The following is a 113,317-nucleotide window of genomic DNA, read 5'->3' as shown; positions in this document are numbered from 1 at the left end:
CCCAGATCGCCCGCGAAGCCGGGCTGGAACCGCTGGCCGACACCCTGCTGGCCAACCCGCAGCTGGACCCGGCCACCGAGGCCGCAAAATACCTGAACGCCGAGCATTCCATCGAGGATGCCACCACGGCGCTCGCCGGTGCCCGCGCCATCCTGGTGGAGCGGGTCGGGCAGGACGCCGACCTCGCCGAGGACCTGCGCGAACGCCTCTGGAAGCAGGGGCGCATGGTGTCCCGCGTCAAGAAGGGCATGGAGACGGAGGGCCAGAAGTTCAAGGACTACTTCGAGTTCACGCAGGTGCCGTCCGGCATGCCGTCGCACCGCGTCCTTGCGCTGTTGCGTGGTGAAAAGGATGGCGTCCTTGAACTGGATCTCGCCGAAGCGGACCCAGCCGACGACGACGCACTGGCCGCCGCCCGCGGGAAGTATGAGAACGCTGTGGCCGCGTGCCTCGGGGTCGCCAACCAAGGCCGTCCCGCCGATGCCTGGCTGACGCAAACCGCCCAACTCGCCTGGCGCGGCCGCATCCTGGACCGCCTCACGACTGACCTGCGCGGGCGCATGTTCGCCGATGCCGAAGATGAATCCGTCCGCGTCTTTGCTGCCAACCTGCGTGACGTGCTGCTGGCCGCACCGGCCGGTAACCGGGCCACGCTTGGCCTCGACCCCGGGTTGCGCACGGGCGTGAAGGTGGCCGTGGTGGATGGAACGGGCAAAGTGGTCACCACGGACACCATCTACCCGCACGCCCCTGCGAAGAAGTGGGACGAAGCCTTGGCCACGCTTGGCCGGCTCGCCAAGCAGCACAACGTGGAACTCGTGGCGATCGGCAACGGGACGGCTTCCCGCGAGACGGACAAGCTGGCCACCGAGCTGATCAAGTCACTTGAAGCTGCCGGCTCCAAGGGAATCCAGAAGCTTGTCGTCTCCGAGGCCGGGGCTTCCGTCTATTCAGCCTCAGCCCTGGCCGCCTCTGAGCTTCCGGGAATGGATGTCTCCCTGCGTGGCGCTGTCTCCATCGCCCGCCGCCTGCAGGATCCCCTCGCCGAGTTGGTCAAGATCGAACCCAAGTCCATCGGTGTGGGCCAGTACCAGCACGATGTCACGGCCGCGAAGCTGGACCGTTCGCTGGATGCCGTGGTGGAGGACTGCGTGAACGCCGTGGGTGTGGACGTCAACACGGCATCGCCTGCGCTGCTCAGCCGCGTGGCCGGTGTCGGTCCTTTGTTGAGCGAGAACATCGTGGCGTACCGGAATGAGAACGGGCCTTTCGCCAAGCGCAGCGACCTCAAGAAGGTTCCCCGATTGGGCGCCAAGGCGTTCGAACAGTGCGCCGGCTTCCTTCGGATCACCGGGGGAGCGGAGCCTCTGGATGCGTCCAGTGTGCACCCCGAGGCATACTCCGTGGCACGCAAGATCCTGGTCGCAGCTGGTGGCGGTCCGGCCACGGCGTTGGATCCGCAGGCCTTCGTGGACGGCACTTTCGGCCTGCCCACGGTCAAGGACATCATGTCAGAGCTCGAGAAGCCGGGCCGCGATCCGCGACCCGCGTTTAAGGCAGCCTCGTTCTCCGAGGGTATCGAGAAGATCTCCGACCTCAAGCCCGGCATGATTCTTGAAGGCACGGTCACCAACGTGGCCGCTTTTGGTGCGTTCGTGGATGTTGGAGTGCACCAGGACGGACTGGTCCACGTGTCCGCCCTGTCCACCAAGTTCGTTTCTGATCCCCGCGAAATCGTGAAGTCCGGCCAAGTGGTCCGGGTCAAGGTCCTCGAGGCCGACCCCGAGCGCAAGCGCATCTCCCTGACGTTGAGGCTCGACGACGAACCCGGCACCGGGGGCGGCCGCACCTCAGGTGGGCGTGCTTCGGGTGATGGCCAGCGCCCTGGAGGACAGCAGGGGCAGCGCGGCGGCCAACACGGTCAGCGAGCTGGAGGTCAGGGCGATCGCCGCGGTAACCAGGGCCGTCCGCAGCAGGGCGGGCAGCGTCAGGGCAAGCCCCAGCAGGCACCGTCAGCGCCCGCCAACACGGCAATGGCCGAGGCGTTGCGTCGGGCGGGACTGGGGAAGTAGGGCCTAGGAGCCTGCGGTCCTGGCTTCCCACACCCCTGCACCCAAGGGCTGCAGCGCTGCGGGAAGCCAGCGACCGATCCGCGCAAAGGCTTCCCGCCGGATGGGTTCGGGTGACAGGAAGATGTCGTGGAGCGCGTTCGGTAGCCGGCTGATGGTGACGGTGTCCGCCAGGGAAAGTGACCGGTGGGCCACGGCGTCGACGTTGAGGGCCACGTCCGCGGTGAGTGCGTCGGCGGACCATTTTGGCTGCAGGTAGCTCTTGTCCGAGAGCATCACCAACACCGGAACGTCGATGCCCAGGCCCGCCGCGACGGTCGCTTGTCCACGGAACACCGCGTCAAGGAACGCCGGGGTGAGGGGGAAGCCCCGGTCCGGACGCCACTCGAGGTTGTAGTCCCATTCGCCGTCCAACGCAGCGGAAACAGCCCGCGTGTAAATTCCCGGGTCCACCGGCGGCAGTGGGGTCAACGGGTGCAGCCGTGCATGCAGGCCGAGCAAGGGCGCAATCGCCCGCCGGCCGAGCTCCGTGGCTTGGAACTCCAGCCAAGGACTGTTAAGGATCAGTGCCGAAGCTGCCCCCGGATGGCGGTGGGCCCACAAGCTCAGGGTCAGCCCACCGGTCGAGTGCCCCAGCAGGATCAGGGGCCGTTCCGAAACCCCCGAGCGTCCCATGGCCTCCAGCGCCGCGCCGATGTCGGCGTCGTAGTCGGCCAGGTTGGTGACGAAACCCGGTACCAGTCCGGGCCGTAGGCTGCGGCCATAGTTGTGCAGGTCCAAGGCGAAGAACCGCGCACCGGCGTTGTGCCAGAACTCGGCCACATGGCGTTGGAAGAAGTAGTCGGACCAGCCGTGCACGTAAAGGACATCGGCGTCCAAACCGCGACCGTCCAGGTCAGGCTGCGCGTGGGAAGCGGCGCCGACGTACCTCACCAAGGTGGCGACAGCGCCGCCGTCGAGCTCTAAAGTTTGTTGCTCGAAGCCGTCCCCAAGAATGTCCGGTTCCCACGGCTGCGTCATGCGTCCTTTTCCTTCTGCCAAGGCCAGCGGCCGGTGATCTCCAGCTCAAGGGAGAAGCTGAGGAACGTCCGGATCAGCACGATGATCGCCAATACCCCGACGCTCTCGAAGGTGGGGGTGACGGCGACGGTTCGGATGATGTCGGCGGCCACCAGAAGTTCCAGGCCCAGCAAGATGGACCTGCCCAACAACTGCCGGTAGGCGCGGTACGGGGAGAACGGTTCCAGGCCGCTGGCGCGTTTGGGTTGGTATCCACGGAGGGCCATGGGGATGGACACCAAGGCGCCGATCACCATCACCGCCACCCCGGCGAAGTCCATGTACCGGCCGACTGCTTCGATGATGTGCTGGAAATCCATGGCCCTCCCCGGTTAGCTGCGTGCCTCCACCGTCTCACAAACCAACGACGGCGGCAGCCAGGTTCCGGTGTTACCGAACCTGACTGCCGCCGTCGTGAACCTGCAAACGCTACAGCGCGGGCGCCGGGACCCGGTAGAACACGCGGGGATCCTGCAGGAGCGCCGGGTAGTCGAAATCGGAGCGCTTGATCACGTTGGTGACTTCGAAGTTGCGGGCGAAGCGTCCGTCAACGGTGATGGGGCGTCCTTGGATGAGGCCGACGGCGAAGACCTGGCCGCCGTCGAACGGAACCGCGATCTCGGTCTTGCCAGGCAGGGTGTTGAACGCCTGCTCCTGTGCCTGGCGTTTGCGCGTGGGCTTCTTTTCCTTCGGCGCGGCGGGACGCTTCTTGGGCCCACCAACCTGCCTGCGGGACTTCTCCTCGGCGTACACGAATTCGTACTCGTCGGGGTCCGAAACGGGCTTCGCCTTGCCGTGTGGGGGCATGCTGACCGTGGTGAGTTGCTCCGGGCGGATTTCCTCCACTGGGGCGCGCAGGATCCAGAGGCTGTCCTCTTCGGGTTCCTCGGGGTGGAACTCGTGCTTGGGCTCCGGCCACACGTATTCCAGTTTTTCATCGGTGCCCGGGAACAGCTGGGTGTAGAACTTGGGGTCCTTGCCGATCAGCTTGGAGCGGTGGCTGAGGTGCAGGTCCTCGTGTCCGAGCCATGGCGGCATGATGATCCTGGACGCGTAGTCCGGGTGGGCCGCCTGGGGTGCGAACTCCGCGATGTTGGTGCGGGTGTTGTCCGGGTGGCCCCGCTCCATCCATTCGTCGGCCATCGCCAAGCCGTACAGGGTGAGCGCCGGGACGTGGCCCATCCACATTCGCACGGCCGGGTGTGACTGCCAACCGTACTCCGGGATTACCAGCGCGCGGAGGACCTGGAGTGCTTCGACGCGCTGTTTGCCGAGCCTTGAGGTGTCGAGCGCCGCGGCGCTCTCACGGAAATCGGCGAAAGGGAGGAAAGTCTGCATCCTTTCAGTTTGAGGGTGCCGGGCTTGAGAACCAAGTTGAGTGCTCCGGGACACGTACGGCGATGGGGCCTAGAGTTGTCGGGTGGAAACTTTTGGCGAGAAAACTACAACCACGGCGCCCCCGGTTGCCGAACTGCACCTGCACATCGAAGGGACTCTCCAGCCAGAGCTGATCTTTGCCCTGGCTGAACGCAACGGCATCGAACTGCCGTATGAAGACATCGGGGAACTCCGGGAAAAGTACGAGTTCACTGACCTGCAATCCTTCCTGGACCTCTACTACGCCAACATGGCCGTCCTGCAAACCGAACAGGACTTCACCGACATGACCCGTGCCTACCTGAAGCGCGCAGCCGCCGGGGGAGTGCGCCATGCGGAAATCATGATGGACCCCCAAGCCCACGTTTCCCGGGGTGTCGCACTGGAAACCTGCGTGAACGGGGTGGCCAACGCCCTGGCAACCTCCGAAGAGGACTTCGGCGTTTCGACCCTGCTCATCGCGGCTTTCCTGCGGGACATGTCCGAGGATTCGGCCCTTGAGGTGCTGGAACAGCTCCTGGCCATGCACGCACCCATCGCCGGCATCGGGTTGGACTCTGCAGAGGTGGGCAACCCGCCGTCGAAATTTGAACGCCTGTACCAGCGCGCCGGCGAGGCCGGGCTGCGCAGGATCGCCCACGCGGGTGAGGAAGGACCGGCCTCCTACATCACGGAGGCGCTGGACGTCCTCCACGTCGAGCGCATTGATCACGGCATCCGCTGCATGGAAGATACGGACGTTGTTCAGCGACTTGTCGCCGAGCAGGTGCCGCTGACCGTTTGCCCACTGTCGAATGTGCGCCTGCGCGCGGTGGACAAGCTGGAAGACCATCCGCTCCCGGAAATGCTCGCCATCGGCTTGAACGTTTGCGTAAATTCAGATGACCCGGCCTACTTCGGTGGGTACGTGGATGACAACTTTGAGCAGTTGGTCAAGGTCCTGGAATTCTCGGTACCGGAGCAGGCAACCTTGGCCGCGAATTCCATCCGGTCCTCGTTCGCCAGCGACGCCCGAAAGGCGGCGCTGTTGGACGAAGTCACGGAGTGGGTCAAGGCCTCCGTGCCGCACCCCTGAGCCTCGCGTGGGCACGGCAGCCGAGACCCGTAGATCACTTGCGGCGACTGTGATGTCACACTCGGTCACGACACACGGTGTTTACCTTCAGCAGTCGTGGGAATTAACAAATCATTGGCAAACTGCTGTGGAGTAACCACCGTTGAAGGAGAAGCATGGGCGCGAACACCGCCGAAAACACCAACCTTCGTCTGAAGGCCGTACTGGACATCCTCGCTGAAAGCGTGTGGTCCGGGACTTCACTGAACGCCGGGGAGGTATTGGCTGAGGCGATTGCCCGCGTTCCCTTCAACGACCACGAAGCGGAGCTCCTGAGTGGCGGCATCCCGCGCGGCCACAAGACCCTGACGTCGGCTTCGGCGAAATTGGTCAAGGCCGGGTGGCTGGTCAAGGGCCGATCCGGTTGGACCATTCCCGAGGACGGCCTGCGCGCCACAGTCGCTTTCCCTGACGTGGCGGCTTTCGCGGCAGCGCTCGACGCTGGAACGCCGGTACCAGCCGACGTTCCGGTTCCGACGGCCCCGCCAGTGAAGCCTGCGGCGAAGAAGGCAGCAACCAAGCGGGCTGCAGCCAAGAAGGCGGCTCCTGATGAAGTGGCCGAGCCGAAGGTTGCCGCTGCCAAGGTGTCCGCACCCAAGGCCAAGGCAGCTGCTGCAAAGGCTGAGCCGGCCGCGAAGAAGACACCCCGCAAGGCGCCGGCCAAAGCTGCGGGAGCTACCGCCGTCGAGACCGTGCCGCAGCCGGACGCCGTCGCGGTGGCGGGCGACTTCAACACCATCCTGGGTGCGCCCGAGGACTGGGCGCCGCAGTACGACGAAGCCCAGATGGAGTTCAACCCGTTGGTTCAGGTGTGGACGCTAACGGCTGATCTTCCGGCCGGGCACTACACCTACAAGATCGCCTTGAACCGGTCGTGGGATGAGAACTACGGTGCGTTCGGCGCCCGTGACGGCGCAAACCACGAGTTGAACCACGACGGCGGTCCCGTCACCATCACGTACAGCCACGTGACCCGGGACATCGTGATCGGCTAGCTCTTTCGTTCGCTGGAACCCGCCCTTGTTCGTGGCGCCTCCCGTTGTACGGGGTGCGTGACGGAGGAGGGCGGGACTCGTTAAGGTGGGTCCATGGAGGCAGACACGGTCCGGGTTACCGCGCGCATTTCGGGCGTGGTCCAGGGTGTGGGCTTTCGCTATTGGACTGCCCGGAAAGCTGACGAGTTGATGCTCAAAGGGACTGTGCGGAACGCTTCGGATGGTTCGGTGGAACTCGTGGCCGAGGGGTCTGTGGAACGTGTTGAGCGTTTCACGAGCTGGCTCCATTCCTCGCATGCCCCGGGCCATGTGGAGACCGTCGACTTCCAGCTTTCCGAGGCCACCGGGGAGTTCGACGACTTCCGGATCGTCGGGTAGCAGCCCTAAGTTCCCGGCGACCCAGTCATAAGCCCGGATTCCTTCGCTGCCAGGAGCAGTTCTTGGTCATAGGCAACCAGCACGTCCGCTTGCAATCTGATGGCGGTTGCAAGATGGATGGCGTCTGCGCTCCGAAGTTGCCTGGGCAGGGCTGAGGCAAACATTGCGTCCGAGCGGGTGACATCCACAAGATTGATGCCCGTGCGGACATCGTTGACTTGGTCAAAGGGCAGGTCGCGGCGGCGTGCTGCGCAGTGAAGCTCAGTGTAGAGGAGCATCGACGTCACCACATGGCCTCCGGCCGCACGGACTTCATAGAGGTGGGCGGCCAGTGCTTCGGATTCACGCTCCTCCACCACAAGCTTCAGAATCGCGGATGTATCGGCGTAGATAATCACCGATCGCCACGCAGGTCGGCCAGAATCTCGGCCGTGGAAATTTCACTCTTGACCCGCGGCAGGATCCGGAAGTCGACCGGCGGGTCAGAGGCAGGCCGCACGCTGCCGGCTCGTAGGAGGCGTTCGAACGGGGACGCGGACGGTGGAATGAGCGTGGCAGCGATCTCGCCGTTGTTGGTGACGTCGATGACCTCACCATTCTTGACGCGTTCAAGGATCCTGCTGCTCTGGTTGCGCAGTTCGCGGTGCGGAATAGTTGTCATGGTTAACTTCCGTAGCAATCGGAGCAGCCGAACGCACGGAGGCATTGGTGGCAACGACCAGAGAAAAGCAATTGGCAGACTATTTGGTTGCGGAACCTGACGCGAGCGAGATGCGCGTCGCCTCGATGTAGTGCTCCAACGGCTTCAAGGCCGGCTGCGACGAAGCATCCCGGACGGCGTCCGCGCCAACAGCATTCGCCACGGCCAGAGCGTGCGCGTACTCCAGCCCGGACTGGAGTGCCAGGACCAGGGCTGCGCAGAAAGCATCCCCGGCGCCGATGGTGTTGGCAATATCGGTGACCCGCACGGCCGGGGCTTCGGCGACCCGTTCGCCGTCGACAAAGATGGCCGAGCCGTCGCCGCCGTAGGTGACGGCCACCAGCGGGGCGTTGCGCAGGGCGGGGATCAGTTCATACTCTGTCTCGTTCACGATCACCAGGTCGCACCGTTCCAGCAGTTCGGGAATGATCGGCGCAGCGGGGGCGGCGTTCAGGGCGAAGAACCCCTGGGCCAGCCGGGCGGCTTCCAACACCACGGCCTGGTCCACTTCGAGCTGGCAGAGGACGGCCTCGTCGCCGCCGAAGGTCACACCGTCCAGGGCCACCGAGCCGTTGGCGCCGGGGCACACGACAATCTGGTTTTCGCCTTCGCTGTCTACGAGCACCAGCGCTGTTCCCGTGGCCGCCTCCACCCGGGCAATGTCCTGGACATCGACGCCGGCACTCGCCATGGCGGTGATGAGGCTGAGTCCGGCGTCGTCCTGGCCGACGGCCCCCACCATACGGGACATGCCCGCCAGTCGGGCAGCTGCTACGGCTTGATTGGCTCCCTTGCCGCCGGGCTGCTGGCGGAGCACGCCGCCGCCGACGGTTTCACCCGGCGAGGGGAGCCTGTCGGCGGTGGCTGTGATGTCGAGGTTGATACTGCCCACCACAGTGAGCGAGAACAGGGAAGAGGGCGCGGCGGACCGCAGGGACGTGCTCATGGAAGGTCCTTTTCGGGATAGCGGGGAGGGAATCAGGAGGACTGGATCACGGAAAGATGGCCGGCTTTGGCGGCCACGAGGCATTTGGCCAGGTAGAACGGGGAGCCGTTGCGGCGCACGTACTGGGTCAGGACCAGCACGGGGTCGGAGGGTCGGAGGCCCAGCAGCTTTGCGCGGCTGGGTCCGGCCGTGCTGAGGCTGATCTCGCATTCTCCGGGTCCAAGGGAAACTCCGGGGAGCCCGCCGAGGATCTCCAGGAGGGTTGACGCGGAAAGGGTGGGAGCCTCTGCAGCTTCGGCGAGCGCTTCCGCTTCCGGGATTCCTTGGGCCACGTTCTCCTGCAGGTGTGCCACAGGTTCGCCGTTCCGGATGAGCACGCTCTCCCAGAACCACACATCCTCATCGGGCTGGACACCGATGCCCGGTGCCACGAATTCGGAGGCTGGTTGCTTGATGGCCGCGACCCGTTTGACCTGGATGTCCTGGTCCGGTCCGCCGAGGAGCTGGTCGAACGGGCGGATGTGTTCGATGCCGATGCGGGGGAGCGAATCCGCCACAAAGCGTCCCACTCCGCGCCGTGCCCGCGTCAGGCCGTCTTCTTCCAGCAGCATCAGCGCTTCCCGGATCACGGTGCGGCTGACGTCCATCATGGTGCCCAGTTCGGTCTCTGTGGGGAGCAGGGAGCCGGGCGGCAGGATCTTGGTGCGGATCGCTTCGGCGATGCGGGAGTAGGCCGCGACGCGCAAAGGCTGCCCGGGTTGGGTGGCGATGGGTCGGGACAGGAACTGGACGGCGTTGTCGGTCAAGGGTGCCTCACTTGAGATGGGTTACCGATACTGTACCGGATGACTGTGATAGGTTGCACAAGCTCGTAATACATGCTTGTATAACAACTCACATCTCGTGGCGCCGCCCCGCGCCCTCGGACAAAGGAGTTTGATGTGAACATCCCCACCGCCACCGGCCGGCAGGCTGCAGACCCGCTGGCCCCAACGGCAACTGAGACCGGAACAGCCGGCACCAAGACTGACGAAGGCCGCTTCCAAGGCAAAGCCGCAGCCCTGCTGATCACCACCTTGGTCCTGGCTGTGCTCGCCTTCCAGCTCAACGCCAGCATGATCACCCCGGCCCTCCCGCACATCGGCTCCTTCTTCGGCGAAACCCCCGAGGCCGTGGCCCAAGTGCAGTCGATGTTCTTCCTGGCCGGCGCCATTTCCGGCCCTGTGATCGGACGGTGGAGCGACTTCATCGGCCGCCGCAATGCCCTCCTGCTGGTGCTGGCCATCATGGGCGTGGGAACGGTGCTGTGCATCTTCGCGCCCACCCTGCCGCTGTTGGTCACCGGCCGCTTCCTGCAGGGCGTCTCCAGCGCTATCTTCGCGCTCTCCTACATCGTCCTGAATGAATACCTGCCGGCCAGGCTCTTCGGCACCTCCATCGGCATCATCGCCGCCATCAACGGAGGTGTTGGCGGCGTGGATGGCTACTTCGGCGGACTCATGGCAGAGACCCTGGGCTTCCAGTCGATCTTTGTCGCAGTCCTGGTACTGGCCGTGATCGCGGCAATCTGTGTCATCAAAGTGGTCCCCGGCGGCAAGTCCGCCGTCGCCCCGGGCCGGATGGACTGGTGGGGTGCAGGCTCCCTGTCCGTGTTCCTGGTCTTCATCACCTACTTCGTTTCCACCGGTTCTTCAGCTGGTTGGACCTCGCCTGCCGCCCTCGCCCTGCTCGCCGGCAGCATCGCTTCCTTCACGGCGTTCTGGCTGATCGAAAAGAAGCGCGAAACGCCGCTGGTCGCCGTTCACCACCTTCGTTCGCGCCAGGTCTGGCCGGTCATCGCGACCACGGTGCTGACACTCGCCGGAATCTTCGCCATCATCAACTTCACCGTGGTGTTGCTGAGCCAGGACAAGGAGAACGGTTTTGGACTCTCGGCCTCGGTCGCAGCCCTGCTGTTCCTCACCCCTGCCGCGCTGATCGGCGTCTTCGCGGCACCGCTCGCCGGGTGGATCGCCGACCGCCGCGGCTGGATTAAGACCGTTCGCGTCGGCACGGCCACGAGTCTCGCCTGCGCCATCGTCGCGGCTCTTTTCGCCCACAACCAGATCGCGGTCCTCATCGCCATCGCTGCCCTGGGCATCTTCTACAACGGCTTCTTCCTGACGGCCATCAACGGCCTGTCCGTGCTGCTCTCGCCCAAGGAAGCACCGGCCGCTTTGCCGGGCATCAACGGTGCCTCCTTCGGCATCGGGGCGAGCCTCGGCGTCGTGGTTGTTGCACCGTTCGCCGGCCAGGGCACCGCAGCCGGGTACTCCACGGCCCTCTGGATCTCAGTGTCCATCACGGCCTTGGCCTTCATCGTCAGCCTGTTCATCGCGGCTCCCAAGGGCGAAAAGATCTAACGCACGACGCCGGCGCGCAGCTTCGCGTGCCACCACCTACTACTTACCCACAGCAGCCGCTGCATCCCGAAAAGAGAGACCATGACCCAGCCCGCCCCCTTCTTCCTTGACTGCGATACCGGCATCGACGACGCCCTCGCCCTCGCCTACCTCCTGGCCTCCCCGCAGGCGGACCTCGTGGGTATCGGCACAGTGAGTGGCAACGTCAGTGCGGCCGGCGGCGCCCGTAACACCCTGGACCTGCTGAACCTGGCCGGGCACCCGGACATCCCCGTAGCCATCGGTGCGCACGATCCGCAGGTGGGCACTTTCCACGGCGGCGCCCCGCACGTCCACGGCGACAACGGCATCGGCGGAGTGGACCTGGTTCCATCCGACCGCGAACCGGTCGACGCAACGGCCGCAGAACTGTTGGTCCAGCTGGCACACCAGTACGCCGGGGAGCTGCGCTTGGTGGCCATCGGACCGCTGACGAACATCGCCCAGGCGTTGCGCCTGGAACCCAGGCTTCCTGAGCTCATCGCCGAGGTCACCATCATGGGCGGCGCAGCACTGGCCCCCGGGAACATCACGCCCGTGGCGGAGGCCAACATCGCCAACGACCCCGAGGCCGCGGCCGAAGTCCTTGCGGCCGACTGGACCGTGACCATGGTTCCGTTGGACGTCACCATGACCAATGTCCTGGAGGAGAACCACCGGCAGGAGCTCCATGCCTCCGAACACCCGGTGTCGCAGGCGCTCGGTGAGATGCTGGGCTACTACTTCGGCTTCTACGTCGACATTTTCGGACGGGCATGTTCGGCGATGCACGATCCATTGGCCGCAGCCATCGCCGTCAGGGGAGTGGAGCTCACCGTGGCACCGACCGTTCGGGTGCAGGTGGACACCACTGACGGCCCCGGACGTGGACAGACCGTCTGCGATCTCCGCGGACTCTATGTCGGCCTGCCGGACCAGCGTGGTGCGCGTTGCCGTGTAGTGCTGGAAATCGGCGAGGACTTCGCACCCCACCTGCTGGGCACATTGCAGGCAGCCTGGCTGACCGAGGAGCAGGTGGCGTCGACCGTCGCCTGACCTGCGGGAGACTGAACTACAGACGACGACGGCGGCAGCGGCCCGCCGTCGTCGTCTGCGTTTAAGGCGTCTATGCGTACATGAGCGAGCCGGGGGTGGTGAGCTTCTCGCCGGTTTCCAGCCAGGTCTTGAGTCCGGAGAGGATCATCGGCCAGCCACCGTAGAGCTGGTCGTTGGCGCCTTCGCGGAGTTGGTCGTGCGTGACGGTGAGGTGGCACGAGTCGCCGACGGGCTCAATCTCCCAGGTGATCCGCGATGTTCCTTCTGCCTTCACGTCCTCGCCCCAGAGTGCACGCATGGTTTGGACGAGCCGGCGCGGGGGATCGACTTCGATGTTCTCACCCTCGCCGAGGGGTGCATCGGCCTTGACGTTATGCATCTCGAAGCGGCTGCCCGGGGTCCAGTCCGACGTGAACGTGTTCCCGAACTGGTACTTGCTGCGGATCTCACTGTCGGTGATGGCTTCCCAAAGCCGTTCCGGAGTGGTCTTGATGTAAATCTCAAAGATCTTTTCCATGGGACTTTCCAATCTGGATTTGAGGTCGCTGAGGGCAGCGGCCCATGGTTCTGCGTATTTACTCACCCAGCGATCGTGGATGAGGCGGATGGGAACCGGATTCAGGAAGTGCAGCTTTTCACGACCCCGACGGCGGGTGACCACCAATCCCGCATCTTCCAGCAGCTTGAGGTGCTTGGCGATGCCGAAACGGGTCATCTCGAACCGGGCTCCCAAAGCGGACGCGGACTGGCCGTCCTCCCGGAACAGTTCGTCCAGCAACTCCCTGCGGGTGGGGTCCGCCAAGGCCTTGAACACGGTGTCCATGCGTTCAGAATAGGTGACTGTTTGGTCACGTGTCAACGATTTTGGGCCGGCTTTGCCCTCACGGTGTCCGTGGCCTGGGGGCGGAGCGCCGAGATCGTGGGAACGCTGCGAAATCGCCGTCCCTTTCCGGCGATTCCGCAGCTTTCCCGCGCTCCAGGTGTGATGCGGCATCTCGCAGGTCACCACGACAGCGGTCCGATAGTTTCCATTCAACCTCGGAAACTTGCTCACTTCGTTGCTCGATTTAGCCTGCTGTGACTGGCAACAGCTGCTGTGAAACTCCGGAGATCAGGCGTCGTTGGGCTATTTTCCGCACGCTTTGTTACTCATGAGTTTCCGATACTCATCTGTTGTTATTGCGTAAACTTTACGATAGTTTCTCACTGTGATGTGCGTCGCACAGTGATGTGGGGCGACGAAGCCGAGTGAAGGACAACGATGACCATCCACCCTGAGGATTTGCGGACAGCCGAGGCGCGGCTCCAGCAACTGCACCAACGAATAGGCGGGATAGCCTACGGCGGGGACTATAACCCCGAGCAATGGCCACGGGAAGTGTGGCCAGAGGATGCCAGGCTCATGCAGCAGGCCGGGGTGAACCTGGTAACGCTGGCGGTCTTCTCCTGGAGCCGACTGGAAACCAGCGACGGCATCTTCGACTTCGGCTGGCTGGACGACGTCATGGACCTGATGCATACGCACGGCATCGGGGTGGACCTGGCAACTCCGGACGCCGTCCCACCGGCTTGGCTGGTGGAGCAGCACCCGGACATCATGCCGGAGCGGCCCGACGGGAGTATCTTCGGCTTCGGATCCCGGCAGCATTTCGACGTTTCCCACCCCGTGTACCGCGCCAAGTCACTGGCCCTCGCAGAAAAAATGGGGGAGCGCTACGCCAGCCATCCTGCGCTGCGGATGTGGCACGTCGGCAACGAGTACGGACCTGTGTCCTATGGTCCGTGGGCTGAGAAGGCGTTCCGGGAATGGTTGCAGCACAAGTATTCGTCCTTGGATGAGCTCAACGATGCCTGGAGCACCGCCGTCTGGGGCCAGCTCTACTCCGACTGGAACCAGGTCCGCGTGCCTGCCCAACCCCGCACCTGGTCCAACCCGTCACGCCGGCTGGACTTCCATCGCTTCACCTCGGACAGCATGCTGGAACACTTCAAGGCCGAGCGCGACGTCCTCCGCCGCCACAGCCCGGACCTGCCGATCCTCACCAACTTCATGCGCTTCTACAAGACCATCGACTACTGGGCCTGGGCAGCCGAAGAAGACGCTGCTGCACTGGACATCTACCCGGATCCGCGCGAAGACGACGCCCACATCGCTGCTGCGTTGAACTTCGACCTCATGCGTTCGCTGCGCCAGGGCCAGCCATGGATGGTGATGGAGCAAGCCACCGGCGCCGTCAGCCAATGGTCCATCAACGTCTCCAAGCTTCCGGGCAAGATGCGCCTCGGCTCATACCAGGCCATAGCCCAGGGCGCCGATTCGATCCTGTTCTTCCAGTGGCGCCAGGCCAGAGGAGGAACTGAGCGCTACCACTCCGGCATGGTCAACCACGCCGGCCCCAACACCCGGATCTTCCGCGAAGTCTGCGAGCTCGGCCAGGAACTCAAGGCCTTGGGCGAGGTGACGGGAACGCGATCCACCGCCAAAGTGGCCATTGTTTTCGACTGGGATTGCTGGTGGGCGCTGGAGCTTGGCAACTCGCCGCGCTCGGACCTGGACTACGCGCAGGAAGTCCTGCGCTTCTACCGTCCCCTGTTCGATGCCAATGTCACCGTTGACTTCGTCAATGCCGACAGCGACCTTTCCGCGTACAGCCTGGTGATCATGCCGGCGTCGTACCTTCTGACGGACGCCGCGGCCGGCCGCTTCGAAAACCATGTGGCCGACGGCGGACGGCTGGTGGTTTCCTACCTTTCCGGCATCGTGGACCACAACAACACCATCCGGCTGGGCGGTTATCCGGGCGCGCTGAAGAACGTTCTTGGCGCCTGGAGCGAGGAAATGCACCCGCTCGCCGGAGAGGGTGAGCAAGTGAAGCTTTCAACACCCGACGGCGGCACCTCCTCGGCGAGCTACTGGACTGAGCATCTGCATGCCGAAACGGCGGACGTGCTGGCCAGCTACTCTTCGGGCCGGCTGGCGGGCGCTCCGGCCGTGACCCGCAACGCTTTCGGTTCAGGCACTGCGCTGTATCTGTCGGCACGGGTTGACGACGGATTGTTGAACAAGCTCCTCGACGACGAGCTCCGCGCGGCGGGAGTGGAGCCGGAACTGGAGGCACCTGCGGGAGTCCAGGTCCGCCGTCGTACCGGCGCCAAAGCTGACGGCACCAACAAAAGCTTCCTCATGGTGCTCAACCACAACGACGCACCGTCCAGCGTGGACGTGCTCGACGGCGGCACGGACCGCATCAGCGGACGCGCGGTGACGGGGCTGGTTGAGCTCCCTGCCAACGGAGTCCTCATCCTGGACGAAATTCCGGACGAAACTGCGGGACAGGAGGCGGACTGATGGCATTGCGACTGGATGTTCCGCCCAAGGCCGTCGCCGGCACTGAATCAAGCACCTCCAAGAAGCGGCGCGACAAGCCCGGCAGCTGGAAGCTGGCCCTCAAACGGGACTGGCGTTTGTACACACTGCTGGCGCTTCCCCTGCTGTACCTCCTGATTTTCAGGTACCTGCCGATGGCAGGCAACGTGATCGCTTTCCGCCAGTTCCAGCCTGGCGGCAGCATATTCGGTGAGAAGTGGGTGGGCTTCAAATACATCACCCTGTTCATCAACGACCCCAGCTTCTGGCAAGCGTTTCAGAACACCATCATCCTTGGTGTCCTGACCTTGGTCTTCTGCTTTCCGATGCCCATCATCTTCGCGCTGATGCTGAACGAGTTGAGGTCGCAGAAGTTCAAGAAGTTCGTTCAAACCGTGGCCTACCTGCCGCACTTCATGTCCGTGGTGATCATCGCGGGCATGATCCTGCAGAACTTCTCCATGAACGGCACCGTCAACCAGATCGCGGAATCGCTGTTCGGCACTACGGTGAACTTCACGCAGGATCCCGGCTGGTTCAGGCCCATGTACATCAGTTCCGAGGTGTGGCAGACCATGGGCTGGGGCGCGATCCTTTACCTCGCGGCGCTGACCCGCGTGGACGAGTCCCTGTACGAGGCGGCCCGGATCGACGGCGCCAACCGCTGGCAGCAGACCTGGCACGTCACGCTTCCCGCCATCAGGCCCACCATCATCACGCTGCTGATCCTGAACATCGGCACCTTCATGGCGGTGGGCTTCGAGAAGATCCTCCTCATCTACAACCCGCTCAACTACGCAACCTCGGACGTCATCTCCACCTACCTGTACCGGGTGGGCCTGGAATCCAGCAACTTCAGCTACGCGGCCGCGATCGGAATGTTCGAATCCGTCATTGGCCTCACGCTGATCCTCTCAGCGAACGCGATCTCCAAGCGCGTCGCAGGAACGAGCCTGTGGTGAACAAGACAGCTACTGCCATCAAGGGCGGCGCCGCCCAAGGCGTCCTGCTGAAAGACATGAAAGTCTCACGCGGCATGCGGGTCTTCCGGGCGTTCAACCTGGTCTTCCTGCTGCTGGTGGTGTTCCTGACGGTGTACCCGTTCTTGAACATCATTGCCCAATCGTTCTCCAGCGAAGGGTTCATCAACGCCGGGCAGGTCAACCTGTTCCCGATGGGCTTCAACACCGAGACGTACAAGCTGATCCTGGCCGATTCGACTTTCTGGAACAACTACGGCAACACCGTCCTGTACACGGTGGTGGCGACTGCAATATCCATGGTGCTCACCACGTCGTTCGCCTACGCCATCGCCAAGAAGGAACTCAAGGGACGCAGTGTGTTCATTGGGCTCGCCGTGTTCACGATGTTCTTCAACGGCGGGCTGATTCCCAACTACGTGCTCATCAGTTCCCTGGGCATGCGGGACACCATCTGGGCCGTGGTGCTGCCGAACGCCATCAGCGTGTTCAACCTGCTCATCATGAAGTCGTTCTTCGAGAACATGCCCCGCGAGTTGGAAGAAGCGGCTTCGATTGACGGGCTCACCCAGTACGGGGTCCTGTTCCGGGTAGTGCTGCCGCTCAGCAAAGCAATCGTGGCCACCATGGTCCTGTTCTATGCCGTGGCGAACTGGAACTCCTGGTTCCAGGCGTTCCTCTACCTCGACAACCCGGACCTCTTCCCGGTCACCATCTACCTGCGCAACATGATCGCCGGAGTCACCACAGCAGGCTCAGCCGGCGGAACAGCGGAGAACGTCGGCCAGATCGCCGCCAACATCCAATCGGTCACCATCGTCCTGACCGTCATCCCCATCCTTTGCGTCTACCCCTTCGTGCAGAAGTACTTCTTTTCGGGCGTCATGCTCGGTTCCGTCAAGGAATAACCCTTATGAAAGGACACCCAATGATCCACAAACCCGAGCTCCGCAGGCCAGAATTCCGTAGGCGCGACTTTCTTGGACTCGCGTCCGTTGTCACTATCGGACTCATGATGACCAGTTGCGACGCCGAGACCACCGAAAAGGTGGATACGTCCAAGTCCCGCAACGGTGCGATGGACAGCTTCAACGTCGGTGACACATTCAAGGCGACGGTGCCGTTGACGTTCACCTTCCTCTTCTCTGATCAGCCCACCTACCCGTACAAGAAGGACTGGCTGCTCTTCACCAAGATGGCCAGCGACAACAACGTCACTTTGGAACCGACCATCGTGCCCAACAGCGACTACGAACAGAAACGCAGCCTCCTCATCAGCTCTGGCAGCGCGCCGGAGATCATCGCAAAGACCTACCCGGGGCAGGAAGCTGCGTTCGTTTCGGCCGGAGCTGTCCTGGCGGTCAGCGACTACGTGGACCTGATGCCGCACTTCCAGGAGAAGGTCAAGAAATGGAAGCTCGAACCGGAGATTGAAGCACTGACCCAGGAGGACGGCAAGTACTACGTCCTGCCCGGTCTCCATGAGGAACTGTGGCCCGACTACTCGCTCTGCTTCCGCAAGGACGTGCTCAAGAAGGAAGGGCTCGACGAGCCCACCACGTGGGACGAATTCCGTGATGTGCTGCGCGCACTCAAGAAGGCCTACCCGGATGTGGTGCCGTACTCGGACCGCTTCAAGGGCGACAGTGTCCTGAACATCGCCAGCGCTGCTTTCGGGACTGTGGCCGGATGGGGACTCGTGGACGGACTGCAGTTCGACGAGGACAAGAAGGAGTTCAGCTTCGCCGCCGGATCGGAGAAGTTCAAGGACTTGGTGACGTACTTCAATTCCTTGGTTTCCGAGGGACTGATGGATCCGGAAAGCTTCACCCAAACCGACGACTCCGCCACCCAAAAGTTCGTCTCCGGCAAGTCGTTCGTCATCAGTGCCAACTCGCAGAATGTCATCACTTACCGCACCTCGATGGAGCAGTCACTGGGTAAGGGCAATTTTGAGATCGGCAAGATCACGGTTCCCGGTGGGCCGGCCGGAGACATTATTGGCGGAACCCGGCTGGAGAACGGCATCATGCTGAACTCGTCCGTCAAGGACAAGGACAGCTTCGTTGCACTCATCCAGTACATCGACTGGTTGTTCTACAGCGACGCCGGGCAGGAGTTCTCCAAATGGGGAGTGGAAGGAACCACATTCACCAAGTCCGGCGGCAAGCGTCAACTCGCGGCCGACATCAACTTCCAAGGACTCAATCCCGCCGGCACCAAAGACCTGCGGGTGGACTACGGATTCTCCGGCGGAAACTTCGCCTACGGCGGCGCCACCGAACTGCTGCACTCAACCTTTAACGAGGAAGAGTTGGCATTCCAGAAAGCCATGAAGTCCAAGACGCCGCGTCCGGTTGCTCCGCCTGTCCCCTTCAGCGACGTTGACCGCGAGCAGGCGACCCTGGCGCTCACCCCGCTCAAGGACCACGTCAAGCAGAACACCCTCAAATTCATCACCGGGCAGCGCGCCTTGGGCGAATTCGACGCCTACGTGAAGGAACTCGACAGCAAGGGCCAGACGAAATACGTCGACCTGGCGAACAAGGCGTACAAGGCCTACGCGGACAAGAAGTAGTTCTTCCGATGGCTGCGAAGGACACACAATACGGGTCCGGTCCGTTGTTCAAGGTGGCCGGCCTGGTGTACGGGGTCATGGTGGGCGGAGCGCTGCTGGTGCTGGCCAATGCGCTGGTAGTGCTCATGCCGTTGCTGGCTGGTCTGGTCGGTCCAGTTGCGTTGCTGGGCTTCGTCCTGGTTGGACCCTCAGTTGTGGCTTGCTGCTATGCCTTCAACCGGCTTCCCGCCCGTGAGGACAGGGGGGTTTTCCACGACTTCGTGAAGTCCTATCGGGGCAATTTTGGACAGGCCTTGGCGGTATGGCTGCCCTACGCCGCCCTCCTTGCAGTCATCGGCGCAAACCTCACCAGCCTGCCGGGCAGCAGTCCTGAAACGGTTGCTGCCCGGATCGGGCTGGTGGGGCTCGGCCTCTTGGTCAGCACAGCTGCCCTGCACGCGATGATGTTGCTTGCCCGCTTCAATTTCCGCACCGTGGACATCTACCGCTTATCCATCTACAGCCTTGGTGCCCGGAAGCGGGTAGCGCTCGGGAACGTGGGGATTCTCTTCATTGCTGGTTTCGTGCTGATCTCCACCAGTGTCTGGCTGATGCTGTTTGCCGTCGGCCTGCTGCTCTACCTGCTGTGCATGAACTCCCGGCCGCTGCTGGCGTTCGTGGAGGAAAAGTTCACCGTTGCCGCAAAAGTTTCCGCGGCCGCTTCCTCGCCGGTGGGTTAGAGGCTGGTGCGCACCACAGCACCTTGGGCGATGACTGTGCTGACCTTTTCCAAGGCAGAGCCATCGGTCAGGGGATCCGAATCCACCACCACGACGTCCGCCATGGAACCGCGCACCAAGCGCCCAACGTTTTCGCCGCGTCCCAGCAAACGCGCCGCATTGGTGGTGGCTGCCTGCAATGCTTCCAAAGGGGTTAGCCCGGCTTCCGCGAGCAAGCGCGCTTCCGTACCGATCGGCGTCACATCCGTTCCGAAGGAATCGGTGCCGGCCACGATCGTGACTCCGGCGTCCTTGGCTGCGCGCACGGCAGCTTGAAGGATAGGCGTGTACTCCGTTCCGCGGGCGGCCAGGATCGGGTTGGTGGAGCGGGCCATACTCGTGATGGCGTCCATGGTGGGTGTGAAGAAGGTGCCGCGCCGGGCCATCTCCTGAATGGTCTTTTCCGTCATGAAGACACCATGCTCGATGCTGCGCACGCCTGCTCGGACGGCGCCATCGATTCCTTCGGCGCTGTAGGCGTGGCAGAGGACTCCGGCTCCCTTGGCTGCCTTGACGATCGCACCGATCTGGTCCACGTTGTAAACCAACTCGCGTGGATCCTGTTCGGGAATGCCAGCCCGCGGGTTGGCGCGGGTCTTGATGACCTCGGCGCCGCGCTTGAGGTTGATGCGGGTCAGGTAGGCGAGGTCCTGCGGCTCCTTAACCCCGCCACTGAGTGTCGCCAAAGGCGCCAAATCCGGATCAGCAAGGAGCGAATCTCCCTGATCGGGTGAGATAAACAGTCCTGCCGGAGTCATCCTGGGTGAGAGGCCGGGAGCCCACGAGGGCAGCGCGGCGAGGGCAATGTCCTGATAGAAAGTGCTCGAGCCGCTGCGTACGCTGGTGGCTCCGCCTTGCAGGAGGGCGCGGGCGTCCGCCAGTGCGTTGGCGTGGACGTGGGCATCGACGAGTCCTGGAAGGACCCATTTACCCGAAGCGTTCAGTCTCCGTGCACGGTTTGCGACGGCGGCAACAGCCTTGCGTGTTTCGTCCCGGGTGCCGACGGCGGTGACCTTGCCGCCTTCGAGCACCACCACTCCGTCTGCCACAGCATCGCCGGTTTTCGGGTCCACCACTGTTCCGCCCTCGATAATGAGCGGCTGGACGGTCAGCGGACGGCCGGGGTAGTTCGGACCCGACTGTGTGTTGTCCGCAAGGGCTGCCGGTGCTGATGCCAGCTGCGCGGCGATGCCGGCCACGGAGATCCCGGCCAGTGCTGCAGCCCCGGCGAGGATGCCTCGGCGGGGCAACTCACCTTGGGGTTTGGGTGCTGAGGTGTGATCGTGAAGGCACATTGTTGGACTCCTGGGGAACGAGCTGCTGGGCCGCTACTTGACTGCGGTTAAGCATTTGGTATTCCAGAATGCCCCAATTTTGGGGTGTGACGCAAGCAATAGTCCGTAATCTAGCGAAGTACTGGCACGCTTGGTATGCCAGCTTGGGGAAGACCGACATTCTTAGGGTGCCGTCTCCCTGGTGACCTGCTCCCGCAGAATATCCGCGTGGCCGCAGTGTTGGGCGAGCTCGCGGAGCATGTGGAGGTACACCCAGCGGAGGGGGAGCGGGCCACGGCGGTTTCCGAGCACCAGGTCGTCGAGCCCCAGTGGTGCGGCCGCTTGCCTGGAGGCCTCGCAGGCCTCGGCGTAGGCCTTCTGGATGCTGGCGATGGTGTCGTGGTCGTCCAGGATGAACGACTCATCCGGCGTCGCGGGGATGCCGATATCGGCACGGGACCTGCGCGTGATCGCTTCGTCGAACCACACCTTTTCCACGAAGGTGGCATGCTTCACCAAGCCCAGAAGCGTCGTGCGGGAGGGGACCAGCCGCCGTCGTGCTTGCTCTTCCGTGAGGCCATCCAAACTGGCGTTGAGACCCCGGCGGTGCTCGTCCAGGAACGTCTCGAATTGTATTCGGGCACTTTGGTTGATGACGTCGTCGGCGAATGTCTCCGGCAGCATGCTCATCCGAAAACCACCGTGCCGTCGTTGTTGATTTTCCAGCCGGGGTTATGGGCGATCTCCCAGACGATGCCGTTCGGATCTTTGACGTGGCCATGGAAGATGCCGCCGAAAGCGCCCGCCTGTGCCGGCTTCACCACCGAAGCACCCGCGGCGACCAGGGCATCGATGGTGCCGGCAACCTCCTCCGGGCTGCCGACGTTGTGCGAAAGCGTCACTCCGCTGACACCCTGTGCCGGCGAGGAGGTGCCAAGGTCCTGTTCGAACTTTTCGGCGTCGAACAGGCCGAGCATCAGTCCCGGTGCAATCTGGAAGAAGAGGATCTCGCCGGGAACGTCCATGGTTGGATCCCATCCAAGGCCGTCCTTGTAGAAGGCTCGTGCAGCGTCGAGGTCCGGTGTGGCGAAGGTGAGGAAATGCAATCGCTGGTCCATAGAGGAAGCCTAGCGGGAGGGTACGACGGCGGCACTCGCCCCGGGCGGCCCGGGGGCGCCGGCCGGGGGCCCTGCAACGATTTGGGTGCCATTCCTGCTGAGGGTGATCGTTGATGAGGGGAAAACGTCAACAATGAAGTCATGGCCAAACGAGCGCAGCCCACGTCACGCGGCGTGGAGTCGTGGCTTCCGGGGCCGGCGGGGTTCATCACGCTGGCGGCGTTCCTCACGATGGCAGCTGCTGGGTGCAGCCCTTCTTTGGGATCGCTGCCCTGCTCGCCTCCCGAATACCACGTGGATCCGTCCTTCGCCAAGCGTGGTGACACGGTGACGGTTTCGGCGCCGGAGGCTACCTGCAATCCCCGCTATGGCCCCAATGCGCAGGTGCACATAGTTTTCACGGATGCGGCCGGGGCAGACGTTCTCAACACCACGGCTCCGATGACGGATGCGGGCGGGTTCACGTTCACTGCTGAAGTTCCGGTGCAGACTGCCTCAGGTGTCATGGCAGTGAAGGCGGAGCCCCATGGCGTCGACTGGTGTGACGACACGGGCACGAACAACCGCGCCCACTCAAGCGACGGAGAGCTGGAGCGGGCGTCCTGTGCTGAACCGATGAAGCCGCTCACCATCACGAAGTAGCCAACCTGGCCAGTCCTGTTGAGCCTCGGTTCCAGCCGGTGGGAGGATGGAGCAGTGGAACCCCTCTTTGATTTCCTTGGTCATTACTGGTGGCTCATCTTTCCCATCGGCGGCATGGCTGGTGGCTGGGCGCGGTCGTGGTCCAAGGCCAGCGAAGAACGTCACCGCCGCAAGGTGGAGTTGCTGAAGTTGAAAAACCAGCTGGCTGTGCACGAAGAAGCCAACCAGGCGGAAGTCGTTTCCCTGATTGAGGCCCATGATTCCGTGAACCACAGATGGCTTGATTACGAGCTCGACGTCGGGAACCTCATTGACTTCCCGCTCATGACGGACGTCCGCGAACCGCTCACGGTAGCCTTCCTTCGCGCCAAGAAAGAGGCCGACGGCTTGCGGCCCGCAGCACCCGAAGACATTTCGACGCCGGCCCGGCTGGCTGAGTACCGCGCGGCCGTCCACAGCTATGAACTCGCTTTTGATGTCGCTGAGCGGGAAGCCCGGCGTATCAAGGACGGCAACTTCAGCGGCCCCGAACGGCAACGGCTGGCGACTGCGCGGAAACTCCTGCGCATCGCGGAAGACACCGCAGCCACCCCCGCTGAACGGCAGACGGCCTACAAGCGTGCCCGCAAGGAACTCGATGGACTGATCGTTCTCCCGGAGGCGACGGTTGCTGCGCTGGAAAGCAAGATTGTCAGCATGTTGGACACCCGCAAGGACCCGGACACGGACGTTCGATTCGCGTGACGACGTCTCTTAGCCGTGGCTTCCTGACCTGCTTTGAACCCGGATAGAGCGAAGTGCAACCCATATAGACTGATTTTGGACCTTCCTGTAGTCAACGGGGTGGGACGCTACGCGAACTAGCCCAACTCCACGCCCATCACGGTCCGAACAGCCGACCCGCCGGTGTCGTCATCAAGGGCCCGCATCCCCAGGTGCTCGGCGACCCGGCGTGAGGCCGCATTGTCGGGGTGGATGATGGCCACGAGCAGGGCGACCCCCACCTCGTTCCGAGCGAAATCCAGGCATGCCAAGGCCGCTTCCGTCCCATATCCGCGCCCCTGAAGGTCCGAGCGGACGTGGTACCCGACCTCGAGTTCGGACCGCCCGTTGACCTGTTGCCACGTCAACCCGCAGTCGCCCACGAACCCGCCGTCGCGCGTTTCCACGATCCACAATCCGTACCCGTGGCGCGCGTAGTTCGCCTGGTTCCATTCGATCCAGGCTGCTGCTTCGTCCCGGGTCCTGGGCGCCGGGTAATACGTCATCACAGCGGGATCGCCGAGCAGTGACGCCATCTCGTCGAGATCAGCGGGGGTCATTTCGCGGAAGCGCAGCCGGTCCGTCGGGTGGGGGAGCATGTCCGCAGCCTACCTTCAGCAGAGCGGACAAGAGCGCCCGGTCACGCCGTAGCCCGCACTTCCACGGGCGTCAGCATCTCCCGCTCAAACCCCACCACCCGCCGTGGTCCGTGCAGGATCACCTCATGGGAGGCAGCATCGGAGGTGCTCGACGTGGAAACGTGCAGCTTCACCAAACCCGGCGTCACCACTCGCTGAAGGTCCAGCCCGGTGAAGGACGTGCGGTCGGCATGGACCAGGAACTCCACCTCGGCAGAACCCCCGGCTGGAAGCTCAACCCGTGCATAGCCGATCAGCTCGCGGACGGGACGAACCACTTCGCCCACCGGATCCTCCAAGTACAGCTGCACCACCTCTGCGCCACTACGGGAGCCAGTATTCGTGACCGTGCAGCTGACGGTGACCGAGTCCGACGTCGACATCGTCGGTGTGCTGCATTGGTGCCCCGACAACTCAAACGTCGTATAGGACAATCCGTGCCCGAAGCCGAACAACGGCGACGGGTCCAGCGCACTGACGCCGCTGGGGCCGGCGAGCTTGGAATGCAGGTACGTGCCGGGCTGGCCGCCCGGGGATCGAGGCACCGAGACGGGCAGCTTTCCGGAGGGATTGACGACGCCGGTCAGCACGTCCCAGAGCGCCTCGCCACCATCTTCGCCCGGGAAGAAACCTTGGACGATCGCGTCGACTCGATCCACGAAGTCACCCAACGCGTAGGGTCGCCCGCTCAATACCACCACTACGGCACGCGTCCCGGATTCAGCACACGCGGTCAGAACACGGTCCAGCATCCGGTGTTGGTCGCCGGGGAGACGAAGATCTGCTGCGTCGTTCCCTTCGCCTGAGGTGCCCCTGCCGAAGAGACCTGCGTTGTCGCCAACCACCACCACGCAGGTGTCCACGGAAGACGCCACCTGGCACGCTTCGTCGATCTGCTCCTCCGTAGCTGACTCGCAGTTGCCGGTAACCGAAGTGGCCACGGAACCGAACCGCGCAGCCGCCACCCCCGCAACGGAAGGAACGGAAATACCCATCGGCACGTCAGGGTGCGAGGCTCCAACATGGGCATCAAAGGAGTAGCAGCCCAGCATCGCAAAGGGATCGTCAGCCAGCGGACCGACAACAGCCAGCGAACCGGTCGAAGCGGCAGCCAGTGGCAGCGCCGGGAGTCCGTCAAACTCCCGGTTGCTCAACAGCACCAGGGACTGGGAGGCAAGTTCCCGGGCCAACGCACGGTTCTCAGCCGGATCAAGGTCGATTGGACCGGACAGCGCCTCGGGGACAGGAGAGAAGTCAGGCGACAACAGGCCAACCTCGGCCTTCTGCGTCAGGACCCGGCGCAGTGCCTCGTCAACAACGGACTCATCCAGCGCCCCTTCACGAATCCGCCTCAGCAGCGGCTCGCCGAAACAGTTCACCGTAGGAAGTTCAACGTCGACGCCGGCGCTTAGGGCCAGCACGGCGGCGTCACCTGAATCTGCCGCCACACCGTGCGTGACGTCCAGGAAGGCGATGCCGAAGTAGTCGGCCACCACTGTGCCGGGGAAGCCCCACTTCCCGCGAAGCAGCCCGGTCAGAAGGGCGCGGTTCCCGGCGGTCGGTACGCCGTCGACGTCGGTATAAGCGTGCATCACCGAACGGGGGCCGCCGTGGCGGATCGCCATTTCGAACGGCGGCAGCATGACATCAGCGAGTTCGCGGGGACCCATGGAGACCGGCGCGTGGTTGCGCCCGGCCTGGGAGGCGGAGTAGCCCACGAAGTGTTTGAGCGTGGCGACGATGCCGGTGGACTCCAGCCCCTGGACGTAGGCGGTGGCGACTGTTCCTACGAGGTAGGGGTCCTCGCCGATGGTCTCTTCTACTCGGCCCCAGCGGAGATCGCGCACCACGTCCAAGACAGGAGCCAAGCCCTGATGGACGCCCAAGGACCGCATGCCCGTGCCAATCCGGGCCGCCATTTCCCGTATGAGGGACGGGTTGAAAGTGGCGCCCCACGCAAGCGGAACGGGGAACGCGGTGGCCTTCCAGGCTGCCAGGCCGGCCAGGCACTCTTCGTGGACCTGAGCGGGAATACCGAAGCGGGAGGCGGCCATGATCTGCTCCTGGGCGGCGGCCAGGCGGCGCGCGCCCTCGGCCGGTTCCACGGGGACGGTGCCGTACATGCGCGTGATCTGGCCGAGCCCGTCGGCGATAATGCCGTCCCACGTGCGGGTGTCTCCCGCCATCTGGCTTTGCAGCGGAGCCACGGAATCGCCGTCGGTGGAGGCATTGACCCATACTCCCACCAGCTGGGCGAGTTTCTCCTCGAGGGTCATGTCGCGGATGAGGTGCTCTACGACGTCCGACGCTGGAACGCGGGCAAGTGCTTGCTGGTCGGCGGCGCCGGTGCTCACAGGCTTCTCCTTGGATTCTACTGATGATTTTTAGAAACTATCAGAAACATTCAATTACTTTCCATAGTCAGAAACCCTTGACTTCGCCGCTTGGGTCTTCATAGCGTGGAGCACTGAAGCGGCGATGTTGCGAGAGCGGCACCCAGGCGCCGCCCGATGCAATAAGAAACTTTCGGAAATGATCACACCAACCCCATCGGAGAACCTCACCATGCGCATCTACAAAGTCGCCATCGTCGGCACTGGCGGGATCGCTGCAGTCCATGCGTCCAATCTGGCCCGCACCGACCACCGGGCGGAGGTGGTGGCCGCGTGCGACGTCGACGAGGCGCGCCTGCAGGCCTTCGCCGATGACCATGCAATCGCTGGGCGATACCAGAGCCTCACGGAGTTGTTGGCCGAGGCGAAGCCGGACATCGTGCACCTGTGCACGCCGCCCATGATGCACATTGACCAAGCGATCGAGTGCCTGGAAGCCGGGGCCCACGTCCTGTCCGAGAAACCGCCGGCACTGAGCCTGGCCGACTTCGACCGACTCAACGACGCCCGGGCGAAGGGCGGCACGCAGTTCTCGTGCGTCTTCCAACATCGCTTCGGCGACGCCTCGGCTGCGGCCCGCACACTGATCGGCGGCAGCGACTTTGGGCGCCCGCTCGTTGCCCGCTGCGACACCCTCTGGTACCGGCCGGATGAGTACTTCGACCTCCCGTGGCGCGGCACGTGGAAGGCCGAAGGCGGCGGACCCACCATGGGCCACGGCATCCACCAGTTCGATCTCCTCCTCCACCTGCTCGGCCCGTGGGATGAAGTCAACGCCATCGCCTCCCGGCAAGCCCGCGCCACCTCCACCGAAGACTTCTCCGCTGCGCTGGTCCGGTTCGAGAGCGGCGCCGCCGCCACTGTCATCAACTCCCTGCTCTCGCCGCGGGAAACCTCGGACATCCGCGTCGACTGCGAGTTCGCCACTATCGAACTCAGCCACCTCTACGGCTACGGCACCAAAGACTGGACCATCACGGCCGCGCCCGGACACGAGGACGCCGTTTCCTCGGCGTGGTCCGCCCAGTCGTTGGAGCGGGGCAGCGGTCACTCCGCGCAGTTCCTCGCGATGTATGACGCGCTCGACGCCGGACTGCCGCTTCCAGCCGACGCGGACTCAGCGCGGCAAACGCTGGAGTTCGCTGCCGCGATTTACGCCTCGGCTTTCACCGGGCAATCCGTGCGACGCGGGGACATCGTCCCCGGCCACGCCTTCTATGAGGGCATGGACGGTGAGGGTCGCGGCACCCGTGTCCTGGCCTCCACAGCCCGCGCCTGAACCCACACCAACCGGAGAACCTGATGACCACCACCGCCCAGACCGCCATGACCGAAACCGTCAGCTACACAGACAACGGCCACTCCTTGACGTTCACCGTCGGAGACCAGCAGATCGCCACCTACACGTACCGTCCCACAGACGACCAATACGAAAGCCCCCGCCCCTATTTCCACCCGCTCACCACTTTGGAAGGCGACGACCTCACCATTTACAGGCCGTGGGACCACGTGTGGCACAAAGGACTGTCGTGGGCGCTGCCGAACGTTGGAGAGCACAACTTCTGGGGCGGAGCCACCTATGCACGGGAGACCGGCTACTCAAACCTGGACAACAACGGGGCCATGAACCATGAGGCCTTCACCAGCATCGAAGAATCCGGTACGGGGATTACGGCCAGGGAGTCCCTGCTCTGGACGGCCCAGCCCGCCGGGCCGGGGCAGGACGGACAGCCGCTCATCGCCGAGAAACGCAGCTTCAGCATCCAGCCCCTGCCGGGCGGAAAGGCATGGGCCCTCCTGTTCGAGACGGAAATGAGCAACGTCTCCGGCGCGGAGATCGGCATCGGCAGCCCCACCACGGAGGGCCGCGACAACGCAGGCTACGGCGGACTGTTCTGGCGCGGACCACGATCCTTCACAGGCGGCGAATTCCGCTCGGACGCCGGGAGCGGTGGCGACGAGTTCATGGGCACCCGCTCTCCGTGGATCGCCTTCACCGGCCAACACGATGTCACCTGCCGGAAGTCCAGCATCCTGTTCGTCGAGGACCAAACCAACCCGGGCGCCTCCAACCAGTGGTTCGCCCGCTCGTCCATGTTTGCCTGCCTCGGGTCCGCACCGTTCTTCAGCGAAGTAGTTCCGCTCAAGGAGGGACAGCCGCTGACCTACCGGTACGCCGTCGTGATTGCTGACGGTTCCCTGGAAGACCAGAGGGCCGCTGCGCTCGCCGACGCCGCCAAAGCCGCCCTGGATGCCTGGGCCTGAGATGTGCACATCGTTTCCGGGTGCCACGGCGGTGTCCGAGGTCAGTATCTACGACTGGCCTGATGCGGATGGCACGGCCGGCGGGTCGCCGCATCTGCACACGGCATCGACGGAGGCCTACGTAGTGCAGCAAGGGACGGGCCGCTTGGAGACCCTCGACTCCCGCGGCTTCACCTCCACTGCGTTGGCTCCCGGGACGGTGGTCTGGTTTACGCCGGGCACCATCCACCGCGCCATCAACGACTCCGGCGACCTCAGGGTGCTGGTGGTCATGCAGAACGCCGGGCTGCCGGAGAATGGCGACGCCGTGATGACCTTCCCGCCGGAGCATCTGGTGGACCCTGCCGCGTATGCCCGCGCGGCGGCGCTCCCGTCGAAGAACGCCGACGGCGGCGACGTGGCGGCGGAGGCGGCCGCGCGCCGTCGTCGTGACCTGGCGGTGGAAGGGTATCTGGCGCTGAAAGCTGCCGTGCAGGCTTCCGGTGTTTCCGCGCTCGCCGATTTCCATGCGTCGGCAGCGCGGTTGGTGAACGGCAAAACCGAAACCTGGCGCGGGTACTTGGCCGCAGGAGCCGAGCGGCAGGCTGGAGTGACCGACCAGCAGCTGACATCTCTCGAATCCATGGAAAGTTTCTACATGCAGGATGCGAGGACTACGATGGGCGAACGGAAAACCCGCAGGATTTACGGCATGTGCGGCCGGATCCAGGCGTGGGAACTTTCCGAAACTGCAAACGTCGGGCTGTGATTCCCGGCCGGAAAGGTGGGGATCCATGGTGACCAAGCAGGACTCGGGGCGGGCAACGATCAGCGAGATCGCCCGGGAGGCCGGTGTCTCCGTTCCCACGGTTTCCAAGGTCCTCAACGGCCATGCCCACGTCGCGGCAGCCACTCGCGCCAGGGTTGAAGAGATCATCGCCAAACGCGATTACGCCCGCCGACCCGCCAAACGGAGCAAGAAAGCCGGGCTCGTTGACCTCGTGTTCCCGGGTATGGGCTCTGAATGGGCGTGCGAGATCATCGAAGGCGTTGAGCGCGTCGCCCAGGAAGCCGGGTACGGCACCGTTGTCAGCAGCCTGTCTCTGGACGGGTCCAGGATCCGCCCGTGGTTGGCCAACCTTGCTGAGCGAAAGTCCGACGGCGTGCTGCTCGCCGTCTACGAACTGGACTCGAAGCAGATCCAGCGCATCAAGTCCCTCGGCATCCCCGTGATCCTGATCGATCCCGTGGGGCAGCCGGGCCCGGACCTCATGACCGTCGGTGCTGCGAACTGGGACGGTGCTTTCTCGGCCACCGAACACCTGCTGAAACTTGGCCATACGCGGATCGGCATGATCGGCGGCCGTGACGATCTGCAGTGCAGCAGTGCCCGCGAGGACGGGTACTTGGCGGCGCTGCGGCGTGCCGGCGTCGAGTCAGATCCTGCGTTGATGGTCCCGGGCGACTTTTCTACCGAGTCCGGTGCGCGCGGGACTGAAGCCCTGCTCTCCTTGGCGGAGAAGCCCACGGCGATCTTCACAGGCAACGACGCCCAAGCACTGGGCGCCTACCGCGCAGCGCGTTCGGCGGGGCTGCGCATCCCGGAGGACCTTTCGATCATCGGATTCGACGACATCCCTGCCGCGGAATGGATCGAGCCCGGCCTCACCACCATCCGCCAGCCTGTGGTGCAGATGGCCGAAACCGCCATGCGTGCGCTGCTCCGCCACCTGGAGGGCGACGAGGAGTTGCCGCAGCGGATCGAACTCGGGACTGAGCTGGTGGTGAGGGGCTCGACGGCGGCGCCGGCCGCCTAGGGCCCGAACCGCCGTTGCCGGTCAGATCGCGGGTTTAGCCCCGGCCCATGCTGGTCGACGGGTCGCCGCCGCCCTCGGAGGGGTCTGCACGCAGATCGTCAGGGTCTCCCTCGGGGAGTCCTGCCGGACCGGAAACGTCGCCGGAGGCAGTCGGAACGTCAGCGTCCGCTTCGTCGTCGCGGAGGGTGTCGGCGTCGGGGGTGTCAGCATCGCTGTGGCTCTGGCCAGCGCCCGCGGCTGACCCCGTCGCTGCGTCTCCAGCTGTCCCCGCGGCTGACCCCGTCACTGCGCCTGCCGAAGGCTTGTCCGGGGAGAGGTCCTCGTCCATGGCGTTGGAGCCTTCGCTGATGGACGAGTGGACCTGGATGTCGTCGTCCTTCTCACCGGGCTCCGGGACTTGCTGGTCATTCACCGGCTTGGACGTGCCGGCGAGGTCCTCCATCGCGTTTTCAGTGGCCTTGCGGATGCTGTCTTCGACGCCCATGAGATGACTCCTTTGCTCGAACGGCCCGCTTACCGGGCCAGCTTGCATAGTAAGCCTACTTACTTCTTTGGTGATGTGAAAGCCGTGCAGGGGTTGACAAAATTGCCTCTTCCGGGTTGCGTAACCGCAGGTCAAGACCGTTCGCGCTGCACTTTGTACCGTGGATCGTTGGGCGCTAAGGTATTTCCAGACCGTTTTGCAGAGGGCGGCAATTTACGCTCCTTTGCTGTCTGCTGGGGACGCATTTCAGTCAGTAGGAACGCTTTCATATGGTTAACCCCCGCCCCGAGCAGGAAGCTCTGCAGAACGGATATTTTCTGGATCTGGTTCTGGGCAGCGAAGATGTCGAGGCCTTCCTCACGGATCTCGCAGCCTTCTCGGCAGAGAGTCTCTCGCATTCCGATGGTCCCGTTTTCTGCGGCATCACCGTCCTGCGCAGGAAGAAGTCAGCCACTGCGGCCAGCAGCGATGACCGCGCCCGTGTCATGGATGAACTCCAAAATGACTTTGAGGGCCCCTGCCTCACCGCCATGGACAAGTTGACGCCTGTCCTGGTCCCGGATCTCCTCTGTGAGCACCGCTGGCCGGGATATGTCGAGGCTGCGTCAAATCAAGGACTGCGGTCCGTTCTTAGTGTTCCGCTGTTGGTGGAGGGCGACACCCGGGCCGCCCTGAACCTGTACTCCGAGCGGACCAACGCTTTCAGCGAGTCCGATATTGAACATGCCGAGGTCTTCGCGTCGCATGCTGCCAAATCCCTGCGCCTGGCCTTGAAGATCGCACAACTCAGCGACGCCCGGAACGATCTCGCAGCCGCCATGGAGTCCCGAACGGTCATCGACCTGGCTGTCGGCGCGATCATGGCGCAGAACCACTGCAGCCAGGACGAGGCCTTCGCCATCCTGCGCACGGCCTCCAGCAACCGCAATATCAAGCTGCGGCACCTGGCCAAGTCGATCATCGCGGCTGTGTCGTCGGGGAAGATTACGACGCATTTCGAGGAGTAGCTACCGCCGCAGCGCCCCTTCCCACACCATCTTCACGGCGTTGCGCACCCGTTCCCTCGTGGCGGCGCTGGAAGCAGCATCGGACGCCGCAGGCCGCACCACGAACTGGTAGTAGTACAACCCGTTGATGAGGTCGATCATCGCTTCGACGTCCACGTCCGGTGAAAGCTCACCGGACGTGATGCCGTGGCGGATCTCCGCAGCAATGGGTTCACGACGCCGCGACACATGCCGGTTCCAGGACAGGGCGCGGAGATCGTCGTTCTCCAGGCCCATGGCCACACGCTTCTTCACCAGCGCACCCACCCGGCCCTGGACGTCGATCGCTGCTTCTTCATACGAGGCGAGGATCGTCTCCAGGGTGCTAGCCCTGCGTCTGAAACCAATGCGGGATCGAACGCTGTCCAGGGCGGCGGCGATCAGTTCCTCGCGGCTGCTCCACCGCCGGTACAGGGCAGCACGGCTGACGCCTGAACGTTCGGTGATCGCCGAGATCGTCACGTCCCGGGTGTCCCGCTCCAGCAAAAGTTCCACGGTGGCCGCAAGGACCGAGGATTCCAAGGCGGTGTCGCGGGGCCTGCCGGGTCGCCGCTCAACGACGGCCGCGACAGCCCCGGTGTCAGGCATCGGCAACCACCAAACGCTCACGCAGTTGCGCGATGGTCGCGTCGGACAGCCCTGCTCGGCGGACCGGCTCCAGGACACTCCTGTGCCTCTCGATCAGCACGTTCTGCATTGCTTCCATGGACTCCGCATGTGCACCCATCATGGCTCCCATGCCTTTGATCGCTTCCTCGTCCAGGACCCCGTCCGGCATGAGCCCACCCATGATCGCGCGGAGCCGCGGGAACAGCTGCGGCAGACGGGTGGCCGTCACGGCGTAGTCGGCGGAGATGGTCTCCGGCGTCGCTCCCAAAGCGGAAAGCACGACGGCGGCGAACACTCCCGTACGGTCCTTACCAGCCGCGCAATGGAAGACGGTGGCGCCGTCGGCCATGGCCACCAGCGTCGCGCCGAGGGCGAGCTGCCGGGCCTGGGTCTCCAGGAGGTTTGCGTACCAAGCACCCACCTGTGCGGGGGTGGTCGCGGAGGACATGATCTCGTGGCTGATGTCCTCGGGAGAGGACACCGAGGCCGTGAGGGCCAGGTGGTGGTAGTTCACGCCGGGCACGGTCAGCGGGCCGCGACCCGTCATGAGTGCTTCCTCAGGTGAGCGGAGATCGATCACTGACGTGACGCCGTCGTCGATCATTTGCCGTGCGAAAGCGGCCGGCATCACGGAGACGTCGTCGCTGCGGAGCAGCACGCCGGGGCGGACGGTGCCGCCGTCGACGGGCAGGCCGCCCAGGTCGCGCAGGTTGACGGGAGCGAGGTCGAGAGTTTCCACAGGAGCGTTTCCTAGCTGAGCTTGGCGCGGATGAAGGCGCTGACCCGGTCGATGATGGTGACCAGCACAACAATGCTGATGATGATGGCGCAAAGGTGTCCGTAATCGTACATGCGCATGGCGGTAGTGAGCTCCAAGCCGATGCCGCCTGCACCCACCAAGCCTAGGATGGTGGCGCCGCGGACGTTGCCTTCGAAGAGGAGCAACGTATAGCTGACCAGCAGCGGCGCGGCCTGGGGCAGGACGGCGTAGCTGATGATCTGGCGCTTGTTGGCGCCGACGGCGGTCAGTGCTTCCACCGGCCCGGGTTGCACGGATTCCATGGCTTCGGCGTAGACCTTGCCGATGGATCCAACGGAGCCGAGCACGATCGCCAGGATGCCCGCGAACGGGCCGAGCCCTACTGCGGAGACGAACATCAGCGCGAAGATAAGCTCAGGGATCGAGCGAAGCACGTTCAGCACGGCCCGGCAGGACGTGTACACCCAGCGCGGGGCGATGTTGCTGGCCGCGCCGAAGCTCAGCAGCAGTGACGCCAACGCACCCATGACCGTACCCACGAGCGCCATCTGCAGGGTCTCCACGAGCAGCTTGATGATGATGCCGAACTTGTCGAACGTCGGCGGGAACAGGCGGCCCAGGAAGTTGCCCATGTTGGGGATGCCGCTGAGGAGTTTATCCGGGTTGAATCCGGCGCCCATTCCGGCCCAGACAAGCACGACGGCGACGATCACCCAAAGCGCGGCTCCGCGCGGTGTGGGGAGGCCGAAAGGACGGGACAGGCGGAGCCGGTCGGCCTCGGGGAGGCTGGTATTGATGGTCTTCAGGGCCTCGGCGTGGGCTTCAGTTTTCGAGGAGTTCAGTGTCTGTTCCATAGATCTGGTGCACCTCCTTTTCGGTGATGGTGGTCGCGGGACCGGCGAAGACGAGCTCGCCCGAGTGCAGGCCAAGGACGCGGTCGGCGTAGCGGCGGGCGAGACCCACGACGTGCAGGCTGACGATCACGGGGATCTGTTCCTCGCGGGCGATGTCGCGGAGCAGCCCAAGGATGGTGCCGGCAAGCCGTGGATCCAAGGACGCGACCGGTTCGTCGGCAAGGATCAGGCGCGGCTGCTGCATCAAGGCCCGTGCGATGGCGACACGTTGCTGCTCACCGCCACTCAGGCTCCGGCATGGCTGCTTGGCCTTGTGCGCCAGCCCCACGCGATCCAACAGCTCCAGGGCCATGGTCCGCTGCGCCCTGCTGAACGTGCCCAGCATGTTCAACGGCCCGGCCGAGTGCAGCCCGCCGGTGAGCACATTGGTGAGTGCGGTCAGCCGCGGCACCAAATTGAAGTGCTGGAAGACATACCCGACGTCGGATCGCAGCTCCCGCAGGCCGGTCGCGTTCTGCTGGGCTAGCGAACGGCCGGCTACTTCCAGCGTGTCTGCGGTGAAAGGTGCGATGCCGGTGAGGGTCTTCATGAGGGTCGACTTGCCGGAACCGGAATGGCCCAGCAATGCCACGACTTCGCCGGGGTAGACGTCCAGGTCGATGCCCGCCAGCGCTACCTGATCGCCGTACTGGACCCGCAACCGGCGTGCCCGGACGGTGGGCGACCCGGCAGGGGCGAGTGCCGCCGTCGTGCTTTCTGTCTGTGTCATGAGGCTCATCGCAGGTCCTGGAGGTCAACGCCGATGGACTCGGCCACGTCCACCAGCGGAGCGTAGGTGGTGAATTCCGGGTCCTTGGTGGGCTCGCCGGTGATGCCGAACGTCTTGGCGATCTTCTCGTTGCCGACCATCAGTGCAGGGAGCTTGGCTTTGAGGGCTTCTCGGGCCTCGTTGTCCAGGTCCTTGCGCACCACGATGGAGATGCCGACCGGGATGGGATCGGACTTGGCAATGATGGTGGTCTCTTCCTCCTTGATGAGGCCCTTTTGGACGAACGTGGGGTAGAGCTGGCGGGCGGTGCAGGCGACGTCCACGTTGCCGTTGGCCAGTGCCAGGATTGCCGAATCGTGGGAGCCGGCGAACGTGCTCTTGTAGTCGGTGCCGTCCGTGAGGCCGGCCTTGGCCAGGAGTGATTTGGGCATGAAGTAGCCGGTGGTGGAGCCGGGGTCGATGAAGGCTTCTTGCTTGCCCTTCACGTCGGCGGGAGAGGCGATGCCGCTGTCTTTCTTGGCCAGGCAGAAGCTGGCGGGCTCTGTGCTGGCAGGCCAGACCAGGAGGGGATCCACGCTGTCCGTCTTGTACGCGAGTGCTGCGGAGAACTGGCTGAGGACTGCGACGTCCACGGATCCGTTGCGGACGGCTTCGACGACGCCGAGGTAGTCGGCGGGCTGGAGGTTGGTGACCGTGCGGCCGGATGCGTCGCCCACCATGGTGGCGAGGTCGGCCATGATGGCCTGCTCATCGGGGTCGTCGGTACCCGGGGGAGTGGCGAAGACGATCTCGGTCTTGCTCTTGTTGTCTCCGGCCGCGTTGGCGTCGCCGGAACAGCCAGCGAGGGCGCCGATGGCCAACAGGCCGATGAACGAAGTTGCGATGATGCCTGCACGAGCGTGCATGGTGGTGCCTTCCGTCATATGTGTTGGGGTGACGGAATTACGAAACCAGCAGTATCTGAATCGGAATTACGAGACTGCCGTACTTGAAATGGCGGGGAGGTTAACTGTTTGGGATGGCTTACGAAGTCCGCCCTGTGACCCCGCTTGGTGACCCGAGGCAACCATGGAGCAGACTTAGACGGGTGACCGTCAACAAACCCCGCCCCGGCCTCGCGATTGCTGCGCTGAGCCTCGGGACGGCGCTGAACCCGCTGAACTCGTCCATGATCGCCGTTGCCCTGGTGGTCCTAAGGGAGCATTTCGAGCTCGACGTCGCCACGGTCACCTGGGTCATCACTTCCTTCTACCTCGCGTCCGCCGCCGGCCAGCCGCTCATGGGCAGGCTTGCCGACCGCTTCGGCCCGCGCCGCTTGTTCATGTTCGGCATGGCATTGGTGGCGGTTACCTGCGCCATCGCCCCGTTCCTGCCCAACTTCGCCTTGGTCTGCGTGGCCCGCGCACTGATGGCCGTCGGGACCGCGACGGCGTATCCGTCCGCCGTCGTGATGGTCACCGAGCTCAGCCGGCTGGCTAACTTGCCGTCTACGCGGCCGCTGGGCCGGATCCAGATGGCGAACACGTCGGCCGCCGCCATTGGGCCGGTGGTGGGCGGCCTGTTGGTGAGCCTGGTCGGCTGGCAGGCGCTGTTCGCGATCAACGTGCCTATCGCACTGCTGGCCATGATCGTGGTCTACAAGGTGGCACCCGTTGATTCCGGGCGTGAAACCGGCAAGCTCGGCCAACTGCTCCGCGATTCCGATATCCCCGGCATCTTGGCGTTCGTCACCTCGCTCATGCTTGCGATGATGGCGCTGCTCAACGTGATGCCCGGCTACCGCTGGTACCTGCTGGGTGCTGCCACAGTGATCGGGGCGCTTTTCGCCTGGCGGGAGCTGCGCTTCCAGCCGCCGTTCCTGGATTTGCGCCTGCTGGGCCGAAACCGCCCCCTGCTGCTGGTCTACTTGCTCTTCGTCGTCTTCAGCGGCGTCTATTACTTTGCGTTCTTCGGCCTTCCGCAGTTGCTGCAGGAAGCAGGACAGTACGACGCCGGTGTGGTCGGCCTGCTGATGCTGCCCCTTGCGGCGTTGTCGGTGGTGGTAACGCCGCTGACGGTGAGGTTCATTGAGCGGTTCGGCGTGCGTTCCGTCCTGATCACCGGCGTCTTGATTCTGACTGTCGCGGCGGGAACGCTCGGCTTCCTGACCTTGACATTGTGGGCGCCGCTGGTGTTTGTGCTGACTGCGCTGATGGGCGTTCCCTACGGTGTGGTGAGCACCGCCTCCAACCAGGGCCTCTACGTTTCCGCACGACCCGAGGAACGCGGGGTGGCCGCCGGAATCTTCCAGACCTGCCGCTACCTTGGAGCGATTACTGCCACCGTGCTGATCGGTGTCCTCTACGGCCCGGGCGTGAATCAGGCCAACTGGGGAATCATGGTCCTGGTGATGTTGGGGCTCAGCGCGGTGGTGCTGGTTCTGGCCGTCATGTGGCGGAAGCCGGCGACGTAACGCTTCAGGCTGGCCATTTCGATGTTTCGCTGCGTACTCGACGTTTCCTACCGTCTTATACGCAGCGAGTCGTCTACATGGGGCTCAGCAGTCCCACCGGCGCCGGGCATGCATCACGATTGCGGCGTGAGCCCGGGCGGGTGCCGCACGGCGGTGGATCGTGGATCCGAACCAGAGCCTTCCCGCTGTTCGCCAACAAGATCCCGTCCTTCGACGCCAGTTTCGAGCAATTTGCTGCCGACCTGAGGGTGGCCGGCCGAACAGGCGGGCTAGCCCGAACAAACCCACGTCGGTGCGTCTCCCGGGGTAGCGTGCGGGCCTCTCCGACGGGGGACGTCCGCAGCGACCCTTGCTTAAATTACTGAGTCGACTCATAATTGAGTTAAGTCAGAAACAATACGGGAGACCCACATGAAAGCCTTCGTCCTCAATCAGTACAAGGAGCCCCTGCGGCAGATCGACGTACCTGAGCCGGTGCTCGGGGAGCGCGATGTCCTCATCCAGGTGCACGCAGCGGGCCTGAACCAGCTGGACGAGAAGATCAGGCTGGGGGAGTTCAAGCAGATCCTCCCGTACAAACTGCCGCAGGTTCTTGGTCACGACGTTGCTGGCGTGGTCCTGCAGGTGGGGCCGAAAGTACGGTCTTTCACGCCCGGCGACGAGGTCTTCGCCCGTGCGGGGGACCACCGGATCGGCACGTTCGCGGAGCGCATCGCCGTGGCCGAAGAAGACCTGGCCATCAAGCCGGCCACCATCAGCATGGAAGAAGCGGGCTCGCTTCCGCTGGTCGCCTTAACCGCGTGGCAGGCGCTGGTGGAGCGCGGAAACGTTGGCCCCGGCCAGAAGGTGTTCATCCATGCGGGTGCCGGGGGAGTAGGCTCCATCGCCATCCAGTTGGCCAAGTACTTGGGCGCCACGGTAGCCACGACGGTCAGCGCAGGGAACAAGGACTTTGTCCGTGAGCTGGGCGCTGATGTGGTGATTGACTATCGCTCCGAGGACTTTGTGGAGATCCTTCACGACTACGACCTCGTCCTGGACAGCCTCGGCGGCGAGAACCTGGAACGGTCTCTCAAGGTCTTGAAGAAGGGCGGCAAGGCCATCGGTATCGCGGGTCCGCCTGATGCCGGATTCGCCCGGCAGGTGGGTGGAAACCCTGTACTGCTGGGTGCGACGACCCTGCTCAGCTCGGGCATCCGCCGCAAGGCCCGCCGTCTGGGCGTCAGCTACGAGTTCCTCTTCATGCGTGCCGACGGCGACCAGCTTCGCCGCATTGCGGGACTCATCGATGCCGGGGACATCAAGCCGGTCCTGGGCCGGGTGGTGCCGTTCGATCAGACGGCCGATGTCCTCGAAGCCCTGGAAAAGGGCGGCGTCCGCGGCAAGACCGTCATTAGCCACCTTTAGCCAGCAACCACCAGGACAGGACGAATTTCATGAGCAGTGAACAGCACACGGAGACCTATCTGCAGGTTCCGGCAAAGACAGTGACGGCCGGCGGGGTCACCTACTCTTACCGGGAGTTGGGACCAAGGGGCGGGGTTCCAGTGGTCTTCCTGATTCACCTTGCCGGGACCATGGACAACTGGGATCCGCGCATCATCGATCCCATCGCCGCGAAGCATCACGTGATCACCTTCAGCAACCGTGGCGTGGGCGCGTCCACCGGCGCCGTTCCGGACAGCATCGACAGCATGGCCGACGATGCGGCCACGTTCATCCAGGCTCTCGGCTACCAGAAGGTGGATCTCTTTGGCTTCTCGCTCGGTGGCATGATCGCGCAGTCGCTGGTCCTCAAGCACCCCGGTTTGGTACGCAAGCTGGTTCTCGCCGGTACCGGCCCTGCCGGTGGAGAAGGCATCAAGAAGATTATGGGAACCACGTACTACGACGTTCTCCGGGGCAGCCTCACCCGGCAGGATCCCAAGGAGTTCCTGTTCTTCAACAGGAATGCCGCCGGTAAGCCTGCCGCCCGGGCCTTCATTAACCGACTCAAGGTACGCGCCACCAACCGAGAGGCACCCATCAAGCTCAGCGCCTTCCAGACGCAACTGAAAGCCATCCGTCGGTGGGGACTGTCGCCGTCGGCCGATCTGGGCGTCATCACCCAGCCGACGCTGATCGCCAACGGAGACAACGACCGTATGGTGCCGTCCGTGCTTTCAAGCGACATGCACCGTCGGATTCCCGGCAGCGAACTGGTCATCTACCCTGATTCGGGACATGGTGGCATCTTCCAATTCCATGACAGGTTCGTCCCTGTAGCCCTCGAGTTCCTGGACCGCTGATACGGTAGCTCCATGCAACCTGCGCCCCAGACACTTGGCCGACGTGAGCGGAATAAGCAGGAGAAGCTTGACCGTATCACCGCGGCTGCCCGTGAGCTTTTCACCCAGCATGGAGTGGACGAGGTCACCACCCAGCAAGTAGCCGAAAAGGCCGACGTCGGTGCGGGAACCTTGTTCTTGTACGCCAAGAACAAGGCGGAGCTGCTTCTGCTGGTGCACAACGCCAAGTACGCCCAAGCGCTGGAGTCGGGGATCGACGCCGCGGCAGCTGAAGTCGCGGTTCTCGATGCGGTGATGGCCATTATTCGACCCATCATCGAGTGCAACCGCGTGCAGATCGAGAACGGCCGCACCTACCTGAGGGAGATCGTCTTCGGCGATCCCGCCGAGCCGCACCATGCAGAGGCCTTGTCCCTGACCGTGCGTACCGAAGAAGCCATTGCCGAAGCCCTGGGACGCGACCAGCACCTGCTTGCCCGCGACCCCGCCAAGCTGGCACGGATCATCTCCGCGATCATGTTCATCAGCATGACGTCCTCGGCCACCACCGGAATGACAGACGCCCAGGTTGGCGACGGGATCCGGGATCAGATCAGCGTGCTCCTGGGCGCCTGACGTCTTAGGTCTGGGGGGCCTTAGCGGTTGAGGAACGCCTCGTGCTGGCGGTGTGCTTCCGCCACTTGCTCGCGGATCTTGTCCACGTCCTTGGCCTTGTTCCGGTACTTCAGCGGCATCTGCACGATCTGGGCTTCTTCCGCGGTCAGTGCGCGGTAGATGCGCTCGCGCTCGTTGGCGTCGGCGGTGTAGTCGAGGTCCAGGTAGTCCACCGCGTGGCGGCGGGCGTTGTTGATTGCCGTCTGGGCCTTGCCGGCCGGGCTGATCAGTGAGAGCACCACGGTGACGATCAGGACGCCGATAATGACGCTCAGCGAGAGGCCGGTGGTGATCTCGATGACGTTGACGTGCTCGCCGTCGTTGATGAAAGGCAAGTTGTTCTCGTGCAGGGCGTGGAGGATGAGCTTGACGCCGATGAAGGCGAGGATGGCTGCCAGGCCGTAGGAGAGGTAGATGAGGCGGTCCAGCAGGCCATCGATCAGGAAGTAGAGCTGGCGCAGGCCCATCAAGGAGAACGCCGTCGCGGTGAAGACGATGAAGACGTTCTGGGTGAGGCCGAAGATCGCCGGGATGGAGTCGAGCGCGAACAGGATGTCCGTGCCGCCGATGGCGACCATTACCAGCAGCATGGGAGTCAGGGCACGCTTGCCGTTGACGACGGTGAAGAGCTTGTCGCCGTCGTACTTGTCCGTGGTGTGGAAGAGCTTCTTGGCGAGCCGGATGATGAAGTTGTTGGCCTGGCCGTCACCGTGGTCGCCGGGCTTGAGCAGGTTGCCTGCCGTGAGTAGCAGGATGAGGCCGAAGATGTAGAACACCCACGCGAACGAGTTGATCAGCGCGGCGCCCAGGAAGATGAAGCCGGTGCGGGCGATCAGCGAGAACACGATGCCGAAGAGCAGGACCTTCTGCTGGTCTTCACGCGGCACCCGGAAGCTCGCCATGATGATGAGGAACACGAACAGGTTGTCGACCGAGAGGGCCTTCTCCGTGATGTAGCCGGCGAAGTACTCGGACCCCATTTGGCCGCCGCCGAAGACCAGCACCAGGACGCCGAAGAGCACGGCCAAGCCCACGTAGATGGAGGACCAGATGGCCGCTTCCTTGAGCGAAGGGACGTGTGCCTTCCGGATATGGAAGAAGTAGTCAAAGGCCAAGAGCGCCAAAATGACGACGATGGTGATGCCCCAGATGAGGGGAGAGACGGTCATATGATCCTGCTTTCGTGAGGCGCGCGAGTGGTGTTGCTCACCGAGGGTCAAACTCGTGGAGTTAAATTTACCGGGAGTGATGGGGCTGGTGGTAACTGGCGCCTGCTGGAAAGTACTTGACAACATGGAAAGTACTTTCCTATGTTGGTCCCAACGATCAACATCTTTGGGGGAACCATGAACGAGATCACCGGCAATCTGTCGCCAGCCGAAGCGCGCGAACTCCTCGCCAAGGCCGACGCCATCCGCGCAACTTCCACCAATGCGGCCGCATGGCCTGTTGCCGTAATGTTCACCAGCCTCGCGATCATCGGGTCCCTGCTGATGATCGGGATGCACATCGTGCTGGTCACCGGTTACGGCGCAGCCCTGTTGGCCTGCTCGATAGGCGCTTGGGGTGCTGTGACGGCCTCCATCTGGCCTATGTTCCAACGGTCCACCAAAGCCGGATACACCAAGCGCTTCCTGACATCGCTGCTGGCATACTTCGGCCTCTATGTGGTGTTGCTTGCAGTGGGTGCCATCGTTTTCCGGGACGGGAACCTCTGGTTCTACCTCCCCGCCGCCCTCCTGCTGGCAGCCGTCGGCATCGGTGCGGCACTCCGGGAACTCCGCGCATGAACGACCACCCCCGCCACCAGCTCAACGAGGTTGTCCATTCGCCGGTCCGCTTCTCCATCATGGCGGCGCTCGCAGGAGCGGAGTCGATGGATTTCAAGGACCTCCGGGACGCCATCCAGGTCAGCGATTCCGTGCTCAGCAAGCAGCTCTCACTTTTGGAGAAGGCTGGCTACGTGAAGATCAAGAAGAGCTTCGCAGGCAAAATGCCCCGGACGTCGGCAAGCGTTACCGCCGACGGGAGGAAGGCTTGGACCGGGCATCTGCAGGCGCTGCGGGACATCGCCGGAAGCTGACCCGCCGGGGCCCGTGCGGGAACGCACGACGGCGGACGGCGGCTGAGCGGGGTCTAGCCGGTCGGGGTCAATCGCCACTGCTCCTCGGTACGCGGCCGTTGCCAGAATTGTCGTGGAAGTTCAGATTCACGGGCCACGTCCGTGAGCCAAATGGTGCTGCCAGGGTCCCACCCCGCGATGACGGTTGAGGTATCCTCGATGACTGGGAGTGCGCGGCCCGCCGCGCTGAGGTAGCCGGCGACAGTGAGGTGAACGGCATCCCATTCGGTTGCAGCTTGCTCCCAGTCGGGGATAACCCAGCGCCCATGGCGGCCAGTGGTGCGGAACCAGTCGTGACGGCGGGACGCGGTGACCTCCAGCGGGAAAGACCGGCACAAATTGATCCAGTCTTCTTCTGTGGTGATCTCCAGAATTCTTCCTGTTCCGGCGACGGGGATAACGGTGGCTTCTTCCCACCCGAGGGAATCTTCAACCAGACTGAGCCCCTCAGGGATCCGCGCCACGGTGTGGATCAGGCCATGGGGGATCGACCACCATTCGCCGCTGAAGTTGGCGCGAGGGTCTCGTGGCCGTTCCTTGGCCGCGCGGATTTCCTCGGCCCGTTCCTTTCGTGCCCATTCGGCCAGCATGTGTTGCGGGTTTCGGGGGAGCAGTGCGGGATCTGATTCTGCGCGCCAGTCGATGGACGACTGCCCGGCTTGCGCCTTCTGGTTCCACCACTGGGTTTCGGGTGAATCGACCAGACTTTCCGCAACGTGCGTCAGGGACTTGGTGATTTCTTCGGTGGCGGCGAGGACGTCTTCGCCGTCGGGCTCCTGCCAGTATCTTGCGGTGTCCACGGAGCGCTGTAGGGCGTGTTGAACCAGCTCGTCCGTGATGGTCTGAAGATCCAGGGACGTAATCAGAGCTGCAAGCTCATCCACAGTCAGCTCCGGCAGGTGCGGCGGATCCTCTCCGGAGGGATTCATGGTCAACAGTTTTCGTGACCTGCCGACGCCAGGATCCAGGTTGTAGCCGAGGTGGAAGACGGCGATCCGGATGTCCTGGTCCTTTTCCATCGCGAGTTCAAGGCAGAGGCGGCGCCCACGAGGCCCACTAAGCAATTGCTCTACGGCTGATTCCATGCCTTCATCCTTGCAGCAGTAAGCTCTGCCGCGCTGAATCACGACGCCGGAACGCGCCTTGGGTGCCTGCAGCTTGCCTGACGCTTGAACATGCTTTCAATGGGGTTACTGTCCGTCCAGACCCCAGGTTGTGAGACAGCCGCCGGGGCAAGAAACCAAGAGCAATCCCTCCGGCCCGTTGAGTGTCCAGGCTTCGTACTGTTCATTTGACGAGACCCCAACGGAGCTACCGTCGGCGAAGTCGACATGTAGGTTTCCACGGTCGTCAGCGATCCCTACCGTGACTGCGGAACGTGCGATCGAGAGTGCGGGACCCAACAGGGAAGGAACCCCGGCGGGGTCGAGACGATGAATCAGGCCTGAAGCTGTCTTGTAAATGAATTCATTCTCGACCCTGAGGACAATGCCGCCGTTGGTCTCGATGCTGAAGGCATAATCGACCATGCAACGGACAATCTCGTCCGGCCCGAATGTCGTGGGCCACGTCCACAGCACGAGTGAGGGCTTCATTGGCTCGCCGCTCCTGGTCGCATCCACTTTTGAATCTCCGGCCCGGCTGCGTCCATGAAATTAGTGACCACCTGCATGGCGTCGTCGGGTTTCCCACCCCATCCGTCATACGCATCATATGCGTCATCGAGTTCAACCAGCTCCTGCGCTATTGGGTGTCCTTCGTGGCCGACAACCCGGTGCGCCCACGATGCGAGTTCCCTTAACGGCAGGGTTCCATCGGTGGTTTGGCTGGCGTAATGGTAAGCCGCCACAAGCTGGGCATCGTCCTTGGTCATGTCGCCCGTCGCCACGCCCAGCTCCTTGAGAGCATCATCCATAAGTACTCCGAGCTCGAAGACGTTGATGTTCGGCCAAGCGCCGGCAAGTTCGCGGAGGGCCGGGCCGTCGAGCCCTTCGACCAGGGCGTCCGTCGCGGCCGCGATAGCCGCGGCTGCCGCATCTTGCCTGATAGACCACAATGCTTGTGCGGCAATCAAGGCCACAGTGGCTGTACCCATCATCTAAAGAGTCTTCCGCAATCGCAGGCGACTACCCAAACCATTTGGACGCGGCTTGGCATAGAGCCACACGACAACACCGAACAGCGGCACCACGAAGAACACCAGTACCCACATGACCCGGGTCATCTGATCGAGACCGTCCTGCCGCAGGACATCGAAGATTGCCCAAATGTTCGCTCCCATGACGAACACCGCGGACAGTCCTGCCAGCAGTGCCACGACCCATTCCCAAGCTTCCATGTCATCCCCCTGAACCAGCAGCTTCCGTACAAAGTAGCACTCGGGCTGCAGACGTACGACGTCGGAACGCGCCTTGGGTGTCGGCCGTTTAGTGACGTGTGGGCTGGGTCAGACCAGCGCGGTCATGACGTTCCAGCCTTCCCCGATCTTCTTCCTGGGTTCGAGGTGCCGACTGCCAACGCCAGGGTAGAGCCAGAGGTCTCCGTTCGCGTCGCGGGCGATGATCTGCGAATACCCTGGGTAGGTGCCGTCGAAGCGCCCGGTAGCGATGATGGCCGTCATGGCGTTCCATCCTTCGCCTACCTGCATCCGCGGCAGCCATCCACCCTTGCCGTCGCCGGGGTAGAGCCACAGCCGGCCGCTGGTGTCGCGCGCCATGACGTCCCGTTTGCCGTCCTCGTTGAAGTCGCCGCGGCCGATCAGTGCGGTCATCACGTTCCAGCCGACGCCGATTTGGACCCGTGGCTTCCATCCACCCTGGTGGTCACCCGGGTACAACCAGAGACGGCCCTCGACGTCGCGGGCGATGACGTCGGCACAGTAGTCGCCGTCGAAGTCACCAGGTCCCATGATGGCGGTCATGGCGTTCCAGCCAACGCCTACCTTGGTGCGTGGCTTGAGGTACCCGTAACCGCCGGGGTAGAGCCACATATCGCCGTTGGTATCCCGGGCAAGAATGTCGTCGTTGAACTCGCTTTGGAATCCGCCCGCACCAATGATTGCGGTCATCACGTTCCAGCCCTCGCCCATTTTGAAGGGGGGCTTTTTCCAACCGCCTTTGCCGTCGCCGGGATAGACCCAAAGGTCACCGGCTGTGTCTCGGGCCAGTACGTCGTGAAAGTAGCTGGTGTTGATGTCGACGTAGTCCCAGTTGTTTGCTGGCACGCTTGAAGCGCGTGTGCTCGGCTGGCCTGCCTGTGCTGGAAGGGCAGTTGTACCCAAGAGCATTGCCGCGGCCGCGGCCAGAGTTGTCCCTATGAAAAGTGGGCACCTACGATTTTCGGATGTTTTGTGGCAGGAATTCTTGGTCGACTTTGATCGGAACATCACTGTTACCCCCATTAGCAACATAGTCATCAATCGATTCACCGGAGCTTAGTCCTGTTGGGTGGCTTTTGTTAGGGGTGGCCGGGGGCCAGAGAGTCTCCGGCAAGCGGATGACGCCGCAGTCTGTTCATACCTGTGCATTTGGTTGCCACAAACGCACACCCCGCAAGAAACTCCTTGAGGAAACCCACTCAATGAGGAGCCCCACTTGCACCCGCAACCCATGGCCAGGCGTCTGGCAGCAATCGCCGCATCAGCGGCACTAACAGCAGCAGCACTGGCAACCGGAATCGCAGCCAGCCCCAGCGCAACCGCAGCTGAACTACCACCCCCGCCCACCGGCGTCGTATATGCCAGCGACGTTCCGTGGGCCAGCATGAGCAACGGTTGGGGACCGGCTGAACTGGACATGAGCAACGGAGGCCAAGCCGCGGGCGATGCGAATCGCCGTCCGTTGACCGTCGGCGGCACCGTGTACTCGAAGGGCATTGGTACCCACGCGGCGTCGTCCATTTCCTACAACCTTGGCGGGCAGTGCCGGCAGTTCCTTGCGCAGGTGGGTGTGGATGACACCCAGGCCGACCGCGGCCGAGTGGACTTCAAAGTCCTGGTGGACGGGGTGGAACGGTTCGCGGGGGAGCGGAAGGGGACGGACGGAGCCCTGCCCGTCAATGTGAACCTGCAAGGCGGCACCACGCTGCAGCTCAAGGTGGAGACCGGCCCGGAAGGGAACGGCAACGATCACGCCGACTGGGCCGATGCCAAAATCAACTGCTCGGACGCGTTCATCGCAGCACCGCTGCGGGTCGAGGGCTCAGCCGGGACCAACCTCAATGGGCTGGTCCCCGGGACGCCAGCTACCGTCGTCGTGCGTGACCTTAAGCCGCTCAGCCCCGTCAGCCTGAGCCTCCGGGGCGAAAAGATGGCCGACGCCGTTGCTGACGCCACCGGCGCGGCCGCCATCACCTTTGTGGTGCCAACGGGAGCTGCGGGCGGGACCACCGACCTGCTCGCCACCGGCACGGGGCCGTTCGATGTGGCCACCACGGGCAGGATCGGCGCGTTCATTGTGCAGATCAGCGATGCGAAGTTCTATGTGGACTGCTCCGCCGCTGTTTCCGGTAATGGCAGCCAGGCAAGCCCGTTCAATTCGATCGCCCAGGTGAACGGCCATGGCGCATTCAACGCTGGCGAGTCGATCCTTTTCCGGTCCGGCACTGACTGCACCGGTGCACTCACGCCGGCTGGCACCGGCGTCGCGAACCACCCCATCACGCTCTCCTCCTACGGTGACGGCGGTAAGCCGACCATCAACGGCAACGGCGCGGTTGCAGCCATCCAGATCACTAACGCCAGCCATTGGACGGTGAGCGGATTGCATGTGCTGAACCCGTCGGACACCCCGGTGCGGAGGGTTGGGATCCTTTTCGAGAACACAGGTGCGGCGCAGACTGCCGGGATTGTGGTCACGGGCAACCATGTGGAGGACGTGGCAGGGTGGCGCAATAAGGCGACGAACGGCGCTGGCTTTGCGCAGTCGGCCGGCATCATGGTGCGCACGTGGGGCAAGGGGTCGGTGGACGGGATCACCATCACCGATAACGAGGTCAACGACGCTGCCGGAGGTGGTGTGAAGATCTCCGCTCCCGACACCACTGAGCGCTACAACACCAAGGTGTACGTTGCGCGGAACGAGATCCATGACGTGGGCGGCGACGCGATCGTGATCCATAACTCTGACGCGCCGCTCATCGAGCACAACAGGGGTCTGAACCTCGGCCAAGGCGCACACCCTTATGAGGGCGGCAACTTCGCGGGCATGTGGCCGTACAACTCCAAGAACCCGGTGTTCCAGTTCAACGTGGTGGGCAACAGCACCACCTCCACGTACGACTCCACCGCCTGGGATTGCGACATGAAGATCGTGGGAACGTGCCTCTTCCAGTACAACTACTCCTACGGGAACGCCGGCGGCTTCTACCTCAACTGTGTGTCCAACTGCGGCGGCGGGGCAACGGCGGCCAACGTGGTGCTGCGTTACAACATCGCCCAGGACGACTGCCGTCTGGGCGGCAGCAGCAGCGGAACCGGCAAGCACTACATCTACAACAACACCTTCTACTGCCCGTCGCGCGTGTTCTTGGATGACATGACCGGCCCGCGTGAGGTGCGGAACAACCTGTTTGTGGCACCTGGAGGTGTTCTTAAATCCGCTGCTGCTGTGTATGCGAACAACGCGTACTTCGGTGGCATCCTCCCGCCCGCTGGCGAGACGGGGTCGGTGCTGGGCGATCCTTTGCTGGTTGCTGGTGGTTCGGGGCAGTCTTCGTTGGACGTTCCCGGGTACCGGCTCGCTTCCGGGTCGCCGTTGCTGGGTGCTGGCACTGTAGTAGCCGACGACGGCGGCAGGGACTTTTTCGGTAACCCCACCTCTGGTGTCGGTTCCGTCGGGGCTCCTGTTGGGGCGCCGAACATCGGTGCGTACCAAGGGCCTGGTGTTGCTGTTGCTCCTTTGCCTTTTGCTTCATTGGTGAATCAAACCTCCGTGGCTAATGCCGCTAATCCCCGGAATGGCGCTGCCACGTCTGACCGTCGGACGTTCTCTGAGGAGGCGTTGGCCGCGGCCGGGCTTGTGAGCGGTTCATCGTATTCGGCCTTTGGCGTCTCGTCCGTGTGGCATCCGACGGCTGTGGGGACGCCGGACACGTTGAAAGCTGCGGGGCAGGAGGTTGCGTTGTCTGGGCGGGGTCGGACATTGCTGGTGACGGGATTCTCCACAGGCAACGTGTCCTCCGGTGTGGCGACAGTTCACTTCACAAATGGGCAGAGCAGGACGGTGACGATTTCGCTGCCGAACTGGCGCACCGGCGTTGCTACGGATACCGCGGTGGTTGTTGCTGAGTCGGCGTATCACCAGCGGCACACGCAGGCTTACATCGGCGGACCGTCGACGGTGGTGCGGGTGGATGAGCCGGCCCGTGTCTTTGCCACGAAGATCGACATTCCGCCGGTATTCGAGGTGTCCAGTGTGACGTTGCCGCAGGGGAGTGCGTTGGTGAATGAGGGGCTGAACATCATGGGCGTTGCCGTGGGGAATGTTCCGCCTGGGTTGAAGTGAGCTTCTTGATCGGCTGAGGTAGGGCAGGTGTGGGATCCGCAGGGGACGGGTCCCACACTTGTTTCATTCTGCTTCGAGGCGTACTCATTCTTCGGCTTCCGCCACCTATTTCGGGACTAGCTGGCGTTAACCAAGACCTGATCGATGCGGTTGAGGAGGCCGGGCCAACCGTTGCCCATGCCCTCGATGGCCTGCCGTCCCATGGGTGAGTCCAAGTTGAAGCCGGCGTGTTCGAAGTAGAGCGTGGTCCCGGCGTCGACCGTTTTCAGCCTCCAGGTGATGGTGGTGTCCAAGGTGCCTTCGGCGAAGGTGAAACTGATGGACGTGCCGGGTTCGACCGTGAGGACTTCGCATGGCTGCTGGCCCCAACCGCCCATGTCCATAGTGAAGCGGTGGCCGACCACGGGTGCGATGTCGCCGGGTGCCCACCACCGGGCGAGGAGTTCGGGCGTTGTCAGTGCTGCCCACACTGCATCCTTGGGGTGCGGGAAGGTGCGTTCCAGACGGATTGCGTTGTCAGCCATGGGTTTCCTGTTCCGTAGATTGGCCGTCCAGTAGATCGGACAGGGCATCGAGCCGCCGGTTCCAATATTGTTCATAGTTCTTCAGCCATCCGTTGACCTCTTGGAGGCCCCGGGCCTCGAGATGGTAAATCCGCTGCCGGCCGTTCCGTTCTTCGCGGATCAGGCCTGCTTCTTTGAGGACGCCGAGATGTTCCGACGCTGAGGAGCGGCTGAGTTCCAAGTTGCCGGTGAGTTCGCCCGCAGTCAGGGGGCCTCCGAGGAGGTTGTCGAGGATGGTACGCCGCGAAGGGTTCGCGAGGGCTCCGAAGACATCGATGGGCACTGCTCGATCATATGTCGGAAATTTCCGAAATGACAAGTTGCTGGGAGGTGGCTGGCACCTAGGCAAGCTGTCTGAGCACTCATTTTCGGGTTGTTCAGTACCTAAATCGGCTGAAACAGCACCTAGTTTGGGGGATTTGGGTACCTAGTCCGGGTTTTCACGCACAGGCTGTGTGGGTCAAAGCAAGATCGTTCTTCACTAGGAGCAATCATGATCCTGAAGCGCATCAGCAAGATAGCAACAGCACTCGCAATTAGTGCCGGTTTGGCCCTGGGCGGGGTTGGCTCCCGCCAACGCATCTGAACCGATGAGCGTGCAGCAAGTGGCCGCCGTCGAAATTCCAGGCGAGGTGAACAGCCCGGCGCCGCCAGAGCCGGCTGGCCAGTACTACTCCTTCTGCACCAACTTGGGCATGTCGTTCAACTGGACCAGCAATGACCCTGCCAGCTGTCCGGGATACCTCGACGTGTACATTGGCGGCCAGCAGGTGGCTCCTTTGAACATCGGCGGAAGTCCGGGGTCGGTCCTTTGGAGCTGCGCTTTAGGCGTGGGAGTCAGTATGGTCACCATCTTCGCGCCGGGCGGTGCAGTTGTTGGGTGGGCGCTCGCTGGAACGTTGTCGAGCGTTGGGCTGACGCTCATGGGCTGCGCGGGTTGGTAGCCCCTTAATTAATGGAAATGATCTCGATGAATAAGACTCCATCGTCGTTGCAAGTCGTGATGTTCTTCGTGATGGCCGTCATCTTCGCAACCTGGCAGCCGTTCGTTTGGTGGCGGGGACTGGGTGCTGCTGTGATGCTAGCTGGTGGCGTTTATGGCTGGTGGCTTCTGTGGCGGAGCAAGCGTAAAGAGTCCAGCCAGGAACCTGGCGAGTTGGAATGAGCGAGAAATTGAGGATGGCCTGTGGACTGACGTCTGCAGGCCATCTTGTTGTTAATGGGTGTTTTCGTCGGGGCGAAGGCGATTCTGCAAATCGGGGTCACCGAAGCCGGACACGAATCCGAAGCCGTGTTCTCCGCTCTCCGGAGGGAGGTCGCGCTCCAGTTTCAGTGCCGTCGTGGGCGTGAACAGGGTTTTTGCGATTCCGCTTTCTGTTTCAAAGGTGAAGGAACCAAAGATTGTCGGGTCAACGCGGTGCCTGAGGAGGAGCGTTGTGTCCGAGCCATTCACCTCACATGCAACCGGATGATAGTCGTCCAGTTGTCGGCCCCATATGGGCAGGGAGAGTGGGAACGAAAGCTTGACGGATTCAGGAAAGGAAAACGGGATGCGATCAATGGAAAGGCTGAAATCATCGGCGCCATCCGTCTGAAGGGTAAGGGAGCGGGGGTCGAATGTTCTCGTCGGTCCGTCCGGCAGCTCCTTCGCAGACCACATGAAGGCCCTTGGGTGCACCGAAACTGCATGTCTCACCAAGTGGTCGCCGCTCTGGCAATACGAGGTGCCGGTGTAGGCGCTTGCCTGTCCGCCGCCCAGCGCTTTTCCAATTGCGATCGCCAGTTGCTCAGAGGAAGTGTCCACGCCTCATCCTCGCATGGGTGACGTACCCGCTTAGGAGGGGTCGCCGTCGTTGTTTGTCAGCAGGAACTTTCGCAGAAGGTTCGCCAACTGTGTCCGCTCAGTCTTGGATAAGCCCTCAAGCATCTTCTGTTGGTTCTCAACGTGGTGCTCCACTACGTCATCCACCAAGGCGAGTCCCTCGGGCGTGAGGCTGATGAGTAGTTGCCGGCGGTTCTCGGGGTTGGTCTCGCGATGAACCAGGCCGCGGCTTACTAACCGGTCCACTCTGTTGGTCATGGCCGCCGAGCCGATCATGGTGAGGCTGGCGAGTCGACCCGGCGTCAACGGCGCCTCGGCAGCCGACCGGCGCAGTGTTGCCAGGACGTCGAACTCCCACGGCTCCAGCCCGAACTGGTTCATGAATTTCTGCACGGCCAGTGAGGCGAGGCGACTCGCCCTGTTGAGCCGGCCCAGAACGCCCATGGAGCTGACGTCCACGTCGGGTCGCTCCTTGTTCCACTGTTCAAGAATCAGGTCTACTGCGTCGCGGTCCATCGTCCTCCCATGCTTGACCTCAAACAGTACAGGACTTACATTGTCTTACATCAAATAGTTCGACATCGAAATGTATGGAAGTGAATGATGAGCTCATCTGCAGCGGTTGCCAGCAGGGCGGGAGTTGGGGCGTCCAAGGCTTCCCCTCGAGACCTCTTCATCACCGCGCTCGCGCCGGTGGTCTGGGGCTCCACCTACCTGGTGACCACGGAGTTCCTCCCCGCCGATCGGCCGCTCCTGGCCGCAACCGTGCGAGCCCTGCCAGCGGGCCTCGTGCTGATGCTGGTCACCCGAACGTGGCCACGGGGGAGTTGGTGGTTCAAAGCTGCGGCGCTGGGCGCGCTCAACATCGGGCTGTTCTTCTTCCTGCTGTTTTTCACCGCGTACCAACTGCCGGGTGGGCTCGCTGCGCTGGTCATGTCCATCCAGCCACTGTTTGTGCTTTTCCTTGGTGTGCTGTTACTGGGGGAGAGGATCCGCATGGCGCACATCATTGCCTGCGCTGTGGGAGCCGCAGGTGTCGGCTTGCTCGTCCTGCGATCCGACGCGACGCTGACTCTTGTGGGTGTGCTCGCCGGGATGGCGGCGGCTCTGAGCATGGCGGCCGGCATAGTCCTCACCAAACGCTGGGGAAAGCCCGACGGCGTGGGGCTGCTTGGGTTCACCGGCCTGCAGTTAGCGATGGGCGGAGTCATGCTGCTGCCCGTGACGTTTGTGGTTGAAGGGCTGCCGGCGTCGGTGTCTGCGCCTAACCTGGCGGGCTTTGCTTACCTCAGCGTGATCGGTGCTTTGGCTGCCTATGCGGTGTGGTTCCGGGGGATCCAGCGGCTGCCGACGATGGTGGTGTCGTTCCTGGGATTCCTGAGCCCGCTCGTTGCTACTGTGCTGGGGTTTGTGTTCCTTGGGGAGTCGTTGTCGGGGTGGCAGTTGGTGGGTGCGGTGCTGGTGCTGGGGTCAGTGTTTTTGGTGCAGCGGGCGCTCCGGGAGCCTTCCGGGTCGGCAACTCCCCCAAAAGGCTGAGACGCTGAGGGATCGACGGAGCTGATGCTCGACTGCAAAAAGCAGGCGGTGGCGTCGTGCTGGGGACAAGTCAGAACAGCATGAGGATCTGCGCATACTCTCCTACGAACTGATATCCGCATCGTCCTGAACGTTCATGCCTAGCTTCTTGCCGTGCATCCAGAGGACGACGTCCATGGTGCGCAGTTGAGAAGTTTGCAGGTCAATTCCGGATTTTTTCCGTATTGCCGTCAGCCGGTCAGGGAGCCCGCCTCCATCGGTCAGAACAGTGTGCCAAGTCCGCCATTGAGTGTCATTGTTGTTCAGACCCATGAGCGGCCCCACCACAGAATCGTAGATAGGGACGAGGCGAGGGCGCTTCCGGGCCATTATCTTGCTCGCCGTGGTGGGCCCGATTCCCCACCGGTACGTGTCTGTGCCTCGTAGCAAACGCCAGAGCTTGTTGGCAGGACTCAGGGCACCAAGGACGGCTTCGTACTCGTCGGCCGAAACAGCTGCCAGATCCAAGCCGGTCGGAATCTCTTCGAGCAGCTTCGCAACCTCCGCTTCACGTGTTTCAAGGAGCCCGATTATCGCGGGAGGTGGTACTTGCACCGATAGGAAGGAAACGGCGAGGAGATCATCTGCCGTGATGGCATTTGCCACCTCAGCCCGCTCGCCTCCTCCGGCCCAGTCGTCGAAACGACTGCCGGTCTGAGGGATTCCGTGGCGGTAGAGCTTAGTGTAATACTCGCTGACGAGAGCAGCAGCCTCGTCTACGCGCGCAGGTGAGAGAATTTCCGGCAAGGCCATGGTCGAATCCTTAGTTTGCGTTGTTTGCAAGGTTTGCGGGCCGCAGAAAGGCTCCGTGGTCGCGCTGTTCAGCTTTCCTACTGCTTGGGCCAGTAGGTAAAGGCGCTAATGTCGCCACGCTTTTTGGGAGGCGTCCGATAGCCATACCTTCCCACGACCTGGTCGTGCAAGGGTCCGCTCAGAACAGGGTCCACGCTGAACCCACGGCGACCCGTTTCGGCGTCCAACTCCCAACTGCCCGGTCGGATTTGAAATAGGCCTCGCGTTACTCCGCGGTGGACGGCCACCACGTGTTTGACCCTCAGTCTCTCCACGGCTTTTGGATCGATACGCCACCATGCTCTCACCGAGTCGCCGAGTTCAGCCGCGATTAGCGACTTATCGGAGGCGCTCAGCCATTCAGTTCGGAAACCATAGCCAGCGCGCGTTCCGCCATCAGGTAGAGGTTCCTCCAGATCTACCCACTGCTTTAGCGTAATAAGTAGAAGAGGAGGAGTTTGAGGAGCAAGCTGAGGAGCACCGAATTCCGCCACTATATTCGCCAACGCTTCTATTCCATGGCCCTTCGAGGATTCGCGCCGCTCATTGGTCAACTGGTCGAGGTTGGCCAGCGGGTGTAAGTCTGGTGCCGGCTTCACTAAGAATGTCGACAAGAGATCTATGGCCGCGGCCTCCACCTGCGTGTACTCCGAGCTCATGCCATGTCGCAGTATCCAGATGTCTGGCTCGAATCCTGCCGCACGAATTTCCTGGATGGTTCGGATCTTGCGAGAATGCTCAACTGCCGATTCGTCCTCGGACGAGGACAATGCTTCTGCTTCGAGCCCGTGGTCGGCCACACGAGTCCGCGAACCTTTGCCTACGTAAAAGGGTACTGACGTTCTTGGATCCAGGAGCATGTATACATAGTTGCCCAAGTGCTCGGCCACCTGTTCCAAAACCTTCTGATCAATTTTCATCCACTGCCCTGTCTGTGTAGACCGCATCGGGGTCGAAGCCCAAATTGGTCAGCGTCTTGCTTATGACACTCCATACTTCCGCGGTGGCCGGTGACTGTTGCTGCATTGCAAGTGACAACAGAGTCCGACGCAGTTCAATCTCGTCCGTGCTGAGGCCTTGTGTGTATGCGGGAGCAAGCAGATACGAGTGGTCGTCGGCGGCGTATGCAGCTGTCATGTCCAGGAAGATTTCCATGTCGCGGCCGGCCTCTTGAATGGCTGCATCCCGTTCGTCCTTGCTTGTTGTCCCGTTGGGGGACGAGCCGGCCATGGGCAGGATGTCAAGTTTGCCGGACCAGACCAGCCGTTGGTGCGGCTCGTCAAACAGGCTAAGAACCGTGCCCATCTGCTGCCGTTCCGGGTCGTGGCTCGGCATGGCCCGTCGCACGTCGTGAACGATCTCGTGGAAATGGTCATCAGCAAGGCCAAAGCCGACGAACAGCAAGTGATGTGTCAGTAGGTGTGCTTTGACCAGGGCGGACAAGGCTGCGCGACTGCTGTTGAAGCCGAGATAGTCGTCCCGGGTTAGGACGATTGTGTCCGGTTTGCTGACTGAGCCATGGAGCTTCAACAGCCACTCGCCGCCAACGCTTGGGACATTCTCAGGTAGTACAGTTCGCGGTTGGTGGGCGTCAGCGCATGCCATCTCGAAGAGGCGATCGTAGTTGAGTGTGATGGCGCCAGTGGACGGCAAGGTTGCCAGGAGAGCCGGCGCTAGTCCATAACGAGGTAGATCGACGACGGTGGCCACGGCCTTCTCGAATTCCGCCCGGGAACCATGCTGATCGATGTACATCTGCTCGAGGACGCTGGCGTGGTCCAAGGGCCCAAGCCTGTCAAAGTCGACGTTCGAGGCGTCCTTTAGGTCAATGCCATTGCGAAGGCGCTCCAGAAGTTGGCCCCACGTAGGAGCACCCGCACTAACACTCACGCCGGCTCCCAAGAAGGGCACAAGGTGGCCGGCTTTCGCTTTGCCGCCTAGAGTAACGGCCTTGCCCTGAAGCTGCGGATTCAATGGTGTCCATCCGCGCCCCGCGGCTTGAGCTTCACGTCGAAGCTTTTGGGCGAGAGAGAAAGCGGCCCGATCTTGGAGGACCAGAACGATGTCCACCGAATAGCGCTCGCTGAGGTCTGAAACGCAATCGAGGATATCCCTTAGCGCAGTGCCAAGATGCCGTCCGGCACCACCGCCAGCAGTACCAAAAAACGGCATTGCCAGCAGGGGGTATGGTCTGTGCGAAGACGGCTCTCGAAGAGTGTCTCTTGCGGCTTTGACGAAAGCTTCCAGTCGTTCGGCTACGACCTGTGGTCCCCAAGCCATGTTGTTGGGGACCGCAGTGAGTACCGGGAGCGGCGATGTTTGATCCCAGTCCATGATGGCTTGGGCGAAGAGTCGGCCTGCGCGGAAGTCGTCTCCACATGACTCCGCCGCAAGGTGTTGAAGGTTTTCGTGGGCGCGGAGCCAATGCCGTCCAATGCTTAGAAAGGAATCCGTAGGAAGGAGCCAAGCATCGCATTCCAAGTTTAGGATGTCCGCCATCGTGACAAAAACATGGGGAGTGGTCATGAGGGCGGAGTCATCCAAGCTTGGGGTCTGAAGTGGGCGGGTTTGAATTTCATGTGAGGGCATTCAGGAGCCGCTCGAGGTTACGCTCAAAGGCGGCTTTGCCATTACCATCCGGTGCGGGGATGCGGATCAGGGGAGGGTGTCCCATGGCGGGCGTAGCAAGATCGCGCAATGCGTCGTAATAGGCGCGTTGTCTTAGCCTTCCACCGACGCCAAAGGCGGCGGCGGACTTTGTATGTCTATACTTATCTGCCGACGGTGAGTGGCGTTTACAGAGTGACGTATATTCCTTCACGTCAAAGCCCAGCGGCGACGCGTCAGGGTAGAAGCTGAAGGTCTGCAGTCGAAAGCTCGTGAAATGCTGCATCTCGTCGACTTCGATGAGCGTCCCAGTGCTTTCATGTATGAAGTCGCCAGGGAGTGGCGTCGTTCGTTTGGCGGACTGCTCTGCAGCATTGCCCCCAAGCGATTCGAATATTTCCTCTAACGGAATGGCAACATTGGAAGCGGAATCCGGTAGGCCAAAGTGGCCTCGTTGATTCAGCCACGGCTTCTTGTAACGGACGAGCCGAATACCGTGCTTAAGTGCAGCCTCAACAAACGCATTTTCGCAATCCCCAACTGGCATGGGCTCATCATAAGGTCATGGTGCTGTGACCCTGCCCTATTCGTATGGGATGGGCGGGTCTTTGTTCTTTGTCACTCCCACCCAATACCCTGGCGCAGTGGATACATTCAATGGGGGAACCGCAGGAAACAGCCTTCCGGAAGGGCTGTACGAACTGCTGCACACAACCGAAGTCGCAGCCAATCTCGAAATGGTGCCGGAGCTCCTGGCCTCAGTGACCAAGGTCGACGAAGACGATTCTCCGGACTTACTCTCCCGACACGTCGCCGACGCCGTTCGAAGCGCGCTCACGCACGCGAGGCCCGAAGAACGAGTCGCCCTGGCCAACCGACTGCTCGCCGAGATCCAAACAAACAATCAGATCACTCCGGGCCCCCGGCAGTTGCTATCGCTGCATCGACCAGATGCGTTGAAACGGCGCCCCACAACCAAGCTTAGCGATTCGGCACTTCTGACAAACAACAAGGACGAGCCAAATCTGGCCGCCGAGCTCCGAACGGAAATTGAGTCAGCCAACACCGTCGATCTCATCTGCGCATTCGTGCGATGGACCGGTTTGCGACTCCTAGAACCAGCACTAGAGCAACTTCGCGAGCGTGGCGTGAAATTCAGAGTCATCACCACGACGTATATGGGAGCTACTGAGCGTCGCGCGATCGATGAACTGGTACGTCGCTATGACGCCGAAGTGAAAATCAGCTACGAAACTCAAGCCACCCGGCTCCACGCAAAAGCCTGGCTGTTTCGGCGGGACACAGGCTTTGACACTGCGTACGTGGGCAGCTCCAATCTCAGCCAGGCAGCGCTTCTAGATGGCCTTGAATGGAACGTGCGACTTAGTTCTGTGGCGACGCCGGACCTGCTCAAGAAGTTCGAGGTTACTTTCGATAGCTACTGGGAACAACGGGCATTTCAAAGCTACGATCCCGATCGTGACGGCAACAAGCTCGACGCCGCCCTCGAACGCAACGGCGGCAAGCGAACCTCCGCCCCGGATGCTGTCACGGGTCTCGAAATTGTGCCTTTCCTTCATCAAGAGGAAATGCTTGAGGACCTCGAAGCCGAGCGATCAAAAGGATTCAACAGGAATCTCCTTGTGGCCGCTACCGGCACCGGAAAAACGGTCATAGCAGCTCTCGACTATAAACGGCTCTCTGAAGCGGCAGGAAGACCTCTGACGCTGCTTTTCGTGGTACATCGGCAGGAGATCCTGAAACAGTCGCTCCGTGCGTACCGGAATGTACTTCAGAATGGCGCGTTCGGAGAACTTTACGTCGCTGACCACAAGCCAAAGTACTGGAACCATGTCTTCGCCTCAGTGCAATCGCTTGCGTCGCTTGGCGTGCAGACGCTTGATCCCGATCAATTCGACGTAGTAGTCATCGATGAGTTCCACCACGCCATGGCGCCCACGTATCGGCAACTCCTCGATCATTTGAAACCTCAGCAGTTCGTCGGGCTGACCGCTACTCCAGAACGGGGCGACGGCGGCAACGTCGCCAATGAGTATTTCGGCGGCCGCACTGCAAGCGAGCTTCGTCTTTGGGATGCCTTGGACGCTGACCTCCTTGTACCATTCCACTACTTCGGCGTCTCTGACGACGTAGATCTAAGCCAGCTGGAATGGAAACGCGGCAACTACGACACCGCCCAGTTGGACCGCTTGTACACGGGCAATGATGCCCGGGCCGCAAAGGTCATCCGCGAGCTCCGAGATAAAGTCACTGGGACCGAACACATGCGTGCCCTGGGCTTCTGCGTTTCGGTCCAGCACGCCCACTACATGGCAATGGTGTTTAATGCAGCCGGTATTGCGTCCGTGGCCGTGGATGGCGGCACTGATGAGGCCGAAAGAGCACGTGCCCTTGATCAGCTTCGAAACCGGGAAATCAACTGCATTTTTGCTGTGGATCTGTTCAATGAGGGCCTTGATATCCCACAGGTGGACACTATCCTGATGCTGCGCCCCACCCAAAGTGCCACGATCTTCTTACAGCAACTGGGACGCGGCCTACGCCGAGCGGACGACAAGGCTGTACTCACTGTCCTCGATTTCATTGGCCAACAACGACGTGAATTCCGGTTTGATCTTCGATACCGGGCTCTGACGGGGTACGGGAGGACGGAGTTGAAGAAGGCAGTAGAGGATGAGTTTCCGTTCCTGCCGTCGGGCTCACAGATCGTGCTCGATCGGGTGGCGCAGAAAGTGGTTCTGGACAACATAAAGACACAGCTGCGCTTCAACCGCGCGCAGTTGGTTCGGGACATAGCCTCATATGCAGAAACCGAGTTGGCCGCGTATCTACGAGAATCGGGCAGCGATCTGAAGTCCATCTACCGGTCAACCCGCGACTCGTGGACGGGCTATCTCCGCCAAGCGCAATTGATTGAGGGCTTTTCAGGACTTGAGTCCGTACTCAAGGGAACACATCACGACCGTTCTGATGCGGACGAGAAGCGGCTCCTGGGACGCATGGCCTCTCTCATTCACGTTGATGATCCAGAGCGTGCAGAGGCCTACACCATGCTTGTGGGGGCGGAAGCGCCCCGCTACGCGGACCTGGGCCCACGGGAACAGACATTCGCGCGGATGCTCTTCTACACCCTTTGGGACGACGCTGGTGGTTTCAAGACGTACGACGACGGTCTCGACCACCTGCGCAGTTACCCGTTCGTGTGCAGCGAGATCAGGCAGATTGTCAGTCTGGGAGCTGCGGCATCGAAACACGCTGCGAAGGGTCTAGGTGCCGGGCTCCAGCACATTCCACTGCTCTCTCATGCAACCTACCGGCGCGAGGAGATTCTGGCCGCGCTCGAATATGGCTCACTCGAACGCGGGAGGAATGTGCAACATCGCGAGGGGGTCGCGTGGTGTCCAGCCACGGCGACCGACGCCTTCTTCGTCACGCTCAACAAGGACGACAAGAGACACTCCGCGACCACCATGTACAGGGACTACGCCATCAGTCCTGACTTGTTCCACTGGGAATCGCAGAACAGCACGTCGCCCTTCAGTCCGGTTGGTAGGCGCTATTTGGACCGGAAAGCCAACGACTCGCGAATCCTGCTGTTTACCCGAGACGCCGCTGAGGATGAAACTGGCTTGACGGTTCCTTACACGTGTCTAGGGCAGGTGGACTACGTCCAGCATTCGGGGGAGAAGCCGATTGCGATTACATGGAAGCTGCATCGCGCGATGCCGGCCGATGTGTTTTCGACGGCAGCGGCCGTGGCCCACTGACGTGGTGAGCAGTAGAACTCGTGGACTCTTAGATACTGGCTGTGGAACCAGAGTGCCCCGATCTTGCGACTCATAATCGTGAGGTCGGGAGATCGAGCCTCCCCGTCGCTACATAGAAGAACCCCCGGATTCCGCAGGTTCCACAGGCGGCCAGTCATCCACCGCAGGGGCGTTGCTCTGGCGGGTCTTGCTCCTGCCCTGCCGTGATGGGAACGCCAACCCTCGTCATTTAGTCAGCAACCCTGTGTCGCCCGCGGATCCGCGTATCAGCAGTGTTAGACATGTATTTGATGGTGCACAACGAGGTGATGGCAGCCCAAAAGTTGCTCCGCGTCCAAGGTGCATTTTCGTTGCGCCGACTGAGCAGAATTGGAGTTCTTGGATGTCCCGTTGTGTCGTCTGCGGTTCGGTGGCCTTGGTGGGGAGCGCTGCAGCATGAACGATTCCCAGTGGCATCAGTTCATGGAGTTTGCTGCTCTGTTCGCCGAGACCGTGAATCTCGATGCTGATGAATACAATTTCAAGCTTGGCATTGCAGAACGGATGGGATCGTCCCGCGAGCTGTTCGTAGCACAGGATCCCTCTTGGTTCGAATCTCTGCGGAAGGACTTGGTGGCTTCAGGGCTGCTCAATCCTTACTTCATGATGAAGTTTGTGGACGCAGGGCGGCAGCACCCCGAAGAGCTCTGGTCGGTGCTTGCGCCCGTTTGGGGCAAGGCCCCCGACACTCGTGTGTTGGATGCACTCTTGCAGCAGCTGCATCCAATGAATCACAAGCAATTTACTGTCGGAAGTGTGACTTCACTGGGCTCCGTACTGTTCATGGCCTCTGATCCATACGGTCACCCGCCGTATCGGGCACAAGCCGTCAAGAACTTCCTTAAGCTCGTTGGCTGGGATGATCGTGGGGCTCACGATGGATCGACTCGGCGTTACGAACTCTTCCTTGAGTCGCTTGATGAGATCCTGCGGCTGGCCCCAAAATACGGAATCAAGCTCCGCGATAGGTTAGACGCCCAGGGATTGATGTGGACCGTGATGAACGTCAACCCGACGGATGAGTGGAGCCCTGCCAACAGTCAGGCATTCCGCGTATGGAGGGGTGACAAAATGGCGGCTGATGTCAACTCACCCATCAGCGTGACACCGGAACAAACGCCAGCGAGGCTACTCATCACCGGGGGGCTTCGGGGGCAGGCTTCGCCTCTCGACGGCGTCACTCACACGTGGACAGCTGAAGCAGCTGCTGATCTCGTCGATAGGCAGAACACCACGAAGGTTGATCCAGGGTCTTTCATGTCCAAGTTGGAGCGTCAGCTGGCTGGTGCCTCCCGGGAAACCATTCTTTTGGCAGCTGAACTGCTTTACCTCCAAGTCCTTCCACTGAGTAACGTTACGGCGGCAACTAAGATTGCGCGGATTGAGAAGGTCCTATCCTGGGCACCGGGGACAAAGGCCGAGCTGCCGGAGGAACTGCGCCAAGGACTTCAAAGCGAGGGTGCCTTCAACGGCGGAGTGGGGTTCAACATTCAGGTTGCAGACCATGTGGCCTGGCTTAGCCGGTTTGTGGAATACGCGGCGAGCCAGCCCCAGAGTCTGATCAATTCGGCCCTGGCGGATCCGTGGGAATTCGTTGGGCTTACACAATCTGTCCCCCATGACTGGCCCACTATCCGCTACAGCATCGATTTTCTTGCGTGGCCGGATCATCTTCAGCCTGTGGTGAGCAAGGATCACAGGATTAAGATCCGAAACGCTTTCGCAGGAATTATCGGGGGGCCAACCGGTAATTCCGAGATTGACATTGCCAAGGACCTGTTCGCCATCCGGAAAGCACAGCAGGGCGACTCGGACGAGTTCATCGAATGGTATGACGAGCCGTACCTGAGCGAGTGGCAACCGTCGGATAATCCCGGTCGACGGGGCTGGCTGGTTCGCCAGAATCAGGGCGGCGTTGGGATGGTCGATTCCTGGTTCGGAAATCACTTCGTCTCCCTCAGGGCTCAGCACCTAGGATCACCTTCTCCTCGAAGCAATTTTGATGAGGTACAGGCCGCGGTAAATGCTGGATACCAGCACATTGACTATGCGGAACGTAAAGTCCGGGCCCAAGAGTTTTACCGATTCCTCAGCCAGATGAAGGTTGACGATTTCGTCCTGACAGCCTTCGAAAGCAACCTCTACCTGGGCGTTATCACCGGCGAAGCGGAGTACGCAGACGACGAGACGTCCCGCTTGCGTAGGCAAGTCACGTGGCGCCAGGAACCCATAGCCAATGATGATCTCCCTGCACCGATGCCACGGTTGTTGGAGGAACAGGGATCAGTCGTCGACCTCACGGATGCGCTCTCCATCATCAGTGCGTGGTCCGCGGCCGAACCAGTGGTGGACGGCACCACACCGGAGACGACCGCACCGCCGCAGCCCGTCGTAGTACCTCAACTGCGCGAGGCGAACGTTGATCTCGCAACCAAGCTGCACGTCCAGCGCGACGACATTCAGGAAATCATTCGTCTGCTGCAGACGCGTCAGCAGATCGTTTTTTACGGTCCTCCCGGGACCGGCAAAACGTACCTGGCGGGCAAGATCGCACGCTTCCTCGCGGGGGAGGAACACGGGGACCACGTCAAGACGGTACAGTTCCATCCCTCGTATGCATACGAGGACTTCTTTGAGGGCTACCGTCCCGCAACGTCCGACGGCGGCAATGTCGGCTTTAGTCTTGAACCTGGCCCTTTGCGGCGAATCGCCGCAGAGGCGTCCTTGGATGGAAACCGCGACAAGCCCTATTTCCTGATCATCGATGAGATGAACCGCGGGAATCTGGCCAAAATCTTCGGGGAACTGTATTTCCTGCTGGAGTACCGTGACCAAGGAATCAACCTGCAGTACAACCCGCAGCAGACATTCGTGCTGCCCCCGAATCTGTTCATCATTGGCACGATGAATACGGCCGACCGCTCAATTGCCATGGTGGACGCCGCGATTCGACGCCGGTTCGCGTTTGTGGAGCTTCATCCGCAGGAGGGCATGATCTCGGGCATGCTCGAGCGCTTCCTGAAGACGACCGGGCAGCCGGCCCTGCGCGCCGACCTGCTAAATGCATTGAACAGCGAGCTTGGTGATACGAAGCGCGACTTGATGGTTGGGCCTTCATACTTCATGAAGGAGCATGCGGAAACTGACCAGGGTCTGGCCGAGATCTGGAAGTACGAGTTGTTGCCGTTGCTCGAGGAACACTATTTCGGACAAATGGGTCGGGAGAAGATCCGTGAGAAGTTCGGCCTCGCCGCCATTCGGCGCAAGGCGAGTGGTGACGTCGGCCCGAATGGCGATGTTTCGGACCTTGGCAACGCCCGAGCCTAATGCCGACGCAGATCATCCTCGACGAGCTTCAGGGCTACCCGGAGCCCGTCCTGCTGGAAGGCGATGTCGCGGCCACCCTGCGGGATACCGGTTTGGTTTCCGTCGTCCCGGCGCATAACGGTGCTTGGACAATTCTGCCTTCTGGCAAGGTTGGCGCGGTTCAGATCGATGACCTTCTGGTCAGGGTAAACCCTAAGGAAAAGGTGGGTCTCAGCAGGTTGCTCTTTTTGCTGGGCTACGCCGCCGACCCTGGGTTTAGGCCGGACAATGTGGCTGCGGAAGAGGAGGAAGATCTCTTTGCTGCGCTGGGTGAATCGCTTGCAAGGCACGGTGAACGGGCACTCGAACGGGGCCCTCTGAACGGCTACGTGCACGTGGAAGAATCACTGCGGACAGTCAGGGGGCGCATCCGCGTCGGCGATCAGATGACCCGCCGGCCTGGGATGCTCCTGCCACTAGAAGTGTCGTATGACGACTACACCTCGGACGTAGCGGAAAACCAGATTCTTCGGGCGGCCATTCGGATGATGCTCCATGTTCCGCGGTTGGCTGACTCCCTTGTCGTGCGACTTGCGCACTTGGACTCCAAGCTCGACGGTGTTTCGGCCTTGAAGCATGGAGCTCCGCTGCCGTCTTGGGGCGAATCTCGTATAAACGGGCATTACGTGCCAGCGTTGCGGTTGTCCGAGATCATCCTTCAGACCATGTCCGCCGAAGCTGGAATGGGCCACCGTGCAGTTGCGTCTTTTGTGGTGAATATGGCCACCGTGTTTGAGGACTTTGTTGCGACCGCGCTTAGGGAGGCGCTGGAGCCATACCCAGGGCTGACGGAGTGGCAATACGAAGCATTCATGGACGAAGCAGAGCCCGGGTATCCGAGCAGCGACAGAATACGGATGTATGTGGACGTGGTGCACTCCGTTCGGGGACGGCCGGCGATGATCTTTGATGCCAAGTACAAGGCGGCGTCCCCTAGTGGTGCATACCCAAACGCGGACCACTACCAGACGCTGGCTTACTGCACCTCGCTTGGGGTGCCGCGTGCGTGGCTCGTATACGCAGGCCCGGGAGAGCCGCGCGTACGCCGAGTACTGAATACCGGAGTGTCCGTGGTGGAGTTTCCGCTGGATCTTTCGCGGGAGCCGGAGGCGTTGCTGGCACGCGTGCGTGAATTAGCAAGTCGTGCCTATAGCGAATTAGCCGTGCATGATAATTCTGTCGGAGTCCGTCTCTAGGGTTGAAACCAATAGTCAGAGTGGGCGTTGGGCCCGCACGATGACCTTGGGGGATAAATTGGCTAAACGAAAGAAGCGGTCCGCGGAAGACGCCGAGTTACGGGTGCAGTCACCAGTTCGGGCTAAGAGCGCGACTTCGAGGGATCGACCGGAGCGCATTGTGCATGTCCCCGTGGTGCACGGTATTGGCGTTTCTTCCTGTGAGGACTGGGCGGGCAAGAGCGTCACCCCCGTGGTGGAGTACCTTGCAGTGGCCGGTCGTTACCGTTGGCACGAGGAACCCTGCGATGCAGCAAGCTGCGCTATTGCAACCGACGACCAGACGAACCACCACCGGCACATGCGAAGCAATTCATTGGCTGGCGTGCGGGTTGACCTTGAACCCGTTTACTGGGCCGACATGGTTCAACCACGCAACTTTGCGGTGGTAATGTGGTGGGCTTTTCATGCAACCCTCCAGATATTCCTGCTGCATTTTGTTTCTGCGCTATTCCACCTGGCAGCGGTTGTTGACGGATCCAAAGGCACCCAACTCAAGGAGTTTGGACACCTGCTCAGGTGGTACTGGCGCACCCTCATGCTTAGTCTCTTGAGTTTTCCGTGCGCACTTGCCGCGGCCTTAGCCATGCTGGTGCCATCAATGCGCAAACGAACCCTGGACGCCTTGGCATGGACATCAGATGAAAAACTCCGCGCCAGAATAGCCGGTTACGTCGAATCACGGATTCGTCACAGGACGTCTGATGCGCAGGTACTGATTGGTCATTCTCAGGGCGGTTCTATCCTTACTAGTTTGGTTGGCACACGGAATCGCGACGAACAACTGACGCTTATGACCCTGGGCAGTGGTCAGGGCTTGCTTTCCGTGTTGAATTCCGTGCCCAAGGGAATGAAGAGATGGGTGTTTATGGCCATGTGGTTGGTTATGCTGCACACGCTCACTGGACTCGTGACGGTTCTTCCCTTGGTTCGAGACGCATTGCTGGCGGTCTCCCTTGGACTCGATGGCCTGGCTTCGATCGGCGCAGTTATTTGGATAGTTTGGGCTGCGCCTACGATGCCGGATGTGATTTTGAGGTCACCGATGGAGGGTGCTTTCAGAGCGATGGTAATGATGATTGACAGGCCGTTCCCTTGGATCTGGCTCGGGTTGACGTTCGGTTTGATCATCCCCGTTATTGTTTTGGTCTTCTTACAGAGGGATCAGATTCTGGCGCTGGCTGAACGTGTGCAAACGTCTTGTAGGCCGGAGGTGCAAGGGCTGGACTTGAGCGCGGACCACGACTACGTGTCTTCTGTTCTCTCAGTGCTGGGCACAAATACTCGCTTCCGGAAAATACCCCAAACTGGTTCCTTTCCTATGGACCACCTGTCCTATTTTCACAACGGTCCGTTTGTTTTGGCGCAATTGGTCCAAGCGATTGAATGCCGAGCGTCCGGGGCTGAAGGTGCAGAGATAGACGCGACAATTCAAGCTGCCAGAGGCGTTCACCGGTCGAGCTTGAGAGTTCGTCGCGTCAAGCTCTTGACGATGGCTGTCCTTTGCCTAGCGACGACGACCTCAGGAGATACATCGTGGCCACCTGGACACTCTCTGGTGCTGGGGATCCTTGTGCTTGCCGCAGGCCTTGTCATCTGGCGAGCTACCGCCAGAGAGAGCCTGAACAAATATTGGGGCACTCCTGCGGACGTGGAAGGAGCCCTTGCAAAGGAAGCCCGACGGCGAGCGACGTTGGCAAGTAAGGGGGCTGCCGCGGCCTATGCCTTGGCGGCCTTACCTCTCGGAGGAGCGGCCGCTCTGGAGTACGGAGCTTACTCCGACCGGATTGGCAGGTTGCCGATGGAGGCGTATTGGGGCATAGCGTCGATATCCCTTCTCGGGACAGTCCTCCTGTTGATTGCGACAGTTACTCGGATCGCGGGGATTCACTCGTCGCTGTATATGGCCGTTGCGGGTCTGCTTCTGGGAGTGCTTTCGTGGTCGGCGCAAGGCAGTCCCTATGCTTGGTGCATAGCGATGCTCTACCTTGTGGGCGCCGCCGAATCCTGCCTGCGTCTTTGGCGCCTCGAATAGCAGCACGCCGTCATGACACGGTCTTCGGCACCTTCGGTGCTTTGGGCGGCAACTTCGCCACGTCCTCTAAGGCCTTGGCCACCCATTGCGCAGTTTGTGCGGCGTCGTCCTGCCACGACTTAGGAAGGCCGACTAACCGCCCATGGGCCGTTCTTCGGGTCCAAAGGGTTGTGTCTGATAATTGGCCTCCAATTCCTGGTGGTCAGTTTCGGAGAGCTTGACGCCGATGGTGGGACCAAACAAGCCCGCGAACATGTTGCCGTCGACGAAAGCGCCGAGTTCCCGAACATCGGTTTCACCACCACGTCTGGGGTCTCGGGGACGGACGAGCGGAAACGTTCCTTGTCCGCATCTGACGGCTTGGGCATTTGCGTTTATTCGTCCTCCGGGAGCACTTTCTCTGACTGTGGGTGTTCATAGATCGGAGACTCGCTCAGCGATATGCCAGGCAACCGAACCCACGCCGCCGACTATTGCAAGTAGGGTCGCGTCAGCCATGGGAGCCCGACGACGTACAAGCCCGGAAACTCGGTGACACCGCGCGAACGATTTGGGTAACCCCATTCGTCCACGAGCGGCATTCGGCGAACCCAAAATCGAGTTTGTAACCGGTGGCCCACAGCACCGACGTATGTTCTCTTCGACGAGGTGCACTCGACCCAAATCTGCAGGCAGCCAGTCATCCGCCGGCGGCGGTTCATGGTCAGGAGCGTCAATCCCTGCCGCTGTGATGTCTGCATCAATCCCCATTCCCGACCGCTGCGCGCAGATCGACTCAACTGCTGCAAGGCGTTCGGGGAGGTCGTCGCTCAAGGTGATGTCGTCGTCGATGTTTTCCAGCCGGCCGTGCAGGTGCACGCGGCGGAGACCGAGCTCACGGAGGTGGATGTTGTGGCCGCCGGCGGTGCTGGGCGAAGCGGGCGGCGGGGGAGGGCAGGGTTTCGCGGGTGAGGGCGGGGATGCAGACGTCGGGGCCGCGCTTGCCGGTTTCGAGGAGCCAGTAAAGAATGTCGTGGCCGCTGTATCGGAGGGGCGCCTCGGGACATGTGGATACGGCCAGGTGAACCTCGCGTCCGGCGTCGTGCAGTTCCTCGGCGGTCTGGCCGTCTGCTTGTCCGATCCCGGCGACAAGCACGGCGCCGTCGTGGCGTGCCGTGGGCTGCATGAGCGGGCACGAGGTGGATGTATACGCCGGAAACTCCTCGACCGCACGTCACATATTGACTGTGACCCGCCTCACCGTCACACTAAATGAACGCTATTCATTTCACGTTCACAAGACCAGAGGCGTCCACCACGCGCCCCTGAGCCAACCCAGCACTTCAGGATCTCGGTGACCCCGCAGATCCGGTAGCCGCTACGAAGTTCTGCAGCGTCGCAGCTTCCCAGCACACACCAGAATGAGCACCAAGGATTCCCAATGACCCCCACGTTTGAAACTGATACACCGGCAGGCGAGAAGCCTGTGGGGCCGGCCTCCGCCCAAGCGCCATCCCAAGGTTGGCGCCGTGTTCTGGGCGTTCCATCCCTGGTCTTGCTGGGCTTGGTCTACATGGTGCCCCTGACTATTTTCAGCACCTACGGCATCGTCGTGGAACTGACCGGTGGGCGGCTCTCGGCTGCCTATGCAGTGACCTTGGTGGTCATGCTGTTCACGGCCCGCTCGTATGGCCGGATGTCGCAGGCGTTCCCGTTCGGGGGATCGGCGTACACCTATGCGACTCGATCGTTCGGGCCAGGCCTTGGCTTCATGGCCGGGTGGTCGCTCCTGCTGGACTATCTGCTGCTGCCGATGATCAACTACCTGCTGATCGGCATCTACATGAACGCGGCCTTCCCAGCGGTGCCGTCGTGGGTGTTCATGATCGTCTCGATTATGGCTGTGACCGTGCTGAACATCCTTGGCATCACTGCGATTGCGAAGGCCAACTTTGTGGTGGTGGGTCTCCAAGCGATCTTCATCGTGTTGTTCGTGGCCCTGGGGCTTTCCTCCATCACCGGAACTGGCAATGTTGATCTACTGGCGCCCTTCACCGGGACCGAAGGTGCCGAGGGACTTTCGCCCGTCTTCGCCGGCTCCGCCATCCTCTGCCTCTCCTACTTGGGGTTCGACGCCGTCTCAACCTTTGCGGAGGAAACCAAGGACCCGAAGCGGAATCTGCCCCGCGCCATCATGATCACCACCATCCTGGCCGGCATGATTTTCCTGGGACTCGCGTACATCAGCCACTTGGTTCTCCCTGTCAGCACCTTCAACGACGTGGACTCGGCGGCCATCGAGGTCATTGGCGCAGCCGGCGGCGAGATGCTCGTGGCCTTCTTCACGGCCGCCTACATTGCCGGCAGCCTCGGATCAGCCTTGACCTCCCAGGCCTCGGTCTCGCGAATCATTCATTCCATGGGCCGCAGCGGAGTGTTCCCTGCAGCGTTGGGGCGGCTGCATGCCCGCTTCAGCACCCCCGTGTTGCCCATTCTGCTGACCTCCGCCGTGTCTCTATTGGCCTTCGTGTTGGACCTGCTGACGATTTCCTCGCTGATCAGCTTCGGCGCCCTGGTGGCGTTCTCTGTGGTCAACCTGGCCGTGATCAAGCACTACTACTTCGACCAAAAGGCCCGCGGAGCTCGCGGCGCGATCCACAACCTTGTGCTTCCGGGCATTGGCTTCGTGCTCACGATCTGGCTGTGGACCAGCCTGAGTGGGCTGTCCTTCACCTTCGGTTTGATTTGGGCAGGCCTGGGATTGGCCTACCTGGCGTTTCTGACGCGAGGGTTCCAGAAACCTGCGCCGCAACTGGATCTGAAGGAAGCGTAGGGTTCCTGGGCGGAAGCTCAGAGGATCTTAGCCAGCCGGGTGCATTCCTCCCACAGCCACTCTGGAACCGGAGACGCGAGACTTTGGACGACATCGTAGGGGAACGGTTCCGAAGGTGACGAGAGCACATAGGCTACGCGTTTGTCCCGGTGTCCGGATTTTGGCGGCGGTGCCCGCGCAAGGTGCTGTCGCCGTCGTTGTAAATCTCCGGTGACCATTGCCTGGCAGCCTCACTTGTGGAACCCTCAACATGATCCTGTCGCCGGGGTGACGACGGGCAGCAGGGAAGGATCCCCGCATGGGACTGATTCACATTGACCTGTTCACGACGCTCGACGGGGTCGCGCAGGCGCCCGGCGGACCTGAGGAGGATCCGGAGGGCGGCTTCGAGTTCGGTGGCTGGCAGGCGCCGCTCATCGACGAGGTTGTCGGCGATCAGATCGATTCCGGAATGGAGGGAATGGACGCGCTGCTCTTAGGGCGGCGGACCTACGACATCTTCGCCTCGTACTGGCCTCAACAAGATGGCAAGATCGCGGAGCTGTTCAATCGCCTTCCGAAGTACGTGGCCTCGCGCCAGTCGCTGGAGCTCGAGTGGGAGGGATCGACCCTGCTCGGCACTGACACAGTGGCGTCCCTGCGGGAGCTACGCGAGAAGCACCAGAACATCCATGTCATCGGCAGCCTCGACTTCGTCCAGACTCTTTTCGCTGAGCGCATGTTCGACCAACTCAACCTGTGGGTCTATCCGATTCTCCTCGGCCGCGGGAAGAAGGTGTTTGCTGGCGGGGTGGTGCCGACGAACCTTCGGCTGATCGAGCCCGTGGTTGCCTCACCGAAGGGTGCCGTGATGCAGCGTTACGCCCTGGTTGAGGGGACGCCTGCAGTGGGGAACATGGCGGAAATCGATCAGGCGGAGGAAGTCTGACAGTGGCAATGTTCGAACCGTGAATTGCGTCCTCATTGGCCGCGCCGCTCGCCCACCAGAGCTGCCTCAGCGGTCTGGACATAAGAAGCACGCCGTCGTTCCAGTCGCGTCAATAGCCCAGGACTCGGGATGCGGGCGCCCTTCCGCCGATTGCATTGACTACAAGCGGCAACGAAGTTTCTGAGGGAAGTTGCTCCGCCTTTGGACCATGGGTAGAAATGATCTCCGTGCTCGGCAGCTTGGGCGCAACGCCGCCCATAGGCTGACTCCAGCTCACATCGCCCCCTTGCACGAGTCATGCCCTCGCGTCGCTGATGCCGCGTAAACCGACGCTGCGGATCACGCCTGCGTAGGTCACCTGTCCGCACAACGAAAGCTGCAATCAGCAACGCCAGAATGAATGCTGCTGGCGCTCCGATGGCAACCCAGAGCCCACCAAACAGTTCTCCTGTGAATTGTTCGATTGTGCCCGTGCCGATCTCGCCAATCACTCGTGGCGTAGTGAAGAACACGTAAGCAGCCCCAAACAGCCATGCCGGGGAGAGTGCCACAAGCAGGCGAAGGGATTGGCGCATCCAATAGATGCGCCGCAATTCAAATCGAAAGGACTGGCCCTCTGTCATGACGTGACGTTAGCAGCAATGAAGTTCACCATGAGGGAGCTTTCGAGCGGCATTTCCGAGTGGACCGTCAACCTTGCTAAAGCATGGCTGTCACGCCGCGGCAACCCGCCCCGCCACGTACTCCGCGTCCAACCCCACGCCACCAACGATCGACGAGTAGTGCCTGGTCAGCCATGGCAGTCCCACCACGAACAATCCGGCAATTTCCGTGACTCCGCGGGAGTGCTTCGGGTAGCCCCACTCGTCCACCAAGGGCAGATCCACCAAAGTGAAATCGAGCTTGTAACCGGACGCCCACAACACAGACGTGATGTTCGCGTCGGCCAGGTTCACCTGAGCCGGCTCATTTGGGAGCCAGTCATCTGCCTCTAAAGGCGCCTGCTCCGGAGCGTCGATCCCCGCTGCGGCAATGTACGCATCAATAGCCCTGCGTGAGCGCTGTCCGAACGCGGACTCGACGGCGGCGAGGCGTTCGGGGAGGTCGTCGCTGAAGGTGATGTCGCCGTCGTCGATTGATTCAAGGTGGCCGTGCAGGTGCATACCGCGGCGGCCGAGTTCTCGGAGGTGGATGCTGTGGCCGCCGTCGGTGCCGGAGAGCAGCGGGTTGGGCGCGAAACGTAGAGCGGGGGAGGGGAGCGCCTCGGTGGTGAGGGCATTCACTCCGTAGTCGGGGCCGTGTTTGCCGGTTTCGAGCATCCAGTAGATGAGGTCCTGGCCTCGGTATCGACGTGGGGCTTCCGGGACGATTGAGACGGAGAGGTGGACGTCGCGGCCTGCGTCGTGGAGCTCCTCAGCGATCTGCCCGCCTGACTGCCCGGTCCCCACGATCAACACGGCCCCACCCGGCAGCTGCTCCGGATTGCGGTACTCGTGGGTATGCAGCTGGGTCACCTCGGCAGGGAGCTTGGCCGCCAGGGGAGGGATCTTGGGTACTTGGTAGGCGCCAGTTGCCAGGACGACGTTCCGTGCCCGCAAGCTCCCGAGTGATGTCTCAAGGTGGAACCCGCCGTCGGGCGAAGCAGACAAACGGGTGAGATCAACGCCCGTTTGGACCGGCGCGGAGATCAGCTCCGCATACCGCCTGAAAAGGTTTACCGCAGCATCGCGGGGGATGAACGCGTCCCGGTCGCCGCCGTCGAACGGCATACCCGGGAGGTCCAGCGAGAGGTTGGGAGTATTCATGTAGAAGCTGTCCCAACGGTCTTGGAAGGCCCCACCCAGGGTGTCTCGGCGCTCCAAAACCTGATGTTCAACGCCCAGCTGCGTCAGCCAGTAACTGGTGGTGAGTCCTGCTTGGCCGGCACCAATGACGACCGTCTCCTGGGTGCGTCCCATGGCTGGAGTTTACGCTTGGGCGCGGCATTTGGGGATGGGCGAAGACGGCCTTGCCTAGCGGCCCTGCACCTCGAGAAAGGCTGCCAGTTCGGCGTCCGTAGGTTCCCGGATCTCGACAGGCGTCGTCGCGGGGGTGGGAGGCAGGAAGTCGTCAAGGGACGTTTGTCCTTCCAGCACTGGAATTGGTTCAAACGCGGGGTCGTCTGCCACTCTGCTCCTCCTGTAGATCGGCTAAGGCCCACCATATTCGGGCACGGCCGCACCTCCGGGGATGCGCGGCGGCGGGATGCCGTGCGTGTCCAAAAGACGTAGGCTTTCGGGACGTGTCCGGGGGGGGAATGATTCGTAAATGTCGACTACAAACGTGGTCCGGGTACTCGATATCACCATGTGGGTGATGATCGTTCTTAGCTTGGTGCTGCTGGTCAGCGGCCTATTGGACAACTTCTGGGCGACGGTGTGCCTCATAGCCGTCGCCGCTCCGTCAATTACCAGCTGGGTGATCAAGGACAGGGCTCGGGGCGCAACCAAGGGTGACGAGCCGCAGTAGCGCCAATGGGCTGGTCATGATGTCGGTGGCGGATGCAATGCTGGCTGGATGGAGCGAAATCCTTTCAACGAGCACACGACCATTCGCGAACGAGCCCGGCTTTGGTGGCATGACGGCGGCGGCGCCCGGGTTCACGGATGGTCAAGCCGACAATGGCTTGCGGCGTCGGGCTGCCTTGTACTTGCGGCACTCATGCTCACCGCTCTGGCCAGCGTGGTGGGCGACAGGGTTTCCGCGGTGTGCCTCCTGGCAGGCTCTCTCAGCCTCATCGGGATCAGTTGGCACGGACTCTACTCAGCTCACAAAGCCATAAACGGTTCGGTCCGACCCGAGGGATAGCATCTGCAGAGTGGGACCCCCTTTACTGGGCTGGTGTTAGCCCGGAAGGGGCGGTCTTGGCGCTGTACTGAATGCCGCGTTTTGCCTTGGCCAGCACCATCCGATGGATAAATATTTCCCAGCACTAGCCATCTGCTCAAATCTCTGTAGACTAGATGGTGTTGTTGTGTTTGGCATTTGGTAGTTCAGGCAGTCCCCATGATCCCTCTGGATCGTGACCTTCTGAAGTAACGGTGGAGAACACCCCACACCGGAGACCCGAAAGTCGGGAGAATCTCCACCTTCAGTAAGGACTGAAAAAAATGGCTACAGGTACCGTGAAATGGTTCAACTCCGAAAAGGGCTTCGGCTTCATCTCTCCTGAAGATGGCAGCCAGGACGTTTTCGCTCACTACTCTGCGATCAACTCCTCGGGCTACCGCTCCCTCGAAGAGAACCAGAAGGTTTCCTTCGACGTCGAGCAGGGCCCCAAGGGTCCCCAGGCTGTAAACATCCAGGCTGTCTAGTCTTCGGATAACGCAAAAAGCAGGGCCGGTCACTGACCGGCCCTGCTTTTGTTTTGCCCTCCCTCAGCTGATTAGGAGCAAACCAACTTCGACATCCGCGAACAGATCGCAACGTCGTCGCATTGTTGGAACTAGTTCTGTAGACGGGTAATGCTCACCAACGCCGCGGACGCTCAGGCGTCGAATACGTCAGGATCTCTCTTTGGTCCCCGTTAGACTGTGGCCATGGTGGGTTATGGCCGAGTCGTCGGCGGAGATTATAAGGGCGCGACAGTGTCGACGCGGGTGGGAAGCACGCTCATTGTGCAAGCCGGACTCAAGTTCCGGAAGTTGACGCCTGAGAACGTCGCGGAATGGGACGAAGTCGTCACAGACGGGAAGGGAAATCCGGTGGGCGCCGTTAGCAAGGCGATAGCCGGAGCCATCCTTCCAGGCCAGATCGGAAAGGCAGCGTCAGCGGCAGTTGGGGCGACGTTCGATTCCATGGGGCCGTCGCACGTCGTTCGCGTCGATTGGACCGACGGCAAGCGGTCGTTGATCAAGTTTCCTGACGGAGTCTTCAAGCACTTTGAACTCGTGCTTGAGAAGGAGCGCGTAGTCCGCACCGAAGAATCGCCGGATCAAATTTCTCCAACTCCGGTGGAGAAGCCTACGGTGGCAGAGCAGGCGTTTTCTGTAGTTTCGGGAATCATCAGCGATCGACTACCAAGGCCAACGAAAACTTCACATGTGGATGTAGAGCCAGTCAGCACCCCCGATGTCACAGAGTTGATATCCAAACTCGCCGCGCTGCGAGAAGCGGGGTTTCTCACCGACGATGAGTTCAGTGTGAAGAAGGCTGAGTTGCTGGGGCGGCTTTGACGTCAAGGAACCGGATTGAGGGCAAACCGTAGCCCTTCTCATGTGCGAGCCGATCCCTCCTGGTAGTGTCCTGTCGGCAGCCAGGACGTTTTCGCTCACTACTCTGCGATCAACTCCTCGGGCTACCGCTCCCTCGAAGAGAACCAGAAGGTTTCCTTCGACGTCGAGCAGGGCCCCAAGGGTCCCCAGGCTGTAAACATCCAGGCTGTCTAGTCTTCGGATAACGCAAAAAGCAGGGCCGGTCACTGACCGGCCCTGTTTTTTTGTCTGCTCATCATTAGAAGATGTCTTCTGGTTCAAAATATGTCTGTAGAACATATATCCACATAGCGAATTACATGGGTGTAATTCGAGTTGGGCCGCTCGTAGCGTTGGAGGTAATCCACCCGCAGAGCTGAGGGAGCATCGCATGGGCCGCCTGATTTCCGAACAGCCCCACCACCTAGACGAGTCCCGCCACCACCTAGATTTGCCCAAATCACCACCTAGATGGACCCAATTCGGCCTGTGCAAGGCCGTTTTGCCACCTAGTCCCGTTTTCTCGATCTAGCCTGCGAAGTGAGCCGCATGTCGGGCATCCACAGAAACAGAAGGTTGGGTCGAGTGTTCGATTCAGAGATTCAACGAATCCTCGACTTCGTCGCACGCGGGATCGGCGTGCGGGTAGTCGGTGCACCGGGCAGCGGTAAGACGACCGTGGTCCGCAGTGTTATGGGCAATCTCGAAAAGACCGGAGTGGCCGTACACTTCATCACCGGCCTCCGCACTCATCGCACCATCCCGTACTCAGCCATCAAAGGACTGGGCCTGGACTTACGGCCCGGCCGCAGCGGCGTCTTCGACATCGCGGACGTGTTGGCCAGCCAGTTGGCAACTCATGGAAAGCATCTGCTGGTCGTTGACGACCTCCACCTTGTAGACAGTGAATCACTGGCCGTCCTGGAAGCGGTGAGGCGTCGGTCGGATTGCCCAATGGTGGCAACCGCCCCCGAAACCTGGGAGTTCTCCAAAGGTCAATTGGCTGTCCTCAACAACGGCCGCGAGGCACACCTTCAGCTGGATCCGCTCCACTACGAGCAGGTTCACCTGCTCATCGCACAAGTCCTGGGTGCCCCGGCAGACGCAGACACCACGGCCCGGATCCTTACCAAGTCGGCCGGGAACCCGCGACTCATCGTACGCATCACTGAAACGGCCTCGCTGAGCAACCTGCTGGTCATGAACAACAAGCAGTGGAGCATGGCCACGAACACGCTCTGGAACGAGCACCTGCGCGGGACACTGGAGGCTCTGTTGGCCGAGCTCAGCGCTGATGAATTCACGGCGCTTCACACCATGGCGATCCTGGGCACAGCCCGCGTTGACGTCTTGCAAAAGGTCATCCAGCCAGAGGCCCTGGAAGGGCTCGAGTGCAGGGGATTCCTGTCCGTCATGGACGACCACCACAATGGTCCGATCGCCGCCATCAGCCCGCCCGTCATCGCTGACTACTTCCGGGGAAACAAGAACCTCAGGGACAGGAAGCTGCTGCGAAGGAAGATCGCCGGCGTCCTTGAAGCGGTACCGAGGGCAACGCAAGAGACCCAGACGACGGCAGACTGCCTCGCCCGGGTCTTGGCTACCTTGCGTCTGGAGAAGGGCGACGGCGACGCCGTCACTGCCCGCCATTTCCATGACCACAACGCAGACCGTGAACGCATACGATTCGCGAGGTGGGAAGCCAACAAGTCTGTGGCAAACGCTGCATCGTTGCTGCGGATCTATTGGGGCGCTCCCGTGGACGTCCAGCGGGCTTCCCAGGTCTGTCGCGAAACAACGACCTCCGACGCCGACCCCAAGGACGTCTTGTTCGTCGCCATCACTCGGGCCATGCTCGCCGTGCACACGGGCGAAGGCCCAGGTGCCGCCGTCGACATTCTTCAAAAGTTCGCCGCCGAGCACCCACATCATGCAGAGGAAGCCAACGACGCCATCACCTTCCTCAGCGCTTCCCACGGCAGGGTCCCTTCGGGGACGCCAACACGCGATTTCGATACTGAACCGTCAGGAATGGGCAGCCTGGTCCATGGGCTGCTGGAGCTGTACCGCTTCAGGCCCGCAGCAGCGTACGACGCCGTCGACGGTCCGGAGGATGATGATCTTTTCTCCCACCTTCGCCCGTTCATTCGGGGGTTTGCCCTCTTCGCAGTGGGCCGCATCGACGAGTCGCTCGTTTTTGCACTGGACTGGCGGACTGAAGCACGCAAGAACCTGGACCAGTTCGGTGTCGTCACCAGCAGCTACATTGCTGCGCACGGACTGCTGTACAGGGGGCACTTCGAGGAAGCGGAGTACCTCATGAGCAGTGTCTTCGCCATGGGACGGCCAGGCTTCGTGGTGGACGCCCTTTACGACGCGATGCTGCGTCTGGCCGGGCTCCGTCACGCAACGTCGGCCACCCCGCCGGCTCTCTCAATTGCCGCGCAGGCGCGGACGGACGTGCCCGATGTCGGGCCTTTGCCTGGAATCGGCAAGGGAGCCTACGAACTGATTGCCCACGAGAGCGCGAAACCTTCAACGTTTGATCGGAAAGCCGTGAAACTCATCAGGCGCCAGTTGAAGAGCGGCTACATCCTGGAGGCCATGATGACGGCGCTCCTCTGCACCTGCTTGAACCCGGGGCGTCCGGTCTTGGACCTGTTACAGATGATCCTCCGGGACAGCGGCGTCACGGTCCATGACCAACTCATCGCCATTGCCACGGCCGTGGTTGAAGGAGACCATCAGCTTCTCGGTCTGCTCCTGAAGCACTACGAGCCCGATATCGACACCTACCAGGTGGGCATGCTTCTCCGGGGTGCACTCAAGCGGCACGTCATTGATGGGGACACTGCCGCTGCTGACGCCCTGGCTCAGGCATCGTCCATGTTCGCGGTCAGGTTCCCGTCAGCCAACGAGCAGCTCTCCTTCAACTCGTTCAGAACCACGCCACTGACGGAGCGGGAAATCGAGGTAGCCGTCCTGGCTGGCCACCGCACCAATGTTGAGATCGCCGAACACTTAGGCATCAGCGCGAGGACCGTGGAAAACCACATCTCCAACGCGCTGCGCAAGACCGGCGCAACGTCCCGCAACGGACTCTTCATGCTCGTCGGGAATTCACTTCCGCCGCGGGGAGCCGGGATAGGCTGAAATCACGTCCCGACGCCGGTCTCCGATGCCCTGTCAGGAGCCGGCTCCAGCAGCGTGAAGGGTTTCAGTGAACAGTTCTCCCGGCTTGGACCGCCGACTAGGCACCTTCGATGCGTCCCTCATCGGCTTGGGTTCCATGATCGGCGCGGGTGTGTTCGCTGCCTTCACGCCGGCCGCGGCGGCTGCAGGGTCCGGGCTGCTCATCGGCTTGGTGGTGGCTGCATTCGTAGCCTTCTGCAATGCCACGTCCTCAGCACAACTCGCTGCGAGATACCCCACCTCCGGCGGTACCTACATCTACGGACGGGAACGGCTGGGACCATGGGCCGGGTTCCTGGCCGGCTGGGGCTTCATCATTGGCAAGACCGCAAGCGCAGCGGCCATGGCAATGACCTTCGCCGCCTATGCCGCCCCGCAAGGCTGGGAGCGCCCGGTGGCGATTGCCGCCGTCGTACTCTTGACCGCTGTTAACTACCACGGGGTGACCCGGACAGCAGGGCTGACCCGTGTGCTGGTGATTGCCGTGCTGGCTGCCCTGGTGATTGCCGTGACTGCAGTGTGGGGTGGATCCGGCCCCGACTTCGGCGACTTTGTGGGGGAGGGCTTGCTTGCTGAGGGCTGGTACGGGATCCTGCAGTCCGGCGGGCTGCTGTTCTTCGCATTCGCTGGCTATGCGAGGATCGCAACGATGGGCGAGGAAGTACGCGAACCCCAGCACACCATTCCCCGGGCGATAGGCATCGCGTTGGGCACGACGATCGTCATCTACGCCGTCATTGCGGTGACGCTGCTGGCGGCGCTCGGCCCCGACGGCGTGGCTGCAACGCCGACTCCGCTGGCCGATGCCGTCAGCGCAGGAACGTTGGCGTGGGCGGCACCAGTGGTCCGAATCGGAGCCGCGGTCGCATCATTGGGAGCGCTGCTGGCGCTCGTAGCAGGGCTTGGCCGCACAAGCCTGGCGATGGCCCGGGAACACGACCTGCCGAATTGGCTCTCTGCCGTGCACCCGATATACAAGGTTCCCCATAGGGCGGAGGTCACTCTGGCCGTCGTGATCTGCCTGATCATCGCCGTGGCTGATCTTCGCGAAGCCATCGGATTCTCATCATTCGGCGTGCTGCTTTATTACTTGGTCGCGAACATCGCCGCCTACACTCAGCCGGTCGAGGACCGCCGGTATCCGAAGTTCCTACAGGTCGCCGGTGCGGTTGCCTGCGTGGCTCTTGTCGCGACGCTGCCGCCGTTGTCCGTGGTGCTTGGCGTACTGATGTTCGTGGTGGGCATCGCGTACAGGTCCATCCGGCTGCGCGTAGGCCGCTAGGCCGCTGCCTCTCCGGCTTGGGCACGACTCCACCTGGGGGTAGACGGGTGGAGCCGTGCCGTAGTGCCTCCTACGCCAAAGCGGGTGGGGCTCCCGCCGGACACCGGGACTCCCGCTTCGAAGGCACAAAAGGAGACTATGGCCGGTAGCGGGACTCTAGGTGGTGGAACGACGCAACTAGGTGCTTCACGCTTCCGAACTAGGGGCTGACGCGGGTGAAGATGAGTGGTGGGCGGGAGCACCTAGGTGTTGGCGCGCCGTCGTACGTTCCGCCGTTCTACCAACTCGGGCCGGAGCTCGTCTTCATGTGACCATTGACTGATGACTTGGGAAAACATGGAGCCGCATCGGTCGGGACTTTTGCGGTACCTCGCAGACGAATTGCTATCTCTGGGTCCAGACCGTCCACTCATCGCAATAGACGGCGTCGATGGAAGCGGCAAGTCAACTTTCGCGGCTGCTCTTTCCTCGGAAGTTCATGGACGGCCAGTCGTGACAATTCACCTGGATGATTTTCTCAACCTCCAGGAAGACCGGCACCGCCGAGGTCGTGCATCTCCCGAGGGATTTTGGCTGGATACCTACGACTACAAAGCCTTCAAGCAAAACGTCCTGGAGCCACTGAGTAAGGGAGGGGACGGAAGGTATCGAACCGGAGTCACGGATGCCCGGAAGAATGTAAGGGTGAAGCCCAATCGACAGTTGGCCCCGGAGAACGCGCTGGTCGTCATAGAGGGCATGTTCCTGCATCGGGATGAGCTGGCCAGCATGTGGGACTACTCGATCTTCCTCGATGTTCCGTTTGCTGAAACCGCAAAGCGGATGTCCCTGAGGGATGGTGGCAGCCCGGACCCGGACCATCCGTCATTGCAACGGTACGTCGGCGGGCAACGACTGTATTTTCAGCATGCTCAGCCGTGGTCGCGGGCTACAAGGATCATTGACAACACGCTTCCGGACAACCCCAGGTTGCTGGCCGTCAAGGAAGCGATGGAACGGCAGCGGTAGCAATTTGCGTCGGAGTTGGACGCGCGAGATCGCCTGGGCCTGCGTCTATGTATGCTTCGAAAGCGCGCCGAAGCCAAAACTCGATCGCCACCTTCGGCGGGCGGCTGGATCAACGCCCCGCCGTCAGGGCACTTCCGAGTTTGGGATGCTGCCGCGCCAGGTGACTAGAGCGGCGCGATCACCTTCGGGGAGATTCGCCGCTTCCATGAAGCCGGACACGTTGAACCCGGCCAAAGCCGCTCGGAAGGCCCCTTCCGTGGTGGTCCCGTGGCGCTCGCAGAGTTCATTCAGTAAGCATTCAGCACTGTTCCTGTTGCCGCTGGCGGCTTGGACGTCGCCCAGCCTGACAGTCTCGAGGTAGTCATCAACGATTTCCTCGGTATCGGCGTTCACGGCCGAAAGCAGAATCATGGCAATGATGCCGGTCCGGTCCCGGCCACCCATGCAGTGAAAGAGGACGCCGCCCGGCGGTGCATTGACTATGGCTGAGACCGCAGTTCCCGCTCGTTCGGGCATCTCATTGAGGTGGGGCAGGAAGTACAGCGCGGTGCCCACTAGGCCGTTGTCCCAATAGTTGGCCCAGAAATCGGTGTTCTCAAGACCGTCGAGATCCACGTTGATTGTGGTGAGCCAGGCTGGACGTGCCTGGACATCCTTTTCACGTTCCCCCGGTTGGCGAAGATCGACGACGGTACGGATCCCGGCCTTGAAGATTTGCTGCCAACCGTCGGGGCTGATCCGGTCCGCGTTGTCGCTCCGGAAAAATACTCCTGGAGGTGTCATCGTTCCGTCTGAACGTTCCAGACCGCCAAGATCGCGTGCGTTGACGAGACCATCAACTCGTAGGGCGCGGTCCTTAGTGTCAGACTCTTCCATGCCCCAAGTAAAGCAAAAGGGCTCAAGCCCTCGCGTGCAGCGTGGGGGTGGCCGCAGCCTCTCGGCACGGTCACCCCCACGACAACTACTTCTCGCAGCCGACTCCGTCTTTGTCGTTATCCAGACCATAAATGTCGGATCCAGTAACTGTCACCGGTCCCCGCACATATGCCGGACCATTGCCACTGCCTCCGGCGCAATCGACGTCGGATGCAACGGGAACGCAACCCGAGTAATTCGGGTCGCAGTTACTCTGTGCCTGCGGCGCCGCCGGAACAGCTTTGGGAACAAGCTTGGCAGTTGCTGCGTCCGCCACGGCTTTGTCAGCAGCGGCCTTGTCGGCGGCTGCCTTTGCTGCAGCTGCTTGAGCCGCCGCTGCTTGATCAGCGGCAGCTTTGTCTGCAGTGGCCTTATCCGCGGCAGCCTTGTCCGCCGCCGCCTTTTCGGCCGCAGCTTTCGCGGCCGCCTCCGCCGCTCGGTCATCGGACAATTTTTTGGCGGTTGCTGAGTCCAACCACATTAGTCCGCCGGCGCGGTCAACTGCGCAGATGTACGTCTCACCGGAAGAAGTTTGAGTCGCCTTCTCGGTTGTACAGGCCGTCCCAGCGACCTTGCTGGGTGTCGGCGTCGCCGAAGCAGAAGTTGTTACGGTTGTGCTGTTCACCGAGCTGGCGTTGGTCGTCGCTCCTTGACCGCAGGCTGCGGTCATCACCAGCAGCGATGTGATTGCCAGCAACCCCAGCGTCTTCCGTCCTTGAGTCAAGAATGACTTGCCTAGGAAATGCCGGTTTTTAGCCGTGCGAATAGAACCCTTTTTCAATTATTGCCCCCTTGTAGATGCGCCGATGCGATGGCGCGTGCTGTGACCATAACACTCGGCGAAACAGCAAGGGGAGGATAAGTTATCTATGACTCGGCGTCCCGCCCACGTTACAAGCGGCACGCCAACGCCCAGGGCTCAAGCCCGCGCGTGCTTCTTCCCACCGGCACGCCCCGACGCAGCAGCCCTGACCCCAGCGTCGCCACGTTCGCCAGCAACCACCGACGCACCCGTCCCCAACCCGCGGACCGTCCAACCGGCACTCCGCCAAGCCTCGGCGTCCAGAACGTTTCGTGCGTCCAGCACCATCCGGCGTCGTACCAGCGCTCCAATTTCGGAAGGTGACAGCGAAACGTATTCGTCCCATTCGGTCAGCAGCAGAACCAGTTCGGCGCCTTCGAGGGCGCGCTTGGTGGAGGCCTCGAAGCGGATCTGCGGGTAGCGGATCCAGGCGTTGTTGATGGCTTTGGGGTCGGTGACGGTGACGTGGGCGCCGGCCGAAGCGAGTTGCTGGGCGACGTCCAGGGCGGGGGAGTCGCGGATGTCGTCGGTGTCGGGCTTGAACGCGGCGCCGAGGATGGTCACCGTGCGGCCGGACAGGAACCCGCGGCACATCTCGCGGGCAACCTCCACAGCACGGGATCGCTGGTCCAGGTTCACCGAATCTACCAGGGCCATCCACTCGTCCACGGAGGGCACCGAAAGCTCACGTGCCTGGGCCCGGAAGGACCGGATGTCCTTGGGCAGGCAGCCCCCGCCGAAGCCGAGCCCGGCGTGCAGGTACCGGTTGCCGATGCGCGGATCCAGCCCCATCGCCTCGCTGAGCTCGCTCACGTCAGCGCCCGACGCGTCACACAACTCCGCCATCGCATTGATGAAGCTGACCTTCGTGGCCAGGAATGCGTTCGACGCAGACTTGATGAGTTCCGCCGTCGCGAAATTGCAGACCAGCCGCGGGATACCGGCGCAGATCAGCGGTTCGTAGACGGCGTCCAGAACGGCGGTCACCGGAGCGCCGGCAGCAGTGCCCGTGCCGCCCGGGACGCCGTAGACCAGCCGGTCGGGAACCAACGAATCCTTCACCGCCGTGCCCTGCCGCAGGAACTCGGGGTTCCAACCGAGCAGCACGTCGGCGCGTCGGGCCAGGATCGCGCGAAGCGTCTCCACCGTGCCTACCGGCACCGTCGATTTACCGACGACGGCGGCACCCTTCGCCAGATGCGGCAGGAGGCTCTTCGTGGCGCCCATCAGGTAGGAGAGGTCCGCGGTGTCGGAGGTTTTGGACTGAGGGGTGCCCACGCAAAGGAAGTGAACCTGGGCATCGGCGGCAGCGGAGAAATCGGAGGTGAACACCAGGCGCCCCGTGGTGCGGCCGTCTTTGAGGAGCTCGTCCAAACCGGGCTCGTGGAACGGTGCTACAGCTTTGTTCAGCTGCTCCACCTTGGAGGAATCGACGTCGATGCCCACCACGGTGTGACCCATCGAAGCGAGCGTTGCTGCGTGCACTGCGCCGAGGTAGCCGCAGCCGATCACGGAAATCTTCATGAGGAGGGTCCTTTGCTTGAGGTGAGTTCTGTGGGCCCGTTTTCCCGGGAAAAGGAGGCGATGACTTCGGTGTAGTGACGGACCAGGTCGGCGCTGAGGACAGGCCACGTCCGTCCTTGGACCGAGGCCGTTGCCGCCGTGGCGAACGCGCGGCGCTTGGCGTCGTCGCCGATCAGGTCCTGCGCGTAACTGCGCAACTGGGTGAGGTTTCCGGGCTCGTACAGCCAGCCGGTCCGGGAGTTTTCGACGAGGTCCAAGGGGCCGCCGCGTCCGGTCGCGACCACGGGAACGCCCGATGCCATGGCTTCCTGAATGGTCTGGCAGAACGTCTCGAACTCGCCGGGATGGACGAAGAGGTCGAAGCTCGCAACGGCCTCGGCCAGGGCATCGCCGCCGAGGAAGCCCGCAAATACAGCGTTCGGAAGCTGCGCCTCCAGGGCTGCGCGCTGCGGACCATCGCCCACAATCACCAGCTTCGTGTTGGGTAGATCCGCCAGCACCGCGAGATCCTCAACCTGCTTCTCGACGGCGAGCCGGCCGACGTAGCCGATGATCCGGTGACCGTCGGGCGCTACAGAGCGGCGCCACGCCGTCGAGCGTTTTGCGGGGTTGAATCGCGCGGTATCCACACCGCGGCGCCACATGTCCACGCGCAGGATGCCGCGCCCACGCAACTGGTTCAGCGCGAACGTGGACGGCACAAGGGTTCGGGTGGCCAGGAGGTGGATGTTGTCCACGCGGTTCCAGGCCCAATTCTCCAGGAACGGCACGCCATAGCGGGCGGCGTAGCTGGGAACCTCGGTTTGGTAGATCGCCACGGTCGGGATGCCGAGCTGGTGGGCGGCCTGCACGGCGCGCCAGCCGAGGACGAAAGGTGAGGCCAGATGAACAACGTCGGGGGAAAAATCGGCAAGGATTCGCTTGACCCGATTCACACCACCCAACGCAACCCGCACATTCGTGTAACCAGCCAGCGGCACCGAAGGAAGCCGGTGCACATACGCACCCTTCTCGACGCTCGAAACATCAGTGTCCGACGTCGACGGCGCGATCACCATCACCTCATCCCCGCGCTCCTGCAGATGCTCCAGCACCCGCAGTATCGAGTGGGTTACCCCATTCATCAGTGGCAGGAATGATTCGGCGACGATTGCGATCCTCACGCCTTCAACGGTGGTCGGGGCGGTTGGCTGCGCGGGTTCGAACGGGTGGCCTGTGGAGGAAGAGTGGGTTAACAGGTGGGGGTCTGTTTTGTCCGGGTGCGCGCGTAGACTCTGCTTCACCGACGCGCTGGGGCGTCATGACTTCTGGGGGTCTTGCCATGTTTGCTGCTGGGGATAATTCGCGTGCGCTTGGAGTACGACGGCGGGTTGGCGTACGACGGCGGCGACGGGTGGCGGCTGGTAGTGTCGCCGTCGGATTGGGGCTGGCGCTGTTGTTGGGAACCTTTGGTTCGCCTCTTCCGCCGGCCGCAGCAGATGCGGTCACGGACATCGTTCCTGTAGGCGACAAACCTGGTGCCATCGCCGTGAACCCTGTGACGAACAAGGCGTACGTTGCCTCATTCGAAGGCGTTTCGGTCATCAACGGAACATCCGACGGGGGCCTCCTGTACTCGGGAGACATGCCCGTGGACGTTGCCGTGAACCCGGTGACCAACAAGATTTACGTCAGCGAGATTGGTGGCTCCGTCGCTGTTGTCAACGGGGTCTCCGGTGCGGTCAGTTGGGTTCCTGTGGGTGCTGAGCCGCGCGTCGTGGCTGTGAACGAGACGAACAACAAGATCTACGTGGCCGTGAAGACCGGCGTGACCATCATTGATGGGGCTACCAACACCACTACCTCCGTGCCTTTCGACGCGGGTGCGGGAGACATCCTGGTCAATCAGGTGACGGGCAAGGTCTACGTTCTATCCGGCGGGACCATCAAAGTCCTCACGGCCACTGGCACTCTGTCCTCAACAATCGTCATCGGCGCAGGCATCCTCGGCGCTGCGATGAATGAGACGACCAACAAGCTGTACATCACGACGATCAGCAGGTTCGGGCCTCGGCTCTCCGTGATCGACGGCGCAACGGACTCGAGTGGGGGGAGCCTCACGTTCTCGCAGACCGTCGGCGCTCTCGCGGTTAATCCTGGGACGAACAAGATATACGTAGCCGCAGACAGTGCTTCAACTGACGGCTTTGTGAAAATCATTGATGGGGCGACCTTCACGGAAGTGACCACCATCAGCACCGCCACGCGTGTCAGCGAGATCGAAGTGAACCCCGCGAGCAATAAGGTCTACGTTCCTACAGCCGGCGGTGGCACTCTCATCATCGATGGCCAGAGCAACAGCAGCTACGCCGTTTACACAGGCAGTGAACCGGTCTCCGCTGCCGTCAACACCTCCACTAACAAGGCTTACATCGTCAGCTACGGCACCGCCTCTGTGCGAATCATCGACGGGACCGTGGAGCGGCCTGTCAAGAATGATTTCAACGGCGATGGGTTCACTGACGTTTTGGCTCGAGAAGCTTCCGGCGTCCTGTGGCTCTATCCAGGCGACGGATCAGGCGGGTGGCTGACCCGCGTGCAGGTAGGGCAGGGCTGGAACGTGATGACAGCTCTGGTTGCTCCCGGCGACTTCAATGGCGACGGGAACGCCGACGTCCTTGCCCGTGACGGCGGAGGGCTGCTGTGGCTCTACCCGGGCAATGGATCGAGTGGCTGGCTGCCCCGCGTGCAGGTGGGCACAGGCTGGGCTGGAATGACCGCGATCGAATCGGTCGGTGACTTCAACGGCGACACCTTCGTGGACATCGCTGCCCGTACCGCCTCAGGCGTTCTGTGGGTGTACCGGGGTAACGGCTCTGGCGGTTGGCTGTCTGCCATCCAGGTGGGCACGGGGTGGAACGGTATGTCTGAGATAACCGGCGTCGGTGACTTCAACAGCGACGGCACGCCCGATATTGCCGCCCGTGATTCTTCCGGCGTGCTCTGGCTCTACCCAGGCAACGGCTCAGGTGGCTGGCTGCCGCAGCGGGCAATCGGCCAGGGCTGGAACGTCATGAACTCGCTGGTTGGTCCGGGTGACTTCGACGGAGATGGACGTGCGGACATCCTGGCCCGGAACGCCGCGGGCGAGCTGTGGCTGTACACGGGCAGCGGGGGACTGGCATGGCCTTCGCCATCCCGCGTTGGCACGGGGTGGAACGGGATGACGGCGATTCTGTAGTTCAGGTCACACGCTGTAGACTCCGCTCATCGGCGCGACAGTCGCGTCTCACTTCTCTGAGGGTCTCCTTGGGTTCTGCCGCGTCCAAATCCGCCGTGCCTGGTGCCGGAAAGTTCCGAGCTAAGCGCACCACGTTTGCGCTCGTTGTCATTGCCTCACTGGGCCTTTCGCTGTTGGCTGGCGCGCCCGCTAATGCTGACTCGACCTCGTTTGACATACCGGTTGGGAAGTCCCCCCACGACATAGCGGTGGCCGACAACGGAGACGTTTATGTCGCTACTGACAGTGGGGTGTCAGTGATCGAGGCAAAAACAAGAAAAGTCACGACGGTAGACGTGGGCGGCCCGGCGCAGGGGGTTGCCACTTTCGGCAGCAGCACAGCCTACGTCAGTGTTGACGGCCAAGCTGGCGCCAACGGGTCGGTAGTGATTATGAACGGTGCCTCAATTGCGGGCCGCGTAAAATCAGGGCCCAACCCCCGCAAGATTGCCGTCAATAAGGACACCCGAAAGGTGTACGTAGCCTACGGCAATGGAATCACTGTTATTGATCCGTGGGCGGGCCATTCGGCGGTGGACATCCCCTACTACGGGTCCGTTCCTGGCGGCGTGGTCGTCGACTCATCGCGAAACAGGGTGTTCGTCCCAACCAACGGTGGCGTTCTCACGGTCATCGACGGACAGACAAACTTCAAGAACGTTTATGTGTTGGGCGGGGGCGATGCGATTGACCATGCCGTCAACACCCGGACCAACGAGGTTTTCCAAACCCTCGCGGGAAGTTATCTTGGCCGTCCACAAAGCGATCTGGGAATCGTTGAAGACTCGGCCTATGCAAGCTTTCTGTACCGGCAGGATGAGACTTTCGGGAAGGTGGCTGTGGATTCCTGGACCGGTATTGTTTATGTCGAGTCCCTGAGTGCTAGTGGCAGTTCGTCGATTGTGTTGGTCGATCCGGCAACGAGGCAGAAGATCGCCCAGATTAGCATCCCGAGCGAGCCCACCGCATTGGCCGTCGATTCCACGCGCCACAGAACATATGCCCCCTTGAGCCGTGGGGGTGTCTCCGTCATCGACTCATCCAACACCTCGTCAGTTGTTCGAACCGGAGTTCACCCTGTAGCCGTTGCGGTCCACGAGTACACGGGCGCAACCTACGTGGCGAATCAGGGAAGTGCTTCGGTGACGGTTGTTCAGTCTGCTGATCCCAGACCCGTGAAGAACGATTTCAACAACGATCGAAATGCAGACGTTTTGGCGCGTGACGGCTCCGGCGTCCTCTGGCTCTACCCGGGGGATGGTGCTGGCGGTTGGCTCGACAGGCGCCAAGTCGGCCAAGGCTGGAACGTTATGACGTCCATGGTTACTCCTGGCGATTTCAACGGTGACGGCTCTTCAGATGTGCTTGCCCGCGACTCGTCCGGCGTGCTGTGGCTCTATGGCGGGAACGGCTCTGCCGGTTGGTTGCCACGTATGCAGATCGGCGTGGGTTGGAGTGGCATGACCGCAATCACCTCTGCAGGTGATTTCAACGGCGACGGCAACATGGACGTTGCGGCACGGGACGGTAGCGGCGTCTTGTGGTTGTACCCAGGAAATGGCAAGGGCGGCTGGCTGACCAGGGTCCAGATCGGTTCTGGTTGGTCATCCATGACGGACGTCGTGGGCGTGGGCGACTTTAATACCGACGGTGCCTCCGACGTTATGGCACGGGATGCCGGTGGGCGGCTCTGGCTCTACCCAGGAAACGGTGCAGGCGGCTGGTTGCCCCAAGTGCAGTACGGCCAGGGATGGAATGGCATGACGGCACTCTTCGCAACGGGTGACTTCAGCGGCGATCGAAAAGCGGACATCATGGCTCGCGATTCGTCCGGCGCATTGTGGCTCTTCTCCGGCAGCGGCGGGGCGAAATGGCCCATTGGAAGTGTCATTGGCCAGGGCTGGAACGGCATGACCGCAATTCTCTGATGTAAAAACGGCAAAACCCCCGCTGAAGTGAACTTCACTGCTGAGAGTCGACGTTCAATCCATTCTCCAAGTGCGGTCCCTGCAGTCGGGGGTTTTGCCGTTGCCTCGTCTATTTGGTCGCTACGAATACTTTGTCACCGAGCATTCCTGCACGGACCGCGAGGACGCCTTGTCCAGCAGTCGCGCTAGGAACCTCGAAGGCTTTATTGCCCGTTGCTGTGGCACCCTTGTAGAGCGTACTCATGCTGTCGATTGACTCGGGTGCCACGGCGAAAGTTTTGGTGCCGTCAACCGTGTTTCCATCGGCAGTGACGTAGTCGACTGATACAAAGGCCGGCATTTGTCCGTTGGCATCATCTCCGAGGTAAGTCGCGGAGTAGTTAACCAAGATGTACTCAGACCCGGCAGCGGGTGCTTTGTTGAATTGGTTGGCTGCCACTACGGCATCGGTCGCCGCCAAAGTGACCGAGTTAATGACTACCCGCCAATCCTTGGACTCAATGACTGAGCCGATGGGATAAGGGCTTTCGCGGGTGCCGGCCTTCGCGGACGCGTTCGTCGTGGCCCCGCCCTCAGTGGCCCCGTCTTTGGACGGCTCCACAACTTTGGTGTCGCCGCTGCCGAATGCGTTGTCAAAAGAGGTCGCTACAACAGCGGTAAAGACAACAACTCCAACAATCGTGCCAACGACTGACGTGATAAGTGCAGTGACTCCCATCCACTTGGCTTTGTCTTTCAAGAAAAGGGAGACGATGGCCAGGATGAATGCGATAGGCAGCAAGACCCAGCCAACGATCAGAGCGCCTGGAACGCACGCGAAAATGAATCCCAGTACGGCTGTTATGAGTGCAATCAGACCGACTATGTTGAGCTGTTTCTTCGTATTAGGCGGCGGAACCTGGTCAGAGTACAGCGGTACACCTGGGCCCTGTGGATATTGAGGTTGCCCTTGTGCGAATTGAGGATGCTGGGGATGGGGCGAAGGCTGCTGTGAGCCCGCCCCCGGAAGCTCTGGAGTTGTCATGGCATCACTATTGCAGAGCTGGAAGAATCTCTCCATAAAAGACACGAGGCAATAAACTGCTTTTCATAACGTGGCCCATCAGAGCCAAGTCTTTTATGTGATGCCTTACTTTCGTTTATTCAAGAAGCGGAGTTGTTCTCACCTTCCAAAACCCGACTGCCGGCAAATTGAGCGGGACTCACCGTCTTGAAGTCAGCCTGCATCACCCCGCGCCCTTTTCAAATCCTTCCGCAGCCCCCGGTTGTCTTCCCGCAACCCTTCGTTGTCTTCGGCCAACCCTCGGTTGTCCTCCGTCAACCCTCGGTTCTCGGCCTCCAGCTCCAGCACCAGCTTCACGCCGGCCAGGTTCAATCCCTCATCCAGCAACACCCCGATCCGGCGCAGCGTCGCCAGGTTCCGTTCGCTGTAACGGCGGGTGCCGCCGTCGGTCCTTTCGGGGGTGAGGAGACCTTTGCGTTCGTACAGCCGAAGGTTCTGCTGGCCTGTACCTACGAGCTCAGCTGCAACGGAGATCGCGTAGACGCCCAGCGCGTCCCGGTCGCCGGCAGACGCGGACCCGCCTTCGTCCGCAGAACCCGACCCGCCGTCGGCTGAGGCGGCGACCAGTCCGCCGTCGTGCTCCTCAACGGAACTGTTCGAATCAGCCATCCGAAACCTCTCCAAAATCTTCCGAAAACCTACTTGCACTACTCTCTCACCGGTGCTATAAAAAATCTATACCAGCCACCGCAGATCTGGAAGGCTGGGACCACAACAGAGTCAGCATCAAAATCTAAGGAGTGAGAACCAAATGCTGATGCGCACTGACCCGTTCCGCGAATTCGACAGGCTCGCCCAACAGGTTTTTGGCACAACAGCACGCCCGGCCGGAATGCCGATGGATGCATGGCAGGAGGACGGACAATTCGTTGTTGCCTTCGATTTGCCAGGGGTGGATCCGGAGACCGTTGACCTCGACGTGGAGCGCAATGTCCTCACAGTGAAGGCAGAACGGAAGTCGCCCGCCGGCGAGAACACGGAGATGATCGCTGCCGAACGGCCCCAAGGGGTCTTCAGCCGGCAACTGATCCTGGGCGACACTTTGGACACTGATGGCATCAAGGCCAGCTACGACGCTGGTGTGCTGACACTCCGCATCCCCGTCGCCGAGAAGGCAAAGCCACGGCGCATCGAGATCACGTCCAATGAGCAAAGGCAGGAAATCAACGCATAAACCGTCCGCTCCGCTGGAGGGTTCGCCCGGGGGTGGCCCATCAGCGGAGCGCCGGACCGGGAGCCTCCGATCGGTCGCAGCATCGGAATAGTGGGCGCAGGCTTCGCGCCACGCCACAGCGCTTGTCGCGCAGAGGAAAAAGCGACCCCTGACGTCGTCTCCCGATCGGATGGCCCTCGGCTCGCGCCGGGGGCCATCCCCAATCAGTGGCAAAGATGGAAACGGCAGTGAACACCAAACCTGACTACTACGCCATCCTGAACGTGTCGCCGCAAGCGACGGCCCGTGAAATCGCCCGCGCCTACCGTGCGCTGCTTCGGGCGCATCACCCGGACACGCGGCAAAAAGTCGACGACGGCGACACTACCTCAGCGGGCGACCTTCAGGAACTACACGCCATCATGCAGGCGTACGTCGTTTTGTCGGACCCAAGCAAGCGGGCGGCCTACGATCGTGCGCGCTCTGGTCTGCCTGCCCGGGCCTCGGGAACGCCGGTCAAAGTGCGAGTTCATCGGCACCAGTCGGAGGGGCCAGGGGCGCACGATCGAGAGCAGCCGCCGTTGTCCTTCGGTCCAACCAGATGGGAACCTTTGTCCCCCATTCACAAAATACCAAGGAGCCATTCATGAGTGCTTGGCGTCCCTACGACGGCCACATCATCCCGGCGTTCTACGAACGCTTCGAGAAACGCTGGGGGAGGGGGACCGCACCGTTCCTCGATCCCGAGGTCCATGAGCAGCCCATGCCCCGTGCCCAGTGGATCAACCCTGATACGGGCGCTGCCGTGGCGGTCGTTCCTATCTGGACCGACGACCCCGAGCACAGATCCTTCGGCGTCTTCTACCTTCCTCCAGCCGGCGATATTTGGATGCTGCGGCCTGGACCCACCACGTTCCTGGAACCCAGCGGGGGAGCGAGTCGAGAGCAGGTGACACTCCGGAACGACGCGTTCAAGAAAGCCGTCAACCACGCCAAGGAATTCATCTACGGGCCGCAGCTTTAGTGGGCTCACCCGAGGGGTTGGCTCTCGGCAGTAAGCGTGCCGAGACGGTCGCCGCTCGGCGGAAGGTGGCAGACAAAAAGAAGGCTGGTGCAGCCTAAGGAAAGAATCCCAAGGCGGCTGCACCAGCTGCTAGTACGACTTTCTGCTATGAGTTGTGACACCTATTCATTGGCCGCTCCTAGTTCCCGGCTTCGATTGTTTCCGGGCCTTTCAAAGTCTGTGCAAAGTCTGTGCAGGTGGGGGCGGAGTCGAGGTCGTTGTTGAGGGCTCCTGCCCCGGGAGAACACCTCCCATCTTACGGCGGCTGCACGGAAAAAGCGCTGGAAATCGCTGTATTTCAGGGGTGCCTGCGGGGTGGGAGCGGCCTGCCATGGCACGATAGATCACGATGAAACTGCGCGCTGATCAGACCGGAAACCGTGGCCTCCCGATGCCCCTTTGGCTGCAGGGTGGTTTGGAAGCGGCGCAAGCAGCGTTCATTTCGGCCATCGTGGTGGTGCTGCCGTTGGTGGGAGTGTGGACCACCGACGGTTTCCAGGACCGGAACGTAGACTCCCTGGCGCGTTTGGGTGGCCAGGCGTGGCTGCTGATCCACGGTGTTCCGTTGGAGTTGGCCCAGGTCAATATCGGCACAGCGGCCCAGCCAGGCTCGGGTCTGCTGTCGCTCATTCCGCTGGGTCTGACGCTCATCCCTTTCCTGCTTGCGTGGCGCGCGGGTCGTCGACTGGCCCGGGCCTCCTACACTGACCAGCTCTGGCAGGCCTTCCTCGGCGCGTTCGTTGTGTACGCAGCGTTCGGGGCAGCCACCGGATTCGTGTGCCGCACCTCCGAAGTCGTTATCAATCTGTGGTTCGCCATGACCATTCCGCTGATTTCGTTCGGCTTGGGCATGATTGTTGGCGCCCGACGCGAGGCCGGCTCGTGGAGCCGACTGATCGGCGTCGACGCCGTTGCCTGGCTCGCCAAGACGAGCCAGCACTCGCGCTGGGCCGGCTCCTACGTGGGCTCGGGGTTGAAGGCCGGCTTTGTTGCGGCTATGGCCTCCGTTTGTATGGCCGCGGTGCTGTTGGCCGTGACCATCGTGTGGCACTGGACGGACATCATCGCTGTCTACGAAGGCATCCAAGCCGGCGCGTTCGGCGGAGCAGTCCTTACCATCGCCCAGCTGGGTTTCCTGCCGAACCTCGTGATCTTCGCCCTGGCATGGTCATCAGGCGCGGGCTTCTCGCTCGGCGTTGGCTCCACGGCGGGTCCGTTGGGCACGGCGGTCGGACCGCTCCCGGCCGTCCCGGTCCTCGGCGCACTTCCCGCCGGGCAGCTCGACGCCGGTGCCATGGCACTCGCGCTGCCCGTCGTCGCCGGAATCCTGGCTGGCTGGTGGTTCCTCCGCGAGGGCGAGAACCACTTCGACGAGTGGCTCTCCATCAAGATCAAAGCCCGCTGGTTCACGGCCACCGCCTCAACCTTGTTCCTGGGCGCTTTCATTGGCGCCGTTGCGGGGCTCCTCGGCGGGACCTTGGCATGGATCGCCCGCGGTTCGGCCGGCATTGGGCGGCTCACGGAGATCGGACCCCACCCGCTGTGGACGGCAGTCTGGCTGGCCGCGGAGGTGGGCATCGGCGTCGTGATTGGCTACGCAGTGGGGCCGTGGCTGGAACGCCGCCAGAAGCTGCGCGAGGCCAACCTCGACGAAACAGAGTACGACGACGAACACGCCTAAGCGGGTCTGCTCACTTTAGCGCTGGGCTACCGGAGCGGGCGTGGCATCGAATTCTCGAGCTGCGTCATGCACTGTGTCTTGGCGGATTCCGTCAACGCCCCGCGCGAGCAATCCTGATAGGTGCTGACCTGGTTGAAGAACAGGACCGACGTCAGGATCAGCAGGCACATGACGGCCGAAACGATGAGGCCGGAGATCGTCCCGAAGAGAATCAAGCGCGGGTGCTTGTACTTCAGCGTCCGCACCAGCACCACCACGCCCAGCACCAAACCCGCGAGCGTCAGGATGGCACTCAACCACACGTAATTCACGTTCAGGGAGAACACGAAGAACGCGCCCAAAGCCGTCAACAGGAAGGCGCGGAACAGGATCTGGGTCACGCCGAGGGCGGACTTTTCGGCCTCGGAGCGGGGTTGCTGGCTCGGCTTGGGACCGACGTCGGGATTCATGTTTTCCAGCCTACGCGAGCCGCCCATAAGCTAGTGCAATGCGCATTGTTGTCCTCGTCTCCGGTACCGGTTCCAATCTTCAGGCAGTCATCGACGCCGTGAAGTCGGGTGAACTGGATGTCGAGATCGCCGCGGTCGGGGCCGACCGCCCCGACACCTACGGCGTGGAGCGCTCCGACGAGGCCGGCATTGAGACGTTCGTAGTCAACTTCAATTCCTTCGAAACCCGCGCGGAGTGGGACACCGCCTTGCGCGAGAAGGTGCTTTCCTACAGCCCGGACGTCGTGGTGTCCTCCGGATTCATGAGGATTGTCAGCGAAGACTTCATCAACGCTTTCGACGGCAAGTACGTCAACACGCACCCGGCGCTCCTCCCGTCCTTCCCCGGCGCCCACGGAGTCCGCGACGCCATGGCCTACGGCGTGAAGGTCACGGGCTGCACCGTCCACTGGGCCGACGCCGGAGTGGACACCGGGCCCATCATTGCCCAGGAAGCCGTCACCGTGCTTCCGGAGGATTCCGAAGAATCCCTGCACGAGCGCATCAAGGTAGTCGAGCGCCGCCTGCTGGTCCAGACCCTCGCAGACCTCGCCGCAGCCGAGTAGCTCGCTGTACTCAAGTAGCCCGCCGCGCCCAAGTAGCTCGTGCCACCCAACTGAGTCGCATTTAAGCGCGTTTAGAGCCCTCAAAACGCGCTGTGCTGCTACTTGGTTGCCGTACGGTATCTTGCGCCTGTGGATAACGCCGCATAGGCACGGTGATGTTTGTCAGCATGGGGCATGAAGACTCCTCGGCCGATGCCCGAACCACTCTCGTCGATGCCATTCACTTGGCATGAAGCAGTTGCCGCCGGGATATCCCGACGGCGGTTAAGTCACCATGGTCTGGACTCGCCGAGCCGGGCGATTCGAGTCCCTCGTCCGGAAACAGAGCACGCCTTCGCGGACATGGTTCGCCCGTTCACTCTGGTCACGCCATTCTCCGCGGCATCCCATGCCACTGCCTTTCTGCTGTGGGGGTTTCCAGGTTTCCTGCCCGGAAGCAACGGCCCTGGTATTCACATTTCCCGCCCGGACACCATGTCGATTCCCCGCCGAGCCGGAGTGGTGGGACATCGGGGGCAGTTTTTCGAGGATGAGATCACCCGGCTCAACGGCCTCATTATCACCAGCCGGGCTCGGACATGGCTGGACTGCGCCCGGAAGATGGACATCAACGAGATCACCGTCGTGGCGGACCATTTGATCCGGATTCCCAGGCCGGAATTGGAAGGACGCAGTTCGCCGTACTGCACCATGGATGAGCTGGAGGAGATGCTGGACCGGCACTGGGGGACACCGGGTATTCGCAAGGCCCGCCTCGCTTTGGAACAAGCCTGCGTGGGTGCCGACTCAGCGCCCGAAACGCGACTTAGGCTGGCGCTGACGAGGGCTGGGCTGCCCACAGCGGAAGTCAACGTGCCCACGGAACTGAGTCCCGGCGTCGTACGTCAACCGGACCTGGCGTATCGCGAACAGCGCGTTGCCGTGGAATACGAAGGTGAGGGTCATTCAGATCCGAAGCAGATTGTCCGGGACATAGCCCGGGAAGAAGACTTCAGCCGTGCCGGGTGGACCCTCGTGAGGATCTCGAAGCGGCACATGGGCAACGATGCGAGGTCCGCCGTGGCCAAGGTGCGGCGGGCGCTCGAACACCGCGGCTGGTCACCCAAGTAAGTCGCAGTAGAGCGCGTTTTGAGTCGTCAAAACGCGCTCTACTGCGACTCAGTTGGGTGGGAGCGGGCGCTTACTCGAGGACCCGCTGCTTCGTCTCCGGTGCGAAGAACGCCATCCATAGCACGGACAGCAGTACCAGGCCGCCGGCAAGGGCGAAGGACGTCGCCAACCCGAACTCCGGCCAGAAGAACGAGGCGAACACCAAGGGCCCAAAGCCCGCGCCGATGCGGGAGAACGTCGAGGCCCAGCCGAAGCCCGAGCCGCGGAGTTCCGTCGGGTACAGCTCGGAGACGTAGGCGTAGAGGACGGGGATGGCCACCTGGACCACGAACCCGAACACCAGCAGCCAGAACACGGCAGCTGAAGGCACGTCCACCACGAAAGCCACGATCACCAGCGTCAGGGCGGACAACGGACCGGTGATGGCCAGGATCCATTTGCGGCCTACCCGTTCCACCAGCAGCGCTGCGACCACCACGCCCAGAAGCCCGACGGCGGCCATACCCGCCGTCGTGACGAACGCCTTGTACTCCTCGAACCCGGCCCCGATGAGAATGCGCGGCATCCACGTCAGCGACAGGTAGTAGACCAAGAGGATGCTGAAGAACAAGGCCCAGGCGGCGGTCGTGATCTTCCAGTTGAACTGCCAGATCCGGCGCAGCTGTGCCCAGGCGCTGCCGGGGGAGAGGCGGGGCGCTGCCTGCGGTTCGGGCAGGCTGTACGCGCGCGGCGAAGCGCCCGTGGCCTCCACCAAACCATCAATCACCGCAGCCGCCTCAGCACGTCGGCCCGCACGGATCAGGAACAACGGCGACTCGGGGACTGAACGACGCACCCAGAACACCAGCAGCGCGGGCAGCACCATGATCAGCATCGTGAGCCGCCAGTCGCCAAAGGCCGCAACCAGCCCGGCGGAGATAAAGCCACACAGCGCGGCCCCCACGGGCCACCAGCCGTCCATGGCCGTGAGCACCTTGCCCCTTTGCTTGCGCGGCGTGAACTCACCCACCAACGCATAGTCCACCGGGATGCAACCGCCCAGGCCGAAGCCAGCCATGAAACGGAAGATGCAGAACCACACGATGTCCGGGGCAAACGCACCGAGAACCGTGAAGATGCTGAAGATCAGGAGGGTGGCCGTGAAAGCTTTCTTGCGCCCGATAGTGTCGGCAATGGTTCCCCAGGCGAACGCGCCCACGGCCATGCCAATCAGATTGGCCGTGCCAATCCACGCAGCGTCAGCAGGTTGCAGGGACCAGTGCTTGGACAGCAACGGAATCAGGATGCCGTTGAGCGTGACATCCCAGGCGTCGAACATGAACCCGAGCCCGCCGATCACGAAAATCCGTCCTTGGACCTTCCACCGCCATGGCAGTTCCTGCACAACTTGTTCGCCGCTGGGCACGGCTGTGTATGTATTCATTTGCCCTCCTGCAGGCAACTTTATGCGCTGGGCCGAACGCCGCCGTTCGCGTTACTTCTGGTTTTCGATCGCCCGTCGCAGGAATCCACCGGCTTCTTCCAGCGCATCCTTGGCCTGACCAGCGTCGATGCCCGTCAGGAGCACCAAAATGGCCGCCTTGACCGAACCGCCAACGGAGTCCAACGCCGCGGCGGCTTCTTGCGCAGACACGCCGGTGGCGTGCTGGACGGTCCGCTGCGAACGGGCGAGCAACTTCTCGTTCGTTGCCCGGAGATCCACCATCAGGTTCCCGTACGTCTTGCCGAGCTTCACCATCACCAGCGTGCTGATCATGTTGAGGACAAGTTTCTGGGCGGTCCCCGAATTCAGCCTGGTGGAGCCAGCAATGAACTCAGGACCCACCACAACCTCGATCGCCGCATCCGCCACGTGACTCACGGCCGAGCCCTTGTTGCACGCCAGCGACGCCGTAAACGCGCCCCTCTTCCGGGCTTCCTCCAGCGCGCCGATCACGTACGGCGTCCTTCCGGAGGCAGTGATACCCACGACGGCGTCGGCTTCAGTGACGTTGATGTCGTGTAGGTCGCGCGCGCCGGCCGTTGCGTTGTCCTCTGCGTACTCCACCGGATGTTGGATGGCTTTGGTGCCGCCGGCGATGAGCCCGACGACGAGTCCCGGCGGGGTGCCGAACGTCGGCGGGCACTCGCTCGCATCGAGCACACCCAACCGTCCGGCCGTTCCCGCTCCCACGTACAAAAGGCGCCCGCCGCGCTGAAGCCGCTCCGCAACGGCGTCGACGGTTTGAACAATGGCAGGGCTCGCAGCCTCAACGGCAGCGTGTACTCCTGCACTGTGAGCGAGCATCGCGGCAACCAATTCTTCGGTGCCCAGGATGTCCAGATTCTCCAGGCCTTCGGCTGTGGCCTCGGTCTGCAATCCGGCGAGTTCCGTGCGGAGGCCCGCGAGTTTGTCGGCGTTAGTCGGGCCAGTTTGTTCCGTCACGGTGGATGTACCTTTCCTGGAGGAGCCCGCGGCGCGTCGCAGCGAGGGCAGCACCGTCCAAGCCATCGCCGAGCGGGGCCACCACCTCAATCCCAGCCGAAGCGAGGGACTTCCGCAAGAGCGCAGCAAAGAAGTCCGATCCCACCACTCCACCCAGCATCGCCACGCGGGGTGTGCCGGCCTCGGCGCCGCTCGCGAGCTTCACCGTGTGGGTCAGGATGCGGCATGCCTTGCCGATGATGTCATGCGCGACGGTGTCACCCGCCTCCGCTGCGTGCAGAACCAGCGGCGCGAACCGGGCCATCGCCCGGTAGGGGTTCTCGTTGGCCGCGAGCCAGCCCGGGAGCATCTCCGGTGACTCGACCAGGGCGCCGGCCGCAGCCGACAGCGATGTGGCAGGGCCGCCGTCGTGCGCTTCAAGAACTGCCTGGAGTCCTTGCTGGCCGATCCAGCGTCCGCTGCCCCGATCGCCGAGGTAGGGTCCCCAGCCGTCCGCCCGGTGCAGCACCCCGGCTTCGTCGAAGCGGAAGGCCACGGCGCCGGTCCCCACGATCAAGGTGGTCCCGGGAGCGCCTTGGAGTGCGCCGAGTTGTGCTGCCGTGGCGTCGGAGAGGACCGCGGCGGGGACACTGAATCTCTGGGCCAACATGGTGGCGAGTTCCTGCGACTTTTCCGCGGAGGCCTCAACGCCGGCCACAGCTGCACCAATACCCGTCAGGGTGCTCACCGGGAGCCCGGGCGGCAGCTGGGCGACGGTCTCGAGCAGGAGGTCGAACGCGAGCGTGGGCCCGTTCTCCACATGCACCCCGGGGAAGCCGTGCCGGTCAGCGGCGCCCAGCAATTCGTCGCCGCTGCGCAACTCCACGCGGCAGCGGCTCTTCCCTACATCGGCAACGAGAACAACATTGGTGGGGGCTTCCATGAATCAACCCTATGTTGTGAGGCCCGATCTGCAGGGTATGGGTCGCTCTTTGGCTGCAGAGTGGGCCTCGCAGTGGGTGGGCTCTGCGTTGTGAGGCCTGTTCTGCAGGGTATGCGTCGCGCTTTGCCTGCAGAGTGGGCCTCGCAGTGGGTGGGCAACGCGGGCGCAACTTCTGTGGAGGAACAGTCACAGTGCCGCTCAGGGGCCAAATCTGTGGATAACGCAACGCCGCCGACCGTTTCCGGCAAGCATGGTCCAATGCTGAAACCAACGCCTCTGCCGTCGGAGATCGACCCGGAAGGCTTCCTTGTCAGAGATGCGTACGCGGCTGGCGTGCCACGCGGGAGGCTGCAATCGGCGGGCCTCGTCACACCCAGCCGGGGAATCCGGCTTAACCGCAGCGATAGCCCAAAGGTGGCGTTGCTTGCACGGCTGCACACGGCCGTCACTCCCAGATGTGCGGTGAGCCATGTGACCGCAGCGCTCCTCTGGTCGATCCCGCTTCCGATTTACCTGGAGGAGGAGGGCAACAACGGCGTTATCCATGTGACGCGACGACACGAGATTGGGCGGGTCAAGCGTCGCGGTGTGGTCGGGCATCGGGCGCCGCTCTTGGCCAGGGATGTTCGTGTAGTGAACGGGGTCCATTTGACGTCGCCCGAGTGGACCTGGATGGATTTGGCCCGGCATATGGGGCGGTCTTCGCTTGTGGCCGCCGGCGACTTTCTGTTGGCCCGGGAGAACCCGTTGTCCTCCATCGAGGCGATCCAGGAAGTCATTGACCGGCGACCCAAGGTCAAGGGAATCAGGATGGCCCGGGAGATACTGCCGTTGCTGCGCGTTGGGGTCGACTCTCCGCAGGAATCCCGGCTGCGGTTGAAAATCGTCGACGCCGGCCTGCCGGAGCCAGCGGCCACGCAGCCCATCTTCGATGAACACGGTAGATACGTATCCACGCCGGACCTCCAGTACAAGGAGTACAAAATTGCCATGGAGTACGAGGGGGACCATCACCGCTCCGATCCCGTGCAGTGGGGTAAAGACATCGAACGTGACGACCGGCTTCGAGCCATGGGCTGGATCGTGCTCAGGTTCTCCGATGTCCAGATGAAAGGTGGATGGGCCAACGCCGAACGTAAGGTGCGCGATGCGTTGGTGTCGCGCGGGTGGGGAGGCCCGGCGTCGTAATTCTCACGCACGGGGTGGTGGGTGCAGAGCGGGCCTGGCAATGCAGGGGGGTGATTTGTGGGGCCTGGTGTGCAGGGGTTGGGGAGGGTGGTGGGTGCGGAGTGGGCCTGGCAATGCAGGGGGGTGATTTGTGGGGCCTGGTGTGCAGGGGTTGGGGAGGGTGATGGGTGCAGAGCGGGCCTGGCAATGCAGGGGGGTGATTTGTGGGGCCTGGTGTGCAGGGGTTGGGGAGGGTGGTGGGTGCAGAGCGGGCCTGGCAATGCAGGGGGGTGATTTGTTGGGCCTGGTGTGCAGGGGTTGGGGAGGGCGATGGGTGCAGAGCGGGCCTCGCAACGCAAGGGGGGGTGATTTGTGGGGCCTGGTGTGCAGGGGGTGGGGAGGGTGATGGGTGCAGAGCGGGCCTCGCAACGCAAGGAACGTGAGGACGCAAAACGGGACCAACCACGAAACGCGATAAACTCTCCGTATCCCACCATCCGCGACATCTACGCGAACTAAGACGGAGACTTTTGTGAGCTTGACGCAGCTTGACCGTGTTCCCATCCGCCGTGCACTGATCTCGGTTTACGACAAGACGGGACTGGAGGAGCTCGCGAAGGGCCTGCACGCAGCAGGCGTCGCCATTGTTTCCACCGGCTCCACCGCCAAGAAGATCGCCGCCGCAGGCATCCCGGTCAAGGAAGTCGAAGAAGTCACCGGCTCCCCGGAAATGCTGGACGGCCGCGTCAAGACCCTGCACCCGCGTGTGCACGGCGGCATCCTGGCCGACCGTCGCGTCCCGGCGCACATGGACACCCTCGCCGGCATGGAGATCGAAACCTTCGACCTCGTGGTGGTGAACCTGTACCCGTTCGTCGAGACCGTGAAGTCCGGCGCAGCGCAGGATGACGTTGTTGAGCAGATCGACATCGGAGGCCCCGCCATGGTGCGTTCGGCCGCGAAGAACCACGCCGCCGTAGCCATCGTCACGGACCCGAACTTCTACGGCGCAGTTGTCGACGCCGCAGCACATGGCGGTTTCGACCTGAACACCCGTCGCCGACTGGCCGCCAAGGCCTTCGCACACACGGCCAGCTACGACAACGCCGTGGCCACCTGGACCGCCAGCCAGTTCCTGGACGAAGATGGCGACGGCGTCATTGACTGGCCCGCCTACGCCGGCCTGGCTCTGGAGCGTTCCGAGGTCCTCCGCTACGGCGAAAACCCGCACCAGCAGGCCGCACTCTACGTGGACAAGGCTGCCCCGGCCGGCATCGCCCAGGCCGACCAGCTGCACGGCAAGGCCATGAGCTACAACAACTTCGTCGACGCCGACGCCGCCCTGCGCGCCGCCTTCGACTTTGCCGAGCCCGCTGTCGCGGTCATCAAGCACGCCAACCCGTGCGGTGTCGCCGTCGGTTCTGCTGACGCTGCGGATCCGATCGCCGACGCCCACGCCAAGGCCCACGCCTGCGATCCCGTCTCCGCTTTCGGTGGCGTCATCGCTGCGAACCGCACCGTCACCGCCGGCATGGCCCGCACGGTTGCCGACATCTTCACCGAGGTTGTCATCGCCCCGGACTTCGAGCCGGAGGCCGTGGAGATCCTCTCCAAGAAGAAGAACATCCGCCTGCTCGCCCTGCCCGAAGGCTACGGCCGCTACCCGGCCGAAATGCGCCAGGTGTCCGGTGGCGTCCTGGTCCAGATGAGCGACAAGGTGGACGCCGACGGCGACAACCCCGCCAACTGGACCCTTGCCGCAGGCGAAGCTGCAGACGAGGCAACCCTCGCGGACCTCGCGTTCGCATGGACTGCGTGCCGCGCCGCCAAGTCCAACGCCATCCTGATCGCCAACCACGGTGCAGCCGTGGGCATCGGCATGGGCCAGGTCAACCGCCTGGACTCCTGCCGCCTGGCCGTCGAGCGCGCCAACACGTTGGGCGTGAAGGTAGAGTCCGACGTCGAAGGTGCCGGCGGTGCGTCCAACGCCAGCGGCTCTGACGCACCTGAGCGCGCACGCGGTGCCGTTGCGGCCTCCGACGCGTTCTTCCCGTTCGCTGACGGCCTGCAGATCCTCATCGACGCCGGTGTCCGCGCCGTGGTCCAGCCGGGCGGTTCCGTCCGCGACGAAGAGGTCATCGCCGCAGCCAACGCTGCCGGCATCACGATGTACTTCACGGGCGCACGCCACTTCTTCCACTGAAAGACGGGCAACAGCCCAAAAGCCAGTAGAAACGCAACGGCGGCCGCCCCCGGTAGGGGACGGCCGCCGTCGTGCTTGTTGCGCACGTACTTAACAGGGACGTGCCAGCAAAAGAGGGTCCGTTACGAAGCCGCAGCCGTGGTGTAGGTGGACTGGATGACGGTGCCCCAGTACGGGCCGTACATGGTGGTGGAGTTGCTGCCGTAGCCGTAGCTGTTCACGGAGTTCTGGTAGCCGGAGGAGCTGTTGCCGATGAACCAAGGACCGCCCGAGGAACCACCGGTCATGTTGCAGGGGATTCCCTGGCTGTTGAACTGCGGGTTGTAGGGATCGTTGGTGGCGGTGCCGGAGCAGCTCTTGAGCGATTCGCCGTTGAAGGGTGAGCCTGCCGGGTAGCCGAAGGACTTGTAGCTCAGGCCGCGGGCGGCGTTGAACTGGACTCCGGAGGAGCCGACGACGTCCGCGAGCTTCTGGCCGTTGAGGGTGTTGAGCACGGCGAATGCGGTGTCGTACTGCATGTTGCCGTTGGAAGCCCACTGGCTGGGGGAGTACAGCGCCTTTGCCGTCCACTTCCCGTAGGGTGCGGCACCGTTGAGGTAGGCCGGCACGAAGACGAAATTGGTGGCGTAAGCGCCGGGGCCTTCGTTGACGCAGTGCCCGGCGGTGGAGACGGTGCTCTTGTTGGCTGCGGTGACGGAGTTGCCGGAGCAGACGTAGTTGGCGCCGCCCAGGGTGAAGAAGACCTTGCCGATGTGCTTGACGGGGGTTTCGCTCTGGTTGACCTTGCGGTCGATGGTGGTGGACTCGGTGGTGGCCTGCTGGCCCGCGATGCTGCTGACGGCGCCCGGGGCTTCGGTGACCGGGGCTTTGCCGAGGTTGAGGAGCTTGCTGCGGTCAAGTGCTTTGGCCGCGAGGATCTCGCCGGACTTGGCGTTCTTCATGCGTTCCGGCGTCCAGTAGTCTGCAGAGCCGGCGTCCGACACTGCATGGCTGCTGACCGTAGCGCCGCTGGAATCTGCGTTCTTCACCGGTGCCGCGTTTGCGCTGGTGGTTCCAACCAGCGCCAGGATTGCGGCAGCGGACAGACTCAGCAGGCTTGTGGCCAGGGTCTTGGTTTTCGTCACGTTGTTCCTACCTATCGAGGGAGTGAGGCGGCCAGTGATGGCGACCGCCGACTGACGGAATCGAAGGTATCCTGCGTATGACAAGTTTGTAAAGAGATGTTTCACACTTTGTGATAAGTTGCTGTCACTTCTCAGTCAAGCGGCCGGGCCCCTTTGGCGTGCGGTTGGCAACCCGGATTCCAGGGAGCGGTCAGGGGTACGCATGGATCTCCGGTGGTGAAAGATGGCGCGGTGGCAACCGATCAGTCGTGCTTGACGCTGACAGTGTCCAACAGCGGTTTCGGTATGACTCCGGGCCACGAACCGTCGCGCTGGAAGTTCATGAGGTTGCGGGCACCCTCGGGATCGTCGGCGCTGAGCGGGATGACGACGGTGCTGTACTGCGACGGGGTCGAGGTCCGTGGGCTCAGCCAGGCCGAGCCCACGGCTGCGGCTGTCAGGTCGAAAAGCGGCTCCCCGTCAGCGGTCCTCGCGCTGATCCGGATATCCGTGGTGGGCATATAGCCTTCGCCGACGGACCACACGGTCCGAATAATGTAGTCGACCAGCAGGTCGCCGTAAGAGACTGTGTAGCCGGGGTCGATGTCGAACGCCACGGAGTAGCCGGTGTTGCCCTTCACGTTCGGCGCACCCCCTCCGACAAAGCCGGTAACGGAGATCCCCGGAACAGCCTCGATGGCCTCGCGGGCTTCGGCGAGCGTCTGGCCGGTATCGGCGTCATGCGGAATTGACTGCCGGGGCGACGAGGGCGGCGGGGCCGACGGGGCCGACGAGGGCGGCGGGGACGGTACCGGGACGGAGCAGGCGGTCAGAAAGAGGAAGAATCCAGCCATGATGGCAGCCGGAAACGGACGTCGGAAACGGCGGGACATGGTTCCACTATGTGCGGTTTCGCTGTGAAAACGGATGCTGACGCGCCTCGAACCGGACATTTGATCACGGCAACCACCGCTCGACGGCGGTGCGCAGCGGCGGCGGCCAGGCCGCCGTCGCGCATAAATCGTTTTCCCGGCCGGTAACCAAAGGAGTGATCCCGGACACGAAGAGCCGCCAAAACGGCCTACTCGGGTAAGTTAGGAGATGTTGAAATCTGCAGACTTTCAGGGAGAACCCCGCCAATGGCCAAGATTATCTATACCCACACAGACGAAGCGCCGATGCTGGCAACCTACTCATTCCTGCCGATTGTGGAAGCGTATGCCTCGACCGCAGGTGTAGAGGTGGAGACCCGCGACATTTCGCTGGCCGGCCGCATCATCGCCGTCTTCGGTGATTTCCTGACCGAGGAGCAGCGCACAGGCAACGCCCTGGCTGAACTTGGCGAACTGGCAAAGCAGCCGGAAGCCAACATCATCAAGCTGCCCAACATCAGCGCCTCCGTTCCGCAGCTCAAGGCTGCCATCGCCGAGCTCCAGGCCCAGGGCTACGCCCTCCCGGACTACCCGGACAACCCCTCCTCGGACACCGAGACGGACATCCGCTCGCGCTACGACAAGATCAAGGGCTCCGCCGTCAACCCGGTGCTGCGCGAAGGCAACTCCGACCGCCGCGCACCCCTGTCGGTCAAGAACTACGCCCGCCAGAACCCGCACTCCATGGGTGCCTGGTCCCCCGACTCCAAGACCAACGTTGCCACCATGGGCGAGAACGACTTCCGCTCCAACGAGAAGTCCGTTGTCCTCAAGAACGACGACTCCCTGAGCATCCAGCTGGTCCGCGAAGACGGCACCACCAAGGTCCTCAAGAAGGACTTCCCCGTCCTGGCCGGCGAAGTTGTTGACGCAACCGTCCTGCGCGCCGACGCCCTGGATGAGTTCCTCAAGGCGCAGGTTGCCCGCGCCAAGGAAGAGGGCGTCCTCTTCTCCGCACACCTGAAGGCCACCATGATGAAGGTCTCGGACCCGATCATCTTCGGCCACGTGGTCAAGGCCTACTTCTCCGAGCTGTTCGACACTTACGGCAAGCAGCTCGCAGCCGCAGGGATCAGCCCGAACAACGGCCTCGCTGCCATCCTCAGCGGCCTGGATGACCTGCCCGAGGACGTCCGTGAAGGCGTCAAGGCAGCCATCACCAAGGGCCTCGAAGACGGTCCCGCACTGGCCATGGTTGATTCCGACAAGGGCATCACCAGCCTGCACGTCCCGTCGGACATCATCGTTGACGCCTCCATGCCGGCCATGATCCGTTCCTCCGGCCACATGTGGGGTCCGGACGGCAAGGAAGCTGACACCCTGGCGGTTATCCCGGACAGCTCCTACGCCGGCATCTACCAGGTTGTCCTGGACGACTGCCGCGCCAACGGTGCGTTCGATCCCACCACCATGGGCACCGTTCCCAACGTGGGCCTCATGGCGCAGGCAGCCGAAGAATACGGCAGCCACGACAAGACCTTCGAGATCCAGGCAGCCGGCACCGTCCAGCTCGTGGACAGCAAGGGCACCGTCCTCACCGAACACCAGGTCTTCCCGGGCGACATCTGGCGTGCATGCCAGACCAAGGACATCCCGGTCCGCGACTGGGTCAAGCTGGCCGTCACCCGTGCCCGCGCCTCCCAGACCCCGGCCGTGTTCTGGCTGGACGAGACCCGCGCGCACGACGCCAACCTGATCGCCAAGGTCAACGAGTACCTCAAGGACCACGACACCGAGGGCCTGGAAATCAAGATCCTCTCCCCGGTTGAGGCCACGGCCTTCACCCTGGAGCGCATCCGCAAGGGTGAGGACACTATTTCCGTCACCGGCAACGTCCTCCGCGACTACCTCACGGACCTGTTCCCGATCCTTGAGCTCGGCACCAGCGCCAAGATGCTCTCCATCGTTCCGCTGATCAACGGTGGCGGCCTGTTCGAGACCGGCGCCGGTGGCTCCGCTCCCAAGCACGTCCAGCAGCTGATCAAGGAAAACCACCTCCGCTGGGACAGCCTGGGCGAGTTCCTTGCCCTGGCCGTGAGCTTCGAGCACCTTGCCACCACCACGGGCAACGCCCGCGCCCAGGTCCTGGCCGACACGCTGGACCGGGCCACGGGCACGTTCCTGCTGGAGAACAAGTCCCCGCGCCGCAGCGTCGGAGAGCTGGACAACCGTGGAAGCCACTTCTACCTGGCCACGTACTGGGCCCAGGAACTGGCCAAGCAGACCGAAGATGCCGAGTTGGCCAAGGACTTCGCAGCAATCGCTGAAGCCCTGACCACCAACGAAGAGGCAATCGTCGGCGAGCTCGCCGCAGTCCAGGGTCCCGCCGTCGACCTTGGTGGCTACTACCGTCCGGACGCCGCCAAGGCCGCTGAAATCATGCGCCCGTCGGCTACGTTCAACAAGGTCCTTGCTGACCTGAAGAAGTAGTCTCCGCAAAGTGAAACTGGCCCGCAGGCATTGCCTGCGGGCCAGTTGCTCTTAAGGGGTGATTCAGCGGTCCGCGCGGAACCGCTCCGGTGCCACGCCGCCGTCGACGATGTCTTTCAGCACCCGGCCGATCGCCGGCGTGAACTTGAACCCGTGCCCGGAGAAACCGGCACCGACCACCAGCGGACCGAACCTGTCCAGCACAAAATCCTCATTGGGCGTGGTGGTGTAGGTGCAGCTGATGGGAACCGCGGTGGAGGGGTCGACGCCGGGAAGCCACTCTTCTGCGTACCGCACCAAGGCTTCGAGCTGCTGCGGGATAGGCTCGAACGTTCGCTCGTCCGGGTCCATGACGGGGCCAACGCCGTGCCAGCCTGCCTTCACGCCTTCGCCGGGAGTGAGCATGCCGTACACGGGGCTGAACCAGTATTCGTAGAGTTCGTTGTTGGGGTCGGGGTCGGGGCTGTGGTTGAAGCTCGGCCACACGAGCGTGTTGTCCTTGGGCGTGAAGTGGGCGGGCTGCTCCTGCGTCACCACCAGCGCCGGGAGATCCGTGAGCTTGCCAATCAACTTGGGGGTCCACGCGCCGGCCGTGACGACCACCCGATGCGCCGTGTACTCGGTTTCCTCCGTCACGACCACCACCGATTCCCCGCCGGTGACGCGGATGTCGCGGACCGGCGTCGAGTAGTGGAAAACCGCGCCGTGGGCCTCTGCGGACTTGCGCAGTGCGACCAAAGCGTCGGCGGAGCGGATCCGTCCCGATCCCGGCACGAAGAGGACATCGGTGGCGAAATTCATGCCCAACCAGCGGTTGGCCGCCTCTTCGGCGGAGATGAAGTAGCTCTCGATGCCGCGTTCTTCGTGGGCTTCGCGGACTTGCTTCAAACGGGGGAGGTTGCCGTGGTTTGCGAGCCCCACCATGTCCAGGAGCGGCGCACCGTGCTCAGCGGCGAGCTCGTCCCAGAGGGTTTTGGACTCTGCCAGGAGGTCGAGGTAGTCGGCTTCGGAGTAGGCGGTGTTGAAGTTGCGGGTTGCCCCGTGGGAAGCGCCGATGTGGTGGCCGGCCTCGAACTGCTCCAGGAGGACCACCGAGCGACCCGACCGGGCGAGTTGCCACGCGGCAGCCGATCCCATGGCTCCTCCGCCAACAACGACAACATCAACTTCCATGCCTGCTCCATCCACAATGTCCGCGCCGTAAAACAACCCCGAACAGGGCCACCTCCCATTCTGCCCCCACTCACCCAACCATGCAGGGTTACGCGGCCAGGCGCCTGCGGATCCACGCCGAGAACTGATCCACCACGATGATCAGCACCAGCACAATCAGGATGTGCGTGAGCATGGAGTCGAACTGGAACGACTTGATGGACTGGTTGATCAGCAGCCCGATGCCGCCCGCCCCCACCAAACCAAGGACCAGCGAGGACCGCACGTTGACGTCGAAGCGGTAGAGCAACAGGCCCACGAACTGCGGAACCACCATGGGCAGCGTGGCGTTGGCAACCTGCTGGATCCGGTTGGCGCCGGCGGTGCGGAGTGCCTCCTGCGGTCCGGCGTCGATCTCTTCCATGGATTCGGCCCACAGTTTCCCCATCACGCCCGTGTTGTGGCAGATCAGTGCGAGGACGCCCGCGAAAGGACCAAGCCCGACGGCGGTGACGAAGATCAGCGCGAACACGATGTCCGGAACGGCCCGGAAAAAAGACAGCACAGCCCGCGCGGCTTGGTACACCAGGCGGTGCGGACTGGTGTTTTGGGCGGCCAGCGCGGCCAGAAGCAGCGCACACGGAACGGAGAACGTGGTGCCCAGCAGGCCGATCCACAGCGTCACCAGCGTTGCTTCGAGGCCTGGCCGAACCGTGCGATCCCAGCTCAGGTCCGGCGGGAAGGCGTCACCGATGAACGCGGCCATGCCCTTCCAGCCATCCACCAGCAGTTCCGGTTTGAAGTCCGTCCCCTCGATGGCCACAGCGTGAAGTCCGACGACGGCGGCAGCCACCGCCGCCGTCGTGATCCACCGCAGCGGCTTCTTCGGGCGGACCAATGCGACGCGGCTTTTCGCTGAAGAATCCCGGCGTGCGACGGTCGGAGACAAGGTGTGGGGAGTCATGCTGCGTGCTTCCTGTCTGAAACGTCCCGGTCCGGGGCGTACAACGTGTCGAGGTGTTCAACGGTGACCTCTGTGGAGGGAAGGTCGAAGGTCATGGAGCCTTGGAGCAGCCCGATGGACCGGTCGGCGTATCGCAGCGCAAGATCGGGCTGATGGAGAACGGCCGCTACTGCCAGCCCTTCGGAGTGGGCGAGTTCGCGCAGCAACGCCATGACCTGCTCGGCGGCATGCGGATCGAGGGCAGAGACAGGCTCGTCGGCGAGGACGACGTCGGCCCGCTGGCAGAGTGCCCGGGCGACGGCCACGCGCTGCTGCTGACCACCGGAGAGTCGCCCGACACGGTCGAAGGCCCGGTCGGCCAGGCCCACGCGGTCCAGGCAGTCCAGCGCTTCCTGCTGGACGTCGGCTGGAAACAGGAGCGGGCTGAGCGAACGCATTGTGGGAATCCGGGCGAGGGCGCCGGCGCACACGTTGTCCAGCGCCGTCCGCCGGGGAACAAGGTGGATCTTCTGGAAGATCATGGCCATGCGTTGCCGTGTTTGCTGCAGCCCCCGGCCTTGAAGGGAATCAAGGGCAACCCCATCGATGCTGATGCTGCCGGCATCCGGTGCCGTGATGCCCATGACGCAGCGGAGGGTGGTGGACTTGCCGGAGCCGTTGGCGCCCAGGAAGGCTACAAGTTCCCCGGCGGCAACGGAGAAGTCCACGCCTTGGAGGACGGTCCGCCCACTGAAGGATTTGCGCAGGCCTGTGACGGAGAGGGTCATTACAGGTCCTTCTCGGTGAGGCCCATGGTCTCGGCGAGTTCAAACAACGGTGCGTAGTTGTCCTTGGATACTTCAAGCAGCGGGCCTGGAGGGGTGACGTCCAGGAACTCGCCCACCTTGGCCACATCGGCCGGGTCCAGGCTCAGGAAGGCGTCCTTCACGGCTGCCTTGAACGCGGGATCGGCGTCGCCCCGCACGGTGATGGGATCGTTCGGGATGGGATCGGACGTCCACACCTGGCGGAAATCGTCCTTCTTGAACGTGCCGGCGGCGGTGGCGGTGGCCAGTGTCTGGGAGTTGATTTCCGCTGCATCAACTTTGCCGTTGGTCAGTGCGAGCAGCGCTTCGGGGTGGCCGCCGGTGTAGTCCATCGTGATGTCGGCGTCGGCGATGCCGGCTTCGCGGAGGCCAAAGCGCGGCAGGACGTCACCGGACGTGGACCCGACGCTGCCCAGGGCGAGCGACTTGCCCTTCAGATCAGCAATGGCTTGGATGGGGCTGTCCTTGGGAACCCAGATCCCTGCCGTGTAGGTGCTGAGTTCCTTCCCGGCAGTGCCAAAGGAAACCAGTGGCTCCGCGCCGGCTTTGGCGTCCGCGAACACGTAACCCAGCGGACCGAACTGGCCCAGGTCCAGCTTCCCGTTGCGCATGGCCAGGACCTCGGCGGCATAGTCTTCGACCACCTGCACGCTGACGGGGCATTCGAGCTTGTTGGACAGGGCCGAGGCCAGGACGTCGTAGGCCGGCTTGAGCTTGGCCGGGTCCTCGTAGGGCTCGATGCCGAATTTGATTCCACCGTTGGGACACGTGGTGGACGCCGGCTCGGATGAGGACTGTGCCGGGCCGCCACAAGCAGTCATGGCCAGGACAGTGGCGAGGGCAAGTGCGGAGCCGGTGAAGAGTGTGGTTTTCATGGGAATCCTTATGCGAAGGGGGAGATGAGAGCGGGAAGGGTCAGTGCAGGTGCGACACGTTGCGGTGTGCCAGGCCGAAGGACAGGGTCATGCCGACGCCGGAGGTCACCGACACCACGGTCACGCCGGGCTGGATGTCGCGGACCAGGATCGGTGCGACGTCAGATGACGCGTAGATGCCTTGCCAGCGCTGGATGATCTCCAGCGGCTCGCCAATCCGGCCGGTGATGTCGGAGTTGAGGGTGGTGGTCACGGATTCGTCCAGGAACGGGTCCGCGGTGCGGTGGTAGTGGTGCGAGTCGCCCAGAATGATGGTGCCGTCGGGCCGCTGGGTGAACATGACGTTGGCGCCGATCTCCAGGAGCTCGGGCTGGTTCGCCAGCACCTCGGTGCGAAGCGCTGCGGCCGCGGGCATGTCCGTGAACGCCGGGTACCTGAGCATGGAGGTCGCCGTGAGGACGGCCGGCGCGAACTCGACGCCGTCCGGCTTGGCCGCGAGTGACATCTGGAGAGCACACCGCTGGATCCGGTGTTCCTCGGCCAGATCCGGGAAAAGGTAATCGACGTCGTGGCCAACGCACACGAACACCTGCCGGGCTTGCAGCTCGCCCCGTGATGTCTGGACGTTGACGCCGTCCGCCGTCGCGCTGAAGCCCAGCGCTGCGGTGTTCCACTGAAGTTCGACGCCGGGCTGCCGGGCCAGCCACTCGGCCAACCGTGCGACGGTGGTGCGGGGATCCACGCGGAGGTCGTCCCGGAGGAAGGCGCCTCCGACGAGACCTGGCCATGCCGCGCCCGAAGCACCACCGCCGTCGTGTGCTTCTTCAGTTGTTGCGGCCGGAGCACCCAGGCGCACCCGCGTCTCCGCAGGGGAGAGCAGTTCCACTTGGCCGGGTTCCCGGACGACGGAGAGTTCGCGAAGGACGTCCATCTCTGCCTCGGTGCGGGCAAGGACGACTGCGCCGGCTTCGGCGGCCCAGAAACCGGCGCGCTCTGAGAACTCGAGCCAGTACTTACGCGAGGTCTGTGCGAGTTCGTAGAGCTCGCCGGATTGGGCCGTGATGCAGCAGTGGCCGAAGTTGCGGACCGAAGCGCCTACGGCGTGGTGGTCGCGCTCGATGATGGTGACGGTCAGTCCGTTGGCAACAGCGTGGGCGGCGTGGGCCAGGCCCACAATGCCGGCGCCAACTATCACGACGTCGGTCGGTTGGCTCGTACTGCTGGTGGAGGTTGCGGGGGAGGTGCTTGGGTTGTTCACACCACTGACCTTGGCGGCTCCGTGAGAGGGAATCAAGCCAGATCGCGACTTGTATATACAAGTTAATCTGAATTTAACGTCTGTTCATGTGAGTTCACGTCAAGTTCATCTACAGCCTTGAAAATCCGGGGTTTTCAGCGAACGAGACTTGTATTATCAACTGGTGAGCACACAGCAGAACGCGCCCCTCCATGTCCGGCTGAGCGAGGAGTTCATGCGCCGCATCACTGCCGGCGAATGGCCTCCTGGCTACCAGCTGCCCAGCGAGGCTGAGCTATGCCGGGAGTTCGGGACCTCGCGCGGACCGATCCGCCAGGCGCTTGCCTTTCTACGCTCGGAGGGCGCCGTGACCGGTGGGCGGGGACGGCCACCCATGGTGCGGTCTTCAGTGCCGTCGCAGTCGTTCTCCACGTTCAATTCATTCACCGAGTGGGCCAGCGGGATCGGCAAGAAACCCGGCCAGCGGACGCTTGAGGTTGCCCGCCGCGAAGCCAGCCCCGAGGCCGCCGAAGCACTCGGCTTGATGCCGGGCACCACGGTGGTGGAGGTGTTGCGCGTCCGCTACCTGGACGAGGCTCCGGCCATGATCGAGCGCACGACGTTCATCCTGGACGTCGGACGCAAGCTGTTCGACTTTGACACCGACTCGGGCTCCATCTTCGCCTTCCTCAAGGAACAAGGAGTGGACCTGCACAGTGCCCGCCACACCATCGACGCGGTCGCGGCCAGCGACGAGGACGCCGAGCTCTTGGAGCAACCGGAAGGCATCCCGCTCCTGCGCGAACGCCGCATCACCCGTTCTGCCGATGGGCAGCCCTTGGAATACTCCGAGGACTGCTACCTGCCGGCGCTTACCAACTTCACCATCGACAACACTGTGGAACGCCGGGCCGCCCTGGTCCGCATCCACACCGATCTTCGATCCACCTAAGGAGCCACACCCCATGATCAAGCTTGTTGCCTGCGATATGGCCGGTACCACCATCGACGAACACGGCGATGTTTACCTGGCGCTTGCCCGCTGTG

At 62.5% G+C, this 113,317-nt stretch carries 107 protein-coding genes and 2 pseudogenes (2 of these 109 only partly in view); 54 read left to right on the top strand and 55 right to left on the bottom strand.

Annotated features, from left to right (window positions below; translation table 11 throughout):
• Positions 1–2,072: the 3' portion of a Tex family protein gene (locus QF015_RS05240; protein ID WP_429387547.1), read on the top strand. 370 nt of this gene lie to the left of the window's left edge; 2,072 of the gene's 2,442 nt are visible here — the last part of the coding sequence; its start codon lies beyond the left edge, outside the window; it ends in the stop codon at positions 2,070–2,072.
• A 3-nt stretch (positions 2,073–2,075) separates the two neighbouring features.
• On the opposite strand, the gene QF015_RS05235 is transcribed toward QF015_RS05240, so the two are convergent.
• From QF015_RS05235 to QF015_RS05225, 3 genes are all read right to left on the bottom strand, one after another.
• Positions 2,076–3,089, bottom strand: coding sequence for an alpha/beta hydrolase (locus QF015_RS05235; RefSeq protein WP_429387545.1), 1,014 nt, complete (start codon positions 3,087–3,089; stop codon positions 2,076–2,078).
• Positions 3,086–3,448: a DUF1622 domain-containing protein gene (locus QF015_RS05230; protein WP_429387543.1), complete on the bottom strand. Its 363-nt coding sequence runs from the start codon at positions 3,446–3,448 to the stop codon at positions 3,086–3,088. Before QF015_RS05230 ends, QF015_RS05235 begins: the two co-directional genes overlap by 4 nt.
• A gap of 109 nt (positions 3,449–3,557) precedes the next feature.
• Positions 3,558–4,466, bottom strand: coding sequence for an MSMEG_6728 family protein (locus QF015_RS05225; protein WP_429387540.1), 909 nt, complete (start codon positions 4,464–4,466; stop codon positions 3,558–3,560).
• A gap of 82 nt (positions 4,467–4,548) precedes the next feature.
• On the opposite strand from QF015_RS05225, the gene QF015_RS05220 reads away from it, so the two are divergent.
• From QF015_RS05220 to QF015_RS05210, 3 genes are all read left to right on the top strand, one after another.
• Positions 4,549–5,580, top strand: a complete 1,032-nt coding sequence (locus QF015_RS05220) for an adenosine deaminase (protein WP_429387537.1) — start codon at positions 4,549–4,551, stop codon at positions 5,578–5,580.
• Positions 5,581–5,735: 155 nt separating this feature from the next.
• On the top strand, positions 5,736–6,614 hold the full coding sequence (locus tag QF015_RS05215) for a glycosidase (RefSeq protein ID WP_429387534.1): 879 nt from the start codon (positions 5,736–5,738) through the stop codon (positions 6,612–6,614).
• Between the two features lie 93 nt (positions 6,615–6,707).
• Complete coding sequence (locus QF015_RS05210; protein WP_429387531.1) at positions 6,708–6,992, top strand: acylphosphatase; 285 nt, start codon at positions 6,708–6,710, stop codon at positions 6,990–6,992.
• Positions 6,993–6,997: 5 nt separating this feature from the next.
• Here QF015_RS05210 and QF015_RS05205 read toward each other — a convergent pair whose 3' ends face one another.
• From QF015_RS05205 to QF015_RS05190, 4 genes are all read right to left on the bottom strand, one after another.
• Positions 6,998–7,390, bottom strand: a complete 393-nt coding sequence (locus QF015_RS05205) for a type II toxin-antitoxin system VapC family toxin (protein ID WP_429387529.1) — start codon at positions 7,388–7,390, stop codon at positions 6,998–7,000.
• Positions 7,387–7,653: a type II toxin-antitoxin system Phd/YefM family antitoxin gene (locus QF015_RS05200; RefSeq protein WP_429387526.1), complete on the bottom strand. Its 267-nt coding sequence runs from the start codon at positions 7,651–7,653 to the stop codon at positions 7,387–7,389. Before QF015_RS05200 ends, QF015_RS05205 begins: the two co-directional genes overlap by 4 nt.
• A 79-nt stretch (positions 7,654–7,732) precedes the next feature.
• Positions 7,733–8,638, bottom strand: coding sequence for a ribokinase (locus tag QF015_RS05195; protein WP_429387524.1), 906 nt, complete (start codon positions 8,636–8,638; stop codon positions 7,733–7,735).
• 32 nt (positions 8,639–8,670) lie between these two features.
• Positions 8,671–9,444, bottom strand: coding sequence for a GntR family transcriptional regulator (locus QF015_RS05190; protein WP_310202044.1), 774 nt, complete (start codon positions 9,442–9,444; stop codon positions 8,671–8,673).
• Positions 9,445–9,579: 135 nt separating this feature from the next.
• Here QF015_RS05190 and QF015_RS05185 point away from each other — a divergent pair, with 135 nt between their 5' ends.
• Complete coding sequence (locus QF015_RS05185) at positions 9,580–11,040, top strand: MFS transporter (RefSeq protein ID WP_429387521.1); 1,461 nt, start codon at positions 9,580–9,582, stop codon at positions 11,038–11,040.
• An 81-nt stretch (positions 11,041–11,121) separates the two neighbouring features.
• Positions 11,122–12,114 (top strand): nucleoside hydrolase, encoded by a 993-nt coding sequence (locus tag QF015_RS05180; protein WP_429387518.1) that lies wholly within the window; start codon positions 11,122–11,124, stop codon positions 12,112–12,114.
• Positions 12,115–12,184: 70 nt separating this feature from the next.
• On the opposite strand, the gene QF015_RS05175 is transcribed toward QF015_RS05180, so the two are convergent.
• Positions 12,185–12,937: an ArsR/SmtB family transcription factor gene (locus tag QF015_RS05175; protein ID WP_310202038.1), complete on the bottom strand. Its 753-nt coding sequence runs from the start codon at positions 12,935–12,937 to the stop codon at positions 12,185–12,187.
• 438 nt (positions 12,938–13,375) lie between these two features.
• Between QF015_RS05175 and QF015_RS05170 the strand changes: the two genes are divergently transcribed.
• Genes QF015_RS05170 through QF015_RS05150 form a run of 5 tightly spaced genes read left to right on the top strand, consistent with a single transcriptional unit; the run spans position 13,376 to position 19,758 of the window.
• Positions 13,376–15,463 carry a beta-galactosidase gene (locus tag QF015_RS05170; RefSeq protein WP_429387516.1) on the top strand — a complete coding sequence of 696 codons (2,088 nt, stop codon included), beginning with the start codon at positions 13,376–13,378 and terminating at the stop codon, positions 15,461–15,463.
• A complete protein-coding gene (locus QF015_RS05165) occupies positions 15,463–16,443 on the top strand; it encodes an ABC transporter permease (RefSeq protein ID WP_310202035.1) in 981 nt (326 codons plus the stop codon). Before QF015_RS05170 ends, QF015_RS05165 begins: the two co-directional genes overlap by 1 nt.
• 56 nt (positions 16,444–16,499) lie before the next feature.
• Positions 16,500–17,369, top strand: a complete 870-nt coding sequence (locus QF015_RS05160) for a carbohydrate ABC transporter permease (protein ID WP_310202478.1) — start codon at positions 16,500–16,502, stop codon at positions 17,367–17,369.
• 5 nt (positions 17,370–17,374) lie between these two features.
• Positions 17,375–19,039 carry an extracellular solute-binding protein gene (locus QF015_RS05155; RefSeq protein WP_429387514.1) on the top strand — a complete coding sequence of 555 codons (1,665 nt, stop codon included), beginning with the start codon at positions 17,375–17,377 and terminating at the stop codon, positions 19,037–19,039.
• An 8-nt stretch (positions 19,040–19,047) separates the two neighbouring features.
• Complete coding sequence (locus tag QF015_RS05150; protein WP_429387513.1) at positions 19,048–19,758, top strand: DUF624 domain-containing protein; 711 nt, start codon at positions 19,048–19,050, stop codon at positions 19,756–19,758.
• Here QF015_RS05150 and QF015_RS05145 read toward each other — a convergent pair.
• The 3 genes from QF015_RS05145 to QF015_RS05135 form a co-directional block, all read right to left on the bottom strand.
• Positions 19,755–21,092, bottom strand: a complete 1,338-nt coding sequence (locus tag QF015_RS05145; RefSeq protein WP_429387510.1) for an amidohydrolase family protein — start codon at positions 21,090–21,092, stop codon at positions 19,755–19,757. The genes QF015_RS05150 and QF015_RS05145 overlap by 4 nt on opposite strands.
• A gap of 162 nt (positions 21,093–21,254) precedes the next feature.
• Positions 21,255–21,761: a DinB family protein gene (locus QF015_RS05140; RefSeq protein ID WP_429387508.1), complete on the bottom strand. Its 507-nt coding sequence runs from the start codon at positions 21,759–21,761 to the stop codon at positions 21,255–21,257.
• Positions 21,758–22,189, bottom strand: a complete 432-nt coding sequence (locus QF015_RS05135) for a VOC family protein (protein WP_429387506.1) — start codon at positions 22,187–22,189, stop codon at positions 21,758–21,760. Before QF015_RS05135 ends, QF015_RS05140 begins: the two co-directional genes overlap by 4 nt.
• 141 nt (positions 22,190–22,330) lie before the next feature.
• Here QF015_RS05135 and QF015_RS05130 point away from each other — a divergent pair, with 141 nt between their 5' ends.
• The gene (locus QF015_RS05130; protein ID WP_429387504.1) at positions 22,331–22,831 is read left to right on the top strand and encodes a hypothetical protein; all 501 of its coding nucleotides are present in this window, start codon (positions 22,331–22,333) and stop codon (positions 22,829–22,831) included.
• 54 nt (positions 22,832–22,885) lie between these two features.
• Entirely contained in the window at positions 22,886–23,575 is a 690-nt protein-coding gene (locus QF015_RS05125) for a hypothetical protein (RefSeq protein ID WP_310202020.1), read from the top strand.
• A 116-nt stretch (positions 23,576–23,691) separates the two neighbouring features.
• Here QF015_RS05125 and QF015_RS05120 read toward each other — a convergent pair whose 3' ends face one another.
• Both QF015_RS05120 and QF015_RS05115 read right to left on the bottom strand, forming a co-directional pair.
• The gene (locus QF015_RS05120; RefSeq protein ID WP_429387502.1) at positions 23,692–24,192 is read right to left on the bottom strand and encodes a GNAT family N-acetyltransferase; all 501 of its coding nucleotides are present in this window, start codon (positions 24,190–24,192) and stop codon (positions 23,692–23,694) included.
• 41 nt (positions 24,193–24,233) lie between these two features.
• Positions 24,234–26,585 (bottom strand): glycoside hydrolase family 3 N-terminal domain-containing protein, encoded by a 2,352-nt coding sequence (locus QF015_RS05115; RefSeq protein WP_429387500.1) that lies wholly within the window; start codon positions 26,583–26,585, stop codon positions 24,234–24,236.
• 211 nt (positions 26,586–26,796) lie between these two features.
• Here QF015_RS05115 and QF015_RS05110 point away from each other — a divergent pair, with 211 nt between their 5' ends.
• The 4 genes from QF015_RS05110 to QF015_RS05095 are packed head-to-tail and all read left to right on the top strand — an operon-like array spanning position 26,797 to position 30,685.
• A complete protein-coding gene (locus QF015_RS05110) occupies positions 26,797–27,903 on the top strand; it encodes a Gfo/Idh/MocA family protein (RefSeq protein ID WP_429387811.1) in 1,107 nt (368 codons plus the stop codon).
• 23 nt (positions 27,904–27,926) lie between these two features.
• On the top strand, positions 27,927–28,889 hold the full coding sequence (locus tag QF015_RS05105) for a PmoA family protein (protein WP_429387498.1): 963 nt from the start codon (positions 27,927–27,929) through the stop codon (positions 28,887–28,889).
• A 1-nt stretch (position 28,890) separates the two neighbouring features.
• Positions 28,891–29,637 (top strand): cupin domain-containing protein, encoded by a 747-nt coding sequence (locus QF015_RS05100; protein WP_310202012.1) that lies wholly within the window; start codon positions 28,891–28,893, stop codon positions 29,635–29,637.
• 25 nt (positions 29,638–29,662) lie between these two features.
• Entirely contained in the window at positions 29,663–30,685 is a 1,023-nt protein-coding gene (locus QF015_RS05095; RefSeq protein ID WP_310202010.1) for a LacI family DNA-binding transcriptional regulator, read from the top strand.
• A gap of 34 nt (positions 30,686–30,719) precedes the next feature.
• Here the strand turns inward: QF015_RS05095 and QF015_RS05090 are convergent, their stop codons facing one another.
• Positions 30,720–31,169 (bottom strand): hypothetical protein, encoded by a 450-nt coding sequence (locus QF015_RS05090; protein ID WP_429387496.1) that lies wholly within the window; start codon positions 31,167–31,169, stop codon positions 30,720–30,722.
• Between the two features lie 269 nt (positions 31,170–31,438).
• Between QF015_RS05090 and QF015_RS05085 the strand changes: the two genes are divergently transcribed.
• Positions 31,439–32,176 (top strand): ANTAR domain-containing response regulator, encoded by a 738-nt coding sequence (locus QF015_RS05085; protein WP_310202006.1) that lies wholly within the window; start codon positions 31,439–31,441, stop codon positions 32,174–32,176.
• Here QF015_RS05085 and QF015_RS05080 read toward each other — a convergent pair whose 3' ends face one another.
• The 5 genes from QF015_RS05080 to phnD are packed head-to-tail and all read right to left on the bottom strand — an operon-like array spanning position 32,177 to position 36,112.
• A complete protein-coding gene (locus QF015_RS05080; RefSeq protein WP_429387494.1) occupies positions 32,177–32,803 on the bottom strand; it encodes a TetR/AcrR family transcriptional regulator in 627 nt (208 codons plus the stop codon).
• The gene (locus QF015_RS05075; protein WP_429387492.1) at positions 32,796–33,563 is read right to left on the bottom strand and encodes a tyrosine-protein phosphatase; all 768 of its coding nucleotides are present in this window, start codon (positions 33,561–33,563) and stop codon (positions 32,796–32,798) included. The genes QF015_RS05080 and QF015_RS05075 overlap by 8 nt, the downstream gene beginning before the upstream one ends.
• Before the next feature lie 11 nt (positions 33,564–33,574).
• On the bottom strand, positions 33,575–34,438 hold the full coding sequence (gene phnE, locus QF015_RS05070) for a phosphonate ABC transporter, permease protein PhnE (RefSeq protein ID WP_429387490.1): 864 nt from the start codon (positions 34,436–34,438) through the stop codon (positions 33,575–33,577).
• The gene (phnC, locus tag QF015_RS05065) at positions 34,407–35,207 is read right to left on the bottom strand and encodes a phosphonate ABC transporter ATP-binding protein (RefSeq protein WP_429387487.1); all 801 of its coding nucleotides are present in this window, start codon (positions 35,205–35,207) and stop codon (positions 34,407–34,409) included. Before phnC ends, phnE (QF015_RS05070) begins: the two co-directional genes overlap by 32 nt.
• 5 nt (positions 35,208–35,212) lie before the next feature.
• The gene (gene phnD / locus QF015_RS05060; RefSeq protein WP_429387484.1) at positions 35,213–36,112 is read right to left on the bottom strand and encodes a phosphate/phosphite/phosphonate ABC transporter substrate-binding protein; all 900 of its coding nucleotides are present in this window, start codon (positions 36,110–36,112) and stop codon (positions 35,213–35,215) included.
• 182 nt (positions 36,113–36,294) lie between these two features.
• Here phnD and QF015_RS05055 point away from each other — a divergent pair, with 182 nt between their 5' ends.
• From QF015_RS05055 to QF015_RS05040, 4 genes are all read left to right on the top strand, one after another.
• Positions 36,295–37,659, top strand: a complete 1,365-nt coding sequence (locus tag QF015_RS05055) for an MFS transporter (protein ID WP_429387481.1) — start codon at positions 36,295–36,297, stop codon at positions 37,657–37,659.
• A gap of 411 nt (positions 37,660–38,070) precedes the next feature.
• Positions 38,071–39,066 carry an NADP-dependent oxidoreductase gene (locus QF015_RS05050; protein WP_429387478.1) on the top strand — a complete coding sequence of 332 codons (996 nt, stop codon included), beginning with the start codon at positions 38,071–38,073 and terminating at the stop codon, positions 39,064–39,066.
• Between the two features lie 29 nt (positions 39,067–39,095).
• Positions 39,096–39,947: an alpha/beta fold hydrolase gene (locus QF015_RS05045; protein WP_429387475.1), complete on the top strand. Its 852-nt coding sequence runs from the start codon at positions 39,096–39,098 to the stop codon at positions 39,945–39,947.
• Between the two features lie 12 nt (positions 39,948–39,959).
• Positions 39,960–40,562 carry a TetR/AcrR family transcriptional regulator gene (locus tag QF015_RS05040; RefSeq protein WP_429387472.1) on the top strand — a complete coding sequence of 201 codons (603 nt, stop codon included), beginning with the start codon at positions 39,960–39,962 and terminating at the stop codon, positions 40,560–40,562.
• 20 nt (positions 40,563–40,582) lie between these two features.
• Here QF015_RS05040 and QF015_RS05035 read toward each other — a convergent pair whose 3' ends face one another.
• Entirely contained in the window at positions 40,583–41,770 is a 1,188-nt protein-coding gene (locus tag QF015_RS05035) for a TerC family protein (RefSeq protein ID WP_310201983.1), read from the bottom strand.
• Positions 41,771–41,911: 141 nt separating this feature from the next.
• On the opposite strand from QF015_RS05035, the gene QF015_RS05030 reads away from it, so the two are divergent.
• Complete coding sequence (locus QF015_RS05030; protein ID WP_310201981.1) at positions 41,912–42,391, top strand: hypothetical protein; 480 nt, start codon at positions 41,912–41,914, stop codon at positions 42,389–42,391.
• Positions 42,388–42,684 carry a winged helix-turn-helix domain-containing protein gene (locus QF015_RS05025; protein WP_310201979.1) on the top strand — a complete coding sequence of 99 codons (297 nt, stop codon included), beginning with the start codon at positions 42,388–42,390 and terminating at the stop codon, positions 42,682–42,684. The genes QF015_RS05030 and QF015_RS05025 overlap by 4 nt, the downstream gene beginning before the upstream one ends.
• A gap of 53 nt (positions 42,685–42,737) precedes the next feature.
• On the opposite strand, the gene QF015_RS05020 is transcribed toward QF015_RS05025, so the two are convergent.
• From QF015_RS05020 to QF015_RS05000, 5 genes are all read right to left on the bottom strand, one after another.
• Complete coding sequence (locus QF015_RS05020; protein WP_429387467.1) at positions 42,738–43,808, bottom strand: hypothetical protein; 1,071 nt, start codon at positions 43,806–43,808, stop codon at positions 42,738–42,740.
• Between the two features lie 105 nt (positions 43,809–43,913).
• On the bottom strand, positions 43,914–44,318 hold the full coding sequence (locus QF015_RS05015) for a DUF6188 family protein (RefSeq protein WP_310201975.1): 405 nt from the start codon (positions 44,316–44,318) through the stop codon (positions 43,914–43,916).
• Positions 44,315–44,821 (bottom strand): hypothetical protein, encoded by a 507-nt coding sequence (locus QF015_RS05010; protein ID WP_429387464.1) that lies wholly within the window; start codon positions 44,819–44,821, stop codon positions 44,315–44,317. The genes QF015_RS05015 and QF015_RS05010 overlap by 4 nt, the downstream gene beginning before the upstream one ends.
• Complete coding sequence (locus QF015_RS05005; protein WP_429387461.1) at positions 44,822–45,061, bottom strand: PLDc N-terminal domain-containing protein; 240 nt, start codon at positions 45,059–45,061, stop codon at positions 44,822–44,824.
• A 108-nt stretch (positions 45,062–45,169) separates the two neighbouring features.
• Positions 45,170–45,946 (bottom strand): FG-GAP repeat domain-containing protein, encoded by a 777-nt coding sequence (locus QF015_RS05000; protein ID WP_429387458.1) that lies wholly within the window; start codon positions 45,944–45,946, stop codon positions 45,170–45,172.
• 370 nt (positions 45,947–46,316) lie between these two features.
• Here QF015_RS05000 and QF015_RS04995 point away from each other — a divergent pair, with 370 nt between their 5' ends.
• A complete protein-coding gene (locus QF015_RS04995; RefSeq protein WP_429387455.1) occupies positions 46,317–49,226 on the top strand; it encodes an NPCBM/NEW2 domain-containing protein in 2,910 nt (969 codons plus the stop codon).
• 116 nt (positions 49,227–49,342) lie between these two features.
• Here QF015_RS04995 and QF015_RS04990 read toward each other — a convergent pair whose 3' ends face one another.
• Both QF015_RS04990 and QF015_RS04985 read right to left on the bottom strand, forming a co-directional pair.
• Positions 49,343–49,750 carry an SRPBCC family protein gene (locus QF015_RS04990; RefSeq protein WP_429387452.1) on the bottom strand — a complete coding sequence of 136 codons (408 nt, stop codon included), beginning with the start codon at positions 49,748–49,750 and terminating at the stop codon, positions 49,343–49,345.
• Entirely contained in the window at positions 49,743–50,072 is a 330-nt protein-coding gene (locus QF015_RS04985; protein WP_429387449.1) for an ArsR/SmtB family transcription factor, read from the bottom strand. Before QF015_RS04985 ends, QF015_RS04990 begins: the two co-directional genes overlap by 8 nt.
• 307 nt (positions 50,073–50,379) lie before the next feature.
• On the opposite strand from QF015_RS04985, the gene QF015_RS04980 reads away from it, so the two are divergent.
• Both QF015_RS04980 and QF015_RS04975 read left to right on the top strand, forming a co-directional pair.
• A complete protein-coding gene (locus QF015_RS04980; protein ID WP_429387447.1) occupies positions 50,380–50,733 on the top strand; it encodes a hypothetical protein in 354 nt (117 codons plus the stop codon).
• Between the two features lie 26 nt (positions 50,734–50,759).
• A complete protein-coding gene (locus tag QF015_RS04975) occupies positions 50,760–50,954 on the top strand; it encodes a hypothetical protein (protein WP_429387444.1) in 195 nt (64 codons plus the stop codon).
• A 51-nt stretch (positions 50,955–51,005) separates the two neighbouring features.
• Here QF015_RS04975 and QF015_RS04970 read toward each other — a convergent pair whose 3' ends face one another.
• Together QF015_RS04970 and QF015_RS04965 are read right to left on the bottom strand one after the other, a co-directional pair.
• On the bottom strand, positions 51,006–51,593 hold the full coding sequence (locus tag QF015_RS04970; RefSeq protein WP_429387441.1) for a hypothetical protein: 588 nt from the start codon (positions 51,591–51,593) through the stop codon (positions 51,006–51,008).
• Positions 51,594–51,623: 30 nt separating this feature from the next.
• A complete protein-coding gene (locus QF015_RS04965) occupies positions 51,624–52,127 on the bottom strand; it encodes a MarR family winged helix-turn-helix transcriptional regulator (protein WP_429387439.1) in 504 nt (167 codons plus the stop codon).
• Positions 52,128–52,211: 84 nt separating this feature from the next.
• Here QF015_RS04965 and QF015_RS04960 point away from each other — a divergent pair, with 84 nt between their 5' ends.
• On the top strand, positions 52,212–53,147 hold the full coding sequence (locus QF015_RS04960) for an EamA family transporter (protein ID WP_429387437.1): 936 nt from the start codon (positions 52,212–52,214) through the stop codon (positions 53,145–53,147).
• A gap of 102 nt (positions 53,148–53,249) precedes the next feature.
• On the opposite strand, the gene QF015_RS04955 is transcribed toward QF015_RS04960, so the two are convergent.
• The 4 genes from QF015_RS04955 to QF015_RS04940 all read right to left on the bottom strand — a co-directional run bounded on the left by QF015_RS04955 (position 53,250) and on the right by QF015_RS04940 (position 57,132).
• Positions 53,250–53,939 (bottom strand): DUF6308 family protein, encoded by a 690-nt coding sequence (locus QF015_RS04955; RefSeq protein WP_429387435.1) that lies wholly within the window; start codon positions 53,937–53,939, stop codon positions 53,250–53,252.
• A gap of 77 nt (positions 53,940–54,016) precedes the next feature.
• Positions 54,017–54,898, bottom strand: a complete 882-nt coding sequence (locus QF015_RS04950) for an LEM-3-like GIY-YIG domain-containing protein (protein WP_429387433.1) — start codon at positions 54,896–54,898, stop codon at positions 54,017–54,019.
• A complete protein-coding gene (locus QF015_RS04945; RefSeq protein ID WP_429387431.1) occupies positions 54,888–56,150 on the bottom strand; it encodes an SIR2 family protein in 1,263 nt (420 codons plus the stop codon). The genes QF015_RS04950 and QF015_RS04945 overlap by 11 nt, the downstream gene beginning before the upstream one ends.
• Before the next feature lie 403 nt (positions 56,151–56,553).
• Positions 56,554–57,132, bottom strand: a complete 579-nt coding sequence (locus tag QF015_RS04940) for a DUF7255 family protein (RefSeq protein ID WP_429387429.1) — start codon at positions 57,130–57,132, stop codon at positions 56,554–56,556.
• A gap of 190 nt (positions 57,133–57,322) precedes the next feature.
• On the opposite strand from QF015_RS04940, the gene QF015_RS04935 reads away from it, so the two are divergent.
• From QF015_RS04935 to QF015_RS04920, 4 genes are all read left to right on the top strand, one after another.
• Positions 57,323–60,373, top strand: coding sequence for a DUF3427 domain-containing protein (locus QF015_RS04935; RefSeq protein WP_429387808.1), 3,051 nt, complete (start codon positions 57,323–57,325; stop codon positions 60,371–60,373).
• A 435-nt stretch (positions 60,374–60,808) separates the two neighbouring features.
• Positions 60,809–63,739, top strand: coding sequence for an McrB family protein (locus QF015_RS04930; protein WP_429387427.1), 2,931 nt, complete (start codon positions 60,809–60,811; stop codon positions 63,737–63,739).
• Positions 63,739–64,974 (top strand): McrC family protein, encoded by a 1,236-nt coding sequence (locus QF015_RS04925; protein WP_429387425.1) that lies wholly within the window; start codon positions 63,739–63,741, stop codon positions 64,972–64,974. The genes QF015_RS04930 and QF015_RS04925 overlap by 1 nt, the downstream gene beginning before the upstream one ends.
• Positions 64,975–65,206: 232 nt before the next feature.
• The gene (locus tag QF015_RS04920) at positions 65,207–67,048 is read left to right on the top strand and encodes a hypothetical protein (RefSeq protein WP_429387423.1); all 1,842 of its coding nucleotides are present in this window, start codon (positions 65,207–65,209) and stop codon (positions 67,046–67,048) included.
• 10 nt (positions 67,049–67,058) lie between these two features.
• Here the strand turns inward: QF015_RS04920 and QF015_RS04915 are convergent.
• Together QF015_RS04915 and QF015_RS04910 are read right to left on the bottom strand one after the other, a co-directional pair.
• Positions 67,059–67,416 (bottom strand): annotated as a pseudogene (locus QF015_RS04915) (TfoX/Sxy family protein).
• Between the two features lie 506 nt (positions 67,417–67,922).
• Positions 67,923–68,213, bottom strand: a complete 291-nt coding sequence (locus tag QF015_RS04910; protein WP_429387420.1) for a hypothetical protein — start codon at positions 68,211–68,213, stop codon at positions 67,923–67,925.
• A gap of 255 nt (positions 68,214–68,468) precedes the next feature.
• Here QF015_RS04910 and QF015_RS04905 point away from each other — a divergent pair, with 255 nt between their 5' ends.
• Together QF015_RS04905 and QF015_RS04900 are read left to right on the top strand one after the other, a co-directional pair.
• Complete coding sequence (locus QF015_RS04905) at positions 68,469–69,860, top strand: APC family permease (RefSeq protein ID WP_429387418.1); 1,392 nt, start codon at positions 68,469–68,471, stop codon at positions 69,858–69,860.
• Between the two features lie 298 nt (positions 69,861–70,158).
• Entirely contained in the window at positions 70,159–70,788 is a 630-nt protein-coding gene (locus QF015_RS04900) for a dihydrofolate reductase family protein (RefSeq protein ID WP_429387415.1), read from the top strand.
• Between the two features lie 32 nt (positions 70,789–70,820).
• On the opposite strand, the gene QF015_RS04895 is transcribed toward QF015_RS04900, so the two are convergent.
• The 3 genes from QF015_RS04895 to QF015_RS04885 form a co-directional block, all read right to left on the bottom strand.
• The gene (locus QF015_RS04895; RefSeq protein WP_429387806.1) at positions 70,821–71,087 is read right to left on the bottom strand and encodes an HNH endonuclease; all 267 of its coding nucleotides are present in this window, start codon (positions 71,085–71,087) and stop codon (positions 70,821–70,823) included.
• A gap of 414 nt (positions 71,088–71,501) precedes the next feature.
• On the bottom strand, positions 71,502–72,746 hold the full coding sequence (locus QF015_RS04890; protein WP_429387412.1) for a flavin-containing monooxygenase: 1,245 nt from the start codon (positions 72,744–72,746) through the stop codon (positions 71,502–71,504).
• A 54-nt stretch (positions 72,747–72,800) separates the two neighbouring features.
• Complete coding sequence (locus QF015_RS04885; RefSeq protein ID WP_429387409.1) at positions 72,801–72,956, bottom strand: hypothetical protein; 156 nt, start codon at positions 72,954–72,956, stop codon at positions 72,801–72,803.
• A 139-nt stretch (positions 72,957–73,095) separates the two neighbouring features.
• Between QF015_RS04885 and QF015_RS04880 the strand changes: the two genes are divergently transcribed.
• The 7 genes and pseudogenes from QF015_RS04880 to QF015_RS04850 all read left to right on the top strand — a co-directional run bounded on the left by QF015_RS04880 (position 73,096) and on the right by QF015_RS04850 (position 80,502).
• Positions 73,096–73,296, top strand: coding sequence for a hypothetical protein (locus QF015_RS04880; protein WP_310201940.1), 201 nt, complete (start codon positions 73,096–73,098; stop codon positions 73,294–73,296).
• Between the two features lie 641 nt (positions 73,297–73,937).
• On the top strand, positions 73,938–74,141 hold the full coding sequence (gene cspE / locus QF015_RS04875; RefSeq protein ID WP_024819996.1) for a transcription antiterminator/RNA stability regulator CspE: 204 nt from the start codon (positions 73,938–73,940) through the stop codon (positions 74,139–74,141).
• 225 nt (positions 74,142–74,366) lie between these two features.
• Positions 74,367–75,002 carry an SHOCT domain-containing protein gene (locus QF015_RS04870; RefSeq protein ID WP_429387406.1) on the top strand — a complete coding sequence of 212 codons (636 nt, stop codon included), beginning with the start codon at positions 74,367–74,369 and terminating at the stop codon, positions 75,000–75,002.
• Between the two features lie 75 nt (positions 75,003–75,077).
• A pseudogene (locus tag QF015_RS04865) lies at positions 75,078–75,215 on the top strand (cold-shock protein); the annotation flags it as partial.
• Positions 75,216–75,605: 390 nt separating this feature from the next.
• Positions 75,606–78,173 carry a LuxR C-terminal-related transcriptional regulator gene (locus QF015_RS04860; RefSeq protein WP_429387404.1) on the top strand — a complete coding sequence of 856 codons (2,568 nt, stop codon included), beginning with the start codon at positions 75,606–75,608 and terminating at the stop codon, positions 78,171–78,173.
• Between the two features lie 67 nt (positions 78,174–78,240).
• Complete coding sequence (locus tag QF015_RS04855) at positions 78,241–79,494, top strand: APC family permease (RefSeq protein WP_429387403.1); 1,254 nt, start codon at positions 78,241–78,243, stop codon at positions 79,492–79,494.
• 321 nt (positions 79,495–79,815) lie between these two features.
• Entirely contained in the window at positions 79,816–80,502 is a 687-nt protein-coding gene (locus QF015_RS04850; protein WP_429387400.1) for a uridine kinase, read from the top strand.
• 123 nt (positions 80,503–80,625) lie between these two features.
• Here QF015_RS04850 and QF015_RS04845 read toward each other — a convergent pair whose 3' ends face one another.
• The 4 genes from QF015_RS04845 to QF015_RS04830 form a co-directional block, all read right to left on the bottom strand.
• Positions 80,626–81,378, bottom strand: coding sequence for a tyrosine-protein phosphatase (locus QF015_RS04845; RefSeq protein WP_429387398.1), 753 nt, complete (start codon positions 81,376–81,378; stop codon positions 80,626–80,628).
• Between the two features lie 85 nt (positions 81,379–81,463).
• Complete coding sequence (locus QF015_RS04840) at positions 81,464–81,868, bottom strand: hypothetical protein (protein ID WP_429387395.1); 405 nt, start codon at positions 81,866–81,868, stop codon at positions 81,464–81,466.
• A 468-nt stretch (positions 81,869–82,336) separates the two neighbouring features.
• Positions 82,337–83,743, bottom strand: a complete 1,407-nt coding sequence (locus QF015_RS04835) for a UDP-glucose dehydrogenase family protein (RefSeq protein ID WP_429387393.1) — start codon at positions 83,741–83,743, stop codon at positions 82,337–82,339.
• On the bottom strand, positions 83,740–84,906 hold the full coding sequence (locus tag QF015_RS04830) for a glycosyltransferase family 4 protein (RefSeq protein WP_429387392.1): 1,167 nt from the start codon (positions 84,904–84,906) through the stop codon (positions 83,740–83,742). Before QF015_RS04830 ends, QF015_RS04835 begins: the two co-directional genes overlap by 4 nt.
• Positions 84,907–85,136: 230 nt before the next feature.
• On the opposite strand from QF015_RS04830, the gene QF015_RS04825 reads away from it, so the two are divergent.
• Positions 85,137–86,963, top strand: a complete 1,827-nt coding sequence (locus QF015_RS04825; RefSeq protein WP_429387389.1) for an FG-GAP-like repeat-containing protein — start codon at positions 85,137–85,139, stop codon at positions 86,961–86,963.
• A 431-nt stretch (positions 86,964–87,394) separates the two neighbouring features.
• Positions 87,395–88,930: an FG-GAP-like repeat-containing protein gene (locus QF015_RS04820; protein WP_429387386.1), complete on the top strand. Its 1,536-nt coding sequence runs from the start codon at positions 87,395–87,397 to the stop codon at positions 88,928–88,930.
• Positions 88,931–89,039: 109 nt separating this feature from the next.
• On the opposite strand, the gene QF015_RS04815 is transcribed toward QF015_RS04820, so the two are convergent.
• Both QF015_RS04815 and QF015_RS04810 read right to left on the bottom strand, forming a co-directional pair.
• The gene (locus tag QF015_RS04815) at positions 89,040–89,954 is read right to left on the bottom strand and encodes a hypothetical protein (RefSeq protein ID WP_429387383.1); all 915 of its coding nucleotides are present in this window, start codon (positions 89,952–89,954) and stop codon (positions 89,040–89,042) included.
• A 192-nt stretch (positions 89,955–90,146) separates the two neighbouring features.
• Positions 90,147–90,602 carry a MerR family transcriptional regulator gene (locus QF015_RS04810; protein WP_310201916.1) on the bottom strand — a complete coding sequence of 152 codons (456 nt, stop codon included), beginning with the start codon at positions 90,600–90,602 and terminating at the stop codon, positions 90,147–90,149.
• 142 nt (positions 90,603–90,744) lie between these two features.
• Between QF015_RS04810 and QF015_RS04805 the strand changes: the two genes are divergently transcribed.
• The 4 genes from QF015_RS04805 to QF015_RS04790 all read left to right on the top strand — a co-directional run bounded on the left by QF015_RS04805 (position 90,745) and on the right by QF015_RS04790 (position 93,890).
• Positions 90,745–91,167: an Hsp20/alpha crystallin family protein gene (locus QF015_RS04805; RefSeq protein WP_310201914.1), complete on the top strand. Its 423-nt coding sequence runs from the start codon at positions 90,745–90,747 to the stop codon at positions 91,165–91,167.
• Positions 91,168–91,382: 215 nt separating this feature from the next.
• Entirely contained in the window at positions 91,383–91,796 is a 414-nt protein-coding gene (locus tag QF015_RS04800; protein ID WP_429387804.1) for a J domain-containing protein, read from the top strand.
• Positions 91,793–92,170, top strand: coding sequence for a hypothetical protein (locus QF015_RS04795; RefSeq protein WP_141283126.1), 378 nt, complete (start codon positions 91,793–91,795; stop codon positions 92,168–92,170). The genes QF015_RS04800 and QF015_RS04795 overlap by 4 nt, the downstream gene beginning before the upstream one ends.
• Positions 92,171–92,558: 388 nt before the next feature.
• Positions 92,559–93,890, top strand: a complete 1,332-nt coding sequence (locus QF015_RS04790; protein ID WP_429387379.1) for a cell division protein PerM — start codon at positions 92,559–92,561, stop codon at positions 93,888–93,890.
• Between the two features lie 26 nt (positions 93,891–93,916).
• Here the strand turns inward: QF015_RS04790 and QF015_RS04785 are convergent, their stop codons facing one another.
• On the bottom strand, positions 93,917–94,366 hold the full coding sequence (locus QF015_RS04785; protein ID WP_429387376.1) for a hypothetical protein: 450 nt from the start codon (positions 94,364–94,366) through the stop codon (positions 93,917–93,919).
• Between the two features lie 11 nt (positions 94,367–94,377).
• Between QF015_RS04785 and purN the strand changes: the two genes are divergently transcribed.
• Together purN and QF015_RS04775 are read left to right on the top strand one after the other, a co-directional pair.
• Entirely contained in the window at positions 94,378–94,944 is a 567-nt protein-coding gene (gene purN / locus QF015_RS04780; RefSeq protein WP_310201908.1) for a phosphoribosylglycinamide formyltransferase, read from the top strand.
• A gap of 474 nt (positions 94,945–95,418) precedes the next feature.
• On the top strand, positions 95,419–96,054 hold the full coding sequence (locus QF015_RS04775; protein ID WP_310201906.1) for an endonuclease domain-containing protein: 636 nt from the start codon (positions 95,419–95,421) through the stop codon (positions 96,052–96,054).
• Positions 96,055–96,124: 70 nt separating this feature from the next.
• Here the strand turns inward: QF015_RS04775 and QF015_RS04770 are convergent, their stop codons facing one another.
• The 3 genes from QF015_RS04770 to QF015_RS04760 are packed head-to-tail and all read right to left on the bottom strand — an operon-like array spanning position 96,125 to position 99,401.
• On the bottom strand, positions 96,125–97,477 hold the full coding sequence (locus QF015_RS04770) for an MFS transporter (protein ID WP_310201905.1): 1,353 nt from the start codon (positions 97,475–97,477) through the stop codon (positions 96,125–96,127).
• Positions 97,478–97,528: 51 nt separating this feature from the next.
• Positions 97,529–98,479: an N-acetylmuramic acid 6-phosphate etherase gene (murQ, locus tag QF015_RS04765; RefSeq protein WP_310201904.1), complete on the bottom strand. Its 951-nt coding sequence runs from the start codon at positions 98,477–98,479 to the stop codon at positions 97,529–97,531.
• Positions 98,454–99,401 carry an N-acetylglucosamine kinase gene (locus tag QF015_RS04760; protein WP_429387372.1) on the bottom strand — a complete coding sequence of 316 codons (948 nt, stop codon included), beginning with the start codon at positions 99,399–99,401 and terminating at the stop codon, positions 98,454–98,456. The genes murQ and QF015_RS04760 overlap by 26 nt, the downstream gene beginning before the upstream one ends.
• A gap of 471 nt (positions 99,402–99,872) precedes the next feature.
• Between QF015_RS04760 and QF015_RS04755 the strand changes: the two genes are divergently transcribed.
• Positions 99,873–100,589, top strand: coding sequence for an endonuclease domain-containing protein (locus QF015_RS04755; protein WP_429387369.1), 717 nt, complete (start codon positions 99,873–99,875; stop codon positions 100,587–100,589).
• Between the two features lie 511 nt (positions 100,590–101,100).
• Positions 101,101–102,771, top strand: coding sequence for a bifunctional phosphoribosylaminoimidazolecarboxamide formyltransferase/IMP cyclohydrolase (gene purH / locus QF015_RS04750; protein WP_310201899.1), 1,671 nt, complete (start codon positions 101,101–101,103; stop codon positions 102,769–102,771).
• A 122-nt stretch (positions 102,772–102,893) separates the two neighbouring features.
• On the opposite strand, the gene QF015_RS04745 is transcribed toward purH, so the two are convergent.
• Both QF015_RS04745 and QF015_RS04740 read right to left on the bottom strand, forming a co-directional pair.
• Entirely contained in the window at positions 102,894–104,000 is a 1,107-nt protein-coding gene (locus QF015_RS04745) for a trypsin-like serine peptidase (protein ID WP_310201897.1), read from the bottom strand.
• Positions 104,001–104,137: 137 nt separating this feature from the next.
• Positions 104,138–104,767: a hypothetical protein gene (locus tag QF015_RS04740; RefSeq protein ID WP_429387366.1), complete on the bottom strand. Its 630-nt coding sequence runs from the start codon at positions 104,765–104,767 to the stop codon at positions 104,138–104,140.
• A gap of 246 nt (positions 104,768–105,013) precedes the next feature.
• On the opposite strand from QF015_RS04740, the gene QF015_RS04735 reads away from it, so the two are divergent.
• A complete protein-coding gene (locus QF015_RS04735; protein WP_310201892.1) occupies positions 105,014–107,236 on the top strand; it encodes an NADP-dependent isocitrate dehydrogenase in 2,223 nt (740 codons plus the stop codon).
• A gap of 63 nt (positions 107,237–107,299) precedes the next feature.
• Here QF015_RS04735 and QF015_RS04730 read toward each other — a convergent pair whose 3' ends face one another.
• The 5 genes from QF015_RS04730 to QF015_RS04710 all read right to left on the bottom strand — a co-directional run bounded on the left by QF015_RS04730 (position 107,300) and on the right by QF015_RS04710 (position 112,327).
• The gene (locus tag QF015_RS04730) at positions 107,300–108,409 is read right to left on the bottom strand and encodes an FAD-dependent oxidoreductase (RefSeq protein WP_310201890.1); all 1,110 of its coding nucleotides are present in this window, start codon (positions 108,407–108,409) and stop codon (positions 107,300–107,302) included.
• An 88-nt stretch (positions 108,410–108,497) separates the two neighbouring features.
• Complete coding sequence (gene phnE / locus QF015_RS04725) at positions 108,498–109,352, bottom strand: phosphonate ABC transporter, permease protein PhnE (protein WP_429387364.1); 855 nt, start codon at positions 109,350–109,352, stop codon at positions 108,498–108,500.
• On the bottom strand, positions 109,349–110,119 hold the full coding sequence (locus tag QF015_RS04720; protein WP_429387362.1) for a phosphonate ABC transporter ATP-binding protein: 771 nt from the start codon (positions 110,117–110,119) through the stop codon (positions 109,349–109,351). The genes phnE (QF015_RS04725) and QF015_RS04720 overlap by 4 nt, the downstream gene beginning before the upstream one ends.
• Complete coding sequence (locus QF015_RS04715) at positions 110,119–111,033, bottom strand: phosphate/phosphite/phosphonate ABC transporter substrate-binding protein (RefSeq protein ID WP_310201885.1); 915 nt, start codon at positions 111,031–111,033, stop codon at positions 110,119–110,121. Before QF015_RS04715 ends, QF015_RS04720 begins: the two co-directional genes overlap by 1 nt.
• A 40-nt stretch (positions 111,034–111,073) precedes the next feature.
• A complete protein-coding gene (locus tag QF015_RS04710) occupies positions 111,074–112,327 on the bottom strand; it encodes a TIGR03364 family FAD-dependent oxidoreductase (RefSeq protein ID WP_429387360.1) in 1,254 nt (417 codons plus the stop codon).
• A gap of 127 nt (positions 112,328–112,454) precedes the next feature.
• On the opposite strand from QF015_RS04710, the gene QF015_RS04705 reads away from it, so the two are divergent.
• The gene (locus tag QF015_RS04705) at positions 112,455–113,222 is read left to right on the top strand and encodes a GntR family transcriptional regulator (RefSeq protein ID WP_310201881.1); all 768 of its coding nucleotides are present in this window, start codon (positions 112,455–112,457) and stop codon (positions 113,220–113,222) included.
• 13 nt (positions 113,223–113,235) lie between these two features.
• Positions 113,236–113,317: the beginning of a phosphonatase-like hydrolase gene (locus QF015_RS04700; protein ID WP_429387357.1), read on the top strand. Its footprint extends 590 nt past the window's final position; only the first 82 of its 672 coding nucleotides appear in the window; the start codon lies at positions 113,236–113,238; its stop codon lies off the right edge, out of view.

Source organism: Paenarthrobacter sp. TE4293, from assembly GCF_050435325.1.
Lineage (GTDB): Bacteria > Actinomycetota > Actinomycetes > Actinomycetales > Micrococcaceae > Arthrobacter > Arthrobacter nitroguajacolicus_C.
The sequence above is the reverse complement of the archived record's forward strand: the minus strand, read 5'-3'. Positions and strand labels throughout refer to the sequence as shown.

Bases quoted from the DNA above. Each gene is read 5' to 3' on its own strand.
- QF015_RS04975 (WP_429387444.1), top strand. From the start codon at position 50,760: ATGAATAAGACTCCATCGTCGTTGCAAGTCGTGATGTTCTTCGTGATG.
- QF015_RS04880 (WP_310201940.1), top strand. From the start codon at position 73,096: ATGTCGACTACAAACGTGGTCCGGGTACTCGATATCACCATGTGGGTG.
- QF015_RS05130 (WP_429387504.1), top strand. From the start codon at position 22,331: ATGGCCAAACGAGCGCAGCCCACGTCACGCGGCGTGGAGTCGTGGCTT.
- QF015_RS04890 (WP_429387412.1), bottom strand. From the start codon at position 72,746: ATGGGACGCACCCAGGAGACGGTCGTCATTGGTGCCGGCCAAGCAGGA.
- QF015_RS05150 (WP_429387513.1), top strand. From the start codon at position 19,048: ATGGCTGCGAAGGACACACAATACGGGTCCGGTCCGTTGTTCAAGGTG.
- phnE (WP_429387490.1), bottom strand. From the start codon at position 34,438: ATGGAACAGACACTGAACTCCTCGAAAACTGAAGCCCACGCCGAGGCC.
- phnD (WP_429387484.1), bottom strand. From the start codon at position 36,112: ATGCACGCTCGTGCAGGCATCATCGCAACTTCGTTCATCGGCCTGTTG.
- purN (WP_310201908.1), top strand. From the start codon at position 94,378: ATGCGCATTGTTGTCCTCGTCTCCGGTACCGGTTCCAATCTTCAGGCA.
- QF015_RS05195 (WP_429387524.1), bottom strand. From the start codon at position 8,638: ATGAGCACGTCCCTGCGGTCCGCCGCGCCCTCTTCCCTGTTCTCGCTC.
- QF015_RS04905 (WP_429387418.1), top strand. From the start codon at position 68,469: ATGACCCCCACGTTTGAAACTGATACACCGGCAGGCGAGAAGCCTGTG.
- QF015_RS04910 (WP_429387420.1), bottom strand. From the start codon at position 68,213: ATGCAGCCCACGGCACGCCACGACGGCGCCGTGCTTGTCGCCGGGATC.
- QF015_RS05145 (WP_429387510.1), bottom strand. From the start codon at position 21,092: ATGTGCCTTCACGATCACACCTCAGCACCCAAACCCCAAGGTGAGTTG.
- QF015_RS04930 (WP_429387427.1), top strand. From the start codon at position 60,809: ATGAACGATTCCCAGTGGCATCAGTTCATGGAGTTTGCTGCTCTGTTC.
- QF015_RS04835 (WP_429387393.1), bottom strand. From the start codon at position 83,743: ATGAAGATTTCCGTGATCGGCTGCGGCTACCTCGGCGCAGTGCACGCA.
- QF015_RS04940 (WP_429387429.1), bottom strand. From the start codon at position 57,132: ATGCCAGTTGGGGATTGCGAAAATGCGTTTGTTGAGGCTGCACTTAAG.
- QF015_RS05085 (WP_310202006.1), top strand. From the start codon at position 31,439: ATGGTTAACCCCCGCCCCGAGCAGGAAGCTCTGCAGAACGGATATTTT.
- QF015_RS05020 (WP_429387467.1), bottom strand. From the start codon at position 43,808: ATGGAATCAGCCGTAGAGCAATTGCTTAGTGGGCCTCGTGGGCGCCGC.
- QF015_RS05035 (WP_310201983.1), bottom strand. From the start codon at position 41,770: ATGACCGTCTCTCCCCTCATCTGGGGCATCACCATCGTCGTCATTTTG.
- QF015_RS04990 (WP_429387452.1), bottom strand. From the start codon at position 49,750: ATGGCTGACAACGCAATCCGTCTGGAACGCACCTTCCCGCACCCCAAG.
- QF015_RS04815 (WP_429387383.1), bottom strand. From the start codon at position 89,954: ATGACAACTCCAGAGCTTCCGGGGGCGGGCTCACAGCAGCCTTCGCCC.
- QF015_RS05140 (WP_429387508.1), bottom strand. From the start codon at position 21,761: ATGAGCATGCTGCCGGAGACATTCGCCGACGACGTCATCAACCAAAGT.
- QF015_RS04715 (WP_310201885.1), bottom strand. From the start codon at position 111,033: ATGAAAACCACACTCTTCACCGGCTCCGCACTTGCCCTCGCCACTGTC.
- QF015_RS05135 (WP_429387506.1), bottom strand. From the start codon at position 22,189: ATGGACCAGCGATTGCATTTCCTCACCTTCGCCACACCGGACCTCGAC.
- QF015_RS05155 (WP_429387514.1), top strand. From the start codon at position 17,375: ATGAAAGGACACCCAATGATCCACAAACCCGAGCTCCGCAGGCCAGAA.
- QF015_RS05045 (WP_429387475.1), top strand. From the start codon at position 39,096: ATGAGCAGTGAACAGCACACGGAGACCTATCTGCAGGTTCCGGCAAAG.
- QF015_RS04735 (WP_310201892.1), top strand. From the start codon at position 105,014: ATGGCCAAGATTATCTATACCCACACAGACGAAGCGCCGATGCTGGCA.
- QF015_RS05010 (WP_429387464.1), bottom strand. From the start codon at position 44,821: ATGATGGGTACAGCCACTGTGGCCTTGATTGCCGCACAAGCATTGTGG.
- QF015_RS05005 (WP_429387461.1), bottom strand. From the start codon at position 45,061: ATGGAAGCTTGGGAATGGGTCGTGGCACTGCTGGCAGGACTGTCCGCG.
- QF015_RS05015 (WP_310201975.1), bottom strand. From the start codon at position 44,318: ATGAAGCCCTCACTCGTGCTGTGGACGTGGCCCACGACATTCGGGCCG.
- QF015_RS04785 (WP_429387376.1), bottom strand. From the start codon at position 94,366: ATGGGCGGCTCGCGTAGGCTGGAAAACATGAATCCCGACGTCGGTCCC.
- QF015_RS04810 (WP_310201916.1), bottom strand. From the start codon at position 90,602: ATGGCTGATTCGAACAGTTCCGTTGAGGAGCACGACGGCGGACTGGTC.
- QF015_RS04845 (WP_429387398.1), bottom strand. From the start codon at position 81,378: ATGGAAGAGTCTGACACTAAGGACCGCGCCCTACGAGTTGATGGTCTC.
- QF015_RS05030 (WP_310201981.1), top strand. From the start codon at position 41,912: ATGTTGGTCCCAACGATCAACATCTTTGGGGGAACCATGAACGAGATC.
- QF015_RS04960 (WP_429387437.1), top strand. From the start codon at position 52,212: ATGATGAGCTCATCTGCAGCGGTTGCCAGCAGGGCGGGAGTTGGGGCG.
- phnC (WP_429387487.1), bottom strand. From the start codon at position 35,207: ATGACACAGACAGAAAGCACGACGGCGGCACTCGCCCCTGCCGGGTCG.
- QF015_RS04770 (WP_310201905.1), bottom strand. From the start codon at position 97,477: ATGAATACATACACAGCCGTGCCCAGCGGCGAACAAGTTGTGCAGGAA.
- QF015_RS05200 (WP_429387526.1), bottom strand. From the start codon at position 7,653: ATGACAACTATTCCGCACCGCGAACTGCGCAACCAGAGCAGCAGGATC.
- QF015_RS04800 (WP_429387804.1), top strand. From the start codon at position 91,383: ATGGAAACGGCAGTGAACACCAAACCTGACTACTACGCCATCCTGAAC.
- QF015_RS05170 (WP_429387516.1), top strand. From the start codon at position 13,376: ATGACCATCCACCCTGAGGATTTGCGGACAGCCGAGGCGCGGCTCCAG.
- QF015_RS04850 (WP_429387400.1), top strand. From the start codon at position 79,816: ATGACTTGGGAAAACATGGAGCCGCATCGGTCGGGACTTTTGCGGTAC.
- QF015_RS05025 (WP_310201979.1), top strand. From the start codon at position 42,388: ATGAACGACCACCCCCGCCACCAGCTCAACGAGGTTGTCCATTCGCCG.
- QF015_RS05180 (WP_429387518.1), top strand. From the start codon at position 11,122: ATGACCCAGCCCGCCCCCTTCTTCCTTGACTGCGATACCGGCATCGAC.
- QF015_RS04805 (WP_310201914.1), top strand. From the start codon at position 90,745: ATGCTGATGCGCACTGACCCGTTCCGCGAATTCGACAGGCTCGCCCAA.
- QF015_RS05165 (WP_310202035.1), top strand. From the start codon at position 15,463: ATGGCATTGCGACTGGATGTTCCGCCCAAGGCCGTCGCCGGCACTGAA.
- QF015_RS04775 (WP_310201906.1), top strand. From the start codon at position 95,419: ATGTCGATTCCCCGCCGAGCCGGAGTGGTGGGACATCGGGGGCAGTTT.
- QF015_RS05050 (WP_429387478.1), top strand. From the start codon at position 38,071: ATGAAAGCCTTCGTCCTCAATCAGTACAAGGAGCCCCTGCGGCAGATC.
- QF015_RS04790 (WP_429387379.1), top strand. From the start codon at position 92,559: ATGAAACTGCGCGCTGATCAGACCGGAAACCGTGGCCTCCCGATGCCC.
- QF015_RS05040 (WP_429387472.1), top strand. From the start codon at position 39,960: ATGCAACCTGCGCCCCAGACACTTGGCCGACGTGAGCGGAATAAGCAG.
- QF015_RS04935 (WP_429387808.1), top strand. From the start codon at position 57,323: ATGGTGCCGGAGCTCCTGGCCTCAGTGACCAAGGTCGACGAAGACGAT.
- QF015_RS04965 (WP_429387439.1), bottom strand. From the start codon at position 52,127: ATGGACCGCGACGCAGTAGACCTGATTCTTGAACAGTGGAACAAGGAG.
- QF015_RS05090 (WP_429387496.1), bottom strand. From the start codon at position 31,169: ATGGGCGTCGAAGACAGCATCCGCAAGGCCACTGAAAACGCGATGGAG.
- QF015_RS05210 (WP_429387531.1), top strand. From the start codon at position 6,708: ATGGAGGCAGACACGGTCCGGGTTACCGCGCGCATTTCGGGCGTGGTC.
- QF015_RS05215 (WP_429387534.1), top strand. From the start codon at position 5,736: ATGGGCGCGAACACCGCCGAAAACACCAACCTTCGTCTGAAGGCCGTA.
- QF015_RS04730 (WP_310201890.1), bottom strand. From the start codon at position 108,409: ATGGAAGTTGATGTTGTCGTTGTTGGCGGAGGAGCCATGGGATCGGCT.
- phnE (WP_429387364.1), bottom strand. From the start codon at position 109,352: ATGACTCCCCACACCTTGTCTCCGACCGTCGCACGCCGGGATTCTTCA.
- QF015_RS04820 (WP_429387386.1), top strand. From the start codon at position 87,395: ATGAACGGTGCCTCAATTGCGGGCCGCGTAAAATCAGGGCCCAACCCC.
- QF015_RS05230 (WP_429387543.1), bottom strand. From the start codon at position 3,448: ATGGATTTCCAGCACATCATCGAAGCAGTCGGCCGGTACATGGACTTC.
- QF015_RS05120 (WP_429387502.1), bottom strand. From the start codon at position 24,192: ATGCTCCCCCACCCGACGGACCGGCTGCGCTTCCGCGAAATGACCCCC.
- QF015_RS04900 (WP_429387415.1), top strand. From the start codon at position 70,159: ATGGGACTGATTCACATTGACCTGTTCACGACGCTCGACGGGGTCGCG.
- QF015_RS05175 (WP_310202038.1), bottom strand. From the start codon at position 12,937: ATGGACACCGTGTTCAAGGCCTTGGCGGACCCCACCCGCAGGGAGTTG.
- QF015_RS04760 (WP_429387372.1), bottom strand. From the start codon at position 99,401: ATGGAAGCCCCCACCAATGTTGTTCTCGTTGCCGATGTAGGGAAGAGC.
- QF015_RS04895 (WP_429387806.1), bottom strand. From the start codon at position 71,087: ATGACTCGTGCAAGGGGGCGATGTGAGCTGGAGTCAGCCTATGGGCGG.
- QF015_RS05110 (WP_429387811.1), top strand. From the start codon at position 26,797: ATGCGCATCTACAAAGTCGCCATCGTCGGCACTGGCGGGATCGCTGCA.
- QF015_RS04740 (WP_429387366.1), bottom strand. From the start codon at position 104,767: ATGTCCCGCCGTTTCCGACGTCCGTTTCCGGCTGCCATCATGGCTGGA.
- QF015_RS04980 (WP_429387447.1), top strand. From the start codon at position 50,380: ATGAGCGTGCAGCAAGTGGCCGCCGTCGAAATTCCAGGCGAGGTGAAC.
- QF015_RS05100 (WP_310202012.1), top strand. From the start codon at position 28,891: ATGTGCACATCGTTTCCGGGTGCCACGGCGGTGTCCGAGGTCAGTATC.
- QF015_RS05160 (WP_310202478.1), top strand. From the start codon at position 16,500: ATGAAAGTCTCACGCGGCATGCGGGTCTTCCGGGCGTTCAACCTGGTC.
- QF015_RS04945 (WP_429387431.1), bottom strand. From the start codon at position 56,150: ATGCCGTTTTTTGGTACTGCTGGCGGTGGTGCCGGACGGCATCTTGGC.
- cspE (WP_024819996.1), top strand. From the start codon at position 73,938: ATGGCTACAGGTACCGTGAAATGGTTCAACTCCGAAAAGGGCTTCGGC.
- QF015_RS05080 (WP_429387494.1), bottom strand. From the start codon at position 32,803: ATGCCTGACACCGGGGCTGTCGCGGCCGTCGTTGAGCGGCGACCCGGC.
- QF015_RS04950 (WP_429387433.1), bottom strand. From the start codon at position 54,898: ATGAAAATTGATCAGAAGGTTTTGGAACAGGTGGCCGAGCACTTGGGC.
- QF015_RS05235 (WP_429387545.1), bottom strand. From the start codon at position 3,089: ATGACGCAGCCGTGGGAACCGGACATTCTTGGGGACGGCTTCGAGCAA.
- QF015_RS04795 (WP_141283126.1), top strand. From the start codon at position 91,793: ATGAGTGCTTGGCGTCCCTACGACGGCCACATCATCCCGGCGTTCTAC.
- QF015_RS04870 (WP_429387406.1), top strand. From the start codon at position 74,367: ATGGTGGGTTATGGCCGAGTCGTCGGCGGAGATTATAAGGGCGCGACA.
- QF015_RS04955 (WP_429387435.1), bottom strand. From the start codon at position 53,939: ATGGCCTTGCCGGAAATTCTCTCACCTGCGCGCGTAGACGAGGCTGCT.
- QF015_RS05225 (WP_429387540.1), bottom strand. From the start codon at position 4,466: ATGCAGACTTTCCTCCCTTTCGCCGATTTCCGTGAGAGCGCCGCGGCG.
- QF015_RS04720 (WP_429387362.1), bottom strand. From the start codon at position 110,119: ATGACCCTCTCCGTCACAGGCCTGCGCAAATCCTTCAGTGGGCGGACC.
- QF015_RS05095 (WP_310202010.1), top strand. From the start codon at position 29,663: ATGGTGACCAAGCAGGACTCGGGGCGGGCAACGATCAGCGAGATCGCC.
- QF015_RS04925 (WP_429387425.1), top strand. From the start codon at position 63,739: ATGCCGACGCAGATCATCCTCGACGAGCTTCAGGGCTACCCGGAGCCC.
- QF015_RS05105 (WP_429387498.1), top strand. From the start codon at position 27,927: ATGACCACCACCGCCCAGACCGCCATGACCGAAACCGTCAGCTACACA.